This window comes from Klebsiella sp. JN_Kp126 (assembly GCF_033843325.1).
Classification (GTDB): domain Bacteria; phylum Pseudomonadota; class Gammaproteobacteria; order Enterobacterales; family Enterobacteriaceae; genus Klebsiella; species Klebsiella michiganensis.
The window spans coordinates 1-115,343 of the sequence record NZ_JAWXQV010000047.1; the positions used below are offsets into that span (position 1 = coordinate 1).

At 55.0% G+C, this 115,343-nt stretch carries 104 protein-coding genes, 1 tRNA gene and 1 pseudogene (1 of these 106 running past the window's edge); 67 read left to right on the forward strand and 39 right to left on the reverse strand.

Translation table 11 applies throughout. The annotated features are described in order from the left end of the window. Position 1: 1 nt before the first annotated feature. From SIK97_RS06560 to fbpC, 5 genes are all read left to right on the forward strand, one after another. Positions 2-1,489 carry an MASE1 domain-containing protein gene (locus tag SIK97_RS06560; RefSeq protein WP_319610928.1) on the forward strand — a complete coding sequence of 496 codons (1,488 nt, stop codon included), beginning with the start codon at positions 2-4 and terminating at the stop codon, positions 1,487-1,489. 60 nt (positions 1,490-1,549) lie between these two features. After that, positions 1,550-2,869, forward strand: coding sequence for an MFS transporter family glucose-6-phosphate receptor UhpC (gene uhpC, locus SIK97_RS06565; protein ID WP_223852531.1), 1,320 nt, complete (start codon positions 1,550-1,552; stop codon positions 2,867-2,869). Then, on the forward strand, positions 2,869-3,900 hold the full coding sequence (locus SIK97_RS06570) for an ABC transporter substrate-binding protein (RefSeq protein ID WP_025107206.1): 1,032 nt from the start codon (positions 2,869-2,871) through the stop codon (positions 3,898-3,900). Before uhpC ends, SIK97_RS06570 begins: the two co-directional genes overlap by 1 nt. A 69-nt stretch (positions 3,901-3,969) precedes the next feature. Then, positions 3,970-6,048 (forward strand): ABC transporter permease, encoded by a 2,079-nt coding sequence (locus SIK97_RS06575; protein ID WP_047724329.1) that lies wholly within the window; start codon positions 3,970-3,972, stop codon positions 6,046-6,048. A gap of 11 nt (positions 6,049-6,059) precedes the next feature. Beyond that, complete coding sequence (gene fbpC, locus SIK97_RS06580) at positions 6,060-7,106, forward strand: ferric ABC transporter ATP-binding protein (protein ID WP_047724330.1); 1,047 nt, start codon at positions 6,060-6,062, stop codon at positions 7,104-7,106. 89 nt (positions 7,107-7,195) lie between these two features. Here the strand turns inward: fbpC and mmuM are convergent, their stop codons facing one another. Both mmuM and mmuP read right to left on the reverse strand, forming a co-directional pair. Further along, positions 7,196-8,128 carry a homocysteine S-methyltransferase gene (gene mmuM / locus SIK97_RS06585; protein WP_047724331.1) on the reverse strand — a complete coding sequence of 311 codons (933 nt, stop codon included), beginning with the start codon at positions 8,126-8,128 and terminating at the stop codon, positions 7,196-7,198. Continuing rightward, on the reverse strand, positions 8,115-9,521 hold the full coding sequence (gene mmuP / locus SIK97_RS06590; protein ID WP_032748168.1) for an S-methylmethionine permease: 1,407 nt from the start codon (positions 9,519-9,521) through the stop codon (positions 8,115-8,117). Before mmuP ends, mmuM begins: the two co-directional genes overlap by 14 nt. Before the next feature lie 290 nt (positions 9,522-9,811). Between mmuP and eat the strand changes: the two genes are divergently transcribed. From eat to eutC, 3 genes are read left to right on the forward strand one after another with little or no spacing between them, the layout of a single operon-like run. After that, positions 9,812-11,191, forward strand: coding sequence for an ethanolamine permease (gene eat / locus SIK97_RS06595; protein ID WP_032748166.1), 1,380 nt, complete (start codon positions 9,812-9,814; stop codon positions 11,189-11,191). A gap of 11 nt (positions 11,192-11,202) precedes the next feature. Then, positions 11,203-12,591, forward strand: coding sequence for an ethanolamine ammonia-lyase subunit EutB (locus tag SIK97_RS06600; protein ID WP_004133738.1), 1,389 nt, complete (start codon positions 11,203-11,205; stop codon positions 12,589-12,591). After that, a complete protein-coding gene (gene eutC, locus SIK97_RS06605) occupies positions 12,588-13,364 on the forward strand; it encodes an ethanolamine ammonia-lyase subunit EutC (protein ID WP_032748163.1) in 777 nt (258 codons plus the stop codon). The genes SIK97_RS06600 and eutC overlap by 4 nt, the downstream gene beginning before the upstream one ends. Positions 13,365-13,624: 260 nt before the next feature. On the opposite strand, the gene SIK97_RS06610 is transcribed toward eutC, so the two are convergent. Then, positions 13,625-13,768 (reverse strand): hypothetical protein, encoded by a 144-nt coding sequence (locus tag SIK97_RS06610; protein ID WP_162557331.1) that lies wholly within the window; start codon positions 13,766-13,768, stop codon positions 13,625-13,627. Between SIK97_RS06610 and SIK97_RS06615 the strand changes: the two genes are divergently transcribed. Genes SIK97_RS06615 through SIK97_RS06635 form a run of 5 tightly spaced genes read left to right on the forward strand, consistent with a single transcriptional unit; the run spans position 13,761 to position 18,293 of the window. Next, positions 13,761-14,867 (forward strand): ABC transporter substrate-binding protein, encoded by a 1,107-nt coding sequence (locus tag SIK97_RS06615; protein ID WP_024359092.1) that lies wholly within the window; start codon positions 13,761-13,763, stop codon positions 14,865-14,867. The two genes, SIK97_RS06610 and SIK97_RS06615, sit on opposite strands and share 8 nt — an antisense overlap. A gap of 20 nt (positions 14,868-14,887) precedes the next feature. Then, positions 14,888-15,787, forward strand: coding sequence for a branched-chain amino acid ABC transporter permease (locus SIK97_RS06620; RefSeq protein ID WP_004099333.1), 900 nt, complete (start codon positions 14,888-14,890; stop codon positions 15,785-15,787). Continuing rightward, entirely contained in the window at positions 15,787-16,836 is a 1,050-nt protein-coding gene (locus SIK97_RS06625) for a branched-chain amino acid ABC transporter permease (protein ID WP_057173912.1), read from the forward strand. The genes SIK97_RS06620 and SIK97_RS06625 overlap by 1 nt, the downstream gene beginning before the upstream one ends. Further along, the gene (locus tag SIK97_RS06630; RefSeq protein ID WP_014228113.1) at positions 16,823-17,605 is read left to right on the forward strand and encodes an ABC transporter ATP-binding protein; all 783 of its coding nucleotides are present in this window, start codon (positions 16,823-16,825) and stop codon (positions 17,603-17,605) included. The genes SIK97_RS06625 and SIK97_RS06630 overlap by 14 nt, the downstream gene beginning before the upstream one ends. Further along, positions 17,598-18,293 carry an ABC transporter ATP-binding protein gene (locus SIK97_RS06635; RefSeq protein WP_004848112.1) on the forward strand — a complete coding sequence of 232 codons (696 nt, stop codon included), beginning with the start codon at positions 17,598-17,600 and terminating at the stop codon, positions 18,291-18,293. The genes SIK97_RS06630 and SIK97_RS06635 overlap by 8 nt, the downstream gene beginning before the upstream one ends. A 107-nt stretch (positions 18,294-18,400) precedes the next feature. On the opposite strand, the gene SIK97_RS06640 is transcribed toward SIK97_RS06635, so the two are convergent. Continuing rightward, entirely contained in the window at positions 18,401-18,583 is a 183-nt protein-coding gene (locus SIK97_RS06640) for a hypothetical protein (protein ID WP_004129481.1), read from the reverse strand. Between the two features lie 721 nt (positions 18,584-19,304). Here SIK97_RS06640 and SIK97_RS06645 point away from each other — a divergent pair. Genes SIK97_RS06645 through SIK97_RS06660 form a run of 4 tightly spaced genes read left to right on the forward strand, consistent with a single transcriptional unit; the run spans position 19,305 to position 22,368 of the window. After that, positions 19,305-20,114, forward strand: a complete 810-nt coding sequence (locus SIK97_RS06645; protein WP_004099328.1) for an ABC transporter substrate-binding protein — start codon at positions 19,305-19,307, stop codon at positions 20,112-20,114. Positions 20,115-20,127: 13 nt separating this feature from the next. Continuing rightward, positions 20,128-20,946, forward strand: a complete 819-nt coding sequence (locus SIK97_RS06650; RefSeq protein WP_014837542.1) for an amino acid ABC transporter ATP-binding protein — start codon at positions 20,128-20,130, stop codon at positions 20,944-20,946. Continuing rightward, positions 20,943-21,695: an amino acid ABC transporter permease gene (locus tag SIK97_RS06655; RefSeq protein WP_004848103.1), complete on the forward strand. Its 753-nt coding sequence runs from the start codon at positions 20,943-20,945 to the stop codon at positions 21,693-21,695. Before SIK97_RS06650 ends, SIK97_RS06655 begins: the two co-directional genes overlap by 4 nt. Then, positions 21,685-22,368, forward strand: coding sequence for an amino acid ABC transporter permease (locus SIK97_RS06660; protein WP_014837541.1), 684 nt, complete (start codon positions 21,685-21,687; stop codon positions 22,366-22,368). The genes SIK97_RS06655 and SIK97_RS06660 overlap by 11 nt, the downstream gene beginning before the upstream one ends. Positions 22,369-22,395: 27 nt before the next feature. Here SIK97_RS06660 and SIK97_RS06665 read toward each other — a convergent pair whose 3' ends face one another. The 6 genes from SIK97_RS06665 to ecpR form a co-directional block, all read right to left on the reverse strand. After that, positions 22,396-23,100 carry a molecular chaperone gene (locus SIK97_RS06665; protein ID WP_014837540.1) on the reverse strand — a complete coding sequence of 235 codons (705 nt, stop codon included), beginning with the start codon at positions 23,098-23,100 and terminating at the stop codon, positions 22,396-22,398. After that, positions 23,069-24,682 (reverse strand): fimbrial adhesin EcpD, encoded by a 1,614-nt coding sequence (gene ecpD, locus SIK97_RS06670; RefSeq protein WP_227507194.1) that lies wholly within the window; start codon positions 24,680-24,682, stop codon positions 23,069-23,071. The genes SIK97_RS06665 and ecpD overlap by 32 nt, the downstream gene beginning before the upstream one ends. A 19-nt stretch (positions 24,683-24,701) precedes the next feature. Next, entirely contained in the window at positions 24,702-27,227 is a 2,526-nt protein-coding gene (locus SIK97_RS06675) for a fimbrial biogenesis outer membrane usher protein (RefSeq protein WP_014228104.1), read from the reverse strand. A 25-nt stretch (positions 27,228-27,252) separates the two neighbouring features. Beyond that, a complete protein-coding gene (locus tag SIK97_RS06680; RefSeq protein ID WP_004848094.1) occupies positions 27,253-27,921 on the reverse strand; it encodes a hypothetical protein in 669 nt (222 codons plus the stop codon). A gap of 59 nt (positions 27,922-27,980) precedes the next feature. Beyond that, the gene (gene ecpA, locus SIK97_RS06685) at positions 27,981-28,568 is read right to left on the reverse strand and encodes a common pilus major fimbrillin subunit EcpA (RefSeq protein WP_004848092.1); all 588 of its coding nucleotides are present in this window, start codon (positions 28,566-28,568) and stop codon (positions 27,981-27,983) included. Positions 28,569-28,721: 153 nt separating this feature from the next. Then, positions 28,722-29,264 carry an ECP biosynthesis operon DNA-binding transcriptional regulator EcpR gene (gene ecpR / locus SIK97_RS06690; RefSeq protein WP_014228101.1) on the reverse strand — a complete coding sequence of 181 codons (543 nt, stop codon included), beginning with the start codon at positions 29,262-29,264 and terminating at the stop codon, positions 28,722-28,724. A 927-nt stretch (positions 29,265-30,191) separates the two neighbouring features. On the opposite strand from ecpR, the gene phnC reads away from it, so the two are divergent. The 4 genes from phnC (at position 30,192) to phnE (SIK97_RS06710) (ending at position 33,818) form a co-directional block, all read left to right on the forward strand. Then, positions 30,192-31,034 (forward strand): phosphonate ABC transporter ATP-binding protein, encoded by an 843-nt coding sequence (phnC, locus tag SIK97_RS06695; protein ID WP_014228100.1) that lies wholly within the window; start codon positions 30,192-30,194, stop codon positions 31,032-31,034. A gap of 23 nt (positions 31,035-31,057) precedes the next feature. Continuing rightward, positions 31,058-31,999: a phosphonate ABC transporter substrate-binding protein gene (gene phnD / locus SIK97_RS06700; RefSeq protein WP_009654530.1), complete on the forward strand. Its 942-nt coding sequence runs from the start codon at positions 31,058-31,060 to the stop codon at positions 31,997-31,999. 68 nt (positions 32,000-32,067) lie between these two features. Further along, positions 32,068-32,940 carry a phosphonate ABC transporter, permease protein PhnE gene (gene phnE, locus SIK97_RS06705; RefSeq protein WP_057173913.1) on the forward strand — a complete coding sequence of 291 codons (873 nt, stop codon included), beginning with the start codon at positions 32,068-32,070 and terminating at the stop codon, positions 32,938-32,940. Next, positions 32,937-33,818, forward strand: coding sequence for a phosphonate ABC transporter, permease protein PhnE (gene phnE, locus SIK97_RS06710; protein WP_032748154.1), 882 nt, complete (start codon positions 32,937-32,939; stop codon positions 33,816-33,818). Before phnE (SIK97_RS06705) ends, phnE (SIK97_RS06710) begins: the two co-directional genes overlap by 4 nt. 99 nt (positions 33,819-33,917) lie before the next feature. Here the strand turns inward: phnE (SIK97_RS06710) and SIK97_RS06715 are convergent, their stop codons facing one another. Together SIK97_RS06715 and SIK97_RS06720 are read right to left on the reverse strand one after the other, a co-directional pair. Beyond that, on the reverse strand, positions 33,918-34,580 hold the full coding sequence (locus SIK97_RS06715) for an HAD family hydrolase (RefSeq protein WP_025107220.1): 663 nt from the start codon (positions 34,578-34,580) through the stop codon (positions 33,918-33,920). Positions 34,581-34,692: 112 nt separating this feature from the next. Beyond that, a complete protein-coding gene (locus SIK97_RS06720) occupies positions 34,693-35,502 on the reverse strand; it encodes a sulfite exporter TauE/SafE family protein (protein WP_047724339.1) in 810 nt (269 codons plus the stop codon). Positions 35,503-35,602: 100 nt separating this feature from the next. On the opposite strand from SIK97_RS06720, the gene SIK97_RS06725 reads away from it, so the two are divergent. Next, positions 35,603-36,400 (forward strand): AraC family transcriptional regulator, encoded by a 798-nt coding sequence (locus SIK97_RS06725; RefSeq protein ID WP_057173914.1) that lies wholly within the window; start codon positions 35,603-35,605, stop codon positions 36,398-36,400. Between the two features lie 7 nt (positions 36,401-36,407). Here SIK97_RS06725 and SIK97_RS06730 read toward each other — a convergent pair whose 3' ends face one another. Genes SIK97_RS06730 through SIK97_RS06740 form a run of 3 tightly spaced genes read right to left on the reverse strand, consistent with a single transcriptional unit; the run spans position 36,408 to position 40,527 of the window. Next, entirely contained in the window at positions 36,408-38,195 is a 1,788-nt protein-coding gene (locus tag SIK97_RS06730) for an aryl-sulfate sulfotransferase (protein ID WP_057173915.1), read from the reverse strand. Between the two features lie 23 nt (positions 38,196-38,218). Next, a complete protein-coding gene (locus tag SIK97_RS06735) occupies positions 38,219-38,962 on the reverse strand; it encodes an ABC transporter ATP-binding protein (RefSeq protein WP_057173916.1) in 744 nt (247 codons plus the stop codon). Next, a complete protein-coding gene (locus SIK97_RS06740; RefSeq protein ID WP_057173917.1) occupies positions 38,959-40,527 on the reverse strand; it encodes an ABC transporter permease in 1,569 nt (522 codons plus the stop codon). The genes SIK97_RS06735 and SIK97_RS06740 overlap by 4 nt, the downstream gene beginning before the upstream one ends. 222 nt (positions 40,528-40,749) lie before the next feature. On the opposite strand from SIK97_RS06740, the gene SIK97_RS06745 reads away from it, so the two are divergent. After that, positions 40,750-41,817 (forward strand): ABC transporter substrate-binding protein, encoded by a 1,068-nt coding sequence (locus SIK97_RS06745; protein WP_049102647.1) that lies wholly within the window; start codon positions 40,750-40,752, stop codon positions 41,815-41,817. On the opposite strand, the gene SIK97_RS06750 is transcribed toward SIK97_RS06745, so the two are convergent. Continuing rightward, the gene (locus tag SIK97_RS06750; protein WP_048261336.1) at positions 41,814-42,758 is read right to left on the reverse strand and encodes a LysR family transcriptional regulator; all 945 of its coding nucleotides are present in this window, start codon (positions 42,756-42,758) and stop codon (positions 41,814-41,816) included. The two genes, SIK97_RS06745 and SIK97_RS06750, sit on opposite strands and share 4 nt — an antisense overlap. 330 nt (positions 42,759-43,088) lie before the next feature. Here SIK97_RS06750 and SIK97_RS06755 point away from each other — a divergent pair, with 330 nt between their 5' ends. Beyond that, on the forward strand, positions 43,089-43,652 hold the full coding sequence (locus tag SIK97_RS06755) for a C40 family peptidase (RefSeq protein ID WP_025107227.1): 564 nt from the start codon (positions 43,089-43,091) through the stop codon (positions 43,650-43,652). A 61-nt stretch (positions 43,653-43,713) separates the two neighbouring features. Here the strand turns inward: SIK97_RS06755 and phoE are convergent, their stop codons facing one another. Further along, positions 43,714-44,766: a phosphoporin PhoE gene (gene phoE / locus SIK97_RS06760; protein WP_004129421.1), complete on the reverse strand. Its 1,053-nt coding sequence runs from the start codon at positions 44,764-44,766 to the stop codon at positions 43,714-43,716. A gap of 290 nt (positions 44,767-45,056) precedes the next feature. On the opposite strand from phoE, the gene proB reads away from it, so the two are divergent. From proB to SIK97_RS06830, 14 genes are all read left to right on the forward strand, one after another. Then, positions 45,057-46,160, forward strand: a complete 1,104-nt coding sequence (gene proB / locus SIK97_RS06765; protein ID WP_004848066.1) for a glutamate 5-kinase — start codon at positions 45,057-45,059, stop codon at positions 46,158-46,160. Positions 46,161-46,170: 10 nt separating this feature from the next. Further along, positions 46,171-47,424 carry a glutamate-5-semialdehyde dehydrogenase gene (proA, locus tag SIK97_RS06770; RefSeq protein WP_014228088.1) on the forward strand — a complete coding sequence of 418 codons (1,254 nt, stop codon included), beginning with the start codon at positions 46,171-46,173 and terminating at the stop codon, positions 47,422-47,424. A 112-nt stretch (positions 47,425-47,536) separates the two neighbouring features. Beyond that, positions 47,537-47,612 (forward strand) — tRNA-Thr (locus SIK97_RS06775). A gap of 175 nt (positions 47,613-47,787) precedes the next feature. Beyond that, a complete protein-coding gene (locus tag SIK97_RS06780; protein WP_020231158.1) occupies positions 47,788-49,002 on the forward strand; it encodes a tyrosine-type recombinase/integrase in 1,215 nt (404 codons plus the stop codon). Positions 49,003-49,328: 326 nt separating this feature from the next. Further along, the gene (locus SIK97_RS06785) at positions 49,329-49,529 is read left to right on the forward strand and encodes a helix-turn-helix transcriptional regulator (protein WP_020231157.1); all 201 of its coding nucleotides are present in this window, start codon (positions 49,329-49,331) and stop codon (positions 49,527-49,529) included. A 122-nt stretch (positions 49,530-49,651) separates the two neighbouring features. After that, entirely contained in the window at positions 49,652-49,927 is a 276-nt protein-coding gene (locus tag SIK97_RS06790; RefSeq protein ID WP_020231156.1) for a hypothetical protein, read from the forward strand. A gap of 1,288 nt (positions 49,928-51,215) precedes the next feature. Then, complete coding sequence (locus SIK97_RS06795) at positions 51,216-51,503, forward strand: hypothetical protein (protein WP_020231154.1); 288 nt, start codon at positions 51,216-51,218, stop codon at positions 51,501-51,503. 11 nt (positions 51,504-51,514) lie between these two features. Next, positions 51,515-51,790, forward strand: a complete 276-nt coding sequence (locus tag SIK97_RS06800; protein WP_071595938.1) for a hypothetical protein — start codon at positions 51,515-51,517, stop codon at positions 51,788-51,790. A 462-nt stretch (positions 51,791-52,252) separates the two neighbouring features. Then, positions 52,253-52,627, forward strand: a complete 375-nt coding sequence (locus SIK97_RS06805; protein ID WP_020231152.1) for a hypothetical protein — start codon at positions 52,253-52,255, stop codon at positions 52,625-52,627. Then, positions 52,624-52,800 carry a hypothetical protein gene (locus tag SIK97_RS06810; protein WP_020231151.1) on the forward strand — a complete coding sequence of 59 codons (177 nt, stop codon included), beginning with the start codon at positions 52,624-52,626 and terminating at the stop codon, positions 52,798-52,800. The genes SIK97_RS06805 and SIK97_RS06810 overlap by 4 nt, the downstream gene beginning before the upstream one ends. Next, positions 52,797-53,087, forward strand: coding sequence for a hypothetical protein (locus SIK97_RS06815; RefSeq protein ID WP_020231150.1), 291 nt, complete (start codon positions 52,797-52,799; stop codon positions 53,085-53,087). The genes SIK97_RS06810 and SIK97_RS06815 overlap by 4 nt, the downstream gene beginning before the upstream one ends. Continuing rightward, positions 53,057-53,431 (forward strand): plasmid mobilization protein, encoded by a 375-nt coding sequence (locus SIK97_RS06820; protein ID WP_020231149.1) that lies wholly within the window; start codon positions 53,057-53,059, stop codon positions 53,429-53,431. Before SIK97_RS06815 ends, SIK97_RS06820 begins: the two co-directional genes overlap by 31 nt. Next, positions 53,428-54,903, forward strand: a complete 1,476-nt coding sequence (locus tag SIK97_RS06825; protein WP_020231148.1) for a relaxase/mobilization nuclease domain-containing protein — start codon at positions 53,428-53,430, stop codon at positions 54,901-54,903. Before SIK97_RS06820 ends, SIK97_RS06825 begins: the two co-directional genes overlap by 4 nt. A gap of 301 nt (positions 54,904-55,204) precedes the next feature. Beyond that, positions 55,205-57,364 carry a YecA family protein gene (locus tag SIK97_RS06830; RefSeq protein ID WP_059334104.1) on the forward strand — a complete coding sequence of 720 codons (2,160 nt, stop codon included), beginning with the start codon at positions 55,205-55,207 and terminating at the stop codon, positions 57,362-57,364. A gap of 146 nt (positions 57,365-57,510) precedes the next feature. Here the strand turns inward: SIK97_RS06830 and SIK97_RS06835 are convergent, their stop codons facing one another. Beyond that, the gene (locus tag SIK97_RS06835; RefSeq protein WP_020231146.1) at positions 57,511-58,164 is read right to left on the reverse strand and encodes an AbiV family abortive infection protein; all 654 of its coding nucleotides are present in this window, start codon (positions 58,162-58,164) and stop codon (positions 57,511-57,513) included. A gap of 769 nt (positions 58,165-58,933) precedes the next feature. On the opposite strand from SIK97_RS06835, the gene SIK97_RS06840 reads away from it, so the two are divergent. Then, positions 58,934-59,311, forward strand: a complete 378-nt coding sequence (locus SIK97_RS06840) for a hypothetical protein (protein WP_071957340.1) — start codon at positions 58,934-58,936, stop codon at positions 59,309-59,311. Between the two features lie 125 nt (positions 59,312-59,436). Here the strand turns inward: SIK97_RS06840 and SIK97_RS06845 are convergent, their stop codons facing one another. The 5 genes from SIK97_RS06845 to hutU all read right to left on the reverse strand — a co-directional run bounded on the left by SIK97_RS06845 (position 59,437) and on the right by hutU (position 66,883). Further along, on the reverse strand, positions 59,437-61,107 hold the full coding sequence (locus SIK97_RS06845; protein WP_057173095.1) for a P-loop ATPase, Sll1717 family: 1,671 nt from the start codon (positions 61,105-61,107) through the stop codon (positions 59,437-59,439). Positions 61,108-61,737: 630 nt separating this feature from the next. Beyond that, positions 61,738-62,547 (reverse strand): N-formylglutamate deformylase, encoded by an 810-nt coding sequence (gene hutG / locus SIK97_RS06850; RefSeq protein ID WP_014228071.1) that lies wholly within the window; start codon positions 62,545-62,547, stop codon positions 61,738-61,740. Then, entirely contained in the window at positions 62,540-63,748 is a 1,209-nt protein-coding gene (gene hutI / locus SIK97_RS06855) for an imidazolonepropionase (protein WP_025107234.1), read from the reverse strand. The genes hutG and hutI overlap by 8 nt, the downstream gene beginning before the upstream one ends. 11 nt (positions 63,749-63,759) lie before the next feature. Continuing rightward, positions 63,760-65,154, reverse strand: a complete 1,395-nt coding sequence (locus SIK97_RS06860) for a purine-cytosine permease family protein (RefSeq protein WP_025107235.1) — start codon at positions 65,152-65,154, stop codon at positions 63,760-63,762. A gap of 52 nt (positions 65,155-65,206) precedes the next feature. Then, positions 65,207-66,883 carry a urocanate hydratase gene (gene hutU, locus SIK97_RS06865; RefSeq protein ID WP_057173096.1) on the reverse strand — a complete coding sequence of 559 codons (1,677 nt, stop codon included), beginning with the start codon at positions 66,881-66,883 and terminating at the stop codon, positions 65,207-65,209. A gap of 507 nt (positions 66,884-67,390) precedes the next feature. Between hutU and SIK97_RS06870 the strand changes: the two genes are divergently transcribed. The 5 genes from SIK97_RS06870 to SIK97_RS06890 are packed head-to-tail and all read left to right on the forward strand — an operon-like array spanning position 67,391 to position 72,261. After that, entirely contained in the window at positions 67,391-68,488 is a 1,098-nt protein-coding gene (locus SIK97_RS06870) for an ABC transporter ATP-binding protein (RefSeq protein ID WP_057173097.1), read from the forward strand. After that, positions 68,485-69,129 (forward strand): ABC transporter permease, encoded by a 645-nt coding sequence (locus SIK97_RS06875; protein ID WP_032748114.1) that lies wholly within the window; start codon positions 68,485-68,487, stop codon positions 69,127-69,129. Before SIK97_RS06870 ends, SIK97_RS06875 begins: the two co-directional genes overlap by 4 nt. A 2-nt stretch (positions 69,130-69,131) precedes the next feature. Continuing rightward, the gene (locus SIK97_RS06880) at positions 69,132-69,812 is read left to right on the forward strand and encodes an ABC transporter permease (protein ID WP_014228066.1); all 681 of its coding nucleotides are present in this window, start codon (positions 69,132-69,134) and stop codon (positions 69,810-69,812) included. Positions 69,813-69,842: 30 nt separating this feature from the next. Then, complete coding sequence (locus SIK97_RS06885; RefSeq protein ID WP_023329014.1) at positions 69,843-70,718, forward strand: ABC transporter substrate-binding protein; 876 nt, start codon at positions 69,843-69,845, stop codon at positions 70,716-70,718. A 10-nt stretch (positions 70,719-70,728) separates the two neighbouring features. Next, positions 70,729-72,261, forward strand: a complete 1,533-nt coding sequence (locus tag SIK97_RS06890) for an HAL/PAL/TAL family ammonia-lyase (RefSeq protein WP_057173098.1) — start codon at positions 70,729-70,731, stop codon at positions 72,259-72,261. A 33-nt stretch (positions 72,262-72,294) separates the two neighbouring features. Here SIK97_RS06890 and SIK97_RS06895 read toward each other — a convergent pair whose 3' ends face one another. Both SIK97_RS06895 and hutC read right to left on the reverse strand, forming a co-directional pair. Beyond that, complete coding sequence (locus SIK97_RS06895; RefSeq protein ID WP_057173099.1) at positions 72,295-72,852, reverse strand: HutD family protein; 558 nt, start codon at positions 72,850-72,852, stop codon at positions 72,295-72,297. Continuing rightward, positions 72,849-73,610, reverse strand: a complete 762-nt coding sequence (hutC, locus tag SIK97_RS06900; protein ID WP_004848014.1) for a histidine utilization repressor — start codon at positions 73,608-73,610, stop codon at positions 72,849-72,851. The genes SIK97_RS06895 and hutC overlap by 4 nt, the downstream gene beginning before the upstream one ends. 102 nt (positions 73,611-73,712) lie before the next feature. On the opposite strand from hutC, the gene SIK97_RS06905 reads away from it, so the two are divergent. Beyond that, on the forward strand, positions 73,713-75,080 hold the full coding sequence (locus SIK97_RS06905) for a formimidoylglutamate deiminase (protein WP_057173100.1): 1,368 nt from the start codon (positions 73,713-73,715) through the stop codon (positions 75,078-75,080). Positions 75,081-75,154: 74 nt separating this feature from the next. On the opposite strand, the gene SIK97_RS06910 is transcribed toward SIK97_RS06905, so the two are convergent. The 4 genes from SIK97_RS06910 to SIK97_RS06925 all read right to left on the reverse strand — a co-directional run bounded on the left by SIK97_RS06910 (position 75,155) and on the right by SIK97_RS06925 (position 79,764). Continuing rightward, on the reverse strand, positions 75,155-76,444 hold the full coding sequence (locus tag SIK97_RS06910; RefSeq protein WP_057173101.1) for an anaerobic C4-dicarboxylate transporter family protein: 1,290 nt from the start codon (positions 76,442-76,444) through the stop codon (positions 75,155-75,157). 115 nt (positions 76,445-76,559) lie between these two features. Beyond that, complete coding sequence (locus SIK97_RS06915) at positions 76,560-77,408, reverse strand: fumarylacetoacetate hydrolase family protein (RefSeq protein WP_057173102.1); 849 nt, start codon at positions 77,406-77,408, stop codon at positions 76,560-76,562. 142 nt (positions 77,409-77,550) lie between these two features. Continuing rightward, on the reverse strand, positions 77,551-78,480 hold the full coding sequence (locus SIK97_RS06920) for a dihydrodipicolinate synthase family protein (RefSeq protein ID WP_004848004.1): 930 nt from the start codon (positions 78,478-78,480) through the stop codon (positions 77,551-77,553). 252 nt (positions 78,481-78,732) lie between these two features. Beyond that, the gene (locus SIK97_RS06925) at positions 78,733-79,764 is read right to left on the reverse strand and encodes a LacI family DNA-binding transcriptional regulator (protein ID WP_025107245.1); all 1,032 of its coding nucleotides are present in this window, start codon (positions 79,762-79,764) and stop codon (positions 78,733-78,735) included. 437 nt (positions 79,765-80,201) lie between these two features. Between SIK97_RS06925 and SIK97_RS06930 the strand changes: the two genes are divergently transcribed. Together SIK97_RS06930 and SIK97_RS06935 are read left to right on the forward strand one after the other, a co-directional pair. After that, the gene (locus SIK97_RS06930; protein WP_032718963.1) at positions 80,202-81,599 is read left to right on the forward strand and encodes an MFS transporter; all 1,398 of its coding nucleotides are present in this window, start codon (positions 80,202-80,204) and stop codon (positions 81,597-81,599) included. Positions 81,600-81,720: 121 nt separating this feature from the next. Then, complete coding sequence (locus SIK97_RS06935; protein WP_057173103.1) at positions 81,721-83,061, forward strand: carbohydrate porin; 1,341 nt, start codon at positions 81,721-81,723, stop codon at positions 83,059-83,061. A gap of 124 nt (positions 83,062-83,185) precedes the next feature. Here SIK97_RS06935 and SIK97_RS06940 read toward each other — a convergent pair whose 3' ends face one another. From SIK97_RS06940 to SIK97_RS06955, 4 genes and pseudogenes are all read right to left on the reverse strand, one after another. Further along, positions 83,186-83,932, reverse strand: coding sequence for an SAM-dependent methyltransferase (locus SIK97_RS06940; RefSeq protein WP_227502786.1), 747 nt, complete (start codon positions 83,930-83,932; stop codon positions 83,186-83,188). Between the two features lie 360 nt (positions 83,933-84,292). After that, positions 84,293-84,820: pseudogene (locus SIK97_RS06945) on the reverse strand (class I SAM-dependent methyltransferase); the annotation flags it as partial. An 11-nt stretch (positions 84,821-84,831) separates the two neighbouring features. Then, positions 84,832-85,383: a GNAT family N-acetyltransferase gene (locus SIK97_RS06950; protein ID WP_032748094.1), complete on the reverse strand. Its 552-nt coding sequence runs from the start codon at positions 85,381-85,383 to the stop codon at positions 84,832-84,834. Positions 85,384-85,393: 10 nt separating this feature from the next. Then, a complete protein-coding gene (locus tag SIK97_RS06955) occupies positions 85,394-85,651 on the reverse strand; it encodes a YjhX family toxin (protein ID WP_004110819.1) in 258 nt (85 codons plus the stop codon). A gap of 675 nt (positions 85,652-86,326) precedes the next feature. On the opposite strand from SIK97_RS06955, the gene uxuA reads away from it, so the two are divergent. The 5 genes from uxuA (at position 86,327) to foxA (ending at position 93,350) form a co-directional block, all read left to right on the forward strand. Next, entirely contained in the window at positions 86,327-87,511 is a 1,185-nt protein-coding gene (uxuA, locus tag SIK97_RS06960) for a mannonate dehydratase (protein ID WP_047724369.1), read from the forward strand. 73 nt (positions 87,512-87,584) lie between these two features. After that, positions 87,585-89,060, forward strand: a complete 1,476-nt coding sequence (locus SIK97_RS06965) for a fructuronate reductase (protein WP_057173104.1) — start codon at positions 87,585-87,587, stop codon at positions 89,058-89,060. A 138-nt stretch (positions 89,061-89,198) separates the two neighbouring features. After that, positions 89,199-89,975, forward strand: coding sequence for a Uxu operon transcriptional regulator (gene uxuR / locus SIK97_RS06970; protein WP_004847986.1), 777 nt, complete (start codon positions 89,199-89,201; stop codon positions 89,973-89,975). Between the two features lie 152 nt (positions 89,976-90,127). Continuing rightward, positions 90,128-91,120, forward strand: a complete 993-nt coding sequence (locus tag SIK97_RS06975) for a helix-turn-helix transcriptional regulator (RefSeq protein WP_014228052.1) — start codon at positions 90,128-90,130, stop codon at positions 91,118-91,120. A gap of 121 nt (positions 91,121-91,241) precedes the next feature. Next, positions 91,242-93,350, forward strand: a complete 2,109-nt coding sequence (foxA, locus tag SIK97_RS06980; RefSeq protein ID WP_100248281.1) for a ferrioxamine B receptor FoxA — start codon at positions 91,242-91,244, stop codon at positions 93,348-93,350. Between the two features lie 42 nt (positions 93,351-93,392). Here foxA and SIK97_RS06985 read toward each other — a convergent pair whose 3' ends face one another. Beyond that, complete coding sequence (locus SIK97_RS06985; protein ID WP_025107253.1) at positions 93,393-93,644, reverse strand: zinc ribbon domain-containing protein; 252 nt, start codon at positions 93,642-93,644, stop codon at positions 93,393-93,395. A 225-nt stretch (positions 93,645-93,869) separates the two neighbouring features. Between SIK97_RS06985 and gabD the strand changes: the two genes are divergently transcribed. The 13 genes from gabD (at position 93,870) to SIK97_RS07050 (ending at position 109,237) form a co-directional block, all read left to right on the forward strand. Next, entirely contained in the window at positions 93,870-95,318 is a 1,449-nt protein-coding gene (gabD, locus tag SIK97_RS06990) for an NADP-dependent succinate-semialdehyde dehydrogenase (RefSeq protein ID WP_014228049.1), read from the forward strand. Positions 95,319-95,659: 341 nt separating this feature from the next. After that, positions 95,660-97,063 carry an undecaprenyl-phosphate glucose phosphotransferase gene (locus SIK97_RS06995; RefSeq protein ID WP_025107254.1) on the forward strand — a complete coding sequence of 468 codons (1,404 nt, stop codon included), beginning with the start codon at positions 95,660-95,662 and terminating at the stop codon, positions 97,061-97,063. Further along, positions 97,053-98,339, forward strand: coding sequence for an outer membrane beta-barrel protein (locus SIK97_RS07000; protein ID WP_057173105.1), 1,287 nt, complete (start codon positions 97,053-97,055; stop codon positions 98,337-98,339). The genes SIK97_RS06995 and SIK97_RS07000 overlap by 11 nt, the downstream gene beginning before the upstream one ends. Continuing rightward, the gene (locus SIK97_RS07005; protein WP_004847971.1) at positions 98,336-98,890 is read left to right on the forward strand and encodes a polysaccharide biosynthesis/export family protein; all 555 of its coding nucleotides are present in this window, start codon (positions 98,336-98,338) and stop codon (positions 98,888-98,890) included. The genes SIK97_RS07000 and SIK97_RS07005 overlap by 4 nt, the downstream gene beginning before the upstream one ends. Before the next feature lies 1 nt (position 98,891). Beyond that, the gene (locus SIK97_RS07010) at positions 98,892-100,979 is read left to right on the forward strand and encodes a GumC family protein (protein WP_057173106.1); all 2,088 of its coding nucleotides are present in this window, start codon (positions 98,892-98,894) and stop codon (positions 100,977-100,979) included. A 5-nt stretch (positions 100,980-100,984) separates the two neighbouring features. Beyond that, positions 100,985-102,202, forward strand: coding sequence for a lipopolysaccharide biosynthesis protein (locus tag SIK97_RS07015; RefSeq protein WP_014228045.1), 1,218 nt, complete (start codon positions 100,985-100,987; stop codon positions 102,200-102,202). Beyond that, on the forward strand, positions 102,193-103,575 hold the full coding sequence (locus tag SIK97_RS07020; protein WP_014837479.1) for a hypothetical protein: 1,383 nt from the start codon (positions 102,193-102,195) through the stop codon (positions 103,573-103,575). The genes SIK97_RS07015 and SIK97_RS07020 overlap by 10 nt, the downstream gene beginning before the upstream one ends. Beyond that, positions 103,568-104,593: a glycosyltransferase gene (locus SIK97_RS07025; protein ID WP_032748085.1), complete on the forward strand. Its 1,026-nt coding sequence runs from the start codon at positions 103,568-103,570 to the stop codon at positions 104,591-104,593. Before SIK97_RS07020 ends, SIK97_RS07025 begins: the two co-directional genes overlap by 8 nt. Next, on the forward strand, positions 104,574-105,788 hold the full coding sequence (locus tag SIK97_RS07030) for a glycosyltransferase family 4 protein (RefSeq protein WP_047724377.1): 1,215 nt from the start codon (positions 104,574-104,576) through the stop codon (positions 105,786-105,788). Before SIK97_RS07025 ends, SIK97_RS07030 begins: the two co-directional genes overlap by 20 nt. Continuing rightward, positions 105,785-106,900, forward strand: coding sequence for a glycosyltransferase family 4 protein (locus SIK97_RS07035; protein WP_032748084.1), 1,116 nt, complete (start codon positions 105,785-105,787; stop codon positions 106,898-106,900). Before SIK97_RS07030 ends, SIK97_RS07035 begins: the two co-directional genes overlap by 4 nt. After that, positions 106,897-107,307, forward strand: coding sequence for a hypothetical protein (locus SIK97_RS07040; RefSeq protein WP_014228040.1), 411 nt, complete (start codon positions 106,897-106,899; stop codon positions 107,305-107,307). Before SIK97_RS07035 ends, SIK97_RS07040 begins: the two co-directional genes overlap by 4 nt. A gap of 2 nt (positions 107,308-107,309) precedes the next feature. Continuing rightward, complete coding sequence (locus tag SIK97_RS07045; protein WP_047724378.1) at positions 107,310-108,728, forward strand: DUF4832 domain-containing protein; 1,419 nt, start codon at positions 107,310-107,312, stop codon at positions 108,726-108,728. 2 nt (positions 108,729-108,730) lie between these two features. Further along, a complete protein-coding gene (locus SIK97_RS07050; RefSeq protein ID WP_025107263.1) occupies positions 108,731-109,237 on the forward strand; it encodes a serine acetyltransferase in 507 nt (168 codons plus the stop codon). 82 nt (positions 109,238-109,319) lie between these two features. Here the strand turns inward: SIK97_RS07050 and crl are convergent, their stop codons facing one another. The 3 genes from crl to gpt form a co-directional block, all read right to left on the reverse strand. Next, entirely contained in the window at positions 109,320-109,718 is a 399-nt protein-coding gene (gene crl / locus SIK97_RS07055; RefSeq protein ID WP_004847949.1) for a sigma factor-binding protein Crl, read from the reverse strand. Positions 109,719-109,775: 57 nt separating this feature from the next. After that, the gene (gene frsA, locus SIK97_RS07060) at positions 109,776-111,020 is read right to left on the reverse strand and encodes an esterase FrsA (protein WP_004129202.1); all 1,245 of its coding nucleotides are present in this window, start codon (positions 111,018-111,020) and stop codon (positions 109,776-109,778) included. A 106-nt stretch (positions 111,021-111,126) separates the two neighbouring features. Further along, positions 111,127-111,585, reverse strand: a complete 459-nt coding sequence (gpt, locus tag SIK97_RS07065) for a xanthine phosphoribosyltransferase (protein ID WP_004129200.1) — start codon at positions 111,583-111,585, stop codon at positions 111,127-111,129. Between the two features lie 258 nt (positions 111,586-111,843). Between gpt and pepD the strand changes: the two genes are divergently transcribed. Then, the gene (pepD, locus tag SIK97_RS07070; RefSeq protein ID WP_014837473.1) at positions 111,844-113,301 is read left to right on the forward strand and encodes a cytosol nonspecific dipeptidase; all 1,458 of its coding nucleotides are present in this window, start codon (positions 111,844-111,846) and stop codon (positions 113,299-113,301) included. A gap of 102 nt (positions 113,302-113,403) precedes the next feature. On the opposite strand, the gene SIK97_RS07075 is transcribed toward pepD, so the two are convergent. After that, entirely contained in the window at positions 113,404-113,868 is a 465-nt protein-coding gene (locus tag SIK97_RS07075; RefSeq protein ID WP_025107265.1) for a GNAT family N-acetyltransferase, read from the reverse strand. Positions 113,869-113,870: 2 nt separating this feature from the next. Further along, a complete protein-coding gene (gene dinB, locus SIK97_RS07080) occupies positions 113,871-114,926 on the reverse strand; it encodes a DNA polymerase IV (protein ID WP_025107266.1) in 1,056 nt (351 codons plus the stop codon). A 159-nt stretch (positions 114,927-115,085) separates the two neighbouring features. Here dinB and SIK97_RS07085 point away from each other — a divergent pair, with 159 nt between their 5' ends. After that, positions 115,086-115,343: the beginning of a glycerophosphodiester phosphodiesterase family protein gene (locus tag SIK97_RS07085; RefSeq protein ID WP_025107267.1), read on the forward strand. 600 nt of this gene lie beyond the right edge of the window; 258 of the gene's 858 nt are visible here — the first part of the coding sequence; its start codon is at positions 115,086-115,088; its stop codon lies beyond the right edge, outside the window.

The window sequence follows — 115,343 nt, forward strand, 5'->3', positions numbered from 1 at the left end:
GCTGCCTCCGGTGCTGATGCTGCTCTGGCTGCACGGCGAACAGCTGCTGAACGGCCAGCAGGCGGCGCTGTTCCTGCCGCACGGCGTCTATCTGGCGCTGCTAATCCTGCTTTCGCGCCGCTACTGGCCCGCGCTGGTGCTGCCTCCGGTGCTGATGCTGCTCTGGCTGCACGGCGAACAGCTGCTGAACGGCTATATTCTGCTGGCCGCGCCGTTGATCGGCCTGCTTCCCGCCGGCATCGCCCAACAGTTCTGGCACCGCTTTCCCCTTTACTGGCAGCGGCTGACGCTGCTGCTGGCTACGGTTACCGCCAGCGCGCTGCTCAACACCGCCCTGCTCTCGCCGTTTGTGAAAAGCCCGGCGATGATGCTCGGCCTGGCCTCGTTTACCGGCGGGGTGCTGCTGACGCCGTTTGTCTATCTGATTTTTGAATTCCTGCGCCAGCAGCACCGCTACCATCTACTGGGGCTGGATACCAATAATCCACCGCTGCGCACCTCGCTGATCATCTGGTGCAGCCTGTTCTTTATCATCGGCATCGGCACCCAGATGGTACTGTCGCCGGAAATCGAGCGCCTGCTGTTAATTGTGGTGTTTCTGCCCAACGTGGTGATGGCGTGGAAGTTCGGCTGGCAGGGCGGCGTCCTTTCCGGCCTGCTGGGTAGCATGATGATCACCATCGCCCGCCAGGTTGGCGTTGGATTCAGCAACCTGGTGGAGCTGGAGATTTTTCTGGCCACCCAGGCGCTGCTCGGCATCGGGCTGGGCATTGCCATCAGTCGCCAGCAGCACCTGGCGCAAAACCTGCACCACTATCGCCAGCGGCTGGAGGCGGAGCTGGCGGCCCGGCGGGCGCTGGCCGAAAAGCTGATCCATACCGAAGAGGATACGCGCAAAAGCCTGGCGCGCGAGCTGCACGACGAAATCGGCCAGAATATTACCGCCATTCAGATCCAGTCGCAGCTGGTGAAGCGGGCGCGCGATCCGGCACAAACCCAGGCCGCCGCCAGCCAGATTAACGATCTCGCCCGGCGTATTCACCACTCCACCCGCCAGCTGCTGCGCCAGCTGCGCCCGCCGGCCCTCGATGAGCTGTCGTTTAAAGAGGCGCTGCACCATTTGCTCAATGAGTTTGCCTTTGCCGAGCGCGGTATCCGCTGCCGCTTTGACTACCGGCTCACCGCCACGCCGGAGAGCGAAACGGTGCGCTTCACCCTCTATCGGCTGCTGCAGGAGCTGCTTAATAACGTCTGTAAGCACGCCGACGCCAGCGAGGTCGCCATTGCCCTGTATCAGCAGGGGACGCTGCTGCGCCTGGAGGTGAAGGACAACGGTATCGGCATCAGCCCCGACAAAATGGCCGGCTTCGGCATTCAGGGCATGCGTGAGCGGGTCAGCGCCCTGGGCGGAGAGCTGACGCTGGAGTCGCAGCGCGGCACACGCGTAATTGTTAACTTGCCCACAAATTTGCAACAAACAGCCGGCTAACCAGGAAAAAGTCTTAGTCACTCCGGACTTTCTCTCATCCCCTTTCGATTTCACTTTCATATAGTCAGCAAAACGGAGACGGCTATGCGCTCAGCAACCGACATTAATCAACGTTACAGGACGCTGCGTCCGCAGCTGCTGATGTACATGGTCATCGGGTATGCGGCGTTTTACCTGACGCGCAAAAGCGTCAACTACGTATTGCCGGCGCTGCAAACGGATCTGGGCCTGGATAAAGGCGATATCGGCCTGCTGGGATCGCTGTTTTACCTGACCTACGGCCTGTCGAAGTTTACCGCCGGGCTGTGGCACGACAGCCACGGGCAGCGCTGGTTTATGGGCGCGGGACTGTTCGCCACCGGTCTGCTGAACGTGGTTTTCGCCTTCGGCGAGTCGCTGACGCTGCTGCTGGCGGTCTGGACGCTGAACGGATTTTTTCAGGGCTGGGGCTGGCCTCCCTGCGCCCGCCTGCTAACCCACTGGTACTCGCGCAACGAACGCGGCTTCTGGTGGGGCTGCTGGAATATGTCGATCAACATCGGCGGGGCGATTATCCCGCTGATTAGCGCCTTTGCCGCCCATTGGTGGGGCTGGCAGGCGGCGATGCTGGCACCGGGGATGATCAGCATGGCATCAGGCATCTGGTTAACGCTGCACCTGAAAGGAACGCCCCGCGAAGAGGGATTGCCGTCGGTGGGCGCCTGGCGTAACGACCCGTTGGAGCTGCGCCAGGAGCGGCAAAGCCCGCCGATGGGGCTGTGGCAGATGCTGCGTACCACGATGCTGAAGAACCCGATGATCTGGCTGCTGGGCGTCTCTTATGTGCTGGTCTACCTGATCCGCATCGCGCTCAACGACTGGGGCAACATCTGGCTGACGGAGAGCCACGGCGTCAATCTGCTCAGCGCCAACGCCACGGTGATGCTGTTTGAAGCGGGCGGCCTGCTCGGCGCGCTGTTCGCCGGATGGGGTTCGGATCTGCTGTTCAGCGGCCAGCGGGCGCCGATGATTTTACTGTTCACGCTGGGGCTGATGGTCTCCGTCGCCGCGCTCTGGCTGGCGCCGGTACACCACTACGCGCTGCTGGCGGTTTGTTTCTTTACGGTGGGCTTCTTCGTTTTTGGCCCGCAAATGCTGATTGGCCTCGCGGCGGTGGAGTGTGGACACAAAGCGGCGGCGGGTTCCATCAGCGGGTTTCTCGGCCTGTTCGCCTATCTGGGGGCAGCGCTGGCGGGCTGGCCTCTGTCGCTGGTCATTGAACGCTACGGCTGGTCGGGGATGTTCAGTTTACTCTCGGTCGCCGCAGTTCTGATGGGTTTATTGCTGATGCCGCTGCTGATGGCGAGCATTACTACCTCTGCTGCTCAAAGGATAAAATAATGAAAAAAACGCTGGTCACTACCCTGATTGCTTCCGGCATTGCGCTGGCGACGTTAAGCGGCGCGGCGCATGCCAAAGGTCGCCTGGTGGTCTATTGCAGCGCCACCAACGAAATGTGTGAGGCGGAAACTAAAGCCTTCGGCGAAAAATATGACGTAAAAACCTCGTTTATTCGCAACGGCTCCGGCAGCACGCTGGCGAAGGTCGATGCCGAGAAGAAAAACCCGCAGGCGGATGTCTGGTACGGCGGCACCCTCGACCCGCAGTCCCAGGCCGGCGAAATGGGCCTGCTGCAGCCCTATAAATCGCCGAATCTTACGCAGGTGATGGAGCAGTTCCGCGATCCGGCGAAGCTGAAAGGCAACTACTCCTCGGCGGTGTACGTCGGCATTCTCGGCTTCGGCGTGAACACCCAGCGCCTGAAAGAGAAAAACCTGCCGGTGCCAAAATGCTGGAAGGATCTGACCAAACCGGAATACAAAGGCGAAATCCAGATTGCCGACCCGCAGAGCTCCGGCACCGCCTACACCGCGCTGGCGACCTTCGCCCAGCTGTGGGGAGACGATCAGGCTTTCGATTATCTTAAACAGCTCAACGCTAACGTCTCCCAGTACACGAAATCCGGTATCGCCCCGGCGCGCAACGCCGCCCGCGGTGAAACGGCCATCGGCATCGGCTTCCTGCACGACTATTCGCTGGAAAAAGAACAGGGCGCGCCGCTGGAGCTGATCTCGCCGTGCGAAGGCACCGGCTACGAAATTGGCGGCGTGAGCATTCTGAAGGGCGCGCGCAACCTCGACAACGCCAAACTGTTCGTCGACTGGGTGCTGTCGAAAGAGGCCCAGGAGCTGGCGTGGAAGAAAGGCAAGTCCTATCAGATCCTGACCAACACCAGCGCCGAAACTTCGCCGAACTCGCTGAAGCTCGACGACCTGAAGCTTATCAACTACGACATGGATAAATACGGCTCAACGGACGTGCGTAAAGCGCTCATCAATAAATGGGTTAGCGAAGTGAAGATGGGTAAATAAGCCCGCACTGCGTTCATTTGCCGGGTGGCGGCATCAACGCCCTACCCGGCCTACGACACCGGAAAACTTATGTCACACACACTTGCACTCCATCCCGTGAAAAAGCGGGATGCGATATTCCTTTGGGTTTTATTCGGCTGGCTGGCGTTCGCCCTGCTGCCGAGCTGGAGCCTGGATTACGGTCTGCTGGAGTCCACGCAAGATGAAATTCTCGCGGCCTACGGCTGGTCACAGTTCAATATCAGCTGGCTGTGGTATCTCCTGCCGAGCCTGCTGCTGATTCGTCCATGGCAGGAAGCCAGCCGGGAGCAGCGCAGCCGCCACTACCTCGACGCCGGCTGGGCATTTTTATGTATGGCGTTTATTGTCGTCAGCGCCACCGTGGAAGGCCGCGGGTTAGGCTACGCCACCCTCGTGCTGTTTGTCGCGCTGGGGGCCATCATGACCCTGGCGCTCACCCGCCTGGAATGGCTGGGCGGCGACCGCTTTGTGATTGGTTCGCTGGTCACCATCGTGGCGTTAATCGGCGTCTTTATCGTCTGGCCGAGCATCGCCATTTTTATCCCGATGTTCACCAACGACGCCGGCGAGTTTGCCCCGCTGGCGTTTATGGCCGTGCTGTCGCAGGCGCATATTGTCCAGGTGATCCTCAACTCCATCGCCCTGTCGATTGCGGTAGGCATCGGCTGCACCTTCTTTGGTCTGGTGCTGGCGATTTACACCACTCGCATCGCCAAGCGCAGCGCGATTATCGGCCGCATTTTCTCGATTCTGCCGATCGTCACCCCGCCGTTTGTCGTCGGCCTCGGCGTTACCCTGATGATGGGCCGTTCCGGCTACGTCACCGAACTGATGGTCGACTGGTTCGGCTTAACCAACACCAACTGGCTGTACGGATTTACCGGCATCTGGCTGGCGCAGGTGCTGGCGTTCACCCCGATGGCGTTTATGATCCTCGACGGCGCGATTAAGACCATTCATCCGTCGCTGGAGGAGGCGTCGTACACCCTGCGCGCCAGCCGCTGGCAGACCTTTAACGGCGTCTTCGTCCCGCTGCTGAAACCGGCGCTGGCGAACGCGTTTTTAATTGTCATCGTCCAGTCGCTGGCCGACTTCAGCAACCCGCTGGTGCTCGGCGGCAACTTCGACGTGCTGGCGACGCAAATCTACTTCTATATCACCGGTTCGCAGCTCGATTATCAGGCCGCCAGTACCCTGGGCGCGTTCCTGCTGCTGTTCTCGCTGCTGGTGTTCTGCATTCAGTATATGTGGATCGGCAAGCGCTCGTACGTCACGGTTTCCGGTAAGTCCTATCGCGGCGACGTGCAGCCGCTGCCGGTGACCCTGGTGTGGAGCGTGATCGCCATTCTGGCGGTGTGGATCGCCTTCAACGCCCTGCTCTACGGCAGCATTTTCTACGGCAGCTTTACCGTTAACTGGGGCGTGGATTACACCCTGACGCTGGATAACTTTATCAAGCTGTTCGGCCAGGGGATGAGCGACGGCGCCTGGCCTTCGCTGCTCGATACCCTGCTCTACGCCGGGATCGCCGCGCCGATCACCGCCGCCTTCGGCCTGCTGATCGCCTGGATCGTGGTGCGTCAGCAGTTTAAAGGCAAAAAGACCATCGAGTTCACCACCATGCTGTGCTTCGCGGTGCCGGGCACCGTGGCGGGCGTCTCCTATATTCTCGCCTTTAACAGCGCGCCGGTGTACCTCACCGGAACGGCGGCGATTGTGATTATCTCGATGGTGATGCGTAACGTGCCGGTGGGCATCCGGGCGGGCATTGCCGGTTTAGGCCAGATCGACAAATCGCTGGACGAAGCGTCGCTCAGCCTGCGCGCGGGTTCCCTGCGCACCATTACGCATATCCTGCTGCCGCTGCTGCGCCCGGCGATCCTCTCGGCGCTGATCTACAGCTTTGTGCGCGCCATTACCACCGTCAGCGCCATTGTGTTCCTCGTGACGCCGGACACCCGCGTCGCTACCGCCTATATCCTCAACCGGGTGGAAGACGGCGAATACGGCGTGGCGATCGCCTACGGATCGATTCTGATCGTAGTGATGCTGGCGATTATTTTTATCTTTGACTGGCTGATCGGGGAAGCGCGTATCTCCCGGTCAAAAGCCAAAAACCAGGCGTAATGGAGCGCACTATGAGTCAGAAAAATTTTGTTGAACTGCGCAACGTCACCAAGCTATTCGGCAGCAACACGGTTATCGACAATATCAATCTCACCATCCCGCAGGGGCAAATGGTGACCCTGCTCGGCCCTTCCGGCTGCGGTAAGACCACCATTCTGCGCCTGGTCGCCGGGCTGGAAAAACCGAGCGAAGGGCAGATTTTCATCGATGGCGAAGACGTGACCCATCGCTCCATTCAGCAGCGCGACATCTGTATGGTGTTTCAGTCTTACGCCCTGTTTCCGCATATGTCGCTGGGGGACAACGTCGGCTACGGTCTGAAGATGCTCGGCGCGTCGCGCAGCGATGTGAAAGCGCGGGTGAAGGAGGCGCTGGCGATGGTGGATCTGGAGGGCTTCGAAGACCGCTATGTCGATCAGATCTCCGGCGGCCAGCAGCAGCGCGTAGCGCTGGCGCGCGCCCTGATCCTCAAGCCAAAGGTGCTGCTGTTTGATGAGCCCTTAAGCAACCTCGACGCCAACCTGCGGCGCAGCATGCGCGATAAGATCCGCGAACTGCAAAAGCAGTTTGATATCACCTCGCTGTACGTGACCCACGATCAGAGTGAAGCCTTTGCGGTTTCCGATACCGTGCTGGTGATGAATAAGGGGCATATCATGCAGATCGGCTCGCCGCAGGATCTTTACCGCCAGCCCGCGTCGCGCTTTATGGCGAGCTTTATGGGCGATGCCAACCTGTTCCCGGCCGCCTTCAGCGAGGGGTTCGTCGATATTTATGGCTATCGGCTGCCGAGGCCGCCGCATTTTGCCGCCCACGGCGAGGGCAGCGTCGGCGTCCGCCCGGAGGCGATCACCCTGAGCGATCGCGGCGAGGAGAGCCAGCGCTGCACGATTCGCCACGTGGCCTATATGGGGCCACAGTACGAGGTGACGGTAGAGTGGCACGGGCAGGAAATTTTGCTGCAGGTGAACGCGACGCGGCTGCAGCCGGACGTCGGCGAGCATTACTATCTCGAAATCCACCCGTACGGGATGTTTGTGTTAGCGGATGCCGGATGATTGATGCCGGGTAGCGCTTACGCTTACCCGGCCTACGATTCGTGCACGTTGTCGGCCGGGTAAGGCATCAGCCGCCACCCGGCGCAAACTCAACGCCGGGCGTTCAGTTCGGCAATATCCTTCGGCGTCGTGCGGCAGCAGCCGCCAATCAGCTTCGCCCCCGCCGCCAGCCACTGGGGTAAATATTCCGCCAGCGTTGCACAGGCTTCGCCGTGGTGATGCCAGGTCTTGGATACCGCGTCATAGTGCTCACCGGAATTAGGATAAACCACCAGCGGCAGAGCCGTCAGGCTATGCAGATGCGCCAGCGCGGCGGTGGTGTTTTCAAGCGCGATACAGTTAATGCCCAGCGCCACCACCTGCGGATAGTTTGCCAGCACCCCAATCACTTCCCGCAGCGGCGTGCCGTCGCTGAGATGCTGCGCATCGCGCAGGGTAAACGAGAACCACGCCCGCGCGCGCGGATAGGCGGTCAGCAGCTCCGCCAGCGCCTTCATCTCGGCGAAATTCGGCATCGTTTCGCAGGCCAGCAGATCGGCCCCGGCGTCGAGCAGCGCTTCCACGCGCGGACGATGAAACGCCTGAAATTCCTCACGGCTGCGGACATAATCGCCGCGATACTCCGAACCGTCCGCCAGGAAGGCGCCGTACGGCCCGACCGAACCGGCAACCAGCAGCGCCCCCGCCTGCGGGTTTTCCGCCAGATACGCCTCCCGCGCCTTGCGGGCCAGCTCAACGCTTTTGCCGATCAGCGCTTTCGACTGCGCTTCATCGAGGCCGCGGGCGGCAAAGCCCGCCGGCGTCGCCTGATAGCTGGCGGTGATCGCCACCTGCGCGCCGGCGCGGAAATAGTCGAGGTGAACTTCGCGGATAAGCTCCGGGTTGTCGACCAGCACTTTCGCCGACCACAGGCTGTCGGCAAGATTGCAGCCGCGCGCTTCCAGCTCCGTCGCCATCGCGCCGTCCAGCAGGATAAAGGGCTTTGCGTCAAGGAGGGCGGTTAACGGATTATTCTGCAACATGTTGAGGCTCCTGGGTGAGTTTCCGTGAACGAGTCAGATAATACGCACCATAACACAGTGCCACGAACGGGATCCCGCACCACAGCGCAATCCTCTGACTCGGGTCAAACGCCAGACCCACGCAGGCCACCAGGCAAAGCACAAATCCCAGCGCCGGCACCAGCGGATACCACGGCGCGCGATAGTGCAGTTCGCTTAGCGCCTTCCCCTGCTGCAGATGGCGACGGCGGAACATAAAGTGCGAGGCGCAGATGCTCAGCCATACCGCCACCACCGCGAAGCCGGAAATCGCCGACAGCGCGACAAACACCGTATCCGGGGCCACGACGCTGGAGAAGAGCGCCAGCACGCCGCCAAGCATGCTGACCGAAATCGCCGTCAGCGGCACGCCGTTCTTGGTTAATTTAGTAAAACAGGCCGGCAGCGTTTTTTCATTGGAGAGCGACCACAGCATCCGCCCGGAGGCGTAGAGGCCAGAGTTGGCCGCCGATAGAATCGCCGTCAGGATCACAAAGTTAAAGATATCCGCCGCGTAAGGGATCCCCACCTTTTCGAACACCAGCACAAACGGGCTTTTTTCGACTCCCGCCTGCTGCATCGGGATCAGCGCCGCCAGCACGAAGACGGTGCCGATAAAAAAGATAATCAGCCGGGCGATGGTGGTACGAATGGCCACCGGAATGACTTTGTGCGGATTCTCCGTTTCCCCCGCCGCGATGCCGATAAGCTCGGTGCCGGAGAAAGCGAAGTTAACCGCCACCATGGTCATCAGGATCGGCAGACCGCCGTGCGGGAACCAGCCTTCGGCGGTGATATTGCGCAGCCCCGGCGCCGGGGAGCCATCCTGCATCGGAATGATGCCGAAGATCGCCGCCCCGCCGAGAATAATAAAGGCAATAATGGTGACCACCTTCACCAGCGAGAACCAGAATTCACCTTCGGCAAAGAAGCGGGTGGAGATAACGTTGAGGGCGAAAATCACCGCGCAGAACACCACGCACCAGACCCATACCGGCACCTGCGGGAACCAGTACTGCATGCAGAATCCGGCGGCGGTGAAGCTTGAGCCAAGCGCGACGGTCCAGGTAAGCCAGTAGAGCCAGGCGACGGTGTACCCGGTCGCCGGGCCGAGATAGCGGGCGGCGTAGACGTGAAACGCCCCGGTTTCCGGCATCGCCACCGAGAGTTCGCCCAGACACTGCATCACCAGCCAGACCACCAGCGCGCCAATCAGATAGGCCAGCAGCGTACCCGCCGCTCCGGTTGTGGAGATGATATAGCCGGTATTAAAAAATAGCCCTGTGCCAATAACGCCACCCAGCGACAGCATAATCAGGTGGCGGGTCTTCATGGTGCGCTTAAGCTGCCCACCTTGTTGTTGTGTTGTTTGCATTTGACCTCATGGGCGTATAGACATCTAAACATCCAGATAAGAGATTCCTTATACCCCGCCTATCGCCAAATTGCAAAGCGGCCTGGCGCGATGGCGCAAAAAAGACGCTGGCGCCCTCATGCACCAGTAACGCCACATTTGCGGGCAGCTGCACCACCGCGACTCTCCCGCCGGGCGCGGTCTGCACCTTTTTTGATCCTCGTTGGCGTAAACCGCCGCGTTTATCGGTGGTATGCCCTGGCATTCTCTTTGCAACCCTCCCGATATCTTTATCTGGCGAGGCAACGAACATGACAGAGCAAACCACAACGCTAAAAAGAACGCTCGGCAGTTTCCGCTTATGGGGGATCGCCGTTGGGCTGGTTATTTCCGGAGAGTATTTTGGCTGGAGCTACGGCTGGTCCCAGGCCGGGACGCTGGGCTTTATGATCGTCGCGCTGGCCATCGCCGCGATGTACTGCGCCTTTATTTTTAGCTTTACCGAGCTGACCACCGCCATTCCGCATGCGGGCGGGCCTTTTGCCTACGCCTACCGCGCCTTTGGCCCGACCGGCGGGTTTATCGCCGGCTTCGCGACCCTGATTGAATTCGTCTTCGCCCCGCCCGCCATCGCCATGGCCATCGGCGCCTATCTTAACGTGCAGTTTCCGGCGCTCGACCCCAAATGGGTGGCCTGCAGCGCCTACATCATCTTTATGACGCTGAATATTCTCGGCGTGGGTATCGCCGCGACCTTTGAGCTGGTGGTGACGTTATTAGCGATTTTCGAACTGCTGGTGTTTATGGGCGTTGTCGCGCCGGGCTTCTCCTGGAGCCACTTTACTGCTAACGGCTGGGCGGGCGCGGAGAGCTTCAGCGGCCTGGCGCTGCCGGGGATGTTTGCCGCCATCCCGTTCGCTATCTGGTTCTTTCTGGCGATTGAAGGCGCATCGATGGCCGCCGAAGAGGCGAAGGATCCGCAGCGCACCATTCCCCGGGCGCTGGGCGGCGGCATCCTGACCCTGACCGTGCTGGCGATTGGCGTGATGATTTTTGCCGGCGGCGTGGGCGACTGGCGAACCCTGGCCAATATTAACGACCCGCTGCCGCAGGCGATGAAAATGGTGGTCGGCAACAGCAGCGGCTGGCTGCATATGCTGGTGTGGCTGGGGCTCTTCGGCCTGGTGGCCTCGTTCCACGGGATTATCATGGGCTACTCGCGGCAGATTTACTCGCTGGCGCGCGCGGGCTATCTCCCCGCCAGCCTGGCGACGCTGAACCGCCGCACCCGCACGCCGCATCTGGCGATCCTCGCCGGGGGCGTGGTGGGCATCGCCGCCATTTTCTCCGATTCGCTGATCACCATTAGCGGGATGCCGCTGACCGCCTGTATCGTCACGATGTCGGTATTTGGCGCTATTGTTATGTATATCACCTCGATGGCGGCGCTGTTTAAACTGCGCCGCAGCGAGCCGAAGCTGATTCGACCGTTCCGCGCACCGCTCTATCCGTGGGCGCCGGCCTTCGCGCTGGCCATGGCGGTACTCTGCCTGGTGGCGATGGTCTGGTACAACACGCTGCTGGCGCTGATTTTCGCCGCCATGATGCTCGGCGGCTACCTGTGGTTTCGCAAGACCGCAGCGGCCCGCCAGCGCGCGGCGGTGGATCCGCAGCTGCGTACGGTCTCCTGAGGAGGCGACACATGTATAAAACTACGCTATCGGGCCAGGTATGGCGCTTTGATAGTCTGAAAACCTTGATGGCGAAGGCCTCTCCTGCGCGTTCCGGCGACGCGCTGGCGGGCGTTATCGCCGGCTCCGCCGAAGAGCGGATGGCGGCAAAAATGGCGCTGGCGGAGGTTCCGCTCACGGAGATTCTCGATAATCCGCTGATTCCCTACGAGCAGGATGAGGTGACCCGGCTGATCCTCGATACCCACGACGCCCGGGGCTTCGCGGCGATTCGCCATCTTACGGTCGGCGATTTTCGCGACTGGCTGCTCGACGACGCCACCGATGAAGCGGCGCTGCGCCAGGTCGCCCGCGCGATAACCCCGGAGATGGCTGCCGCGGTCAGCAAGCTGATGCGCAATCAGGATCTGATCCTCGCCGCTAGCAAATGCCGGGTCGTCACCCGTTTTCGCAATACCATCGGCCTGCCGGGGCGCCTGAGCGTGCGCCTGCAGCCTAATCACCCGACCGATGATATGAAAGGCATCGCCGCCAGCATGCTCGACGGCCTGCTGTACGGCGCCGGGGACGCGGTGATCGGCATCAATCCGGCCAGCGACAGCCTGCCGGTGCTGGCGCAGCTGAACCATATGCTTGACGATATTATTCAGCGCTTCGCCATCCCCACCCAGTCGTGCATTTTGACCCACGTCACCAACACCCTGCAGCTGATTGAGCGCGGCGCGCCGGTGGATCTGGTGTTCCAGTCGGTGGCCGGTACCGAAGCCGCCAACAGCGGTTTCGGCATTAATCTGGCGCTGCTGCAGGAAGCGCGGGAAGCGGCGCTTAGCCTGAACCGCGGCACGCTGGGCAACAACGTGATGTATTTTGAAACCGGCCAGGGCAGCTGTCTTTCCGCCAACGCCCACCACGGCGTTGATCAGCAGACCTGCGAAGCCCGGGCCTATGCCGTCGCCCGCCATTTTGAGCCGCTGCTGGTCAATACGGTGGTGGGCTTTATCGGCCCGGAGTATCTGTACGATGGTAAGCAGATTATCCGCGCCGGGCTGGAAGATCACTTCTGCGGCAAGCTGATGGGGCTGCCCATCGGCTGCGACGTTTGCTACACCAATCACGCCGAAGCGGATCAGGACGATATGGATACCCTGCTGACGCTGCTCTGCGCGGCCGGGCTGACCTTTTTGATCGGCGTTCCGGGGGCTGACGATATTATGCTCAACTACCAAAGCACCTCGTTCCACGATGCCCTTTACGCCCGCCGACTGCTGGGTTTACAGCATGCGCCTGAGTTCGCCGACTGGCTGACGAAGATGCAGATTATTGACCGTCACGGCGCGCTGCGTCTGACCGATGCCCGCCATCCGCTGCTTTCCGTCCTGCCGCAAGGAGAACCGGTATGAATCCTCCCGACGCCTGGAACCCGCTGCGTGAATTTACCGATGCGCGGATTGCGCTGGGGCGCAGCGGCGCCAGCCTGCCGACCCGCGAAGTGCTGAATTTCGGCCTCGCCCACGCCCGGGCGCGCGATGCCATTCACCAGCCTTTCGCCAGCGACCAGTTAGTCCAGCCGCTGGCGGAGCTGGGGCTGTCGACGCTGACCGTCCGCAGCGCCGCCAGCGATCGCCATGTCTATCTGAATCGCCCGGATCTGGGGCGACAGCTGAACGAAGAGAGCCGCGCCGACCTCGCCGCCAGCGGCGCGCGCCCCGCCGACCTGCTGCTGGTGATTGGCGACGGGCTGTCGTCGTACGCCGTGCAGCGCCAGGCGGTGCCGCTGATTCGCGCCCTGCTGCCCTATCTGAAAACCCTCGGCCTGAGCCTGGCCCCGGTGGTGCTGGCGCACCAGTCGCGGGTCGCGCTGGGCGATGATATAGGCGAAACGCTGAAGGCCAGAGCGGTGGCGATATTGATTGGCGAAAGGCCCGGGCTCTCCTCGCCGGATAGCCTCGGGGTGTATTTAACCTGGCAGCCGCATCGTCAGCGGCTGGAGTCGGAGCGCAACTGTATTTCTAATATCCGTCCGGAAGGACTGAGCTTTGATGCCGCCGCATTTAAACTGGCCTGGCTACTCGAGCAGGCCTTTTTGCGGCGGCTTACCGGAGTGCGCCTGAAAGACGAAAGCGATAATCCGGCGCTGCATGGAAAAATAAAACCGTTGAGCCATTTAAAATAATAAGTCACGCGGGCAGCAGAATAGATTTTTAATATTATCGGGCGCACCTGAATATTATATTCGGGTGCGCGCTGAAATTGCGGGCTTTCCAGGCCGGGTAAGGCGTCAGCCGCCACCTGGCAAAATGCGTTAACCGTACCAAAAACAGTATTTTCATCAGCCTTATGCCCTCTCCTGGAGGTAATAAGAATATTGCATGAGTAAAAACGAAACGGACGTTGTAAGGTAAATCCGCATACCAAATATATCTCGTTATCTATTCAACATAACAGCCAATAATTCGCCGGATACGCTGGCGAATTATGTCTCAATGTTATGCAGTCATTGATGGTTAAAGATAAATAATCGACCGACGGTGAGGTAACAATGAACAAGTTTTCCGGGAAAGCGTCTTTAATGGCCACGCTGGTTGCCGCGTGGGTCGGTGCCAGCAGCGCGCAGGCGGCTGAAATTAAAATCGGCGTGGTCTTACCGCTGAGCGGCGCGCTGAGCGGCTACGGTCAGCCTTCGCAAAAAGGGCTGGATATTATCCAGAGCATTACGCCGACGTTAAAAAACGGCGACACCGTGAAGCTTATCGTGATCGACGATAAGAGCGATAAGGTCGAAGCCGCTAACGCCATGCAGCGCCTGGTTTCCAGCGATAAAGTCGATGCGGTGATCGGCGAAGTCACCTCCTCCAATACCCTGGCGATGACCAAAATCGCCGACGACAGCAAAACGCCGCTGGTCTCCTCAACCGCGACCAACGACCGCGTTACCCGCAACCACCCTTACGTCAGCCGGGTCTGCTTCTCCGACAGCTTCCAGGGCGTGGTCGGCGCTAACCTCGCCTCGCGCGATCTGAAAGCCAAAACCGCCGCCATCGTCTTCGACAGCAGCAACGACTACTCCGTCGGCCTGGCGAAGGCCTTTCGCACGCAGTTCCTGAAAAACGGCGGCACCATTCCTATCGAAGTTCAGGCTCCCGGCGGCAGCAAAGACTTTAAGGCCCAGCTGGCCAGCGTGAAGGCGAAGAACGTCGACATGATCTATATGCCGATCTACTACACCGAAGGGGCGCTGATCGCCGTACAGGCGAAGCAGCTGGGGCTGAGCAAGCCGGTGGTCGGCGGCGACGGGCTGGCGGCGGATCAGGTCTTTTTTGACGTCGGCAAAGACGCGGTCAACGGCTATATGACCACCGACTACTACTCGCCGAACGCCAAAGAGCAAACGCCGGCGGGCGAGGTGTTTATCAAAGCCTGGGAAGCCAAATACCAGCAGCCGACCCACACCTGGGGCGCGATGGCGGCGGACGCCTATAACGTCATTATCAACGCCATGAACCAGTGCAGCGACCCGCACGACCGGGTTTGCGTTAACGAAAAAATTCGCGCCACTAAGGACTTCCAGGGCGTAACCGGCACGCTGACGTTACAAAACGGCGACGCTATCCGCAGCGCGGTCATCAACGAAGTGAAGGATGGCAAGCTGGCGTTTCGTACCGTGGTTAATCCTTAAGGTTTTATAAGGGATATCAGATGGATGGTGCCATTTTTCTCCAGCAAGTGGTCAATGGAATGAGCCTTGGGGGCATGTACGCCCTGATTGCCATCGGTTATACGATGGTTTATGGGGTGCTGCGCCTGATCAACTTCGCCCATGCGGACGTAATGATGGTCGGGGCGTTTACCACCCTGTTTTTGTTTTCTTCCATTGGGCTACCCTTCGGGGTAGCCGTTTTCCTGACCCTCGCGCTGTGCGGCCTGTTCGGCATGCTGATCGACCGGGTGGCCTATCGCCCGCTGCGTCAGGCATCAAAAATCTCCATGCTGATCACCGCCATCGGCGTCAGCTTCTTCCTCGAAAACCTGTTCAACGTGCTGTTTGGCGGCAGCTCGCGCTTCTTTTCCGCACCGGAATTTTTCAACAACACCCGCGCCTTTGGTGACGTGATTATCACCAACGTGGCGTGGATCGTGCCGCTGATCACCGTCCTGCTGCTGCTGGCGATCCTCTGGCTGCTGTACCGCACCCGCTACGGGATGGCGATCCGCGCGGTGGCCTTCGACGTTAATACCGTGCGCCTGATGGGCATCGACGCCAACCGCATTATCTCGCTGGTGTTCGCCCTCGGCAGCAGCCTCGCGGCGCTGGGCGGGGTGTTCTACTCCATCAGCTACCCGACCATCGACCCGCTGATGGGCGTGCTGATCGGCCTGAAGGCCTTCGCCGCCGCGGTGCTCGGCGGAATCGGCAGCGTCACCGGCGCGGTGCTCGGCGGCTTTATTCTCGGCTTTACCGAGGTGGTGGCGGTCGCTCTGTTTCCCGAGCTGGGCGGTTACAAAGACGCCTTTGCCTTTATGTTCTTGATTCTGGTCCTCTTGTTCCGCCCGGTTGGCATTATGGGCGATGAACGTCTGGAAAGGAGCCGTTTCTGATGCTCAACGCTACGACTACCGCCGGGGCGCAGCTGCGCAACCTGGTCATTATTGCTCTCTGCGTCGCGCTGCTGGCCGGGATCAACGTCGTCTTCAACGACTACATTATTCGCGTCATCAGCACCATTTTCGTCTTTATGATCCTCGCGGTCAGCTATAACCTGATCAACGGCGTGACCGGCCAGCTGTCGCTGGAGCCCAACGGCTTTGTGGCGGTCGGCGCTTACGTCACCGCCCTGCTGATCCTCCCCAGCGACAGCAAGCTGGATATGTTTGAGATGGCCTCGCCCAGCCCGTGGATCCTCGTGCTGCACGCCGGGTTCCTGCCCGCGCTGCTCATTAGCGGCCTGTGCGCGGCGGCGCTGGCGGTTTGCCTTGCCCTGCCGGTCTTCCGCGTGCGCGGCGACTACCTGGCGATTGTGACCCTCGGCTTCGGCTTTATCATTAAAATCCTCGCTATCAACAATCCGCAGATCACCAACGGCGCCATTGGCCTCAACGATATTCCGCAGCAGCCGCATCTCCTGTTCTGGTGCGGGCTGTTCGCCCTGCTGGCGACCGGGATGATTTTGCAGCTGGTGTGGTCGAAGTACGGGCGAATGATGAAAGCGGTGCGCGACGACGAAGACGCCGCTATCGCCATGGGCGTGAACACGTTTCGCATTAAAACCTGCGCCTTCGCCACCAGCGCCTTCTTCGAAGGGATCGGCGGCGGCCTGCTGGCCTCGCTGCTGACCACCATCTCGCCGGGCCTGTTCGACTTTATGCTCACCTTCCAGCTGCTGATTATTATCGTGCTCGGCGGCCTGGGCAGCACCACCGGCGCGCTGCTCGGCACCGTACTGGTGGTCGGCAGCGGCGAGTGGCTGCGCTTTCTCGATCAGCCGCTCCAGTTCCTCGGTCACGATCTCGGCGCGTATCCGGGCCTGCGGATGGTGGTGTTCTCGCTGCTGCTGCTGATCATCATGCTGTTCGCCCGCGAAGGTCTGCTGGGCAAAAAAGAGATTTGGCAAGTGGGCAAAAGGGGCCGCGGCTATGGCGCAAAATAAGGTCATTTTACAGGTGCAGGACGTGACCATGCAGTTCGGCGGCCTGCGGGCCATCGACAGCGTCAGTTTCCACGTCGACGAGGCGGAAATTTTTGGCCTGATTGGCCCCAACGGCGCGGGCAAAACCACGATGTTCAACGTCATCACCGCCAACTATAAGCCGACCAGCGGCAGCGTGACCCTGGCGGGAAAGTCGCTGAAGGGGCTGAAGCCGAACCGGGTGGTCAACGCCGGGATTGCCCGCACCTTTCAGAATATCCGCCTGTTCAACTCGATGACGGTATTAGAAAACGTGATGGTCGGCCTCGACAGCGCCAGCCGCTATTCGCTGCTGGAAGCGGCGCTGCATATTGGCCGCTACTTCCCCGCCGAGCGGGCGGCAAAGGCCAAAGCGATGGCGATTCTGGACGATATCGGTATCGCCCATTTCGCCGACGTGCAGGCCACCAACCTCAGCTACGGCAACCAGCGCAAGGTGGAGATCGCCCGCGCGCTGGCGACGTCGCCAAAATTGCTGCTGCTCGACGAGCCCGCCGCCGGGATGAACCCGAAAGAGACGGAGGATCTGGCGGATCTGATCTTCCGCATGCGTAACGATTATCAGCTCAGCGTACTGCTGATCGAGCACGATATGCCGTTCGTCAACAAGCTGTGCGAGCGGGTGATGGTGCTGGAGTACGGCAAACCGCTGTTTAGCGGCCTGATGTCCGAAGCCATTCAGGATCCGGACGTGATTTCCGCCTACCTGGGGGACGTTCGTTATGCTTAGCGCGCGCGAGTTAAAAGTGTTTTACGGCGTGATTCAGGGGCTGAAAGGGGTGGACATTGATATTCACGACCGGGAGATTGTGACCCTTATCGGCAGCAACGGTGCCGGGAAAACCTCCACCCTCAACGGGATTGTCAACCTGGTGCGCTCCACGGGGCGGGTCAATTTTCTCAACGAGGATATTTCCCGCAGCCAGACGCATCAGATTGTGCGTAAGGGGCTGGCGCTGGTGCCAGAAGGACGGCGCATCTTTACCAACCTGACCATCGAAGAAAATCTGCGCATGGGGGCCTACAACAATCTCGCTGGCTTTACCCGCCTGCGCGATCGCATGTACAGCCTGTTTCCCCGGCTGAAAGAGCGGCGCAGCCAGATGGCGGGAACCATGAGCGGCGGCGAGCAGCAGATGCTGGCGATCGCCAGAGCGTTGATGAGCGAGCCGGTACTGCTGATGCTCGATGAGCCAAGCCTCGGCCTGGCGCCGAAAATTGTCGGGGAGCTGTTTGCGACGATTAAGCAGCTGCGGGAAGAGAATATTACCGTGCTGCTGGTAGAGCAGAACGCCACGGCGGCGTTGACCATCGCCGATCGCGCCTATGTGCTGGAGAATGGGAAGATTATGCTCTCTGGTCCGGCACCGGAGGTGCTGGCGAATCCGGAAATCAAACGGATGTATCTGGGGGGATAAAGCTGTTCAGGGCTGCGGCTTCGCTTCCTGCGTCGCCGCAACCGCAAACAGCCTCGCGCTACACAAAGCACACCTCGTTCCAGTAGGCTTCACGCGTCCTGCGCCGCTCAGTATGTTTTATCATGGCGAAACCACCTTGTTTCAACGTTGCCGAGCTCAATTCCGTAGAGACTGGCGACCGGTAATATTGCCTCCATGATGCGTTGGGTATCCTGCTGACCGGCTTCACCGCCGGATCCAGATAAAGAAGCCAGCCAGCCCGTTATGCGTTGCCACAGCGCCACTTTCATTTTTCTCCTCCGTCGGGAAGCATTTTTGCCTGTGTCTATTTCAACCACAGTTGACGACGGACGGGAAATATCAATTCCGGATTTGTAATTCTGTGGGATGCATATTGGGGCCTTTCCCGGATTGCGACGTAAACGTCTTATCCGGGCTACACGACCCCAGACGACTGAGGCCCCGTAGCCCAGCCAAGCGCAGCGCAGGCTGGGAAGGACCCGCAGCGTTTGCCGGAGCCTGATTTGTAATTCTATGCGCAAGGGTTCCGTTCACTCGCAATCTGCAGAAAATGCCTCACCGCTACCCGTGAACGGGTAAAGGGGGAGAAAACCGTCTCCCCCTTTACAATCCCCGCGGTCCCGCAAAGAAATCGGTGCTGCGCACTGCGCTCACCTCCCGGTCCTCAGCCTGCGGTCGGCTCAACTCGACATCACTGTCTCGATTCGCCTCTGGCCGCCATCCCTGGCGGCCAGCCCTTGTCTTCCGACCTCCGGTTCGCCGATTTCAGCGGGCACCAGGGCATCGCTGCGAGTCTTGTGGTTTCAGAAAGATACCAATAGCTGACGGAATGTCTCCCCAGTTTGGTAGCACAGAGCCGGGTAAACAATATCCACAACTTTGTTAAGTTCTTTTTCGTTATAGATAAGAACTTTTTCTTCTTTGCCGCCGACGGGCGATTTGTGGGAGCGTGATAAACACAAAACAAAACAGGGATTCAGGGGAATAACAATGCGCATTGCAAAAACAAAAATCGCGCTGGCGCTGGGCATGCTGGTGCTCGCCGCGCAGGCTCAGGCCGATCAACTAGCCGATATCAAAGCCGCCGGCGTGGTCAAAGTCGCCACCTTCGACGCCAACCCGCCGTTCGGCTCGGTAGACCCGAAAACGCATAAAATCGTCGGCTACGACGTGGACTTCGCCGAAGCGCTGGCAAAATCGCTCGGCGTCAAGCTGGAGCTGGTCGCCACCAACCCGGCCAACCGCATTCCGCTGCTGCAATCCGGTAAGGCCGACCTGATCGTCGCCGATATCACCATCACCCCGGAACGCGCCCAGGTGATTGATTTCTCAACGCCTTACTTCGTGACCGGCCAGCAGTTCCTCGTCCCGGCAAAATCGCCGGATAAGCTCGATGATTACAGCAAAGCGCGCATCGGCGCGGTAAAAGGCACCACCGGCGAACAGGCGCTGCATCAGCGTTTCCCGCAGTCGCGCGTGCTCTCTTATGACGATATTCCGCTGGCGCTGACCGCCCTGCGCAACGGCAACGTGCAGGCCATCACTCAGGACAGCACCATCCTCGCCGGACTGCTGGCGGAAGCGCCGGACAAGGCGAACTTCAAAATCATCCCCGACCTGCTGAGCAAAGAAGAGATTGGCGTCGGCGTGAAGAAAGGCGAACCGGCCCTGCTGAAAGCGGTCAATGACGAGCTGGTCAAGCTGGAGAAATCCGGTGAAGCGGCCAAAATTTACGACGTCTGGTTTGGCCCGAGCACCAAAACCCCGCAGCCGCGCGCCTTTACTATCGAAGCGAAATAAGCAGAGAAAGATGATGTTATCGGCTCTATTTTCACGCTCCGCGGCATCGTCCGCGGATTTTTCGCATCTGCAGCGCGCCAGCATTGAGTTTCGCGATGTCGCCAAAAGCTACGGCGACCATCGGGTGCTGAACGGCGTAAATTTACAGGTTGAACCCGGCGAAGTAGTGGCGATCCTCGGCCCTTCGGGATCGGGCAAATCAACCCTGATCCGCCTGATCAATCAGCTGGAATCCCTTAGCGGCGGCGAGATTCTGATCGACGGCAAACCGACGCGCCAGCTTACCGGCAGCGCCCTGCGCCAGCTGCGCAGCCGGGTCGGCTTCGTTTTTCAGCAGTTTAATCTCTACGCCCACCTGACGGCGCAGGAGAATATTACCCTCGCGCTGGAACGCGTTCACGGCTGGAGCAAAAGCGCCGCCCGCGAGCGCTCGCTGGCGCTGCTCAGCCAGGTTGGCCTGGCGGATAAAGCCCGGCAGATGCCTGCCCAGCTCTCGGGCGGTCAGCAGCAGCGGGTGGCGATCGCCCGCGCCCTCGCCTCCTCGCCGCAGATCATTCTGTTCGATGAACCCACATCGGCGCTGGACCCGGAGATGATCGGCGAAGTGCTGCAGGTCATGAAAACCCTCGCCCACAGCGGGATCACCATGGTGGTGGTGACCCACGAGATGCAGTTCGCCCGCGAGATTGCCGATCGGGTGGTGTTTATCGACGGCGGCGATATTCTCGAAGTCGCGCCGCCGGCCGAGTTTTTCGCCCGGCCGCAGCACGCCCGCACCCGCCGTTTCCTGCAGAAGGTGCTCGACCCGCTGCACCAGGAGAGTGAGGCGTGATCCCGCATCTTGACTGGCATGGCGTGCTGAGCGGACAGCCGCTGCAATGGATAATCTCCGGCTTTCTCACCACCGTCTGGGTCAGCGTCGCCGGGATGATTCTGGCGACCGTGCTGGCTATCCTGCTGCTAGCGCTGCGTCTCGGGGGCGGCCGGCCCGGACGCTGGCTGGTGGCGGCCTGGGTATCGCTGTTCCGCAATACGCCGCTGCTGGTCCAGCTGCTGTTCTGGTATTTTGCCGCCTGGAATCTGCTGCCGCTGGGGGCGCGAGATTTTATCAACGACGACCACAGCTGGTCGATTCTGCCGGGCAACGTCTGGTGGCTGACGCCGGAGTTTCTCTGCTCAATGTGGGGACTCGGGGTCTTTACTTCGGCGTTTCTGATCGAAGAGATCGCCTCCGGGCTGCGCGCCGTTAGCCACGGCCAGCGGGAAGCGGCGCTGTCGCAGGGGTTTACGCCGTGGCAGGAGCTGCGCCACATTCTGCTGCCGCAGGGGCTGGCTAACGCCTGGCAGCCGATTATCGGCCAGTATCTGAACCTGATGAAGCTCTCCTCGCTGGCGAGCGGTATCGGCTTCGCCGAACTGACCTATCAGGTGCGGCAAATCGAGAGCTACAACGCGCATGCGCTGGAGGCGTTTGCCGTCGGCACCGCGCTGTATCTGGCGCTTGGAGTGCTCATGGGCGTGGCGCTGACGCGTCTCGGTCCGGGAAGGGATCAGCAAAGGAGAGCCGGCTATGAACGCTAACCTGGCGGTTATCGTTGATAACCTCGATTATCTGCTGTGGGGACGGCTGGCGGACGGTATTCCCGGCGGCGTGGTGCTGACGCTGCTGATGGCTATCGGCGCCGCCGCGCTGGCGCTGCCGGGGGGCGTGCTGCTGGCGGCCATCGCCTGGCGCTACGACGGGATCGTGCGGCGGCTGCTCTTCCTGTGGGCGGAGATTATTCGCGGCATCCCGCTGATCTTCGTCATTTTCTGGCTGTGGTATCTGCTCCCCATGCTCACCGGCAGCGACCTGCCGGGCGCGGTAACCGTCACGGTGGCGCTGGCGTGGTTTACCGCCGCGTCGGTGATGCACTCGGTGCTGGCGGGCCTGCAATCGCTGCCCCGCGGGCAGTACGAAGCGGCGCTGACCCAGGGTTTTGCCCCCGGACAGACGCTGCGCCTTATTCTGCTGCCGCAGGCTCTGCGCAACGTTCAGCCCTCGCTGGTAGGGATATTTATCGGGCTGCTCAAAGACACGTCGCTGGCGTTTATCGTCAACGTGCCGGAACTGACCACCGTCGCCGGGCAGGTCAATAATCGGGTGCAGATTTACCCGCTGGCGATATTTGTCTTTACCGGCGCGGTTTATTATCTGCTGTGCTGCGGCCTGAGCCTGCTGGCGAACCGCCGCTATGCCGGGCGTACGGTTTAGCGACGAAGCGCGAAAAAAGCTGCCCGGTTAGTTCACCGGGCAGTCTTTGGTCATTTTTATAAATTTATCGTTATAGATGATGTAGTGGTTCCCCGGTTGGCGCAGCGAGGCCTGGCGAACAACGTCCCCGGGCCGTAAATACCATGCATCCCCTTCCTCTTCCGTCGTATCGCACCCGGGCTTGATCAGCAGCTTAAACCAGGTATTCCCGGTATTGCTGACGGTGCCCGCCGCCCGATCGTAGGCCCACTTGAACCGTACCTCGCGCGGGCGCACAACCAGAATCGTGTCCATCACCACCACCGGATCCATACTCACCTCGGTACCGCTTTTATTGCGCATCACGTAATTGCGGGTGGGTATTTCACGAAAGGAGACCCGGTAATAGCGCTCACGGTCATCTTTCGGGCCGTGGTAGTAAAACTTAAAATACTCGCTCTCCCCCGCCTGCAGGGTAAGCTGACGCGGGGCAAACAGCAGCTCGCCGTCCGCCGGGCGAGAACGCACCTCTTTGCCGCCGGGGCGGTCGATAGCGACAATAGAAACCCGATACAACCGGGCGCTTTTATTGTTATTAATTACCCGTTTAGACGCGAAGTTATCTTCCGCCGCCAGCGAGAAAGTTAAATTACCCACCGAGATGGCCTGCGCCGCGGTCGCGAAGCCGAGCGACAGCAGGCAGATAAGCATCCGCAGCAAATTAGTTAATGTTACGCCACGTCGCCTGAACATGAATTTCTCCTGAAGCACTCACTTCACCAAACCAGCCGTTATCTTCCACCGTGCGCAGCGATATCGGGTTATCCATCGGAATGGAAAACGTTACCGTCGTTTTGTCCATCTGACCGACGTCGCCGGAAATATCCGTCCACGGCGTGGTTAACCACAGGGCGTCGGTCATATCGCGCCAGGTATCATCGCATCCGGCATCGTAGGTTTTGATGGTCCCGGTCTGGGTGGTAAACGCCAGCGTCGCCGGGAACGGTACTCTCGACGTGCCGTCGGGTGAACTAAAAATACAGTATGAACGTCCGCCGATCGCCTGCGTTGGCCCGGTCACTTTAATGAGCACTTCATCGGCGGCGGTTTTGCCGCTGGTGGTGACAATATAGCCAAAGTCCAGCGACGGCTCGCCGCTGCCCACGTAGCCTTCGCGCGTCGGCGCCGAGGTGTACTCATCGGAAATAATGCTGATGCTGAAGTCGCGCGGTTTAATAATCAGGGTGTTGGAGGTCGAAAACTCGTACCAGCCTGACTCCGGCGAGGTGGTGTTATAGAAACGGAAATTAAACAGGTCTTTAGTGTTCACGTCGCTGATGCCCAGCGTGACCATCTGCTTAAAAAAGTTGCTCGAGAAAAAGACGTAAACCGAGTCAGATGATTTCATCTCATTAAACGTATAGTACTGGGAGATGCCGCTCACCGGCTTCCATGAATTCCCATCCAGGCTGAACTGCATATCATAACTTCCGACCGCGGAAGCCAGCGCCGAGTTGCTGATTGCCGGAAAAATATGAATTGAGGTATTACTCAGGCCATTATGCTGCAAATTGTAGTTCACCATTTTGCAGCTCAGACCGGAACGGGAGCCGATAGTCTGGGTGCGGCAGTCGGCGTTCCCCTCGCCCAGCGTCGGGACCCCGTCGCTGTTGATAAAGACTTCCGCCAGCGCATGGGTGTTAATCAGCTTCAGGTTTGCCGCTTTGGTATGGGTGACTTTGCGCACGTACCAGCTTCCTGAAGCCTGATCTTTACAGCGCGCGCCGCTGGTAGCGTCATAGTTCACCGAAGTCTGACAGGAGTTGATGGTCATCGAGAAACTGCTGCCCACCGACATCTGCTGCAGATACTGGTAGAAAGCATCGGACATCATGCCGTGCATCCACTTTTGTCCGCCGGATGTCACCGTCGCGCCATAGAAACCGCTGGCGTCGGTAGTTTGCGGCTGAATCAGGCTGGTGGCCATGTCGCAGCCCGCATACCAGTTGATACAGCGCAGCCCCTGTAACGGATGAGATGTGGGGGAGTTATCAAACCACATATCAAACTTCCAGTTGGCAATCAGGCCGGTGTTATAGCCATTGTCGATATAGCCCAGGCTCTGCTGATAAATGGTGCCCGAGCCGTTATATTTCAGGCCGGTCCAGCGGTTAGCCCCGGTCATTCGCGGGTCTAGCGCGCCGCCCGGGGTGACAAAGAAGTTATCGTCCGAGTTGTTTTCCACGAAAACAAACTGCATGGCCGCCGCATCCGGCCAGGTGGTTTTGGTGACCGCGGCGTTGACCCGCGTCACGCACAGCGCCGCCGTGAACATCACTAAACATGCCAGCCATTTAGCTTTCATTACCTTCTCCTGTCTGCTGCGTGCGGGCATAGGTGGAGAGGCCGCTACAGACCACATCGCCCACCCACACCGCGCCGCGCGCCTGGCTCAGCTCCAGCGCCACTTCGCAGCTCTGGTTTTTACCGTAACTGAAATCGATGGTGGGATATTTTTTATCCACGTCCATCACAAACTCACCGTTCTCATCGGTGCGGGTACGACCGATATGGTTATTAATCCGCGCGTTAGCCAGCAGCGTGCCGTCTTCCGCGCGGATACGCCCGGAGACCGTCACCATCTGCTTCACTTCCGGCTCAATCACCGCCACGTTGCCCGGATAAAGGGTCAACTGGCTCTTACGCCCGGTCACGATATCGTAGCTATCGAGCGAGTTTTTACTGTTCTGCAGCTCCACTTCATAACGGCTGTACGGCGACAGCGGCAGGTAATTACGGTTGCCGGAGAGCTGCACAATGCGGCCGTTAACCTTGGCGCTGAGCTTGCCGTCATCCTCAAGGCCGGTTTTGAAAATCACCCCGGCGTTGCCGTCGGTGCGGCCGCTGGCGGCGATATTTTTCCCCTGCCAGCCCACGCTGCCGTTGGCGGTCAGGTTGGTGTTCACATAGCCATCCACGCCGCTGTTCACATTCAGCGTGCCGGTGGAGTAGCGGGTATCAAATTGAGCATACGCGCCGCCGCTGAGGGTTTTGTCATCGCCGGTATCGCCGGAAATGGCGCGCGAAACGTTCGCGCCGATGGTGCGAATACTGCCTTCATCAAACTGTTTACGCGCCGACAGGTTGGCCATGGTGTAACCGTTCTGGTGCGTCATCCCGGCGCTGAACCAGTTGCCGAGCGGCAGCGAGAAATCGAGCGCAATATATTTCCCGGTGCTGGCGCTGCTGTCGCCGTTATTAAAGCGCTGTACGCCCGCGCGCAGGCCCAGCGATCCCCATGAGCCGGTGTAAAGCGTCTGGTAGTAATCCGCCGTGTAGTAATGGCTGTTATAGCGGCGGTCGTCGTTATAGCTGACGCTGAAGGTACCCAGCTTTGACCAGAGTGAATTGAGGTTCAGCGTGCCGCCGATGGCCCGGTTGTCGGCATTACTGCGCCGTATCCGGTCGCCAATCTGCGTTTTTTCCTGGTTGACCCACACCGAACTAAAGCCGCCGGGCAGCGTGGCGCTGATGCTGCCGATGCTACTCCAGGAGCTGTCGCTGGCCAGCATATTCTGCAGGTTCACGTTAATGGACTCGGTGATCGGCAGGGTCAGGCGCGTCTCGGCGACGGCGTTGTTATCATAGCCGTAGCCGGTGGCCGCCCAGCTTAAGGTACTGAACGACCCGGAGGCCGAGGCCCCCGCCAGCCAGCTATCTTTTGCCGGAAGCGTTTTTTTACCGCTTTCGGACCAGCGATCCATATGGAAGCTGCCGCCCCAGAATTGCCAGGCCAGCGGCGCGCCGGCGCCGCGTCCGCGGCTGAACAATTTATTGACCCGCTGGGTGCGTTTGCTGACCACCCGGCCGTTCACAATCACTTCAACATCGACATCATAAATCCCGTACGGCAGGCCGCGGGTGTCGACTTCATGGTTACCCATGGCAAAGTTCTGCACGCTCATCAGGCGTCCGTCGCGGGTCAGATGGACTTCCCCGGCGGCGGGTAAAAAGGCGACCACCGGGGTGGCCGACTGGGTGTTATCGAACACCGTCGAACTGGCCTGGTTGCCCCACGAAGCGCCGTAGATCTTCCCTGCCGAAACGGCGGTCATCGGGCCAAGGGACTGTAAATTCCAGGTATCCAGCATCCCGCCCGCAAAGCGGTGACCGGCAAAGTCGCGTTCATACATCGCTTTATAGACGTCGCTGTCCTGATTGCCGGAGCCAATACCGTAAAGCGAGCCGTCCAGCACCACGTGGTGCTCGCGCAGCGCGGTGACGTTGTTCAGCGACAGATAGCTGGAGGTGTTATTGCCGCCGTTGCGCATCTGGTTGTTATAGACCCCGAGGTTATAGTTCAGGGTGCTGCTAAGGGTGTTGACGCTGGACTGACCGATATCTTCGCTGCGCGAGCGCAGCACCGTACCCAGCGCCTCTTTTTTTACCACCAGCTGCAGAAGCAGCTGGCGCAGGCTGAGCTGTAGCCGGGCGTCATCCGTCAGGCTAATGTTAAGATCTTTGCTGAAAGCTTCATTGGCCAGCGCGGTCAGCTGTTTGCGGGTCTGCTCGCTGACGGTGGCGTTATTATCGTTTTCTTCCAGCTGAATCTGCCGAACGCGCAGAACGCCATTATCCAGCCAGATAAAGGCATTGCCGATCCGCTGATCGTCCTGGGTACCGGTGCTGCCTTCAAGATGAATAAACAGTGGGATGCTCATTCCGTCCTGCAGCGCCTGGCTGAAGGCCTGAGGGATAATCACGCCGCCGATTTGCTGTACTTTGTCGGTGGCGGCAGTGACGCTAAACGGAACCAGCAAAATGACCATGCCGGAGGCAAGGAGTGTTTTTAATCCTGGAGCGTTCCCTGGTAGAGCCATAATGTTGATCCGTCAGAAGAAATGTCTATTTCACGGGAACAAACTGCTCGCCCTGCCAGAGCGCGACCCGTCCTTTTTTATCCGCCACATTCACGCGCGTGAAGCGCCGTTCTTTTCCCGGCATCAGGAAATAATTTTCCTTGCACTCTTTACCGTCAGCCGGCTTCAGACACGGGCCGTAGGCAAGAATGCGCAACGTCGCGTTACCGGTATTGACCAGCGTGCCGTTGGCGTACTGATAGCGGAAATTGGCTTTTCTTGGCGCGACCACCAGGATGGTGCCGATCCGCGCCGAGGCCGTCGCTACCGCGCTGCGGGTCGAGCCATTGCGCTGGGCATCGCTGAGCGCCTGATCGAACCAGACAATGCGGTAATAGCGTTCTTTATCGTCCGCCGGGCCTTTGTAGAAAAAGCGGATCACGTCGCTGGCCTTCGCGGGCAGCAGCAGACTGGCGGGGGTCAGTAAAATCTCGTCCTGCTTATCCATCGGGATCACCTTGCCACCGTCCAGCGGCGAAGAGAGGCGTTCCATATGGATGTTAATTAAGCGACCGCTGTCGGTCGTGTTCTTGATCTCTTTGCTCAGCGTGCTGCTGCCGCTGTTCATAAATGAAGAGATATCGCCCACATCCAGCGCCAGGGCTGGCGTCATTGTGCTGAGCAACAGGCTGATGGCCAGAATGTGTTTTTTCATATGAATTCAATCCGTGAAATAAGGCAGGGGGAGCCCCCCTGCCTGGTGCTACGAGAGGATCAGCTGGTCCAGGTCGCGTCGAACTGTACGCTGACGTCGCCGCTCCAGATACCTTCCGGCAGCGTGCTGTAGTCAGTAACGGCAGTGGTGCCATCGGTGGTGCCGCTGATGATGGAGAACGTGAAGCCGTCCTGAGCGGTGGTGCGACCGGCGACGTTATAGCCGTTAGACAGCGCGCTGAGGTTGCCGCCCAGGGTGCCCGCCGCGGTGTCGATCATAGTGGTGTCAGCCGTTTTTTCGACCGCTGCGCCGTTGTAGTCAACGCCCACGCTCAGGGTGGAACCAGAGGTATCCAGCTGAGTCAGGGTATTGGTGATCAGACGAGAGGTCAGCTTGAATGCGGTCGCGGTGGCGTCACCTTCGATAGCCACATCAAACAGGCCTTTCTGTGAGTTAAAGCCTTTAACCCCTTCGGCATACTGGAAAGCCAGGCTGCCCAGCGGAGTCACCACCAGCTTGCTGGTAGTGTCTTTTTTGGCGGTTGCGGACCAGGTAGCGACTGCCTGAGCAGTAACGTCAGCTGCCTGAGCGACACCCATACCGGCAAACGCGGTTACCAGAGCAATTGCAAGAACCTTTTTTTTCATAGCTTTTTCATCCTGAGTTTATTAAGGGACCTGATGTCCCACGTCTGTGTGCATTCCCGCCATAGTTCAGGCCGCATCATTATTATCTGCGACGCAAATTATTTTGGGTGTTACGACCTGGTGCACAATTTTAAAAACAACGTTTATTACTAATTACAGCGCTAACTTATATATCTTTGAATACAGTTTGGCCTCGGCATTTCGCCGATGGGTATAAACCGTTTTCACACTACAATTTTCAATCTTGGCAATAGATTTCGGGTGCATTCCCTGTGCCGTCATCCGAATTATTTGCATTTCCCTGTTGGTAATTTTGTCTTTCTTTATATCTTTACGAAGAAAACGGCCGTTGATAACGTATGCCAGCTCCTGACGAATATCCTTGGCTAAGTCCACATAGACCACGCCACGAATAGCACCATTGTAATACCAGTAGTTGGCCAGCGCTTCCGAGCGCCTCGCGGCAATTAATACAATTTGCTTGCCTTTCATTTCAGCCAGCCACTCGCTATCGCGGCGGATAAAATAATTCAGCGAACTAGCGCTAAGATTAATAAATACAAACTCCCGGCGTACCTTTTCAAGCGACAGGTAAATCAGGTCATCAATATCAATAATTAGCTCAGCGAGTCCTTTTAAAAAATAGCTGTCATGAGCTGGCCAGATGCACTGGTCCAAAGAATATTTATAATCCATATAAAGTTAAACCCCATAGTCCTGGAAATCTTGAACGTATCACAACACTGCTGATAGCCCAGGCCTGCAAAGTCTAAGTCAGCAAATTCCCTCTTTAATATATTCAATCAAAATTCAAAACAGTATTGCCGGAAACAAAGAACACTAAATGACTTGCTTGTGTCTTGTGTTACCAAATTTAGGATTTTTCGCTATGTGTGTCAATAAGTGCGCAAAGGGCTAATTACCGACCAGGTCAATTTAAGCCAGAAGAATAAAAATAAGGATATTGAGTTAAACACAAAAACCATTGTTTTTCATATGGTTATTGTAGTGACATGCGTAGATTCTTAAGTGAATATTATATGTTCCAGGATCTTAGCCATTAGCTGTTAAGACTATTCTTAATCGCCCTTTTATTTAAAAAAGCGAAAAAACCGAACAAATTCAAAAAAGAAGAATATAAAACTAATAAACAACACAAAATCAGTGGTTAATTTCATTAATTAGCGTAAATAATGGAATTACACGCCGCACAAAAGGGATAGTCGCCGACTAAAAATTTTCCGCCGCGAATCGTAATCCAGTACCTGAAGATTATCTACTCGATTAAACCGACTCAGGTATAAGAATTGCACGAACGTCCAGAGTCGTCCCGTTGTACCCGCGGCGATAGCATTCCCCGGCTAATGTCGCATAAAACGCGTCATCTTTATCAGATGAAATACGTATCATTATTAATCTCATGCGCTATCGCGTATTAAAGGTAGGCAGAGTATTCTCAGATGCCCGATTGCTGATGCAAAAGTGTGATCTATGACGAACTTTTTTTCCAACAAATAGGCCAGCTTTCGCATCCGTTCACTATTTGTTCGCCTTACTGTCATCCAGCAGTCATATAAAACACCATTAATAGTGCCCAGTTTACTGACGAACCTGGACGCATTTATGAACAGTTCCCTGGCTGCGGTGGCAGAAACCGATTATCAACCGTTTACGCCGCCCTTTATCGACCGGCAGCGTAAGGTCCTGAGCGTACGCAACCTGAGCAAATCCTACAGCGCGCAGCAAACCGTACTGGACGGCATCAGTTTCGATCTTCATGCGGGCGAGCTGGTTGGCGTCATTGGCCGCTCCGGCGCCGGAAAGTCAACGCTTCTGCACGTACTGAACGGTACCCACAGCGCCAGCGGCGGCGAGATCCTCAGCTATCCGGAAGTGGGTACGCCGCAGGACGTATCAAAGCTGTCGGGCCGCGCGCTAAACGCCTGGCGCAGCCAGTGCGGCATGATCTTTCAGGATTTCTGCCTGGTCCCGCGTCTCGACGTTTTGACCAACGTGCTGCTGGGTCGCCTGAGCCAGACCTCCACCCTGAAATCATTATTCAAAGTTTTCCCCGACGCGGACCGCGCCCGCGCCATCTCCCTGCTGGAATGGATGAATATGCTGCCGCATGCGCTACAGCGGGCGGAAAACCTCTCCGGCGGGCAGATGCAGCGTGTGGCGATTTGCCGGGCGCTGATGCAAAACCCGGGTATTTTGCTGGCCGATGAACCGGTCGCTTCTCTCGACCCGAAAAATACGCAGCGGATTATGAATGTCCTTCGCGAAATTAGCGAACAGGGTATCAGCGTGATGGTAAACCTGCATTCGGTGGAGCTGGTGCGTGAATATTGCACGCGGGTCATCGGCGTAGCCAAGGGCAAGATTATTTTTGACGATCATCCCACGCAGCTGAATCAGGATATTCTGCATCGGCTGTACGGCGATGAAATTAGCCAATTGCATTAAATTTCACTCACACGGGCAAAATAATGAAAAAGTACATCACTGGCGCAGTTCGTTTATCCGCAGCGGTTGCAGGCATTATGATGGCGTGGCAGGCAAGCGCTGCTGAACAGCCGAAGGAATTAAATCTTGGCATCCTTGGCGGTCAGAACGCAACCCAACAAATTGGTGATAACCAGTGCGTTAAACAGTTTCTTGATAAGGAGCTGAAGGTCGATACAAAATTACGTAACTCTTCCGACTATTCCGGCGTGATTCAGGGATTGCTGGGCGGAAAAGTTGACGTGGTCTTAAGTATGTCGCCGTCATCATACGCTTCCGTTTATATTAACAACCCTAAAGCCGTCGATATTGTCGGAATTGCCGTAGATGATAAAGATCAGTCCCGCGGCTATCACTCGGTGGTGATTGTCAAAGCCGACAGTCCATATAAAAAGTTAGAAGATCTGAAAGGCAAAGCGTTTGGCTTCGCCGATCCGGACTCCACTTCCGGCTTTTTAATTCCCAACCACGCCTTTAAACAGCAGTTCGGCGGCACCTCGGATAATAAATATAATAACTTCTTCTCCAGCGTGACCTTCTCCGGCGGCCACGAGCAGGATATTCTGGGCGTGCTGAACGGTCAGTTTGCCGGCGCGGTGACCTGGACCTCGATGGTGGGTGATTATAATAGCGGCTACAGCGTCGGCGCCTTCAACCGACTGATTCGCATGGATCACCCGGATTTGATGAAGCAAATCCGCATTATATGGCAATCGCCGCTGATCCCGAACGGCCCAATCCTGGTCAGCAATTCCCTGCCTGCTGACTTTAAGGCCAAAGTCGTCACCGCGATTAAAAAGCTGGATACCGACGATCACGCCTGCTTTATCAAAGCGATGGGCGGCACGCAGCATATCGGCCCGGGCAGCGTAGCCGATTTCCAGCAGATCATTGATATGAAACGCGAACTGGTTACCGCGCGTTAATCCCGCCCTGGCGCCGTCGCCCGGCCAGTCTCGCGGGCGGCGGCGACTCGTTGAAGACACAGCGACGCATGAATAATACCCATACCGAATTCGAACGCTATTACCAGCAGGTCCGCTCGCGGCAAAAGCGCGACACCTTTAGCTGGTCCCTGCTGCTGCTGGCGCTCTATTTTGCCGCCGGCAGTATGGCCGAGTTTAATCTCTTTACTATCTGGCACTCGCTGCCCAATTTTCTCGATTACATGTTTGAGACGCTGCCGACGCTGCACGTCGCCGACCTGTTTGCCGATTCGCACACTAAAGGCTCTCTGGCTTACTGGGGCTATCGTCTGCCCATTCAGCTGCCGCTTATCTGGGAAACGCTGCAGCTGGCGCTGGCGTCCACGCTGGTGGCGGTGGCGATTGCCACCCTGCTGGCGTTCGTTGCGGCCAACAACGCCTGGTCCCCTGCCCCACTGCGTTTTGCCGTCCGCGTGCTGGTGGCTTTTCTGCGCACCATGCCGGAGCTGGCGTGGGCGGTGATCTTCGTGATGGCTTTTGGTATCGGGGCGATCCCCGGCTTTCTGGCATTAATGCTCCACACCATCGGTAGCCTGACCAAGCTGTACTATGAAGCGGTAGAGAGCGCCCAGGATAAACCGGTACGCGGCCTGGCCGCCTGCGGCGCGTCGCATCTGCAGCGTATCCGCTTTGCCCTGTGGCCGCAGATGAAACCCATCTTTCTCTCCTACGGCTTTATGCGCCTCGAAATTAACTTCCGCTCCTCAACGATCCTCGGGCTGGTGGGCGCGGGCGGCATCGGCCAGGAGCTGATGACCAATATCAAACTGGACCGGTACGATCAGGTCAGCATCACGCTGCTGTTGATTATTATCGTGGTATCGCTGCTGGATATGCTATCCGGCCGCCTGCGGCAGTGGGTTCTGGAGGGGAAAAAATGAGTCAGTGGCAAAATCAACCGGATATCGCCGCCAGCCGTCGCCAGCATCGGCATTTATACCAGGCCCAGGGGCGCTATCTGCGCTACGTCGGCCTGCTGACGCTGGCCAGCGCCCTCTACTATGTCTGGTTCTTTATGCAGTTCGGCATCAGCGGTGAGCAGCTCGCCACGGGGCTGCAGCAAATCAGCCGCTATCTGCTACGGATGTTCGTCTGGCACGATTTTTTCAACTGGCCGTTTCGCTATTACTTCACGCAAATCGCCATTACCCTGGCGATTGTTTTCGCCGGGACGCTTACCGCGACGGTCATCGCCCTGCTGCTCTCGTTTCTGGCGGCGCGGAATATTATGCGCGGCGTGATTCCGGGAACGATCGCCCTGCTGATGCGCCGGTTGTTCGACGTGCTGCGCGGTATCGATATGGCTATCTGGGGGCTGATTTTTGTCCGCGCCGTGGGGCTCGGGCCGCTGGCCGGGGTGCTGGCGATAATTATGCAGGATACCGGGCTGCTGGGCCGACTGTACGCAGAGGGACACGAGGCGGTTGACCGCTCGCCGGGACGCGGCCTGACGGCGGTGGGGGCGAACGGTTTGCAGAAGCACCGTTTCAGCATTTTTACCCAGTCTTTCCCGACGTTCCTGGCGCTGAGCCTGTATCAGATTGAATCGAATACCCGTTCCGCCGCGGTGCTCGGCTTTGTCGGCGCGGGAGGCATTGGCCTGATTTATGCGGAAAATATGCGTCTGTGGAACTGGGACGTAGTGATGTTTATTACCCTGCTGCTGGTGGCGGTGGTGATGGCGATGGATACGCTGTCCGCCTGGCTGCGCCGCCGCTATATCGGCGGCAGCGCGGTGCCGCTGTTTAAAGCTGATTAGTTTTTCCCGGGAGGCGGTGCTGCGCACCTGTCCGGGCTACCCAAACGGCACGAAAAAGTAGCCCGGGTAAGGCGTTTACGCCGCGACCCGGGGGAAAAATCACAGCCGCCACGCCAGCACCGGCCACTGGTGCTGCGCGTTCGCCGCCGCCAGCTGCGGGCACGGATTGACCAGCCGTACGCGATCGGCATGCAGGCACAGCGGCAGGTCGTTGATCGAGTCGGTGTAGAAGGTCACCTCCCCCGAGTATTCAGGATGCGCCTGTTGCCACTGCGCCAGGCGCACCACCTTCCCCTGCTGATAGCTCGGCGTACCGGCAATCACGCCGCTATAGCCGCCGTCGGCCATCTCAACGTCAATCCCCAGCGCCTGTTCGATACCCAGCTGCGCCGCCACCGCCTGCACCAGCAGGCTGACCGAGGCCGAGATCACCAGCATCTGCTCGCCTTTAGCCTGTAAAGTCCGAATCAGATCCCACGCCTGGGGATACACGCGCGGCATAATTTCGTCGCGCACGCAGCGCGCCAGCAGCGCGTCCACCTCCCGCTTTGCGACGCCAATCAGCGGCGCCTGAATCAGAGCCACATAATCGGCGATATTCATTTCGCCGCGGTCGTAGTCGTCCATCAGCATCGCTTCCCGCGCCAGGTAATCGGGATCGTTTACCCAGCCTTCGCGCACCATAAAGCGGCTCCACAGCGTACTGCTGTCGCCCTTAATTAACGTATTATCCAGATCGAAAATGGTCAGCGTTTTACCCATCGTTTATTTTCCTTTATCGGCCACGGCGTCTGGCGAGAGCATGCGCAAGAAAAATGACAGCAGAATGACCCGGGCAAAACGCTCGGATGGATGCGCAGCGCCGCGTCCCTCATTATCCCCACACGCTCATCACCAGCAGTACGGCAATCAGCAATAGCGGATAAATTCGCACATGCCAGCGGTCCGGTAAACGCGCCAGCCAGCGGGAGGCGATTTTTAACCCCAGCCAGCTTCCCGCCACCAGCTGCGCCGCCGCCGACAGCCAGATATTGCCGACAAACCCATTCGGTAACGCCACCGGCGAGAGCCAGGCCATCAACAGCCAGGTTAGCGTCGCCGTTGCCGCCAGCGGCAGCGTCAATACGTTGGCCATCCCTGCAGCTTCAGCCATCAGCACGCCGCGACGGCGCATCAGAGGGACGGTCATCACGCTTCCACCCACGCCGAGAAAAGAGGCGATCAGGCCAATGATCCCCCCTACCGTTAGCTCATGCGGCACCGTCGGTATCACCCGGCGGGATGGCGGGGTCATAAATCCGGCGCGAAGGTAGCAATCGGCAACGGTTGCCAGCAGGTAGATAACGAACAGCCAGCGGATCCACGCCCCGCTCGCCTCAAGCGCCAGCAGCGCGCCCGCCGTTCCGCCAACGGCAATGCCGGTGAGCATGGCCCATAAGCGGCGCCAGCGGAGGGTACCGGTACGCGCGTGTCGCCAGCTCGCCAGCAGCGCGGAGCAAAGCATGACCAGCGCCGAGGTGGCGACGGCGATGTGCATCGCCTGTTGCCCGACGACGCTTTGCGCGCCCCACGCGCCGGTCACCAGGAAATAGAGCAGCGGGACGGTAACGAAACCGCCGCCGAAACCAAAGAGCCAGGTGGTCACGCCCGATAGTATGCCGCACAGAAAAAGCCAGTCGCTCATTCGCACTCCTCCACAAAAGGAGGTAACGATATAGAATAACGCCGTGGCCGGCTTACGCTTTAAAGCCAATCTATTACGAATTTCAGCCAGGACTATCTTCATGCGCAACGTTGCGATTAATGACGTCGACCATCTTCCTCGCCGGGTGCTGGCGCTGGGCAGCGACTATCCGCCCAACACGCTTCTGGAGCGACATAGCCACCGCCGGGCGCAGTTTCTGTACGCCATGCACGGATTAATGAAGATCGAAACGGACGACGGCCAGTGGCTGGTGCCGCCGTTCAGCGGGGTCTGGATCCCGGCGACGAAACCGCATCGCGTCTGGATGCCCGGCGTCAGCACCCACAGCCTGTATATTGACGCGCGGGACGCCCCGCGGGAAAGCGAACGCTGCGAAGTCTTACAGGTTTCTCCGCTGACCCATCAGCTGCTGCTGGCCGCCTGTCAGCTACCGCTGCTGTATGACGAGAGCGGGCGCGATGCCGCCCTGATTGCGCTGCTGCTCCATGAACTGCGCGCCGCCGCGCCGCTGCCGATGTTTACGCCGCTTCCGCAGAACAGCCACCTCGCGGCGCTATGCGGCGATTTTCAGCACCAGCCGAGCATCCGCAGTACGCCACAGCAGTGGGCGCAAAAACTGAGTAAAAGCGTACGCACGTTTAATCGTCTGTTTCGCCGGGAGACCGGGATGGCGTTTTGCGACTGGCGCCAGCAGGCATGCCTGATGTACGCCATGACGGCGCTGCGCGAGGGGCGTTCGGTTACCGAAGTCGCGCTCAGTCTGGGCTATGAGTATCCGGCCGCCTTTACCGCGATGTTCCGCAAAGCGATGGGCTATTCGCCGATGGCGTTTATCCGCCAGATAAACGGCGGACCGGCACACGCCAGCCCGCCGTAGTCGCGGATTACCCGGCTGCGCGATGCAGCCAGTCGAGCAGCGTGTCCACCGAGAGCTGCGCAGGCGCGCGCGATACTGGCTGCCCCGGTTTAATCAGCAGCAGCGTCGGCAGGCCGCGCACGCCGAGGTCGCCCGCCAGATCCTGATGCCGGTCGGCATCCAGATAGCGCGTATCCAGCTGAGCAAGCCGCGGGCTGAGCTTTTCATACGCCAGCAGCTGCCAGAGCTTGCGGCAGTGCACGCAGCGTTCCGCGCCGACGAACAGCAGAACCGGCCGTTCGCTCTCCAGCTCGCCCGCCGCGCTTATCGGCGTGAACGCGCTTTCCGCGACGCGGAACAGCTTCGGACTGCGGCGCAGGGTATCGTTATCGGTTGCCACGCACAGCGCATCGGCGCTTTTACTGTACGGCTGTACGCCCGCCACCCGCACCACGCTCTGCGCCGGACCGGCCGCCGCCGCGCCGGGCTGGCGCAGGGTTCGTACATCGACCGCCGCAATGGGCGTCTCCTGCGGCTGCGCCAGCTGCGGGATCCAGCCGTAGGGAATGCGGTAGGCGCGATAGACCATATTGTTGTTCAGGGTCTTGCCCCAGAACGGCGAAATATATTCCCAGACGATCTCGTGGTCGCGGGTCACTTCGAAAATGCGCCCGTTAGATCCTTCGTTAATCAGGGTATTGCCGTTTTCCAGGCGCTGCATATTGCTGATGTACGGACTGTAAAAGCGGTACGAATCGGTTGGCTGCGGCAGATCCGCTTCATAGGGCGAGTAGCGCCATTCGATATCGAGAGTCAGCGGGTTGATCTCCAGGATCCGTGAATAATCGCGCCAGGCGTTTTTCACCCCATCCGCCGACGCCGGATTCGGCGCGCCGTATCCGGCCCAGCCGCCGTTATCGAAAATCAGGATATTGCCCGCGCCCGGCAGCCCCTGCGGGATCATATGCGCATGGTGCTGGCCGATGATCCAGCCGATGTGCTTCAGCTCCGGTTTGCTGTAGTCCGGGCCCAGCTGCCAGACGATCTTGCCGCTCTGTTTGTCGATAATGGCAATAATGTTGGATTCGCGGGCGTCCCAGATAATGTTGTCGGGATGAAAACGCGTATCGCCGGCGTCGTACCACTTATTCGGCCCCAGCGCCGACATCGAGTTGATATGCATCCAGTCGCCCATTCCGCCGCCGCTGGCGCGCATATTCGGGTTGTTGTAGAGCGCGGTGCGCGCCGCATCGTCGAAGCCCAGCTCGTGAAAATGGTCGCTGCAGCGCCACTCCCACACCACGTTACCCTGCCAGTCGACTTCAATAATGGTGTCGTCCAGCAGCAGCTTGTCGGAGATCGCTTCATTCACCAGATTGGTGTGGGCGAGGATCAGGGTATTGCCGCCATCCACCTGCGGCTCCAGCCCCGGTGCGTAATAGCCCACCGGGTTGCCCGCCCGCTGATAGTCATGATGCGCGCGCGCCATCCAGCGCGTGGCGTTGCCGGGATCGCTCACCTGCTCGTAGCGGTCGAATTTCCAGGTGACGTTGCCTTCCCAGTCCACCTGGATCAGATCGAGCATATCCTGCATGCCGTAGCGCGGGTCGCGCTCGCCGCTGTGACCAAGGATTGCGCCGCCGGGCAGGATTTTATTGGGAAACCCGTGCAGTTCAGGCCATTCGCGCACCACGTGGCCGTTCATGTCCACCAGCACCGCGCCGTGTTCGGTGGCCTGGAAAAGGGTATAGCCGCTCCAGGCGCGCTGCGGATCGTAGAGGGTGGCGCCGGTCGGGTAGACGGAAGGATGTCCCATATGTTGCTCCTTAAATAATAGAATCAGGCAGAAGTAATCAGGTTGCGAATCTGGCGGCAGGCGGCGATAAACGCGGCATCATCGCGCTGGCGCGAATGGGGCAGCGCCAGGCTTACCACTTCCCGTATCCGCCCCGGACGCGGCGAAAGCACGACGACGCGATCGGCCAGGGCGACGGCTTCTTCCACATCGTGCGTCACCAGCAGCGTGGTGGTTCCCGCGCGCTGGTGGATCTGTAAAAGTTCCTGCTGCAGGGTGTGGCGCGTCAGGGCATCCAGCGCGCCGAAAGGCTCGTCGAGCATCAGGATCTGCGGACGGGCCACCAGGCCGCGGGCAATAGCCACCCGCTGGGCCATGCCGCCGGAGAGCTGGGCGGGCAGCGCGTTGACGAATTCGCTGAGCTGCACGCGCTCCAGCATTTCCAGCGCCCGCTGGCGCTTCGCCGCCCGGCTGAGCTTTTCATCCGCCAGGCCGAGCATCACGTTGTCGAGCACGTTAAGCCAGGGAAACAGGCGTGGCTCCTGAAACACAATGCCGCGCTCTTTGCCCACGCCGGTGACCGGCTCGCCGTTAATGCAAATATCGCCCTGGGTCGCTGATTCAAGGCCTACCAGCATCCGCAGCAGCGTCGATTTACCGCAGCCGCTGCTGCCCACCAGCGCCACCAGTTCACCGGCGGCGATATCCAGGCTGAAATTCTGTAGCGCCGTCACCTGTTGCCAGGATTTACGCACGTGGCGAAAAGAGACCAGGGTTGAAGAGGTCATAGCTGCTCCTGTTGACGCCAGCGGGTGGCGCGCATTTCCAGTAAACGTCCGGCTTTATCCAGCGCCGCGCCGGTGATACCGACCAGCACCATGCCGCAGAGAATGGTGGGCATATCCAGCAGCTGCTGGGCATTGATCATCAGGCTGCCGATGCCGACGCCGGAGGACATGAAATATTCCGCGCCGATATTGCCAAGCCAGGCGTAAATCAGCGCCAGCCGCAGACCGGCGAAGATCCCCGGCGCCGCGCCGGGAAGAATAACCCTGCGCAGGCGCGCTAACTCGCCCAGGCGCAGTACCCTGGCGACTTCGTCGAGCTGCGGGTTACGCTGAAGCACGGCCTGCAGGGTGCTGAAGAACATCGGAAAGAACGACGCCAGCGCGATAAAAACGATTTTGCCGCCGTTATCGTTGCCCACCCATGCGGTCAGCAGCGGCAGCCAGGCAAACAGGGCGATATGGCGCAGCACGTTGAGCGTGGGCGTGAAGATTTGCCCGGCGCGCGGGCGCAGCGCCAGCAGCAGTCCGCAGAGCAGGCCCCCCGCAATCCCCAGCGCGCCGCCGACAAAGGCTCGCCCGAGGCTTGCGAGCATCGCCGCGGTCAGCTCCCCGCTCAGGGCGCCCTGAATAAAACGCGTCGCCACCGCCAGCGGCGAAGAGAACAGCGCGCCATCGATCCAGCCCCACGAGCTTGCCAGCTGCCACAGCGCCAGCAGGACCAGCGGCAGCTGCAGCGCCCGCCAGCTGGCCTGCGGTTTCCAAGCCAGGCGTCCGGCGGCAGGCTGCGGCCAGAACACCAGACGGGCACAGGCGCGGTTCGCCGCCCACTCCATCAGCATGCCGCTCAGCCCCACGACCGCAATGGTGACGAAGACGATATCCAGCTGAAACAGCTGGCGGCCCCAGACCATCAGGTAGCCAATGCCTTCTGAAGAGGCCAGCAGTTCGACGACGATAAGCGACACCCAGGCCTGCGATAGCGCCAGACGCAGGCCGGTAAACCAGCCCGGCAGGCTTGCGGGGATCACCAGCCAGCGCAGCCGCTGCCAGCGGGAAAAGTTCATCACCTTTGCGGCTTCGCTCAGGGCCAGCGGCACGCCGGCCACCGCCTGCTGCGTGTTAATGGTCATCGGCACTACGGTGGTTTTGATGATAACCGCCAGCTTGAGGCCGTTATCAATCCCGAACAGCACCATAAACAGCGGGATCCAGCCGAGCGTCGGGATTTGCGCCAGCGCGTAGAACAGCGGTTCCACCCGCTGCGCGGCGGCCGGCACCAGGCCGAACAGCGCGCCGAGCAGCGTCCCAGCAATGGCGCCCAGCAGCAGGCCAAGCGCCAGATGCTGAAGGCTGAATCCCCACTGCGCCAGCAGATCCCCGCTCAGCAGCGATAGCGCGGTATCGGCAACCACCCACGGCGCGGGCAAAATTTGCTCCGGCATCCATCGTTCGCGGGCGGCGATGTACCACAGCAGCAGCAGTAACGCAGGCAGCAGCCACGGCCAGCCGTTAAGCCTGAAGCCCGGCCTGCCTGGGGCATCGGTTCTTAAGATCATCTGCGACATATCGGTCCACTTTTCGGCAAGTTATGCCGCTATCAAAACGTGACTTCTCCTTCGTCGCCATTGCGTAAGGCGAATAATCCCGATGCATCGAATGCATTTCAGCCTGCCGGGCGCGCGGCGTTTGATTTAGCTTTTTTTCACCCAAGCTTGGCGAATAAAAGCATTTAACACGCAGCCCGTTGGCTCTTTAGGGTGAGAAAAAACTCAAGGGAGCAACACGTTATGATGAAAGCAATATTCAACCGCACCTTGCTGGCGCTGGTCGCGGTCATCAGCCTGGCGTCCAGCGTCCAGGCCGAAACGCTACGCACTATCCGCATCGGCGTGCCGGACCAGAGCGCGGGCAGTAAACCCTTTATTGAGGGGCCGGTCGGCATGGCGTTTATCCGCCATCAGCTGGAAGAGGCGTTTAAACCGCAGGGTGTGGAAGTGCAGTGGCAGTTTTTCAAAGGCGCGGGCCCGGCGGTAAATGAAGCCTTAGCCAACCGCCAGCTGGATTTTGTCTACCTCGGCGATCTGGCGGCGATCATCGGTAAAGCCAACGGGCTGCCGACGCGCCTGCTGCTGGGCAGCCGCGGCTCGGAATCCTGGCTCGCGGTAACCAAAGCCTCAGGGATTAAAACGCTGGCCGATCTGAAAGGCAAACGGGTCGCGGTATATCGCGGCACGGCGGACCAGCTGGCCTTTGACCGGGCGCTGCAAACCGTCGGCCTCAATGAGCGCAGTTTGCAGACGATCAACCTTGACTGGAACGCCGGCAAAGCGGCGCTGGCGGCAGGTCGCGTCGATGCGGTGTGGGGCGGCGTTTCGCTGCTGGCGCTGCGCGGCGATAAGATTGATGTGGTCGTCAAAAGCGGTGACTCCGGCCGCCAGAACACAACTCAGGCGGGGTTCCTCGGGACGCAGGCGTTTATTGACGCCTGGCCGCAGGCGACCCAGCAGATCGTTAACGTGCTGGTGAAGAACGCCGCGGAAATCAGCGACCCGGCCAATCGCGACGCCTGGTCCGCCGAGATGGCGCAGCAGAGCCAGATCCCGCAGGCGCTGTTTCTCGAAGAGCTGCAGCCGCAGGATCTGAACTTTACCACCTCACCGCGTATCGATCCGTTCCTGACCGACAGCTTTAGCAATAGCGTCGAACAGGCTAAATCCGGGCGGCTAATCCGCAGCGCTTTTGACGTCAGCCAGTGGGTAGACGGCCAGTTTGTCGAGCAGGCGCTGAAAGCCCAGGGGCTGGAAAACCGCTGGCCGCAGTACGATGCCAAAGGCCAGGCGAAAAACGCCGGTTAACCCCTCTCCTCCTGCGCCAGTAGCTGAAGCTGATGCTGACGATCGGTATGAAGGATAATCTCAATCAGCTTCTCCACCAGCGGCGGCTGGGCCGCGTGAACCGGAGAGATAATGGCAAACCGGGTCTGCATCAGCCGCCACTCCTCAGGCAGATCGCTGAGCTCCAGCTTAACCAGACGATGGCTGTGCTGGCATAGCGCGAAGCCATCCTCGCTGGCGAAGCTAATCGCGTTGGTCTGCGCGAGGGTGGCAAGCAGCGCGTAGATATGATCGCACTGAATCGCCGGGGTAAAGTCCTGCTGCTGGCTGAGGGTCGCCAGCACCTTGCGCACGCCCGGCGGCAGATAGGGGGCGGCAAAGGGGTAGCGCAGCATCGCCTGGATAGAGACCGGCCCCTGTTTGGCCAGCGGATGATCGGCATGGCAGACGAAAAAGCAGCGCTGCGGGCTGAGCGGCTGCACGCGCAGCTGCGGGTCGAGCTCGGCCTGCCAGCTGTCGGCAACCACAAAAGGGTAGAGCTGAGAGGTCAGCGCCTGATGCAGCGCCAGCCAGTTATCAATCTGAAAGCGCACCCTCGCCTGCGGCAAAAGGCGATGAAACTCGCCGACGGCGGCCGGAATCAGCCTTGCGGCAGGGGCCGGGCCGCAGCCAAAAGCGACCTCGCCGTTTTGCGCATCGTCCGCTTCGCGCAGCTGGCTGCTGAGCTCCACGTTCAGCTCCTGAAAGCGGCGGGCGTAGGGCAGCAGCTTTTGCCCGTGCAGGGTGAGCGTCGGTAGCTTGCTCTGGCGATCGAATAACGGATGGCCGACGCTCTGCTCCAGCGCCTGAATGCTGCGGCTGAACGCCGACTGCGACAGGCACACCGCCTCCGCCGCGCGATTAAAACTGCCGTATTCAACTAACGCGACAAAGTTGCGCAGTTGGCGAAAATCCAGATGCATTAGCCCGCCCCACTCTCTCTTTTAGTCTACAAAAGTACTGGAGGGCAGCCTGGCGGCGCAATGGCGGGATGATGAGGATCTTTCACCTTGCGCTGAAGCGGAACAGATGCGCAACACGCGGATATTTGTGAAATATTGTTTCACAGAGAAAAAATTTATTAATGGAAGATGAGACGGTCCCGGCGAAAATAAAGGCCGCCGATGTTCACCGCGTATCCGACCTATATTATTTACGTAAGGTTTCGTAAATTTTGCTTTTGGTCATTCTGAGGCCGTAGCGAATCGGCTATAAAATATCACGGCCCGTTTTCAGTGACGAAAAACAATGATATGAAGCCCAGACTCTCTCACGCGCTATTATTTGTTCCTTTTTTGCTTTTGGCAGGATGTTCATCCTCATCGAAACCGCATAAAACCGCCGCCCAGAGTAGCCACGCGACCATCGACGGAGGTTCTGACGATCTGATCCCGGTGATCGCCGCGCTGCACGATCAGATGCATACCTGGGAGGGAACGCCCTACGAGTGGGGCGGGACGGAGCAAAGCGGGGTCGACTGCTCCGGGTTTGTCTGGCGTACGCTCAAAGATCGCTTCAACCTGCCGATGGAGCGCATCACCACCCGCGAACTGCTGCATATGGGAGAACGCGTGAGCCCGCGGCAGCTGCGGCCGGGAGATTTGGTTTTCTTCCGTATTAAAGGCGGCATGCACGTCGGCTTCTATGATACCGACCGTAATTTCCTTCATGCCTCCACCAGCCAGGGCGTGATGCGCTCTTCGCTGGATAATCCGTACTGGCAATCGGTATTTTATCAGGCGCGCCGCCTGCCGAAGGAATATAACGCGCAGATCACGATGAATAACGATAATCTGCATCTGGCGAAAAACCGTTAATCAGCAAGAATAAAGCCGCCCTGTCACCACGGCGGCTTTATTGTTTTTTACCGGCGACGGCTTAGAACTGGTAGGTCATACCGACAGCGACGATATCGTCATCGTTGATCCCAAGCTTATTATCGCTCTTCAGCTGGTTGATTTTGTAATCCACAAAGGCGTTCATGTTTTTGTTGAAGTAATAGGTCACGCCAACGTCAATGTAGTTGACCAGGTCTTCGCTCCCCACGCCCTCAATATCCTTGCCTTTTGACAGCACGTAGCCCAGGGACGGACGCAGGCCGAAATCGAACTGGTACTGCGCCACGGCTTCAAAGTTCTGCGCTTTATTGGCAAAACCGCCGCTGATTGGCGTCATTTTGCGGGTTTCTGAGTACATGGTCGCCAGGTAGATATTATTGGCGTCATATTTCAGGCCGGTCGCCCAGGCTTCCGCTTTTTTACCCGTGCCGCGGGCCAGCAGGTTCTGATCGTTCGTGCGATCGGAGCTGGTGTAGGCCGCGCTGACGGCGAAGTCGCTGCCGCCGAAGTCGTAGCTTAAGGCGGTACCGAAGCCGTCGCCGTTCTGTTTCTTGGCTTCACGGCCTTCGTTTTTACCCTGATATTGCAGAGTCAGGTCCAGGCCATCCACCACGCCGAAGAAGTCGGTATTGCGGTAGGTTGCCAGGCCGCTGGCGCGTTTGGTCATAAAGTTATCGGTCTGCGCGGAAGAGTCGCCGCCGAATTCCGGGAACATATCGGTCCAGGCTTCAACGTCGTACAGCGCGCCGAGGTTACGACCATAGTCAAATGAACCGTAGTTTTTGACTTTCACGCCGGCGAACGCCAGACGCGTTTTCTGCGAAGAGTCGCTTTCAGTTTTGTTGCCGGAGAACTCCGATTCCCAGCGGCCGTAGCCGGTCAGATCGTCGTTAATCTGCGTTTCGCCTTTGATGCCGAAACGAACGTAGGTCTGGTCGCCATCTTTGCTGTCATAGTCGCTCATATAGTGCATAGCTTTGACTTTGCCGTAGACGTCCAGTTTATTGCCGTTTTTATTATAAACTTCTGCCGCCTGCGTAGCCGAAGAAGCAATAAGACCCATCATCATTAATGCCAGTGAGCTCTTTTTCATTATTCAGTCCTGGTGATTTATTTATACGCGCTAATCAATTCCGGGCGGAAGCCCCGTCAAAAACTGCAGGTTTTTTAACGCTCTAATATTAAAAATTTATGACAATATGGAACTTTTTCTAAAAAAGGGTATTAAATTATTTCCGTCATAAATTTGTCACACTTCCCCGCCAGAATGCCCGATCCGCGCAATGAAGTGGTTCGTCCACCACGCCAGGTGTTGGCAAGCGGGCTGACTCCTGTTACAACATCAACTCGATATCGAAACTCCTTTTTGAACGGCAGAGAATCATGAGTGATAGCCAGACGCTGGTGGTAAAACTGGGCACCAGTGTTTTAACGGGCGGATCCCGCCGCCTGAACCGCGCCCATATCGTTGAATTAGTGCGCCAGTGCGCGCAGCTGCACGCGATGGGTCATCGAATTGTGATAGTCACCTCCGGGGCGATCGCCGCCGGACGTGAGCACCTCGGCTACCCGGAACTGCCTGCGACCATTGCGTCGAAACAGCTGCTGGCGGCGGTCGGCCAGAGCCGTCTTATCCAGCTGTGGGAACAGCTGTTTTCTATTTATGGTATTCACGTCGGCCAGATGCTGCTCACCCGCGCCGATATGGAAGACCGCGAGCGTTTTCTCAACGCCCGCGATACCCTGCGCGCGCTGCTGGATAACAATATCGTGCCGGTCATTAATGAAAATGACGCCGTGGCGACCGCTGAAATTAAAGTCGGCGATAACGATAATCTTTCGGCGCTGGCGGCAATCCTCGCCGGCGCCGATAAACTGCTGCTGCTGACCGATCAGCAGGGCCTGTTTACCGCCGACCCGCGCAACAACCCGCAGGCCGAGCTAATTAAAGACGTTTACGGCATCGATGACGCCCTGCGCGCCGTCGCGGGCGATAGCGTGTCCGGTTTAGGTACCGGCGGTATGGGCACCAAGCTGCAGGCCGCCGACGTCGCCTGCCGCGCGGGCATCGATACCATCATCGCCGCCGGTAGCCGTCCGGGGGTGATTGGCGACGTGATGGAGGGCATCTCCGTCGGGACCCGCTTCCACGCCCAGGAGTCGCCGCTGGAAAACCGTAAGCGCTGGATTTTCGGCGCGCCGCCGGCAGGTGAAATTACCGTGGACGCCGGCGCGACCCAGGCAATTCTCGAACGCGGCAGCTCCCTGCTGCCGAAAGGGATTAAAACCATCACCGGCAACTTCTCGCGCGGTGAAGTGATCCGCATTCGCAGCCTTGAAGGCCGCGATATCGCCCACGGCGTCAGCCGCTATAACAGCGATGCGCTGCGCCGCATTGCCGGGCAGCACTCGCAGCAGATCGATGCCATTCTGGGCTATGAATACGGCCCGGTCGCCGTCCACCGTGACGACATGATTATCCGTTAAGGAGCTGAAAATGCTGGAACAAATGGGCATTGCTGCCAAAGCGGCCTCGTACAAACTCGCGCAGCTTTCCAGCCGCGAAAAGAACCGGGTGCTGGAAAAGATTGCCGACTATCTTGAAGCGCAGACCGACGCGATCCTGCGGGCTAACGCTGAGGATCTGGCGGAAGCGCGCGCCAACGGTTTGAGCGAGGCGCTGCTTGACCGCCTGGCGCTCAACCCGGCGCGCCTGAGCGGAATTGCTAACGATGTTCGTCAGGTCTGCAGCCTGGCGGACCCGGTCGGTCAGGTAATCGACGGCGGTCTGCTGGACAGCGGCCTGCGCATTGAGCGTCGCCGCGTGCCGCTGGGCGTGGTGGGCGTAATTTATGAAGCCCGTCCGAACGTGACCGTCGATGTCGCCTCTTTGTGCCTGAAAACCGGCAACGCGGCGATTCTGCGCGGCGGTAAAGAGACCTGGCGCACCAACGCCGCCACGGTGAAAGTGATTCAGCAGGCGCTGCAGGAGTGCGGCTTACCGGCGGCCACCGTGCAGGCGATTGAGAGCCCGGATCGCGCGCTGGTCGGCGAGATGCTGAAGATGGATAAGTATATCGATATGCTGATCCCGCGCGGCGGCGCAGGTTTGCATAAGCTGTGCCGCGAGCAGTCGACGATCCCGGTGATCACCGGCGGTATCGGCGTCTGCCATATTTATATCGACCACTCCGCCGACGTTGCCGAAGCGCTGAAGGTTATCGTTAACGCCAAAGTGCAGCGCCCGAGCGCCTGTAACTCGGTCGAAACGCTGCTGGTGCATCAGGATATCGCCGAACGCTTCCTGCCCGCGCTGAGCAAACAGATGGCGGAAAGCGGCGTCAGCCTGCACGCCGATGCGGCCTCCCTGCCCGCGCTGCAAAACGGCCCGGCCAGCGTAGAGCCGGTGAAAGCGGAGCAGTATGACAATGAGTATCTGTCGCTGGATCTGAACGTGAAGGTGGTGGCCGATCAGGATGAAGCGGTAGCGCATATTCGCGAGCACGGCACCCAGCATTCTGACGCCATCCTGACGCGCACCCTGGGCAACGCGAACCGCTTTATCAACGAGGTGGATTCCTCGGCGGTGTACGTCAACGCCTCTACCCGCTTTACCGACGGCGGCCAGTTTGGCCTCGGCGCGGAAGTGGCGGTCAGCACCCAGAAGCTGCACGCGCGCGGCCCGATGGGCCTGGAAGCCCTGACGACCTATAAGTGGATTGGTTTCGGCGACGATACCATTCGTGCTTAATGCTAATTGGGTGATGCAAAAGTAGCCGTTTGATTCGCAAGGGCATTGACGCATCACCCACTTAGTTTTAACCTTCTATCCCGTGCTTACGCTCGTCAGCACATCTTGCAGGGCCGATATAGCTCAGTTGGTAGAGCAGCGCATTCGTAATGCGAAGGTCGTAGGTTCGACTCCTATTATCGGCACCATCCTACCTATTTTAACGTCTCCTTAAGTCTACTCAAATACCCTTTAAACCCTTATAATACGCGGCTTCACGGCCCTTGTTGTCTCTGCTCGTCTACTCACGTTCACAGAAATCTACGGTGAGTTGGGGGTATCAATGGGGGTATTCGCTGTTCGGTCTAAAGGAGATACCCCCAGATGAAGCTCAATGCCAGACAGGTCGAGACTGCCAAGCCCAAAGATAAACCCTACAAGATGGCTGATGGTGGTGGCCTCTACTTATTGGTTAAAACTAACGGGTCACGCTACTGGCGTTTAAAGTATCGTATCGATGGAAAGGAAAAGTTATTGGCGCTGGGGGTATATCCCGATGTGTCTTTGGCTGATGCCAGAGCAAAGCGTGATGAAGCTCGAAAAGGTATCGCTGGGGGTATCGATCCTTTAGAGCTTAAGAAAGAACATAAAGCTGAGCGTGAAGCGCAGGTCAAAAACACCTTTCAGCAAATTGCGCTCGAATGGCACAGCATGAAAGTGAAAAAATGGTCAGTTGGGTATGCCTCTGACATTCTCGAAGCTTTCAATAAAGATATTTTTCCTTTTCTTGGTCAACGGCCTGTTGCGGACATTAAGCCATTAGAGCTTCTTAATGTGCTTAAAAAAATCGAAGCCAGAGGTGCAACAGAGAAAGCAAAGAAAGTGCGCCAACGATGTGGTGAAGTGTTTCGCTATGCCATCGTGACAGGCAGAGCCGAGTATAATCCCGCTCCTGATCTCACCAGTGCCATGCAGGGGCATGAATCTACACATTACCCGTTCCTGACCACCGAAGAGCTTCCTGCCTTTTTTAAAGCCCTTGCTGGCTACTCTGGTAGTGAATTGATGGTGTTGGCAGCAAGATTATTGATCCTTACTGGCCTAAGAACGGGTGAATTGCGTGGTGCCTTATGGTCGGAAATCGATTCCGAGAAAGCGCTATGGGAAATTTCTGCTGAACGCATGAAAATGCGCCGTCCTCATATCATCCCGCTATCTACCCAAGCGTTAGCCATTATCGAAAAGATCAGAGCAATGACGGGACAATTCCCTTTGCTGTTTCCGGGCCGCAATGATCCAAGTAAGACCATGAGCGAAGCCAGTATCAATCAGGTATTTAAGCGAATCGGCTATACAGGACGGGTTACGGGTCACGGCTTCCGTCATACCATGAGCACCGTTCTTCATGAACAGGGCTACAACACCGCATGGATTGAAACCCAACTAGCCCATGTTGATAAGAATGCTATCCGTGGCACCTACAACCATGCGCAATATCTCGATGGCAGACGCGAGATGCTGCAATGGTATGCCGACTACATGGTAAGCCTTGAGAAAGGCGGTAATGTCGTACAGGGAACGTTTAATCGGTGTGGGTAAGGATAACTGCTGATGAAAGAAGGGTTATGTCTTAACGGCCATAGCCCTTTTTCTTGGCTAATGCAGATAAGAATTAAGTCAGAATTTAAACTGATGTTTATTAAGTAATTGATTAATATGAAAATTATAAAATACCTTGAAACAGGAAAATAAATAGCACTTATTGCTAAATCGCTCTACACCCCGCCCAGTGACAGCTCTCCCGCCATTTCATCTGTTTTTGTATGAAAAACACTCAATTCGAGTTCAATTCTGATTTTCCGAGGGTTGAACGTCATAAGCGATCTGAAGATACTACATTCATCAAAACAACAACGGAGAAATATATGACAACAAAAAAACTTATTCGCATGCCGGAAGTGATCAATAAAACAGGATTTAGCAAAGCATGGATCTATAGACTTATTAGTAAGGGGGATTTCCCTAAGCCGATTAAGATTGGAATAAGAGCCAGTGCCTTTGTTGAAAGTGAGATTGATGAATGGATTGAACAACTGATCTATTCATCACGTAATACAGCTGCATAATAATATATGGGTAGTATGTGAAAGCAATATAAACATATATTTATAAAATACAATAATCCCTTTTAAATAATACATGAAAGTGTAGGGGGATATTTACTTAACGATTAAATAAGGAACCAAAAATGAAAAAAGAAAATAAATGTAATAGTCAGAACTCAGCAGAACTTACAGCATTGTTAGAATACTCTCGCTTTACCAAGAAAGTGCTTGCGAAGCCTGCTAATGAAGTATTCGATCTATTTACTGATAAATATTATATGGAAACCATTTACGATGATATTATTGAAAAAACGAAGAAGAGTATTGATCAAAGTCAGCATAGATACATAGATTTTGAAGAGGTTAGAATAAATATAATGTGTATGCATACAGAGGCCATTATGATTTGTTATATGTGAAAATAAAACATATCAAAATGGATTGTATAGCGTTTAGAGATTTTATATGAATAATATTGATATCTTAAGCAAAAGGTCAGATATATATCTGACCTTTATTAAGTTTGCTATCGTTAACCAAAATGATTTTGTGAAATATCTCCTATCTTCCTATTGACTATTAAAATATAAGATCTATAAAAAGTAAAGATACAAAAAAAGCCAGATGTTAAATCTGACTTTTTAAGGACTAAAAAAGTTTTCGCTGACTTTTTTAAGTCTTGTAATCAGTTAGAGGATTAACGTGATTACAAATATAATAAAGTATTAAATAATCTTTTCATATTTGTCAAATCTAAATCTGAGCTTTTTACAAGTCTTTTGAATACCATTTCCAGAATCTTTAATGTCCTCAAAAGCAATCAAATTATAAACCTTTGTATCAGGTCTGCATATGTGGAGCAATTGAGCGCGAGTCGCTAATGAGAGATGTCCGTATGTTTTGTTGATTGTAGGTATAGAAGGGGAAGCGACGTAATACCAACCCGAAGCGAAGTTCTAAACAGATAAGTGAAGTTGTATATGGAATAGCTATGAGAAAGCCCTACCTTTGTTGAAAGCATAAATAGGGGATAACAATACATTAATCTGCATGAACGAATCTGGGGGTGTCGTAGGGTGTCCTACATTGGAAACGATGTAGAGCTTTAAGCCAGATCAACTTGGGTGAAGTCATATTTTTCATCTTGGTTTTCGCCAATCTTGATAGATTTTCAACAAAATAAGTTGAAAATTTCAGGAGGCGAAGCCTTGGGTGAAGTCCCATTTTCGGGGGCGAACACAAGGCAGTATATAGCTCTCAGTAAAGCTAAGTTTATTTATAGTAAAGGTGCCTTGTTTTATATGGCACTAATAAAATATAAAGCAGAGCTAGATCAAAAAAACTATAAAACGAGGTCTAATAAAGTAAAAAGGAAAATATATCTAAAAAATATAAAAAAAGTCTCGTTCCAGATATCCCACCATAGCACTTTTCCCGCTGTTGTCCGTTCAAGATCCAAATCCTTAACAGAAATGGATCGGTATAAAAGATCGATATGTTAATATTGATAGGTTTTAACAATCAAAAGGCACTAAATCGATCGTTGTTAATTGGTTTAAACGATCGTTTATTTTATTTTGATAGTATTTATCTATCATTGTTTATTTTTTCGATCGGTACAAACGATATGACTAGACATGAAAATAATTGAATCCTAAGGCGTTTACAGGTCAATCGTAGATCTGTGCTATTGGTGAAGGAAAAGGTATGCGGAAATTTATGTTAGTGGCAGGTCTTGCCGTCCTGCTAGCAGGATGTGGCGATGATGGCATCTATGGCAACTATGTTAATCAACAGTTCGGCGTCAGGCTTGATATTCAGAAAGATGTGATCAAGTTTCGCGATGGTGTTTTTACCGTTAAAAGCTGGGATGAAAGCAAGAAACCCATCTATATCGCCAAAACGCAAAACAAAAATCTCGGATCTTGGACTTTTAAAATCGAAAAAGTCAAAGATGGAGTTGTTTACCAAGGTGCGGTTTTTAAGAAAGATTAGAGGAATAGGAAATGGAAAATAATACCATTCAATGCCCATACTGTCTAAAAGAAAGTCAGAAAGGGGTTCACGTATGCACTGGATGTCAAGCAACTGTATTATACGGTGCTCCGCCGGGTTGGTGTGTATTTTTAATAGTATTCAGCACCTTAATATTATCAGTTTTGATCGGTATGAGTTCAGGAATAATAGCTGGTAATATTAGTTTATTTGTCATTGCGATTGTTGGGTTTATTATTAGCAAGTTGGTTTTTTCTGACAGGATTTCTTTCAGAAGGAGAATGTAAAATACGTCTTCCAAGGTGATGGCTCGAAGTGTCGAACCATCACCCATATAAATTTTATTTCCTCCTCTATATCATCAAGCACTAAATCGGAACCCGCAAGCGGGACCCCACGATTTAGCCCTTGACGATTTCCCCCCCCCAAAGTTGTCATAAAGACAATATATTATTTACCCTATCTTTATTTGCATTTTATTTATCGTGCAGTGTATTTATTTATGTAGCCGCTATTGACTAGTTTTTTAGATCGGTTATTTATTTAAATATAAGTTGAGTTCAGCTTTTATTTTTTAGCTTTCGGAAACTGAGGCAAGGTGTAATAGCGTATCCGCTATTTACCCAATCCTTCGGATTGCCCTATCTCGCTTTGCTCGTAGGGTTGAAAAAGATCTACCCTTCCGCCTATTCCCCTTGTCAAAGGGGAGGCGGTAAACCATACAGTTTAATATTATAGGAGTATTTAAAATGAATGATGATTTAGGTTTTATAAATAACATAGATGGGAAAATTTTATTTGAGCATTATCAATATTTAACTAATGCCATACTGGGTGATGATGACACAAAAAAAGAATTTGTGAAATATGAACATTATGACTTGGATTATTTAAGGTATTATCTTGAAGCGAGTATCTATTTTTTAGGTGAGGCAAGAGATGAAGCAAATAGAGATGTTGAAATAAAAGATTTAAACGAAGCAGTGGAGATAATAAATAAATTATCAAATAGGGCTAAGGTTGCTTTAGCTGAACATATTATATTGTGGTTTGAAAATATTTCATTGGTAGGTTCTTATAATACACTATTTAGATTTTTAGGCAGGGAGAAAAGAATATTATGATGATTATGTCTGTAGCAATGGTAATACTTTGTATTATGTTGGGAGGTTTTATGATCCGTAGCTGTACTGGAAAAACAAACTCTTCAAGCGAAGCAAAGCAAGCAATATCAGAAGTTAGAAAAATGATAGATAAAAAAGCATTGATTAAATACAAAAGGAATAATAGAACATGAATGTAGAAAACTTAATGAATAGTATAACTATAGAATATAAGCTCGAAATACTGGCAAGGTTTTTTTATTACATAGAACAAAACAAAGATATACCATTTAATGAAATCAATAGTGATGAGCGAGATTTGTGTTATTTTGTAGCCAATAGATACATTACAGAGAATAAAGCTGATGAGCTTATTGAAGCATTAATTATTGAAAATGATAACGACTACATAAGAGCAACAGATGATTACATTATCCAGAGGAATAAAGAATGCGAACAGACAGAAAAAGAGGGCGTATAGAATTAAATCACGAAGAACGCAGAGATATATCTATACAGTTTAGAGTAAACAAAGCAGAGTTTGAATATTTAAAAGAACTTGTTGAGGCATCCGGTCTTGAAAGAGGCCATTACATTAGGAAAGAGATTTTAAACTCTGAACCTATTGTTAAAAGAAAAATGCCTGAAATAAATCAAAAAACATACATGCAGCTTTCAGCAGTTGCCAATAATATAAACCAAGCAACAAAGAAACTAAATGGTAATGAGTATTTTGATAAAAATGAGGTTGATAAACTCAACTTTAATATAAAACAGGTTGGTAGAAGGATAATAGAAATAAATAAAGACTTGGGGTATATATGAAAGGGAATGTAGCTAAAACAGGGAGATCATTTAAAAATAGGATTGATTATATATTAAAAGATGATCACAGTTTTATTTGTAGCAATATGTCAGCAGATAAAAATAACGTTAGTGAGTTAACTGATGAGTTTAAAACTGTAAGCGGCTTTAGACAAGATATAAAAAAACCAGTTTTTCATGCGTTTTTATCTCTTCCAAAAGATGAAAAATTAACAGATGGAAAATGGGAAGAGATAGCAAAAGACTATTTGAAAGAAATGAATATTGATATAGACAAACATCAATATATTTGTGTACGTCATAAAGATACAGATAAAGACCATATTCATATTGTAGCAAATAGGGTTGGGCTGGATGGTTCGGTATGGCTTGGTCAGCACTCAGCATTTAACACAATAGCAGCTTGTGGACGTCTTGAGATAAAGCACGACTTAACCATAACTAAGAGCTTGCAGGGGCAAAAATCAGACGTATTAGCACCAACCAAGAACGAGATCGAGCAAGCCCTACGTACAGGTGAGAAACCAGCTCGTATCGTGCTACAGAACGCATTACAGGCGGCTATGTTGGGTAAACCAGATCTACAGACGTTCATAGACAGACTACAGGCTGTAGGCATCGATCCGGCCTTCAACGTTGCAAGCACTGGCAACGTCGCCGGGGTGTCATTTGGTATCAAAAATAATGAAAAAAATATTTTCTTCAAGGGTTCATCTCTTGGCAAAAAATTTAGTTGGAACACTATAAAAAGTAAGGTGAAATATGACAAAAATAGAGATGATGAACTCATTAGGAGCTTCTCAGCAAGAAAAGATGATGAACCAAATAGTGTTGGACGATCATTTGTTGAACCAAATATCAATGACAATAGAACCTCTGACAGAATCAATGATGATATTATCGGAGTCGGTCAGTACGGCATTAAATCAGACGCAACAGACACTAACCAGAGTGAACAACTCATTAGAAGCAACAACAACCGCTTTAAACTCAGCGAAAAATATAATAGACCAGCAAGCCATAAAGTTAGAAGAACAACACAAAAAGCTGCACAAATACTCAACAGAGTTAAAAAACAATACCATAAAGAATCAATCAAAACTTATAATAAAAGTGGCCTCGGTGGTAGGAGTAATACATATATTGGTGGTTCTATCAGTAGGATACTTTATCATGCAGAAACAGCAACAACAGCTACCCATCAATTTAGACTCAAAGGCCGTAGCAATTTCAATAGTAGAGCAGTTAAGATCGAAGAGGTAAGAGAACGTTTAGGTATAAAAAAACCTGTTATTCAGCCAAGGAATAAAGAAAAAGTGATTGAAGAAAAAATAATGAAAAAAACGTCATATATAGTGGACTATAAAAATAGATTTAAATCTAAGTTAAAAGGAAATCTAAAAGATGGATATCTAGAACAAAAAAATCAGGACAAGTTTATATTTTTCAATCAAAGAGGTTTTAAATCATGAGTTAATCTGCATTTTGTATCATCAAGAAATTATCATATGCATTAACTTTAAATGTTTGTGGTCATTTCTAAAATTACATTTTACCGCACATTCATAGATGATGAATTAAAGGAATAAGTATTCCTTTAAAAAGCAATTTGTCTAATTAATTACTTTTTACCAGTATATACCAATATAGTCTAATTTAGTTGTCATTTTAAACTTGACTAAATTTATCAAAAGTTACATAGTTTCTTGAAAAAATCACGCCCCTGCTGTTTATAATCGTTGGCATTGCTGAATAAAATATTTGGAGACAATAATGAATAATGAGCAAGCGAAATTTTTAGAGTTAGAGGAACTTTGTAAACAAGACGGTTTTATTCATGCGTATTCATATTTATGCCTAAGAGACTGTACAATAGGTTTCCAAGGAGGATTGGAAACTGATGATTTGAACCATCTAACTTCATCTGACCGATTGATTAAAACTGAGTTATCACTACTGCATGGGTTGATGCTCAAGTCCGGTTATAATGCAGTAGAAATAAGCAGCGATAAGCTAACTCAATATGTTGATTCTGCTGAACAAATTTTAAAAGATATTCATGAGGCCATAAAAACTTCAGGAATGAAAAATTTCTCTCTTGAGAATCCGAAACTTTCGTTTGAAAGTTTTTTTACGGAAAAAGATGTTGTTCGTGAGTTTATATTTTATAGTGCTGAGCAGGCATTTGAGTTTCAATTTGCATCATTCGCAAGAGAACGTTATATAGAAGATGAAGTATGGCTCCGTGATCATGTTGGTTTCGATATGAATGATGCTTATACAATATATCGAGCTATTAATGAAATGCTTAATGAAAATCTTAACTCCATTGCATCACGTAGCGAATTAATAAGTCATAAAGAATCTCGCCTTCAGTTTCATGAAATAAATGTTGATGAGCTAATTCGTTTATCTAAACAGTCAAAGGAAATAGTAATTGCTTTTTTGACTATTTTTAGTACAAGTTCAAAAGATGATAACACATCGTTTAGCTCAATAGATGATTTTAATATTATTAATGCAAAGCCTATTGTATGTCTAAATGATAAATATTATTTATTCCAGTTAACATCACTTGCTCAATCAATGTATGAAAGCCCAATATTTTGGATGCGTGAAGATAAATCGTATCGCAAGTTTGCTGATGAGCATAGAGGAAATTTCACTGAGGCATTCACATATAATAAATTAGTATCTGTTTTTGGAAGAGAAAACGTCTATGTAAATATTGATATTTTTAAAAATGCGGCAGAGAAAATTGGTGAGATCGATATACTCGTTAAATTCGGGAGTAAATATTTAATCGTACAAGCAAAATCTAAAGGTATGACGCTTTCCTCAAGAAAAGGACAAGCTGAGATTGTTAAAGATGATTTCACTAAGGGATTTCAGAACGCTTATGATCAGGCGATAGAATGCTCCAATGCTCTTATGGAAGCGGGGGTTCACTTTAAGGATGCAAGTGGAAATTTGGTAGAATTTAAAGATCGGCCTACATCTTGCTACCCAGTTTGTATAACATCTGAGAGTTATCCGTCCTTAGCTTTTCAGTGTCGACTTCATCTTAAATATGAGAAAACAGAACATTTAAAAGCACCATATATTATGGATATTTTTTTCTTAGATATTCTTACTGAGTTTCTTTCGGAGCCTTTATTTTTCTTGAGTTTTGTTGACCGCCGTACTGGTTATCATGACGCTCTAATGGCGAGCACAGAAATTGTTCTTCTATCCATGCATTTAAAATATAATTTATGGATTGAGAATGATATGACCTTTATGCATCTAGCGGATGATATTGCTTCTGACTTAGATGCTGCTTTTATGGTACGAAGATTAGCACTGCCCGGTAGTGGAACACCAAAAGGTATTTTGCAAAAATATACATCAGGATTCTTTGGTAGGCTTCTTTTTAAAATTCAACGACTGGCTAATGATGATTTAACAGATCTGGGCCTGATCCTTTTAAAAGGAAATGGTAAGTTTGTCGATATGCTTAATGAGGCAGTAGGTAGGATACAATACTTAACCATACAGGATAACCTTACTCATGATTTTACTATTCAGCTAGAAAATGGGGTTGGTGGTCTAACCGTTCATACATTAGCTGGTGATTTAGAATCAGCTCAAAATAAATTGATGGCCCATGTTAATGCAAAAAAATATTTAGCAAAGCAAAATCAATGGTTTGGGGTTTTGGTTGAGGCTGATCGACTTGGTATGGTGGCTTCGATATGTAAGCTATCCTTTCCGTGGCAAAAAGATACAAAAATGGATCTTGCAGTTAAAGAAGCAAAAATGGATAAGCCAATGATTTATGATTCGAAGGAATTAAGGGGGAAATTTAAAGTTAAGCTTGGAAGAAATGATAAGTGTTTATGTGGAAGCGGTAAAAAATATAAAAAATGCTGTCTTATAAAAAATAATCTATGATGTTAGAATGACTCTTAATATAATTTGTAGGTTTGATAGGTGTTTTTGTATGGACAATAAATGGGCAGATAATTATATCTGTCCATGTCTCGCTATTTATTCCGATAAGCCGTATGTATTTTTCAACCGAAATTCGAAAGTGTTTATTATTTTTGTGGGAAATTTCTATTTCTCCACCCTTCGTTTTTTATTCCACTTTTGTGTGGCCATTTTAATAGGTTGTTATAAATTTTGTAATCGAATACATCGTCCATGTTTTTCCCTCCTTCAAAGTAGAATTCATCTTCTTCAATTCTTTTACATATTTTTATTAACTCATCATTGATTATTGAAATAATTTCCTTTGCATCTCCTTGTTTTATTCTCCAAGGAGTGGATATTCTACTGTCTGTATCTATTTTCCCCTTGCTACGAGATAGTCCAACATATATAGAGTTTTGTTTTTTTTCTTCCAGTTTTCTACTTTGTATTAATGATATAAATTTTGGTGAATAATCATTTGTTTCTCTTGCTACAAAATTCCATTGTTTTTTAGGATGTTGATATAGGAGCTTAAGCCATTCCTGCTCAAAATCTGCTTTTGGATAGCCTTCATTTGTTTCAGATGTCCAGATATAGTGATCCACCCAGTTAGCCTTTGAAAACTCTTCAAGAGCTAACACGGAAAGCTGAAATGCGCTGGGATATGATCCATTTCTATAGAGTAAAATAGAGTCAAAATGAAGTCGTATAGTATTTCTTAACGATTCGGTGGCTATTTTGTTGAGCTTATATTTTGAGATGCCATCTTCTTTCTTCATAGAAACTCCATTCCATAGGTTAACTCGCTATACAAACATATATTATCATAGAGTATGGAACTTCCCCACCATCCGCTATAGCGAGTGATGTTCAAAAGGAACTACCATTAAGTAATAATCTCACATCATGAACACAAAAAATCTATTGGGGGTATCTTCGGGGGTATCACCAAAGATGGAACATATAATTTTCATTAATAATCAATAAATTAATGCATAGGTGTTGTTCCTATTATCGCACCATCTTTTCTAGTAAAATCATCTGGTTACTGTTTCTTTTTTGTTTTTTTAACACGAATGTGCATTTTTGCGCGTTGTGAGTGTGGCAAAATTGTGGCAGGTACAGTGAGATTGTTTGTGACTCAATGCAAAGGTATGCTTACAGCATGTGTTACCTTGTCGCTCCCGCCTGTCTTTTGGGCAGTATTGCTACTTTGATGGCTTCTGGCTACGGATGTTGTCCGTCCAGTTCACTGCCTGCACGGATGGGTCGAAAAGATGTTACTGCAAAAACATACATTCAAATACGTTTAGTCGACCATTTCGGTATTTGCATTCACTTGACTACCCACTTACGTTTTACTTGGTCATCTCTAACAAAAAAATGCATCCAATACCCTGCTATTGACAGGCAGCTTTGAGCGAAAAGCGGACATAATAGTTACAAAAAAGGGTCTAATTCATCAAAACATATCAATATCCTTATCTGTCTGATATCGTTATGATAAAAAGATTCCTAAATATAACCGATAGTAGGTGGTTCTTTTCCATGAAATCAATTTTAGAGGCTTTTACTCAAGGAAATGCAAAAGAAAAACTGGCTGTTATCGCCGACCTCACAACCATTGCGGGAATATCGATAGCAACTATTATTGCTGGTTTGTTAACCCTTGTTGCAAAAACAGATAAACTAGATATAGGAAATCTGTTTGGAGTTGTCATAATATCTCTGCTTGCATTGGCTGGGGTTTGCTGTTTTGTGGCCTTTTTTATTTGGGTTACAACCCAAATATCTAAACCATGGGGAGCACCTCGAGGGGTTCAGTCCTTAGTTAAATGTGCTATCTTCCTTATTTTTATCTGTATTTTTTTGCTGGCTGTCTTTACATTTTATGGCATTATTTCTTCCATGAGAATACTTTCATGAATATAAGAAAAGCTTTCATAATTTAGAAAGAGACTATCTTAAAGCCTCTTTAAATACAACTACCGTTGTATTGAAAGAGAATCTTTATCATCTCAAAATAACAACTATTGAAGATAATTAATGCATTAATTATCTTCAAGTTCATCTTTATCCTTTACAAAACGAGTGTCCGCATTCATTCTAATATCAAGTGCAGAATGAAGCATTTTATGTATCTTCATGCCGCTTGCGCGCTTTATCTCGTTCTTTGTGGCAGGTGTACTATCTCTAGATGACCATTTATATGGTGTAAGACTACTGACTTTAAAACCAACTATACCAAGATTATAAAGGCATAAAAGAAGTTCATTGATTACATCTGATTCTCTGCTTTCACCATTGAGCATTTTATTCGCGACAACAGCACAAGGATCTTGAGTTCCTTGTATTGACAGTTCACTTATTACAGAATCTATATTAGCTCGAGGAATAATCGCTCGTGAAAATTTATCAGGGAGATTTCTTAACAATTCAACAGTTTCTTCAAATGATGGATAAATATCCCCCCATTCCTCTTTGAGTGAACGTAAACGTTTTAAAGAATATACTGATTCAGCCTTTTGAATTGAATCCCAAGAAACCCTCTCACGGTTAAGGGCAACACTAAAACATTCGTTTACGTACTGCAATATATCTCTAGGTCTTAATAGTGTTCGTTCCGTTATATATTCAATAGCTGTTAATCCTGTCGGGCCGCCCTTGGGCTTTGGAAAAATATCCTGTATTTTAACATTATCACGAGTATACTGTTTCCGATAAACTTCACCGACTCTTTTTTGGATTAACTCAGTAAGTTGTTCTGGTGTCCATTTAATATCAAGGATATATGACTCATACTTTTCCTCTTGAAAACCTGAGCTGCGAGTTAAATTGAAAACCGATCTAAGTAGATCAAGTCTTAGTGCAACTATTATTTTTATGTTTTTTATTTTACGAAAAACTTTTATTTCCTCGATTAATGCCCTGATAAATTTGTAGCGCGTTTCATTTTCCGCCCAGTTTTCATCCAACTGATCGATTATAATTACATATTTCTTCTGAGGATCATCAAACGAGTACTCAGCTAATAATGACAGTATTTCATTAAGTTTTTGTATCTGAAGGCTACTCACTACTTCTGTAGCTCGTTTTTTAACATCGTGTACTTGTTCTTCGGTTAACTTTTTCGCATATTCTGCATTGAGCGCTATACCACTATACTCACCACCAATAGATGCTTTAGTATCACGTTCAAGTTTTAATGTAATTTCTCTCAAATGTGCATCTGTATCTATCCAAAATTTATCCCCCCATTCTCTAAAATACTCAAGAGCTTTTCTTTTTATCTCATCTTTTTTCAACCTGCTCAATATCGCAGAGAAAAAATTATTTGTATCTGATTCACTCTTTATATCATGGCGTAGCTTAAGTAGTTCCATAATAAGTATATGTCGCCACAACACCTTATAGAACATATCTAGATTTACGTTTAAAGCCTCAAAAAAAGCAATGATATCAGACTGCTCTAGAAAACGTATGGAAATATCATTAGGATCAAGTTGCCGACATTTATAAGCACGATTCATAACCATATGCAATAAAGCGCTTTTGCCTGCACCTGTTCGTCCTCTAACTATAGAAGAATTATCAAAGGGATCGAGTAGTTTATTCAAATAGCCACTGTCGACAAAACAGCTTTCTAATAATAGAGTATCAGACTCAGCATCAAGTTCACCAATTTTAAAATTTTGTCTTATTGTAATAGGGTTATTTACCATATAATACCTCATGAATAGTCATGAAAATATTATCAAAAAAGCATGTTTTTTGTTGTTTTTCCTATGATTAAATCTTGATTTTTTGATCGAGATCTCTCATATGTGAGGGCTAGGATCTACATAGTTCTTCTAACTAATATTTTTACAATGAAATTTACAACGTCCGCTCCTGGCACAGAGCTGCTGTTGCAGCCCTGACAACCTTAGACCTCTATCGATTCAGAAATCTCTAACGCATCATCGACTTCAATGCCCAGATAACGGACTGTGCTTTCCAGTTTCTTATGGCCCAACAGAAGTTGAATCACCCGAAGATTCCTGGTTTTCTGTTTCCACCTGGCAATACAGCCAGGCGATGAGGAAAGCAAGTGGGACCGCCTCACGTCCTGCAGAAGACGGTTCATGAATCCCGCTCAGTCCTGGTATTGTGAAAAGCCCCTTTCCGCAAGGAAGGGGGGCAGTTCAGAAAGACGGAGATATAAGGGGTTCCGCTAACGGCCCGCATTCCCCCTCTCTTCAGAAGAAGTCAGGTAGGTGGTAAGGCGTTGCTTTATTTGACCTTTCTTATCGCCTTCGGCTGTTTTACAGACTTTTTGGATGCCTGTGTCTTCAGCTTTTCAATATACGCGTTCACATTCCGGGCTCGCCGTACTGCTCTCGCCCCCACTGCAACGCAGTATTAATCAACCTCTCCAGCAGTTGTTGCGCCTGCTGCCCTTTCTCCGGAAGATAAGCAAAACTCTCCTCATCCATATAGCAGCACTGGGCCATTTCTAGCTGAACAGCATGAATATGGTTGGCGGGATCGCCATAGTGACGGGTGATATATCCGCCTTTAAAGCGGCCATTGAGTATCCGGCTATACTGCGGGAACGCATTGCAGCTTGCCAGCAGCGCCTGGCTGAGCTGCGTCGAACAGCTGGCGCCGTCCGCCGTACCAAAGTTCAGATCCGGCAGCCGCCCTTCAAACAAGCGCGGCACCACGGATTTGATCGAGTGCGCATCCCACAACAGCGCATAGCCAAATTTCTCACGCAGGCGTGCCAGTTCAGCGGCAAGCGCCTGATGATAAGGCTGCCAGACCTGTTTTAGGATCGCGTCCTTCGCCGCCGCGTCAGGCGCACCGCCCGGCACGAACAGGGCTTCGCCGTCAAAAAAGATATCGGTAAACAGCCCGGTTGTCGCCGTGCTGTAAAGCGGTTTATCATCCGCCGGGCGATTGATATCCACCACATAGCGGGAATAGCGGGCGCATAACGTGCTGGCCCCCATATCCGCGATGGTCTGATAGAGCAAGGGAATATGCCAGTCGGTATCTTCCAGACGCTTCGCCCTCGGCGTGAGCCCCTGGGCGACTTCGGGGGTTAATAACGTTCCCGGGTGGGGCATACTGACCAGAAGCGGCAGGTTCCCCTGCTGCAAATCAAACGCCTTAATCACAATAAACCTCCTTACCTTGATAAATCACCTGTTTCGAAAGGGAGCCTCCCAGCCAGTAGCTTAGCTCCGCCGGATGAGCGATATCCCACGCCACGAAGCTGGCCTCTTTTCCGGCTTCCAGAGAACCACAAACTGTATCCAGCCCCAGCGCCTTCGCGCCGTTAAGCGTCACGCCAGCCAACGCCTCTTCCGGCGTCATGCGGAATAGCGTACAGGCCATATTCATCATCAGACGCAGGGACAACACCGGCGAGGTGCCGGGATTTAAATCGCTGGCGAGGGCAATCGGCACCCGGTACTGACGCAGCAGATCCAGCGGCGGTAGCTGTTTCTCACGCAGGAAGTAATAGGCGCCCGGCAGCAGCACCGCCACCGTCCCATGGCGTGCCATTGCGGCGATATCTTCCTCGCACAAATATTCCAGATGATCCGCCGACAGCGCATGGTAGCGAGCGGCCAACGCCGCCCCATGCTGTAGCGTTAGCTGTTCAGCATGGAGCTTCACTGGCAGCCCCAGTTCCCGGGCCTTCTGAAAGACTCGCTCCACTTGCGAGGGCGAAAATGCCAGGTGTTCGCAGAACGCATCCACCGCATCCACCAGCCCTTCCTGATGCAGTTCCGGCAGCAGTCGTTCGCAAATATAGTCAATCCAGGCATCTGCCCGCTCCTGATACTCGACGGGCACAGCATGGGCCGCCAGGCAGGTACTGCGCACGGTCAGCGGCAATATGTCGCCTAAACGGCGGATCGCCCGCAGCATTTTACGTTCGTTAGCCAGATCCAGGCCGTAGCCGGATTTGATCTCCAGCGCCGTTACGCCGTCCCGGCACAGCTCCCGGATACGCTGCCGCGCGCTCTCCAGCAACTGGCTTTCGCTGGCCTGTCGCGTGGCGTTGACTGTACTGGCGATCCCGCCGCCGCCAGCCGCGATCTCCGCATAGCTCGCCCCGTTGAGACGCATTTCAAATTCCCGGGCCCGGTCGCCGCCAAACACCGCGTGGCTATGACAATCCACCAGTCCCGGCGTGACCACCCTGCCCTGCAAATCCACCCGCTGCGCAACGGGTAAGTCCGGCAATTCTGCCCGGTTCCCGACCCATAACAGCACTGCGCCGTCGGTCAGCATCGCGCCATCGTCAAGCAACTGATAATGCCCAGCGGCCATGGTGGCGATCCGGCAGTGATGCCAAAGGGTATACATGGCGCTCTCCTTTAACGACTGATGGCGGCGCCAGCCGCCGCTGCGGACTGCGCTTTGCGCAGGACATAGTAGAGCCCCGCCGGTAGCGCCAGCCCAATGAGCCAGGAGATATCGATACCGCCCAGCATCTTCACGAATGGGCCGGAATAGAATCCACTATCAATAAACGGCGTCTGTACCGCCACTCCAACGAGATAAACCCCGAGCCCCGTCACATTCCACGCCCGATATTTCCCGTTCGGATCGTTCAGCGCCTCCATGTCTATCGCCTGATGGTTGAAGAAATAGTAATCCACCAGGTTAATCGCGCTCCACGGTGTAAAGAAAGTCAACAGGAACAACAGGAAGGATTTAAAAGCCGACAGGAAAGAGTGTTGCCCGATAATCGCGATAGCGGTCGCCAGGGTAATAATCATCGCCAGCACCAGCAGACGTACCGACTGGCTTACGCGCACTCGCTGCTTCCCGCAGCTGTACACCGTCGCCAGGCACATCAGGCTGCCGTAGGCATTCAGGGTATTGATCGTCAGTTTACCAAACGCGATGCTCAGATATAACAGCGTGGCAATCGCGCCGGTGCCGCCCAGGCCGACGATATAGTCCACCTCATGACCGACCAGTTTTCCCTGAGAGAGAGCGGCAGCCAGCACCCCGACGGTCATGGCGATTTGCGCGCCAATCACCGAACCGCTCCCGACGGCGAAAAAGACCTTCCCGGGAGAGGTGCTGCGCGGTAGATAGCGGGAATAATCGGCAACATAGGGGCCAAAGGTGATCTGCCAGGAAGCCGCAAGGCCGGTGGCGGTTAAAAACGTACTCCAGCTAAAGGGTCGGATACTCAGCAGGTCGCCAATAGCCGGAAAGGAACTGATTTTCCACAGCAGGTAGATAAACGCGATAATCCCCACCAGGCTCGCCAGCTTACCCAACAGGTGGATCAACCGATAGCCGACATAGGCGATAACCAGCGTGGCGGCAGCAAAAAGCAGAATGCCGCTGGTTTCCGTAGTATGGAAAACCGCTGAGATCGCCTGGCCGGACAGCACCGCCCCGGTGGCGATAAAGCCAAGGTACATCAGGCAGACCAGCAGAATCGGCAGGCAGGCGCCGTAGACGCCGAACTGTACCCGGCTGCTGATCATCTGTGGTATCCCCAGCTGCGGCCCTTGCGCGGCATGCAATGCCATCACAATCCCGCCGGCAATCTGCCCCAGCATAAGACCGGCCAGCGACCAGAAAACATCCCCGCCGAATACAATAGTTAATGCGCCAGTGACCATGGCGGTGATTTGCAGGTTAGCCCCCAGCCACAGGGTGAACTGGCTAAAAATGCTACCGTGGCGTTCGCCGTCAGGGATGGGTTCAATAGAACGTGTTTCGATGTATGTTGTGTTGTTATTATTCATGGCAGCACTCCGGTGAGGCGAAGGGGATACATTGCCCCCTTCGCCGGAGAAATTAGTCCGCAATCATTGGCAAGTTGAGTCCTTGCTCTCTGGCGCATTCAATCGCGATGTCATAACCCGCATCCGCATGGCGCATCACACCGGTGGCCGGGTCGTTGCTCAGCACCCGGGCGATGCGCTCCGCCGCTTCATCGCTGCCGTCGCATACAATGACGACGCCGGAGTGCTGGGAGAAGCCCATCCCTACGCCGCCGCCATGGTGCAGGGAAACCCAGGTCGCGCCACTGGCGGTATTCAGCAGCGCGTTCAGCAACGGCCAGTCGGAGACCGCGTCTGAGCCGTCCTGCATCGCTTCCGTTTCGCGGTTAGGGCTGGCAACGGAGCCGGAGTCAAGATGATCGCGGCCGATCACGATCGGTGCCGACAGCTCGCCGCTGCGGACCATTTCGTTAAACGCCAGGCCCAGCCGGGCGCGCTGTCCCAGGCCGACCCAGCAGATCCGGGCCGGCAGCCCCTGGAAGCTGATGCGCTCTCTGGCCATATCCAGCCAGTGGTGGAGGTGTTCGTCATCGGGTATCAGCGCTTTAACTTTCGCGTCGGTGCGGTAGATATCCTGCGGATCGCCGGAAAGCGCCGCCCAGCGGAATGGGCCAATCCCCCGGCAGAACAGCGGACGAATATAGGCGGGAACAAAGCCTGGGAAGTCAAAAGCGTTTTCCACCCCCATCTCTTTCGCCATCTGGCGGATGTTGTTGCCGTAATCGAAGGTGGGAATGCCCTGCTGCCTGAAGGCGAGCATGGCTTTAACGTGTTCGGCCATTGAGGATTTCGCCGCGTGGATCGTCTCCACCGGGTGGGACTGCGCGCGAGCGCGGTAGTCTTCCCAGCTCATGCCCAGCGGCAGATAACCGTTGAGGGGATCGTGTGCGCTGGTCTGGTCGGTCACCATATCCGGGCGCACGCCGCGTCTTACCAGCTCCGGTAAAATTTCCGCCGCGTTGCCATGCAGCGCGATGGATACCGCTTCTCCTTTTGCGGTATAGCGGGCGATGCGGGCCAGGGCGTCATCCAGGTCGCTCGCCTGCTCATCGACATAGCCGGTACGCAGACGGAAGTCGATACGCGACTGCTGGCATTCAATATTCAGCGAACAGGCTCCCGCCAGGGTTGCGGCCAGCGGCTGAGCGCCGCCCATGCCCCCCAGACCCGCAGTCAGCACCCAGCGTCCGCGCAGGCTACCGTTATAGTGCTGGCGCCCGGCTTCCACAAACGTTTCGTAAGTGCCCTGAACAATGCCCTGGCTGCCGATGTAGATCCATGAGCCGGCCGTCATTTGCCCGTACATCGCCAGACCTTGTGCATCAAGCTCGTTGAAGTGCTCCCAGTTTGCCCAGTGCGGTACGAGGTTGGAGTTGGCGATCAGCACCCGCGGGGCGTTGTCGTGGGTTTTGAAAACCCCCACCGGTTTACCGGACTGGATCAGCAGCGTTTCATCATCATTGAGCTGCTTCAGGGTCTCAACGATCTTGTCGTAGCATTCCCAGTTGCGGGCCGCCCGGCCAATACCGCCGTACACCACCAGCTCTTTTGGATTTTCGGCGACATCAGGATCCAGGTTGTTCATCAGCATGCGCAGCGGCGCCTCTGTGAACCAACTTTTTGCGTTCAGCTTAGTGCCTCGCGGGGCTCTGATTTCAACATCGCGAAAACGGGTTGCTTGTTTACTCATGCGCTTTACCTTCTTATCCGTTACCTGTCATATGTTAATTAATTGTTAGTTTTGTTATTTGCATTTTAATTGTATATACATGATAAGCATATTGGATGCCAGGTTAGAAGTTAATTTATAAAACCAATAAAATTCAACAAATTAACATAAAAACAGAAGGACATGCTGCGCTATACACTCGTGAACACACCGTGATGATGGGCCATTACGGTGCAAAAATACAGCTCTTCGCCTTATTTTTGTGCACTAAAACATCACAAAAAGATAACACCAGTGCATTTTCTATCTCGTCATGACTTCTTATCTCGCCATAGACGGCAGTACCAGATAACGCAAACACACTCTAAACAATTGTTTTAAAATCACTAAATAACCATCTCATTGCATACCCCTCTGGCAGTGGCACAAGTTTTGCTAGTTGTACATACAAGATTATACATAGCAGCATTTTGTCGCGTGACTCCCCTGTATTCGGGAACACCACACACAACAATCAGAGGCGTGAAGATGATTACCTTCCAGAATGTGACTAAGCACTACGACAACGGTTCGGTCGTAGTAGATGGCCTTAGCCTGGTAGCGCCGGGGGGCAAAATTACGGTATTTGTCGGCCCTTCGGGCTGTGGAAAAACCACCTCATTGCGGATGATTAACCGGTTAGTGGAACCATCATCGGGCCGGATCCTGCTTAACGGCGAAGCCACCGAGCAAATGGATATCGTGCAACTGCGCCGCCGTATTGGCTATGTCATTCAAAATGCAGGTTTATTCCCCCATAAAAATATTATCGACAACATTGCCACCACCGCGATTCTCAACGGCGCCGCCAAAAGTAAAGCCAGAGCCAGAGCCGGGGAATTACTGGAAGTCGTCGGTCTGGATCCGCAAATCGCCAAACGCTTCCCCTGGCAGCTTTCCGGAGGCCAGCAGCAGCGCGTGGGCGTTGCCCGCGCCCTGGCGGCAGACCCGGAGTTTATGTTGATGGACGAACCGTTCAGCGCGGTCGACCCGGTGGTTCGCGAACAGCTGCAGGAAGAGTTTTTGCGTATTCAGAAAGAGGTGAGCAAAACCATCATTATGGTCACTCACGATATTGATGAAGCCATGAAGCTCGGCGACCTGGTCGCGGTACTTAAACCTGGCGGCAAGCTGGCGCAGATGGCCTCTCCAGGCGAACTGCTTAATACGCCGCAAAACGCCTTTGTGGCGGACTTTATCGGCAAAGACAGAGGCTATCGCAAACTGAGTTTCCACGCCGCCGACACAGAAACCGGGTTACGCGACGAGCCCTATGCCGAGCTGGATTGTTCATTCGAGCAGGCCAAAGAGATGGCCATCGACCGCTGGCTGCTGGTTACCCAAAACGGCAAAGCGTTTGGCTGGTTCGACACCCACCAGCCGGCAACAGCGATTACCCACGACAACATCAATCTGGGGGCGACGTTCCACCAGCAGGGGAGCCCGTTGCGCCATTTGCTGGACGCTGCGCTGAGCTCGCCCAACCACCGGGCCGTGATCGTCGATGAACGGCAAATCCCGCTGGGGACCATCCACCTCGATCAAGTACTCGACATGTGTAAATCCACGCGCCAGGAGGGAGCATGAGATTCGATTGGCTATGGGCGCAGAGCGATAAAATCTTCAACCTGTTTCTCTGGCACAGTTATCTCTCAATTGTGCCGGTAGTGATAGGGTTAATTCTGGCGATCCCTGTCGGCTGGGGCATTCACCACCTGCCATCGGTCAAGTCGGCGATCGTTAACCTGTTTGGCCTACTCTATACCATTCCGTCACTGGCGCTGTTTGTGCTGCTGCCCCCGCTGCTCCACACGCAGATTCTGGACCCCATTAATGTTGTGGTCGCACTGACCATCTACAGCTTTGCGCTACTGGTTCGCACCGTCTGCGACGGGCTGGACTCCGTATCGGCCGATACCCGTCAGTCCGCGGCAGCGCTCGGGTATAAACCCGCTCAGCAGTTTTTCCAGATCGACCTGCCGCTGGCCGTGCCGGTGATTGGTTCCGGCCTGCGCGTTGCCGTGGTGTCTAACGTCAGTATCGTTTCCGTCGCGGCATTAATTGGCGCACCGCAGCTCGGCTCGCTGTTTACCCTGGGCTTCCAGCTGCAATTTCTGACGCCCATCATCGCCGGGATCGCGCTCAGCATCATTCTGGCGCTGCTGCTGGATATGCTGGTGGTTTACGCCACTCGTCAACTCAGCCGCTGGCAACCTCAGAGAGGATAATTATGCTTACCTGGTTTATGGATCCCATCCACTGGTTTGGTGAGGGCGGCATTTTCCCCCTTCTGGCGCAGCACATCAGCTATAGCGCTGTCGCTCTGGCGATCGCCTTTATCATCGCGTTTCCCGTCGGCTGCTACACCGGCCATACCGGCAAAGGGGAAGGCCTGCTCATCGGTACCACCAACGCCCTGCGCTCCCTGCCCTCATTTGGGCTGATTATTCTGCTGGTGATTTTACTTTCCGGCGAGTTTGAGTCCGATATGGCCTTTATTCTGCCCTGTATTCTGGTGCTGGTGGCGCTGGCGCTCCCGCCGATTGCGCTGGGTGTGCATGCGGGTATTCGCGCGCTCGATCCCTATGTCCTTGATGCCGCTCGCGGCATGGGGATGACGCGGCTGCAGATCCTGCTACAGGTGGAGTTGCCCTGCGCGCTTCCGCTGATCCTCTCCGGCGTGCGCAGCGCCACGTTGCAGATTATTTCCACCGCCACCATCGCAGCCTATGTCTCGCTGGGGGGATTCGGACGTCTGATTATTGACGGACGCGCGGCGAACGATTTCAGCCAGATGATCGCCGGCGCCATGCTGGTGGCGCTACTGGCTTTACTGATCGACTGCTTGTTCTCTTTCTCGCAAAAAATAGTCGTTTCACCCGGTATTACCCGGCGTATTAAAAACCCATAACCTCATTCCACTGCTCAAAAGGATACCTCAATGAATATGAAAAAACGTATTTTGACGCTGTGTTCAGCGCTGCTGCTGTCGGCGACCTCATCGGCCTGGGCCGCGCCGAAAGTCATTGTCGGTTCTGCAGACTTCCCGGAAAGCCAACTGCTGGGCACCATTTATGCGGGTGCGTTAGAAGCGCAAAATATCCCGGTGGAGAAAAAGCTGAACATCGGCAGCCGCGAAGTGTATATCCCGGCGCTGCTGGACGGTTCCATCACGCTGATCCCGGAATACAGCGGCGCGCTGTTGAGCTATCTGGATGCGAAAAATGCGGCACACGGTAGTGAGGACGTCGCCAGAGAGCTGGCCGCTAAGCTGCCGGAGAAAGTTAAAATGCTGCAGATCTCCCAGGCTCAGGATATCGACGTTCTGGCCGTGACGCAGAAAACCGCCGATAAATATAAACTGAAAACCATCGCCGATTTACAGCCTGTTGCCAGCCAGCTGGTGCTGGGCGGCCCGGCGGAATGGAAAACCCGCCATGAGGGGCTCTCCGGCCTGCGCGACGTGTACGGGCTGAACTTTAAGAGTTTTAAAGTGCTGGACGTCGGCGGGCCGCTGACGCTCAGCGCCATGAAAAATAACCAGGTCCAGGTCGCCGATCTGCTTTCAACCTCGCCAGCAATCAAAAAAGATCGCCTTGTCGTGCTGGAAGACACAAAACATCTGTTCGCGGCGCAAAATATTGTGCCAATCGTCGCCAGTGAAGCGCTGAATGACGCCGTGACCACCACGCTGAATAAAGTTTCTGCTCAGCTAACGACTGAAGATCTGATCGACATGAACGAGAAAATTGCCGAATTTGTCAGCATCGACGATATCGCGCATCAGTGGCTGGTAAAACACGGATTTAGCCAATAAGGTCGCAGACATGACAACTCCTCTGAACGGCAGCATTACCCTCGGGCAGGCACCGGGTACTGTGGATGAGATAGTGCGGATTGCCAACGGCGCGCCGATCGCGCTGGAGAAGGCCGCGCTGGATAATATGGCGCGGGTCAGCAGCCGTATTCAGCGCGCCATTGAACAAGGCCAGGTAATCTACGGGCTGACGACCGGCGTCGGCGATCTGGTCACCACCCGGCTGTCCCCGGACAGGATGACGGATACTCAGCTGAATATGCTGCGCAGCCACGCCTGCGGAGTCGGTCCGGACCTGACGGTGCGTGAAGTGCGGGCCATGATGGCGGTGACGTTAAAATCCCTGCTGCAGGGATACAGCGGCGTTACCCCGGCGCTGGCGCAGCGTATCGCCGATATGTTGAACCGTCAGGTCACGCCGTGGTCACCCGCCAGCGGCTCCGTCGGTTACCTGATTGCCACCGCCCATATCGGCCTTGCGGTCTTCGGCGAAGGCAAATGCTGGTATCAGGGAGAACTGCTGCCGGCGCAACAGGCGCTGACGCGGGCGGGTATCCCGCCCTATGTTCCCGGTCCCAGAGAGGGTCACGCGTTGGTCGGCGGTACCTATGAGATCACCGCGCTGGGCTGCCTGGCCGTGGCGGATTTCCAGCGTCTGCTCCCCGTCGCCGATATGGCGGGCGGGATGTGCCTCGAGGCCATGCGGGGCAATACGCGCGGCTACGATGCCCGCCTGCACGCCCTGCGCCCTCATCCCGGACAGCAGGAAACCGCGCAAAACCTGCGCCGCCTGCTGAAAGGCAGCGAGATCCTGGCGCGTTATCGCGACCACCGGGTTCAGGACGCGCTTAGTTTACGCTGTATCCCCCAGATCCACGGCGCGGTGCGCGACCAGCTGGCCCACTGTCGACAGATTATGACCATCGAACTCAATTCGGTGACCGATAATCCGCTGTTTCTGGTAGAAGAAGACAGGCTTATCGTGATGCCAGGGGGCAACGGTCACGGTGCGCCAACGGCGCTGGCGCTGGATGCGCTGGCCGTTGCGATTGCCCAGTTGAGCACCGCTTCCCAGGCCCGTTGCGACCGAATAACCAATACGCATCTCAGCGGGCTGCCGGCTTTTCTTATCTCGCCGGATTCGGGGTACTCCGGGATGATGATCCCACCCTACGTCGCCGCTGCGCTGGCGGGCGATAACCGCAGTCTGGCCGGCCCGGCCAGTATCCACACGGTATCCACCTGCGCCGGTCAGGAAGATCATGTCAGCATGGGGGTTGCCGCCGCACGTAAAGCGCTTAAGGCGGTAGAAAACGCCGTGGACATCGTCGCCATCGAACTGCTGTGCGCCTGTCAGGCGCTGGAGTTCCATCGCCCGCTGCGTGCCGCCGTGGGCAGCGAGGCGACGCTGGAGAGAGTGCGTCAGGCGGTGCCGTTCCGGGATAAAGATACGCTGCTCTACCTCGATATACATGCGCTACGCGCCCTGATTAATCAGGGCGAACTCAGCGCGATGCTGCAGGCATTGTGCGAAAAGGAGTGACAACAGGCGCCGCAGAAGGAGCCTGCGGCGTGATTAAAGGGGAATCAGCGTGATGCGGGCCAGACGCGCGCCCGGAGAGTCCTGGATAACCAGCGCTACCGCTTCATCCACCAGCAGACTGTCGTAATGTTCCAGTAAATAGCGTTGGTCGCCGATGCTCACCCGCAACGCGGGCCCGGCATTAAACAATATCCGCAGTCCGCCCTGATGCGACCACGTCCCCGCCCCGCACCAGCTCACCGTCGCCCGCAGAGCGGCTTCCCGGTAAATCACATTAAAATCCAGCAGCGGGCCGCCGACAATCTCACAGGATACGCCGCTCGCGCCGTTAAACCCCAGCGCCTGGAAAGGCGTAATCAATGCGCTGCGCTGCCCATCGATTGTCAGGTACATCCCGCCGCCTTCCAGCACGCTGATATTGCGCAGGTAGCCGGGAAATGCGGAGAACGGACCAGGCTGGCGAATGGTCGCCAGGGATATACGCCAGTCATATTCCCCCGCTTCCGGATAGCGGGCCACTTCGCGCGTCACGCCCTGGCCGTTTTTCCAGGGCATTTCCGTATACAACCCGGCAGGGAGCAGACGGATCATTTCCGCATGCTCCCTTCCAGGCGGTAACGCGGACCGGGATAGACCAGGCGCACGCTGGTGACGATTTTCTTCTCCTGACGGCCGGTCCACGTCCGACGATTGACCAGCAGACAAGGCGTATGTTCATCAATTTCCAGGTAAACACACTCGGCCCGCGTGACGTTGACCGCTTCAATAACGTGTTCGCCTTCAACAATCGGCGCAATTGAGGAGAGATAGGCGTTCGGCGTGATACGTGTAAAATCCTGCTGCAGGTAGTCCGGCACAACCTGCATATTCACCAGTCGGTCTTCCAGCATAACCGGTACGCCATTTTCATAATGGCAAATCAGCGAATGGTACAGACCGCAACCCTGCTGCATGCCAAAGCTGAACGCCTGCTGGGCATCGGCTTCGATTTCCGTCAGTCTGAAGACTCTGGCGTGGTGGCGATGGCCACGGCTGGCGATTTCGTCAGCGATATTGTTAATGTCCAGCAGCGCCGACTGGCCGCGAATTTCGGCGACAAAAGTACCGACCCCCTGCATCCGCACCAGCAAGCCCTCCGCGGTCAGTTCTCGCAACGCGCGGTTAATCGTCATTCTGCTATAGCCAAACAGCGTGACCAGCTCGCTTTCAGAAGGAACACGGTAATTCGCGGGCCATGCCCCGCTGTGGATCTTGGTTTTGATCATGGCCTTTACCCTTTCATAAAAGGGGGCGGGATGTTCAAGTAACTCATCCATGGAATCCGAATTTGACAGGTCGTTACGCGCCATTAACCATTCCTCATATGCTGACGTTGTCAGTTTACTCTATGACCTGTTAGATGTATATATATGTACATGTATATACATTAGCACTGATAATAAGGTGGTAAAATGGCAGTCTGGTTGGCAGAAAAAGCGCTGTTGCCTGATGGCTGGGCAAATAATGTCGGCATAACCGTGTCCGAAGAAGGCATCATAACCGCGCTGGAAAAGAACGCAGCGCCGAATCCGCAGGCGACGCGCATCAAAGGGGTCGTCGTGCCGGGTATGCCGAACCTGCACTCCCATGCCTTCCAGCGGGCGATGGCCGGGTTAACGGAGGTGGCGGGAAATCCGTCGGATAGCTTCTGGACCTGGCGGGATCTGATGTACAGGCTGGTAGATAAAATTACGCCAGAACAGCTGGAAACCATCGCCAGCTATCTGTACATCGAAATGCTCAAAGCCGGGTACACCTCGGTCGCCGAATTCCACTATCTGCATCACAGCAGCAGCGGCGCGCCTTATGAAGAGCGGACGGAATTAGCGCTGCGTATCGCCAGCGCGGCGAAACATACCGGCATCGGCCTGACGCTGCTGCCCGTCCTGTACAGTTACGCCGGGTTTGGCGCGCAGCCGCCCTCCGCTGGACAGCGTCGCTTTATCAACGATAGCGACAGCTATCTGACAATGTACGAGTCGCTCACATCGCGGCTGGCCGGCGAGCCAATGCAGCGTACCGGTCTGTGCTTCCACTCATTACGGGCCGTTACGCCGGAGCAGATTGGCGCCATTCTGGCCTGCCATCCTGGCCAGCAGCCGATTCATATTCATATTGCTGAACAGCAAAAAGAGGTGGATGACTGCCTGGCCTGGTCCGGCGAGCGCCCGGTGGAGTGGCTGTACAACCATCTCCCCGTGGATTCGCGCTGGTGCCTGATCCACGCCACTCATCTGACGCCTCCGGAAACGATGAAGATCGCCACATCCGGTGCGGTGGCCGGCCTGTGCCTGACCACCGAAGCCAATCTCGGCGATGGCATATTCCCTGGCCCACAATATCTGGAGCATAACGGCGTCTGGGGAATTGGTTCCGACAGCCACATTAGCGTCAGCGTCAGCGAGGATTTACGCTGGTTCGAATACGGGCAGCGCCTGATAGCCCAGCGCCGCAACCGGCTCATCGTCCCAGGCGAGCCTCACGTCGGCAACGTTCTGTATCAAGGGGCGCTACGAGGCGGCGCCAGAGCGCTGGGCCAAAACATTGGCCAGCTAAGCGTAGGATATCGGGCCGATCTGGTCGTATTGGATAGCCAGAATCCCTTTATCGCCAGCGCAGAAGACCAGATGCTGCTCAACCGCTGGATCTTCGCCTGCTCATCTAATCCCATTACCGCGGTGATGACTGGCGGACGCTGGGTGATTGAGGATGGGCATCACCATAAAGAAGAATCTGTCTCACAGGCATTTATTCAGGTAATGAAAGATCTTGCAGCCTGATATCGAAAAAAGCGGTTCACCGACGGTGAACCGTTTTGTTTTCGGAGGTATTCAAAGTAAAAGCCTCAGGCGATTCACTGAATCCAATAAGCCAGCCCCGCGGCGAAGAGCATTGAAAGCAGGACCGATGCCAGGCCAGGCAGCAGAAAAGGGTGATCGATAATATGTCGGCCCAGTCTGGTGGAGCCGGTATCATCCAGCTCTACCGCCGCCAGCAGCGTCGGATAGTTTGGCAGAATAAAAAGAGAAGCCGTTGCCGGGAAGTAGGCAACCAAAATAGCCGGGGCAACGCCCATACTCAGCGCGGCGGGGAATAAAATTTTTGTGGAAGCCGCCTGAGAATACAAGAAGCATGAGGCCGCCATAATAATAATGGCCAGCATCATGGGCGAATCCAGCAAGTGTGACGAGACCGCGCTTTGCAACCACTGTTGATTACTGTCCATAAAGGTTGAACCCAGCCAGGCGACGCCGAGAATACAGATGCAGGAGGTCATCCCGGTTTTAAACACCGAGCCGGACGGGACCTTATGTACGTTAACCCGGCAGCACACCACAATCAGCAGCGCAACGCCCATCATCACCCCTACCCGCGCCTGTCCGCTGCTCATGACCGGATGGGCAATCAGCCCGAGTTTCGGACTGGTGGCAATCGCATAAACCAGCACCACAACCAGCCCGACGATAAAAATCAGCACCGAACGACCGGCGCAGGGCGGGATCGCCCGCGCAGTCCTTGCCTGCACCTGAACCGGATTGTCATTGAGCCGATCCTGCTGGCGGATCCTGTCCCAGCACAGGTAAAAAACGGAGGTGACCAGCAGCGCCAGAAAGGTGGACGGGATTGATACCGCGATAAGCTCAATATAGCCCCAGCCAGAATGGCCCTTTTCCAGAATCCCCGAGAAGAAAATCACCGCCGCAGAAATGGGCGACGCCACAATGCCCAGCAAAGAGGCGCCGACCGAAAGAGCAAGCGCCCGGGTGGGCTTTATATTGTTCTCTTTCGCCACGCCGACAATCACCGGCATACAGGCAAAAGAGACCTGCCCGGTGCTGGCCATCATGGTTAATAGCCAGGTGGAAAGCGGCGCGGTGATGACTAACAATCGCGGATAGCGGCGCAGCAGGCGCTCGGTGAGGTCAACAAGGTATTCAATACCGCCGGCCTCCTGCATGGCGGCAATCGCCACGATCACCACCATGATAAATACGATAACCAGCATCGGCATATCACCCGGCGTGGCGCCGAGCGCGCTGAGGACAATCACGCCGGCGCCGCCGGCAAACCCCACGCCGATCCCCCCGACCCGCATGCCGATGTACAGAAACAGCAGCACCACCAGAAACTGAACCAATATCATACATTGCCTCCACGGCTCCCTGTCCGGCATTAACCCTTTACATGATTAAATGGCCTGCAAGTCCTGGCCGCCGGGCAAACGCGCTCTCACCCTGTTTTTGGATACAAACGATAACTTATCGCGCTACCGCGGCATCGCTGCACACGGTATTCATCAGGCATCCGATCTGCTCAATCTCGACTTCCACCCTGTCCCCGGGCTGCATAAAGAGTGGCGGGGTACGTTTTTTTCCGATGCCTCCGGGCGTGCCGGTCAGAATGACATCTCCCGGAGAGAGCGCGCTGAAGGTGCTGATATACGCAATGAGTTCGGCAATTGAATACAACATGCTGCCCGTATTATCCTGCTGCACCGTCTGGCCATTCAGTCGGGTGGTAATATTCAGATTTTGCGGGTCGGGGATAGCGTCCGCGGTCACCAGCCAGGGGCCGAAGCCGCCCGTCGCTGGCCAGTTTTTGCCGCCGGTAAAGCAGGCATGCTGCCAGTCGCGCACCGAGCCATCCATATAGCAGCTGTAGCCGGCAACATAATGCAGCGCCTCCTGCTCTGGTATATTGCGTCCTCCACGGCCCATCACCAGCGCCATTTCGCCTTCATAGTCAAACTCATTGCTGCGTTCCGGCTTGAGGAGCGGTGCCAGATGCCCGGTCTGTGAATCCGCAAAGCGGATGAATAGCACTGGGTTAGAGGGCTTCTCGTCACCGGCAGCGTTTTTATCGCGATAATTCACGCCAGCGCAGATAATTTTTTTCGGTTCAGTAATGACCGGCAGGAAAGCGATCTCGTCGAAAGAATAGTTCGCCTGTTTCGCAGACGGCGGCAGAGTATCAACAAGATGAAGATGCGGTATAAATTCCAGCAGGCTGCCATATTGAGGAAACCGCGCCTGCAGATCGATGACGCCGTCAGCGGTCGCCAGGCCATATTTGTTTTTATCATTAACGCGAAAGCTTAATAGTTTCATAAATCACCCAGCAATATACAGAGGTGAAAGCCCCGACGTTATGATGAAGAGCAGCAAAAAATACCGGGGCGAAGTAACCGATGATCCGCAATACAGTAAGCGATATTTCTGCATTGCGGATTAACAACAGACGCAGAATAAATTAACCGACGCGGCCCAGCTCAGCGGCGCGCATGGCGTCGTGGATCTCTTTTTCAGCGCCATTTTCCAGCGGCAGCAGCGGTGAGCGAACGGTGGCATGTTCAAGGATCCCGCGCGCAACCAGAGCATGTTTAAGGGCCACGGTCCCTTCCATGTGCGAACCGCGGTGGTAGACGCTTTTGGTCACCGGCAGCAGTCGGTCGTGCAGCTCACGCGCTTTAACGTAATCGCCCGCTTTACCCGCCTTAATCATTTCAATTAACGGCTCAGGCGCGATATTGCCGTAGCCGACCAGGAAGCCATCCACATCAAAGGCGGTATGCAGCAGATATTCATCGTGGCAGCTTAAGATTTGCAGATCCGGACGCTCGCGGCGAATAACCGGAATTTCGGTATCCCAGCGGCGCATATTACGTACGCCATTCTTCATGGCAAATACGCCCGGCTGCGCGGAGATATCCAGCAGCGTTTTCAGATTGTAGGTGGCTTTAGTGACATCCGGATACTGGAAAAGAATCAGCGGCAGGCCGCTTTCTTCGTACACCACGCGGTAGCGATCCTGAGGCGCGCCATCCTGATAGCCAAAGCGCAGCCAGCCGTGGGAAGGATAGAGCAAACCGGCGGATGCGCCGGCGGCAACGGCGCGCTTCGCTTCCAGCGCAGCCACTTCCGTCCCTTCCCCGGTGATGCCGGCAATGATCGGAAGCTTATCATCCACGGACTTCACAAACGCGCGGATCACATTCGCCTGCTCTTCCTGGGTCAGAAAAGTCCCCTCCCCTGCGTGTCCCAGCACCACCAGACCTTTCACCCCGTCGATGCTGCCCAGCCAGCTGCCGAGGCGCTGAATGGCATCATAGTCTACGCGTCCATCGCGAGTGAAGGGTGTAACCGGAGCCGGAGTCAAACCTCTCAGATCGATGTTAATCATAAATATCCCCTTGATGAGTAAGCATTTGTTTACGGTTAAGCGATTCTTTGAAACGGAAGTGAAATCGTTTCTGCAATCGTTTTCACGACGTTGACATTGAACCTCAAAAATAAAACCGTCAACGCCATGTTGGTTAAAAATGCAACGCAGATCACAAACTAAACCGCGATCTGCATCCGGGATGAGATCCGTTATACAAAATTCAACCCTCCCCGCTTTCTCCTGGAAAGTCGGGGGAGGATCGCAGGGGGATTATTTACGTGGAGACGCGGTAGACTTACGGGGAATAAGGGAAGGCGTGGTAATCCGAATATTATTATTTATCTCTGGATTCAATAACATATCAACCGCATTGCTGGCGATATGCTCCAGCGGCGTTCTGACCGAGGTCAGCGCCACGGGCAGTCTGCTCACCAGGGGAATATCATTGTAGCCGACCAGGGAGAGATCTTCGCCAATCACCAGCCCCTGCTGGTGCGCGGCCGCGAGGACGCCGATCGCCAGTTCGTCATTGACGGCAAATAGCGCGCTCGGGCGATGAGGCTGGCTGAGAATTTTCATTCCCTGCTGCTCCCCCGAGGCGATATTAAAATCTGAATGACAGCACCATTCCGCTTCGATCCTGAGCCCGGCTTCCTGCATTGCCCGCTCAAAGCCCTTACGCCGGTTGCGCGCGTTGGAGGCAAAATCAGGGCCGCCAATCAGGCCAATATCGCGGTGGCCTAAATCAATCAGGTGTCGGGTAGCCAGATAGCCGCCAAGCTCATCGTCCCCGACCGATGAGGGGCTAAAACCGTCGGTACGCAGCGCCAGAACGTGGGGCACATCCCGTTCACGCAGGGTTTGCGGCAAAGGATCGTCCAGCCGGCAGGTGGACATGATCAACCCATCCACGCGACGATCCAGCAGCGATTCCACGGCGTTTTTCTCCTGATCCTTGCTATCACCGCAGGTCGCAACGATCGCGAAATAGCCTCGCCTGGCCGCCGCCCTGGCTATCTCTTCGAAAAGCATCGCCGTAACGGCATCGGTCAGCCTCGGCACCAGGACGCCAAGCGTTCCGGTATCGCCTCGGCGCAGGCTGGAAGCAACATAGTCCCGACGGTAGCCCAGCTCACGGGCCACCTGGCGAATTTTCTCTGCCGAGGCGCTGCGTGAAGTGGGTAACCGTTCATCGAGTACGCGCGAAACGGTCGAGACGCTCACGCCCGCAGCGCGAGCAACATCCCGCATTGTCGCCAGCTTTTTTTCCGGCAAATCGTTCAGTTCACTTTCTTGATCCATCTGCTGCTCCAACTCATCAATGCGGGTAAAAATCCGTGTTGCCCGTTCAACGGATACCATCGTGCAAACCGTGGGGTTAAAGGATCTTACGTCAAACCTCGCCCGGACAAAAGGAATGGTGCTTCACTTTGCCGAGTTCATTCGGCTGGTCGTTAATTCACATTTCTTATCCATTTTGCTTTGCATTCTCCGCTTCGCCTTTTTGCGCGTGAGTTTTTTCAGATTGTGAACTGCTCGACATTTATACAACAGGCGTAATTGACTTAGTGGCGAATCCAGCAAAGGATTAGCTGCAAGTGAAATCGATTGCAGTAACGTTATCATAAACACATCAGGACAGCATTATATGCAGCACGTCGATGAATAAGGGTTCGTTGCCCTGTGGTTATTCAGAACCTTACGTGTATGCCCCAGACAACGTTTAACAGGGTAATACTATGTCAACTCAGGCCATTGCTTCAGATTACGCCGTTGCCAGCGGAACGGCGTCCACGCCAGACGCGCTGCTGGCAAGGCTGGAACGCCTCCCCATCACCCGACGGCTGAAAGCGATCCGCGTTATCGTCGGCTTATCGACGTTTTTCGATGCCTATACCATTATTGCAATCGCATTTGCGCTCCCCCAGCTTACCCAGGAGTGGGGTCTCACGCCGACGTTTGTCGGTCTTATTATTGCGGCCAGCTACGTGGGCCAGCTGTGCGGCGCCCTGTTTTTCGGCTCGCTGGCGGAAAAAATAGGCCGTATCGGCGTATTGCGTATCACCATCATCATGTTCGTACTCATGGATGCGGCCTGCCTTTTTGCCTGGAACGGCTGGTCAATTCTTGTTATTCGCTTTTTACAGGGGGTGGGTATCGGTGCGGAAGTCCCCGTTGCCAGCGCCTATATCAATGAATTTGTCGGTGCCAAAAAGCGCGGGCGTTTCTTTTTGTTGTATGAAGTGATTTTCCCTATCGGCATGATGTTTGCCGGATTGGTGGGGTATTTTCTGGTGCCCATCTATGGCTGGAAGGTCATGTTTTTAATTGGCTTAGTCCCCTCCGCGCTGACCGTTCCCCTGCGCTGGCTGATGCCGGAATCACCGCGCTGGTTGACAGCAAAAGGGAGGCTGAAGGAAGCGGACAGCATCGTATCGACGCTGGAATCAGAGGTCATCAGGCGCGGGATGACGTTGCCCGAACCGGAAATAAAAGCCCCCGCGGTGCAAAAAGCGGCTCCGGAAGGGGTTAAGGCCCTCTTTGGCGGTATCTATAAATCCCGCACCTTTATGCTCTGGGGACTGTGGCTGACGGTTTATAGCGTCAACAACGGAATGATCACCTGGTTTCCAACCCTCTACAAAACCTGGTTTAACCTCTCCCTCGATACCAGTCTGGCCTACGGCTGGATCACCTCTTCCTGCGGCGTCGTGGCTTCGGTGATCTGCGCCTTGATGATCGACCGCGTCGGGCGCAAGCGCTGGTACACATGGGCCTTTTTACTGGCCGTCGTTCCGCTGATTACGCTCTCCGTTCTGGGCGCGAAATCCGCCGTTGAAATTCTGATTCTGGGCAGCCTGACCTACGCCATTCTGCAGACCATCGCTTTCTCGCTTTATCTGTACGCGGCAGAGCTTTACCCCACCCGACTGCGCGCTATCGGCACCGCGTATTCCAGCGCATGGCTCCGGGCGGGGTCATCCATCGGCCCACTGATGGTCGGTTTTATCGTCAGCGGCTTCGGGATCCGCTTTGTGTTTATCACTTTCGCGGTCATTGCGCTGATTGGTGGCTTAATTACCTGGCTTTTTGCCATTGAAACCAAAGGAAAATCGTTAGAAGAGCTGTCGCCATAGACGGCTGTGGCTCCGGGAAACACGGAGCCACCCCTGACGGGAGGTCGGCGCAGCCGGCTGATTCAGCTGCGCCTTACCGGGAATTATTCATAGACCTGGATCATTAACAGGCGGTAAAAACATGAACAAACTCATCCACAGCGGCACGATGCTGCTGGCTTTACTACACCCTTTACAGACGCTGGCCAACGAGACGCTTTTTTCTCCCACCGCAAAAAACATGACCGGAGAATGGGGAAGCGTGCGTACGGATCTGCGCCGTCATGGTTATGATTTTACGCTGGAATATAGCGCAATGACGGCCACGAATATCTCCGGCGGTTACGATCGCGATAAAACCCTGCGCTACAGCGACCAGTATATTCTCGGCGTAAATATGGATCTGGAAAAGATTTTAGGTATTCACGACGGTGAATTTAAAGCGTCGGTGAATAATCGTAACGGGCGAGATCTGACTCAGGATCGCCTTCAGGATCCGCGCGCGCCGGTAATAGGCTCCGGTGTTCAGAGCAACTACGGTCGGGGGCAAACATGGCACGCGACGCAGTTTTGGTTCAAAAAAACCGGGTGGGATAAGAAGCTGGATCTCAAGGTGGGCCTGATGCCGCCGGGAGAGGATTTTGATAACAACGGCTGCTTTTTTCAAAACCTGTCGCTGTGCGGCTCTTTAGCCGGCCACGGCAGCGGCGTCTGGTATAACACCCCCATAGGCCAGTGGGGCGGCCGTATTAAATACAGCCCTGCCCCGGCGCTTTACGTCCAGGCCGGCGCGTTTCAGTACAATCCTGCCTACGCCACCCGCCACGGAAGCTTCCAGCTGGATGGTACCGGGCATCTGGGGTACATGTACCTTTTTGAACTGGGATATCGACCTACTCTCGGCGCGGCAAAACTCCCCGGCATCTGGAAACTCGGGGGATGGTATAACACGGCGGACGCCAATGATGTGCTGGATGATGACAATGGCGATCCCTATGTGCTCACGCACCAGGCCGCCCGGCGACACGACGGCCGCTACGGAGGTTATCTCTATATCGTCCAGCAGCTGACCTACTCGAGCAGCCAGCGCCAACGTGGCCTTAGCCTTTTCGGGCATCTGGCAATGAATGATAAAGATACGGCGACAATGGACTATCAGATTCAGGCCGGCGCCATTTATCAAGGCCCTTTCGCCAGCCGTCCGCAGGACTTTATCAGCTTCGGCGTCAGTAAAATGCACGCCAACGACAGAGTCGCCCGTCGGGCGCAGCTCCTGAACCAGATGCGGGGGATCGATGATTATGATAACCCTCTGTATGTTCCGGTTCGCAGAGCCGAGTATGCCGCAGAGCTGCATTATAGCTTTCGCGCGACGCCATGGCTGACCGTGCGCCCTAACCTGCAGCTGCTCGTTCATCCGGGAGGAAGCGAAGAGATTAAAAACGCCTGGGTGCTCGGCAATCAGGTGACCGTCAAATTCTGATAAAACGGGCTGCTACCGTCAGGTCTGACCCAGTGCGTGTGATCATTACCCAGGGACGCCCTTTCCTGCGGTTCTGAACCCCCCTGATCCCGGCATAGCCTTCCTGCTATGCCGGGTCTTTCAACTACCGCTTGATTAACGCAAATACGCCCCAGCCAAAGTATTCACGCGTATAAGTCGCATGGCGTTTTGGCGCCATCGTCAGCTCCGCCCGGACTTCTGGCACAAACTCATCATCGGGGTTTTCCTCTAACCAACGGCGCATGGTGAGCCATTTCGCCGCTTCGTAGCGGTCCCAACCTTCCTGGTCCGCCAGCACCATTTCGACGAGGTCATAGCCAAGCGCATCGTAAGAGGAGACCAGATCGGCAAGCGTCAGAAAGTCGGCGAGCGAAGAGGCGCCACAGGCCTGTGCTATCTCTTCCGTTGCCGGTACCTGGCGCCAGTACGGTTCGCCGATCAGCAGCATACCGCCGGGCTTGAGGCTTTTGCTCAGCAGCTCGATAATCCCGGCGACGCCGCCGGCGATCCAGGTCGCGCCCACGCAGGCGGCGATGTCGCATTTTTCCTCGGCCACATAACCGGCGGCGTCCTGGTGAATAAACGTCACGCGGTCGGCAACGCCGAGCTCTTCTGCCCGCAGCTTAGCCTGCTCGCTGAACAGCGCGCTCATGTCGACGCCGATGCCGCGAATGCCGCGATCGCGCGCCCAGGTACAGAGCATCTCCCCCGACCCGCTGCCAAGATCGAGTATCCGGGTTCCGGCCTTCATTCGCAGCACCCGGCCAAGGGCGGCGTATTTTTCCGGCGTAAACGGGTTATGGATGCGATGAGCGCTTTCACTAATGGTGAAAATACGTGGGATATCCAATGGTTGAATTCCTTTTATGGGTTTTGCGGAAAGAGAATCGGGAACGTTTTTTTCGGCCAGCAGCGCGTACAGCTTGCAGGTAAAGGTTTCGCTGACCGGCCATTCCGCCTCATCCGGGCGGGTAATGGTGGTCAAACCCGCCGTGCGCAGCAGGTCGAGATAAGCGTCATCATGCCAGGCGGTCATCCGGCTGCCGAAGCGCGTCACTTTGCCGCTCTCTTCAATCGCCATAAACCGCGTGGAGCTGGTTTGCGCCGCCGGATCCCAGGCGTGCTCCGTCAGCAGCAGGTGTGGAACATCAAGAAACAGCCCCTGCGGACAGCGCTGCCAGCCGGGATCGGCCATTCCCTGACGTTTAACCTCTGCATAGGTATGAACCTCGATGAGCAGCTTTCCCCACGGAACCAGCCACTGCGCGCAGCGATGAACCAGCGAGCGGGCCTCAGCCGCGCTGAACGCGTTCAGTTCACCGAAGGTCATCATAATGAAATCAAACTGGGTTTCCGGCGCGTACTCGCGAACGTCCTGCTGGTGATAGGCAATATCCAGCCCGGCCGCCTGCGCCTGCTGCCGGGCCCAGGCGATCGACGCCGGCGAAAAATCCACGCCCGTACAGTAAAAGCCGCGCTCCGCCAGCAGGCGGGTGTAAAAGCCCGGCCCGCAGCCGAGGTCCAGAATGCGCGCGCCGGCGGGTAGCTGTCCGGCAATCCACGCGACCTGTTGTTCGATAACCGCCCGCCTGCGGCTGGCCCAGTCGTGCTCCTGCGACAGATGGTTCTCCAGCATACGCTGGCTAAAAGCCGGTTCATCCCAGGGAATTTTGCGCTCCCGGGATGACAACGCGATATGCCTGGAACCTGTAATAATCGTGCCAATAGTCATCATCATCTCCTTATTGATTACTCGCGCCAGTGCTCGGGTTTCATTAACGCCCGGGCGCACTGTATCTGGCCCGTTCGTCCCAGCGGCTGAGACGAAATCGGCTGCAGCATCCAGCAGGCTTTATGCGCCGCGGGAATCGGATAAGGCGCCGGATAGCCTTTATCTCCCGCGCATGGCTCAAACCCGTGCCTGGGGTAGTAAGCGGCGTGGCCCAGAACAAATACCATCTGGCTTCCCATTGCTTTCAACTGCTCAATGCCGTGCCGGATAAGCTCTCCGCCAACGCCCGCGCCCTGGTATTCCGGCACCACCGCCAGGGGAGCAAGGATGTGCATCATCGGCGAGTCCGGCTCCCCTTTGAACGTCGCCCGGGTGAATAAAATATGCCCAACCGCCTCTCCGTTATGCCTGGCCAGCAGCGATAGCGTCGGGCAGGCGCTCTCATCGTTGAGCAAATCGGCCACCAGCCTGGCCTCTTTGCTGTAGCCGAAAGCCCGGGTTTCGACGTCGAGAATGTCATCGGTATCGCCTTCAGAGGCGACATGAATAGTGAAGCTATGGTTTGTCATCAGAGGCTCCTTAGCGATTGTCCAGCTGTGCGCGGACATTATTCAGCCCGGTGGTATTGATGCGGTAGGGCTGTCCGTTGACGGACTTAATCAGCTTTTTGGTTTTGAGTTTTTTGAAAACGGCGAGCGTACAGTCGCTGAGCAGGAGCCCTTCGCGGCTGTAGCATTCAACAGAGGTGACGCGGCCTGATGCATCGCGGATGTGCGCGATCCGGCCACCTTTAGCGAGAACGTGTAAGGTACGTTGTTCCTGACGGGATAGATTCATACTGAAGAAACCTGTTAATCATCATGCGTAAAAACGAGCCAACACCCGCAGGTGTTCGCGTAAGGTTTAAGCGCAGCGATAACCAGTCCGGCCTGAAAAGGTCGGGAAGCTGATTATCTGATGATGACATTCTCCAGCATCAAAGCCTCGGTGAGAGTTGAAAAGGTATTTACCAGCGAAATGATAACACGTAGTTTTTATATGGAAATCGTAATAATCAAAAAGTGTGATCTGCTGCGAGTCCGTACGCGCTCCGGCCGGCATCAATGACCGCCTCCGTTCTTCTGGTCGATAGGTTTGGCACATTGGTTAACCATTTCGCAACACGTCGCTACCCGCCGCGCACTGGCCCTATGCCCATGAAGAATTCCACTTCCCCGGTTCTGAGTAATCTCTTGAAGTACATGAAAATTGCTTAACGCTAACGCCAGCAGAATCAGCCCGCGCCCCGTGGCGGTTTATCAATGCCGCCCTGTTTAACGTTTCCTCCCCTTCGCGCATCTCCATCACATTTTGGTTTACCAATTCACCATTCATGGTTGACATGTTCGACCAATTGGAGGAATTTATACGCCATATCGTCTGGTTTCCCCTCCGTTACGATGGTTGACCGGAACCGACGCTACCATCAAAGCAGCGGCCTGAAGCAGGTCAATAACGTGAAAGAGGTTAAGCATGGAACAGACATGGCGCTGGTATGGCCCTAACGATCCGGTCACTTTAGCTGACGTCCGTCAGGCGGGCGCGACCGGAGTGGTTACCGCCCTGCACCATATCCCGAACGGTGAAGTGTGGACGGTTGACGAAATCCTCAAGCGTAAAGCCATCGTGGAAGCCGCCGGGCTGGTATGGTCGGTGGTCGAAAGCGTACCGATTCACGAAGAGATCAAAACCCATACCGGCAACTACGCGAAGTGGATCGCTAACTACCAGCAGAGCCTGCGCAATCTGGCGCAGTGCGGCATCCGTACCGTGTGCTACAACTTTATGCCGGTCCTTGACTGGACCCGTACCGACCTGGAATACGTCCTGCCGGATGGCTCCAAAGCCCTGCGTTTCGATCAAATTGAATTCGCCGCCTTTGAACTGCATATCCTCAAGCGTCCGGGCGCGGAAGCGGACTACACCGCCGAAGAGGTCGCTCAGGCGAATCAGCGTTTCGCCGCCATGAGCGATGAAGATAAAGCGCGCCTGACCCGCAACATTATCGCCGGTCTGCCGGGCGCGGAAGAGGGATATACCCTCGACCAGTTCCGCCAGCACCTTGCCACCTATAAAGATATTGATAAAGCCGCGCTGCGCGAGAATTTCGCCGTCTTCCTGAAAGCGATTATCCCCGTCGCCGAAGAGGTTGGCGTACGTATGGCGGTACACCCGGACGATCCGCCGCGCCCGATTCTCGGCCTGCCGCGCATCGTCTCGACCATTGAAGATATGCAGTGGATGGTCAACACGGTGAACAGCATGGCTAACGGCTTTACCATGTGCACCGGCTCCTACGGGGTCCGCGCCGACAACGATCTGGTGGATATGATTAAGCAGTTCGGCCCGCGCATTTACTTCACCCATCTGCGCTCTACGCTGCGCGAAGAGAACCCGAAAACGTTCCACGAAGCCGCTCACCTGCACGGCGACGTGGACATGTACGAAGTGGTGAAAGCGATTGTTGAAGAAGAGCACCGCCGTAAAGCGGAAGGCAAAGAGGATCTTATCCCTATGCGTCCTGACCACGGCCACCAGATGCTCGACGATCTGAAAAAGAAAACCAACCCCGGCTATTCCGCGATTGGTCGCCTGAAAGGGCTGGCTGAAGTTCGCGGCGTCGAGCTGGCGATTCAGCGCGCTTTTTTTAGCCGCTAATTCCTGACTGGCGGGGCCGACGTCCCGCCTTTACCTCTTCGGCCGCCTTTTGCGGCCCACTCTGGAGTTTGCTATGACTGCAACCATTGCCGACAGCAACCTGCCGGTGACGCGCCCCGCGTGGGATCGTTCTCGTCTGGAATCCCGCATCGTTCACCTGGGCTGCGGCGCATTTCACCGCGCGCATCAGGCGCTTTATACCCATCATCTGCTGGAAACCAGCGACAGCGACTGGGGCATCTGCGAAGTCAACCTGATGCCGGGCAACGATCGCGTTCTGATTGAACAGCTGAAAAATCAGCAGTTGCTCTACACGGTGGCGGAAAAAGGCGCTGACAGCACCGCGCTGAAAATTATCGGTTCGATGAAAGAGGCGCTGCATCCGGAAATCGACGGCTGTGACGGCATTCTGCGCGCCATGACGCGTCCGCACACGGCAATCGTCTCCCTGACGGTCACTGAAAAAGGCTACTGCACCGATGCGGCCAGCGGCCAGCTCGATCTCAACAACCCGCTGATTCAACACGACCTCGCCAACCCGACGACGCCGAAATCCGCCATAGGCTATATCGTCGAAGCGCTGCGCCTGCGCCGTGAGCAGGGTCTTGAGGCCTTTACGGTGATGTCCTGCGATAACGTCCGCGAGAATGGCCACGTGGCTAAAGTGGCGGTGCTTGGCCTGGCCCAGGCGCGCGACACGCTGCTGGCGGCGTGGATTGAAGCCCATGCCACCTTCCCGTGCACCATGGTTGACCGCATCGTACCCGCGGCGACGCCGGAAACGCTGCAGGAGATTGCCGACCAGCTTGGGGTCTACGATCCGTGCGCCATCGCCTGCGAACCGTTCCGCCAGTGGGTGATTGAAGATAGCTTCGTCAGCGGCCGCCCGGCGTGGGATAAAGTCGGCGCGCAGTTTGTTGAAGACGTCGTGCCGTTTGAAATGATGAAGCTGCGGATGCTCAACGGCAGCCACTCCTTCCTGGCGTATCTTGGCTATCTCGGCGGCTATGAAACCATCGCCGATACCATGACCAACCCGGCCTATCGTGAAGCGGCTTTCGCCCTGATGATGCAGGAGCAGGCGCCGACGCTCTCCATGCCGGAAGGCACCGATCTCCAGGCCTACGCCACGCTGCTGATTGCCCGTTTCAGCAACCCGTCGCTGCGCCATCGTACCTGGCAGATCGCCATGGACGGTAGCCAGAAGCTGCCGCAGCGCCTGCTGGATCCCATCCGTCTGCATCTGCAAAACGGCAGCAGCTGGCGCCATCTGGCGCTCGGCGTGGCGGGCTGGATGCGCTATACCCAGGGCATCGACGAGCGGGGGCAGCCTATTGATGTTGTCGACCCGCTGCTGGCGGAGATCCAACAGATCAACCAGCGTTTTCAGGGTGCAGAACGCGTCGCCGCGCTGCTGGCGTTAAGCGGAATTTTTGCCCACGATCTGCCGGACAATAGCGATTTTATTGCGGCGGTGACGCAGGCTTACCACGCGCTGTGCGAACGCGGCGCCCGCGAGTGCGTTGCGGCGCTCGGCGGCGGCCTGTAACGCTCTGTCCTGCCACGGGTCAACTGCACACCAATGTGGTTGACCCGTTTTCCCACTCTCCGCGCACGGGGAGGTGCCAACCCCCTGGCCAGATGCTATAGTCAGCCACCGGGCTATCGCATCTCACAACATAACATCATGAAATCACAAACTTCTCAGCACAGACCCTATCAGGAAGTCGGCGCGTTGATCCGCAATCTGATCGTCCAGACGCCCTATAACCCCGGCGATCGCTTACCGCCGGAACGCGAAATCGCCGAGATGCTGGACGTGACCCGCACCGTGGTCCGCGAGGCGCTGATCATGCTGGAGATTAAAGGGCTGGTCGAAGTGCGCCGCGGCGCCGGAATCTACGTGCTCGATAACGCCGTCGGAGAAGGCGCGGCGGAGAGCGCGGACATCAATCATTGCAATGATGCCGGTCCGTTTGAACTGCTGCAGGCCCGCCAGCTGCTGGAGAGCAATATCGCCGAATTTGCCGCCCTGCAGGCAACCCGGGAAGATATCATCAAAATGCGCCAGGCTTTGCAGCTGGAAGAGCGCGAGCTGGCCAGCAGCGCGCCGGGCGGCTCCGAAAGCGGCGATATGCAGTTTCATCTGGCTATTGCCGAAGCGACCCACAACAGTATGCTGGTCGAGCTGTTCAGGCAGTCATGGCAGTGGCGGGAAAATAACCCCATGTGGATCCAGCTGCACCGCCATCTCGGCGATACCCACTACCGCCAGGAGTGGCTGGTGGATCATAAACGGATCCTCGCCGCCTTAATCAAAAAAGACGCCCGGGCGGCCAAGCTTGCCATGTGGCAGCATCTGGAAAACGTCAAACGCCGCCTGCTGGAGTTCTCCAACGTCGATGATATCTACTTCGACGGCTACCTGTTCGACTCCTGGCCGCTGGACAACGCAGACGCCTGATCCCTGCCGCTGGCGCACGGATAGCGGCCGTCCGCGCGCCTTCCGTGCCGCAGCGCAAAAGTTGATAATGATTCTCATCTTTATTGTCGCCCTGCCCGCGCAGTGATAAGGTGACGTCATCCGATGACGCCTTCTCCGGTGCCGAAAATCGCATGAACAAGACAACTACGCAGAACGAACCCGCCCGCCAGGCGCTGAGGAAAACTTTCTCCGTCAGCGAGTTTATGGCGTTTGGTGAACGATACGGTATCGACTACCGCTTCCCGCAGCTGCTGCAAAAGCCGGAGCCTCCGCACGCCAGCCCGGTGCTGCGGGGAGAAGTGGAAGAGATGACCCTGCCCTGCGGCATGTGCGTCACCCATTCTGATGTTCACGTATTGCAGCCTTATGAGACCACCTCCCGCCACAGTAGCCCGCTCTATATGCTGGTGGTGCTGGAAGGCTGCGTCGCGCTGACCCTCAACGGGGAGCAGCACCTGGTGCGTTCCGGGATGGCCTTCACCTCGCGCCTTAGCGAACATCAGGCCATGCGCGCCCGCCACGATGCCGACAGCCGGCTCCGTACGCTCTCCCTCGGTCTCTACCCGGACGGCACCTGGCGCGATGGCCTGCTCGATTCATTGATGCGCGAGTGGGAAAGGTGCCAGACGCCAACGCTTATCTGGCAGATACCGGGTTTTCTGCTGAGCGGACTGCAGTACGCGCAGCAGAGCGCGCTGAGTCGCGTGTCCCGACAGCTGATGCTGGAAGGGCTTATCCTGCAGCTGTTCGGCCATGGGCTGAGCGTCTGTCAGGATGAAAGCGCGAAGCACGTCGCCCCGGCGGGCGGCGAACAGCAGCGGCTGGAGAGAGTTCGCCGCCTGCTGGAGCAGGCGCCGGAAAACGACTATACCCTCAATGAGCTGGCCCAGCGGGCGGCGATGAGCTCCAGCAGCTTGCGCAGTAAGTTTCGCCAGGCCTACGGCTGTTCGGTTTTTGACTACCTGCGCGATTGCCGGCTGGCGCGGGCAAGAAGCTATCTGCTGGAGGGCTATAGCGTGCAGCAGGCGGCCTGGATGTCGGGCTACCAGCACGCCACCAACTTCTCTACCGCTTTTCGTCGGCGCTACGGCATCTCGCCCTGCGATGTGCAAAAGCCGGGCTAATCCATTTTTCCCCTTTTTGCGAAAAATAGTCAGCGGCTTTGGCAGCGCGCATACGTATCCTGGCATTGCGCATAGCTATAGACAGCATCAAAAAGGTAATAATTCTTATTAACAATTAGAAATGCCTTTGGAGATGTTCATGTTTGCGAAAACTCGCCTGGCGCTACTGGTAGGATGGGTGACCGGCGGCGTCGCCTTCCCGCTGCTGGCCCAGGAAACAACAAAAAACGAAACCATCGTGGTCACTTCGCAGATGCAGAGCGGCGCGACCAAAATTGCCACCCCGGATATAGAGACCCCGCAATCGGTGTCTATTATCACGCGCGAGCAGTTTGAAGAACAGGGCGCGATCAGCGTCCGCCAGGCCGTGAGCTATACCCCCGGGGTATACAGCAACCAGATTGGCGCCTCCAACCGCTTTGACTATATCGTCCTGCGCGGCTTCTCCGACGGCAGCCTGGATAACGTCTATCTCGACGGCCTGAAAATGATGGGCGATACCAACTCGCACAGCTCGCTGGTGGTCGATCCGTGGTTCCTGGAAAATATCGAAGTGGTGCGCGGCCCGGCCTCAGTGCTGTACGGCCGCTCTTCGCCCGGCGGCATCGTCGCCCTCACCTCGCGTAAACCCTCATTCGATCCCGGCGGGGAAATCAAGCTGTTTGCCGGGAATAACAACCAGCGCGGGGCGGCGTTTGACGTTACCGGGGCGCTGGACGATAGCGATCGCGTGGCGGCGCGCTTAAGCGGCATGACCCGCTATGCAGACTCGCAGTTTGATACCTTAAAAGAGCAGCGCTACGCGATTATGCCCAGCCTGACCTGGCGCATCACCGACCAGACGCGCCTTGATTTGATGGCCTATCTGCATCGCGACCCGGAGGGCGGCAGCCACTCGGGCCTCCCCTATGAAGGTACCGTGGTGCCGCACTACGGCAAGAAAATCGCTAACACCTTCTTCGAGGGAGAAGATGACTACGACAAGTACGATCGCCGCGAAAATATGGTCGGCTACAACTTCGAGCATCTGTTTGATAACGGCTGGTCGGTGCGGCAGAAGCTGCGCTACCTGCATACCAAAGTCGAGCTGAATCAGGTTTATGCCGCGGGCTGGCTGAACGAAACCGAGCTGAACCGCGGCTATTCCGGCTCGGACGAAAAGATGAACGCCATCACCCTCGATAACCAGCTCGACGGCAGCGTCGATACCTGGGCCGTTAACCATCGCCTGCTGATAGGGATCGACTATCAGGACCGCAGCAACGACACCACCGGCTACTATGGCGCATTCCCGGCCATCGACGCCTTTAATCCGGTCTACGGCGCGAAGCCGGATTACATCACCATGTACAGCCGCGAGAAGCACAAGCTGCGCCAGACCGGCTACTATTTACAGGATCAAATGTCCTGGGAGCGCTGGCGTTTGACCCTCGGCGGACGCTACGACCAGGTCAGCGTCTCCAACATCGATAAGCTTAATCAAACGCGCAGCGATCTGGATAAGAACAACTTCAGCACCCGCGCCGCGCTGCTGTATCTGTTCGATAACGGGTTTGCCCCGTACATCAGCTACTCCACCGCCTTTACGCCCACCAGCTTCGCCGACGAAAACGGCAACGTGCTGGATCCAATGAAAGGCAAGCAGTGGGAAGCCGGGCTGAAGTATGAGCCGGAAGGAATGAACAGCCAGTTCAGCGCCTCGGTATTCCGCATCAATCAGACCAATATCGCCACCAAAGAAGAGCCGACCGATCCGTATCGTTCGATTGGTGAAATTGAGTCGAAAGGGGTGGAGCTGGAGGCGATAAGCCAGCTAACGGATAGCTTCCGCCTGCAGGCCGCCTATACCTACACCGACATTCGCTATAAGAAAAGCAGCCCGGAAGAGCAAGGCAAGCGTGCCGTTTACGCACCGCGCAATCAGGCCAGCGCCTGGCTGAGCTATGATGTGAAAAGCGGCCCGCTGGATGGCCTGACGCTGGGTTCCGGCGTGCGCTACGTCAACGGCATTACCAGCGACCGCCTGAATACCCACACTCTGCCGTCCTGGACGCTGGTGGATATGGCGATCGGCTATGACCTGTCGAAGGTGGGAATTAAAGGCCTCAGCGCCCAGCTGAACGTGAATAACCTGACCGACAAGAGCTACATTGCCGCCTGTAACTCGCTCTCTTACTGCTACTTTGGCGCAGAGCGCAGTATCGTCGGCAGCGTCTCCTGGAAGTTCTGATCGCGCTAAAAAAGCCCGGAGTGTTGCGCTCCGGGCTGCGGGTTACTCTTCCGCTTTATGGGCCCACGCGGGCATGGCCGTTAAGTAGCGCATCGCCCGCTTGCGCGCTTCCGCGGGGCCGACCTTCTGCCAGGAATCGAGGAACTCGGCCAGGCCGGAGACGGCGTCCTCCCAGGATTTAAGCTTCCCCTCGCTATCGCAGCACCAGGCGCAGTACTCTTCGCTTGCGCTTTTCGCCTCCCCGGCGGACATCGGCATTCCACAGGCCTGACAAAACCGTTCTTGCTGTGACATAGAGCGCTCCTTTCTTGCGGGTTGAGCATAAAAAATACAGCATTGTTTGCACAATAACGTTCTGCCAGTTCAAATATCCGTAAATTATTTGTGGTTATTGTTGTATCACCCAGCATTGCTCCCGGTTCTCTGAACGCGTTCGTCTACACTAAACAGGGACAGGTGTTTGACGCAGCTGATTCAGGCGCATCCACGGTTTAAAACAGATTAAGACAGGACGCAACCATGCAACTTAACGACCCTACCCTTTTTCGCCAGCAGGCGTTGATTAACGGACGCTGGCGCGACGCCAGCAGCAAAGAGACCCTCGCGGTCACGAACCCCGCCAACGGCCAGCAGCTGGGCAGCGTGCCCAAAATGGGCGCCGCAGAAACCCGCGAGGCTATCGATGCCGCCGCCGGCGCGCTGCCCGCATGGCGCGCCCTTACCGCCAAAGAACGCTCCGCTATCCTGCGCCGCTGGTTTGAGCTGATGATGGAGCATCAGGACGATTTGGCGCGCCTGATGACGCTGGAACAGGGTAAACCGCTGGCGGAAGCAAAAGGTGAAATCAGCTACGCCGCCTCCTTTATCGAGTGGTTTGCCGAAGAGGGCAAGCGCATCTACGGCGACACCATTCCCGGCCATCAGGCCGACAAGCGGCTGCTGGTGATTAAGCAGCCGATTGGCGTGACCGCCGCTATCACCCCGTGGAATTTTCCCTCGGCGATGATCACCCGCAAGGCGGGCCCGGCGCTGGCCGCAGGCTGCACGATGGTGCTCAAGCCCGCCAGCCAGACCCCGTTCTCCGCGCTGGCGCTGGCGGAGCTCGCCAACCGCGCCGGGATCCCCGAGGGCGTGTTTAATGTGGTCACCGGTTCGGCCAGCGAAGTCGGCAATGAGCTCACCGGTAACCCGCTGGTGCGCAAACTCTCGTTTACCGGCTCGACAGAAATTGGCCGCCAGCTGATGGAACAGTGCGCGAAAGATATCAAGAAGGTCTCGCTGGAGCTCGGCGGCAACGCGCCGTTTATCGTTTTTGACGACGCCGATCTGGATAAAGCCGTCGAAGGCGCGCTGGCCTCCAAGTTTCGCAACGCCGGGCAGACCTGCGTCTGCGCCAACCGCCTGTACGTCCAGGATGGCGTCTACGATCGTTTCGCCGAAAAGCTTCAGCAGGCGGTGAGTAAGCTGCAAATCGGCGATGGCCTGCAGCCGAACGTCACCATCGGGCCGCTGATTGACGAGAAAGCGATCGCCAAAGTACAGGAGCATATCGCCGATGCGCTGGGCAAAGGCGCGCGGATAGTAACCGGCGGGAAAGTTCATGAGCTCGGCGGAAACTTCTTTCAGCCAACGATTCTGGTGGACGTCCCCGGTGATGCCAAAGTGGCGAAAGAAGAGACCTTTGGCCCCCTCGCCCCGCTATTCCGCTTTAAAGATGAAGCGGATGTTATTGCTCAGGCCAACGACACCGAATTCGGCCTGGCGGCCTATTTCTACGCTCGCGATCTGAGCCGCGTCTTTCGCGTCGGCGAAGCGCTGGAGTACGGCATTATCGGGATTAACACCGGCCTGATCTCCACCGAGGTCGCCCCGTTCGGCGGCGTGAAATCTTCCGGTCTCGGCCGAGAAGGGTCGAAGTATGGCATCGAGGATTACTTAGAAATCAAATACATGTGCATTGGGATTTAACCAATAAACGCGCCAGCCCCAGCTGGCGCGGATTTTTTAACGCTCAAGTGCGGATCGGCCAGGAAATGTAGTCACGACGGCCGTTCGTTTGCCGCCCGGGTCTCTCCGCCCCTATTTAATCGTAACCGCCATTTTTATGCTTCAGGCAATGATAAAAATATTATTGCCCGTCAGGAAAAGTTATCTCCTCTCAGTCCGGGGCAGGTTCGACATAAGATTAATCGTAGGCTACAATAATCAACGCCGAGCTAAAGCTTAATTTTTGAATAGATTCATAGACATAAATTCAGCTTTAAAGAAGGACAGGACATCATTTTATTGACTATAAAACGAGCAAAAAGATGACGGATAGCACCATTAAAATTTACAACGCCCGCTATAGTAAGCTGATGAAGCTACTGGATTTTATTGCCGTCAACTTGTTCATTTTCGCTTATTTAAAATACTTTTTCGTCGAACCCTCAACGGCCTCTCTGTTCCTGGGCATAATATATTCACTGATTTTTATCAGAGCCAATGAACACTTTCAGCTATATTCTGGTCAGTTTAAAGGCCAGTATTTAAAAAAATTAACTAAATTATTTTTCAGCGTCAGTATAAGCGGCTTGTTATCATTTTTATTGTTTGTAAGCGCCGAATTATTACTGAACAATCACGCCAGCACAAACGCGGTGCGATTAGCTGAAATTATTGTGCTGTGCTCGATTGCCATATTTATTAGTATGTTTCTGATTCGCGTTATCTCCAGCCGCTATTTTTTCAAATCCAGACTCAAGGTGGCTATTTTAGGCATAACGCCAGCCGGGCTGGCCATCGAGCAGGCGCTGTTTAAGGAGTATACCCACGACGGGATTGACATCACCTTCTTTGAGGACCGCGCCGTGCAGCGCGACAGTCGCCTGCTCAGCATTGATAAAAAAGGCAACTCACGCGACCTGCTGGCGCTGGCGAAAGCCGGAGAAATCGATGAAGTCTATATTGCCCTGCCGATGGTCGCCCAGCAGCGTATTCGCCAGTTCTTGAATGAATTTTCCGACACCACCGTAGATGTGTTTCTGGTACCGGACCTCTTTTCCTACAGCTCACATATTTCTCAGCTGCGGATGTTTGGCAATATTCAGACGATCAGCATTTTTACCTCGCCGTTTGAAGGCGAAGGCGCGGTACTCAAGCGTATCGAAGATATCGTGCTTGGCGCTTTTTTTACCCTGGTCAGCCTGCCGGTCATGCTGGCGGTGGCGATCGGAATTAAGCTGACTTCGCCGGGCCCGGTGCTGTTTAAACAAAACCGTTACGGCCTGAACGGTAAACAGATCCCCGTCTGGAAGTTCAGAACCATGCGCGTGATGGAAAACAGCGCGGTAGTGACCCAGGCAACGCGTAACGATCCGCGCATTACCCGATTCGGCGCCTTTTTACGTAAAACCTCACTTGATGAACTGCCGCAGTTTTTTAACGTGCTGCAGGGAACCATGTCGATAGTGGGCCCACGCCCTCACGCGGTCGCGCATAATGAGCAGTATCGCGTGCTGGTGGAAAATTACATGATCCGCCATAAAGTGAAGCCCGGCATTACCGGGCTGGCGCAAATACACGGTTTTCGCGGCGAAACCGACACGATTGATAAAATGGAAAAACGCATTCAGTACGATCTGGAATATATTCAGTCGTGGTCGCTGCTGCTGGACATTAAAATTGTGTTTTTAACGTTTTTCCGCGGATTTGTGGGGAAGAATGCGTTCTGAACTCACTTTCCTCGCAGGTTTGCTGGCGATGCCTTACGCATGGGCTGACCTGCAGGCAAAACCACATACCGGTGTGGCTGGCATCGATTTCGAGAGCCAGGTGGGTTATGACGTCGGTTACAATGACAACGTGACCTGGCAACGCTACGGCGAGAATGAAATCGGCTCCGCTTATCAAGGCGTTAAGCCGATTTTCAAAGCCATCGGCGAGCGCTACGAGGACCGCTATTTATTGATGTACTCCGGCGATTACCGCCGCTACGCCAGCGATAGCGCAGATAACCGCGACAACCATTTTTTTATGTTTAACGGCAAGTGGCGCTTCGGCAGCATGCACGGGCTGTCGTTGGATCTCGATGAAACGTTCGGCCATGAAGAGCGCGGCCGCGATACCACCGAGGGGTTTCTCCCCGAGCAGTTTAAAGAGTTTGGCATTAATAAGCCCATCGCCACGCGCTTCTTTAACAGTGAACTGCGCTATAGCTACGGGGCGCCGGAAGGGCGCGGTAAAGCAGAAGTTGCGCTAATGCATAAGCAGCTGCGCTTTCGCAATCTCGACAGCATTGAGGACGCCAGCGCCGACTTTCATTACTACATGCACGATCAGGAGTGGCATGAAAACAGCCTGGTCGCCGAGCTTTTTGATCAAAAAGCCAAAACGCTGCGCTATCGCTACAGTTTTATTACCAACCAGCGTCGCTATGAGCTCAACCCGTTAAAAGACAGTAACGAATATTATCTGCTGGTCGGCATGAAAAATCGTCTTTCCGGCAAGACCGAGATCAACGGCAACGTCGCCTGGCTGTATAAAGATTTTATCCATAATCCCGACTCGCAGGGATTCAACGGCCTGAACTGGGATATTAACGCCGACTGGAAACCGCTTGAACAGATAAAGCTCAACCTACACAGTTCACAACGAATAAAAGATCCCACCGACTCCGGCGGCTATATTCTGGTATCAAATTTCGGTCTGGGCTATGAGCACCACTGGCTGGTCGACAGGTTCTCCACTCTGGTTGATTACTCTTATATTACAGAGGATTACAAACACCAGACCAACGGACGCAAAGATCGATCAAACCTCGTGTCGCTCACCTTCAACTATGACTACCGTCCATCCGTTAATTTTCAGCTGAAGCTGCAATGGAACACGATGCATTCTAATAAAGAAAAAGATGCCTTTTATATTGGCCCGGACTATGACCATGAGGTCGAGCGCACGCTGGGCTACCACGACTCGGCCATTATTTTTATGACGCAGGTACAAATATGATCCTTAGCTATGGAAAACGGGCGGTGATTTCTCTTCTGGCGCTATGGCTGGCGGGCTGTTCGGCGCCGCCGCAGACGATCCGAACGCCGCCGGATGCCGTTTATCATCTGGACCAGGGAGATGAGATCAATATCGCGGTTTCCGGCGAGCAGGATCTCACTATGCGCGTAAAAATCGATAATAGCGGCAGCGTTGATTATCCTTATATAGGCTCCCTGATGCTGAAAGGGAAAACGCCTGAACAGGTCGGCAACGAAATTGCCGATAAGCTGCGCGGTAACTATCTGCAGGCGCCAATGGTGACCGTGAGCATTGCCGAATACCGTAAAATTTATCTGTTAGGCGAAGTCAAAAAACCGGACGGTTACGCCTGGGAACCGGGCTTAACCGCTGAAAAAGCCATTGCGCTGGCCGGCGGGTTTACCGATCGCGCCGATCGCCATGACATCCGCATTCGTCAGTTTCGCAGCGGTAAACTGCTGGAAAACGTCGCCGCCGACTCCGCCGTACAGGCCGGAGATACCATCATCATTGGCATGAGTTTCTTCTGATATGGCTATTTCATTAGTTGAAAATGGAAAGAAGAAAGAAGGCTTTATCGACTTCACGCCTTATTTCAACAAAATTAAGCACAAGCTGATCTGGTGCCTGGTAGTGGTGGTGGTGGCTGCCGCGGCGTCGTGGATCCTGACGCGCTTTATGTCATCCAGCTATACCGCAACCGCGACGGTGCTGTTTAAAGCGCAGTCGCAGGATGTTACCCCCCTGCCGCGGCTGGAAAACTATGATTCCACCCGCAGCGATTACTATGAAACCAAATACGCGCTGATGGGCTCCCGCGTGGTGCTGGAAGCCGCGGTAAAAGCGCTAAAGCTGGATCGGGACCCGGAATTTAACGGCGGGGACAATCTTGATGAGGCCGCGCGGGTCAATAATGCGCTGCGCGCCCTGCAAAAAAACCTGACCATCTCCGGCGTGCGCACCACGCAGCTGGTATCCGTTTCGATGGAGGCGAAATCGCCGCAAAAAGCCGCCGATATCGCCAACGGCGTGGCGCAGGCGTTTATCGATTACAGCCTGGCGCAGAAGCAGAAAATTTTACTTCAGGCCCAGGGCTGGAACGAGAAAATGATGGACGATCTGCGCGATAAGCTCGATCGCCAGAAAGCCGACATCGATGATTTTCTCAAACAAAACGGCCTGCTGACCTTTCGCAGCATGGATGGCTACGAGACCGAGCGCCTGGGGATCGTGATTAACCATCTGGCCGACGCCACCCAGCGCCGTCTGAAAGCGCAAACGGTGTGGGACAAAGTGCGCCGTCAGCAGGGAAAAGCGCCGGAAGCCATCATCTCGCTGCCGGAAATTTCCGGTCATCCGCAGATTCAGGATCTGCGTATCGCGCTGATCCAGACGCGGCGTAACTTATCGGAAGCGGCAAAACACTATGGCCCTAAGCATCCGAAATATCTTCAGGCTCAGGCCCAGCTGCAGGTCGTCAACGGGCAGATAGGCCAGGTGTTGGGGGAACTGCTTAACGGCTTACGCCAGCAGTATCAGATCGCGCTGGACGATGAACAGCACTATCAGCAGATGCTCAACGACCAGAAAGCCGACTTCCAGGCGCTGGGCGCCAGGCGCGACAAATACAACACCATGATGACCGCGCTGAACAAAACCGAAGAGCTGTATAAATCGCTGTATCAGCGGGCGAATGAGCAGAAGCTCTCCGAGAGCTTTTCGGTTCCCGATGAAGTGATCTACGATGCCGCCGTGCCGCCAAATCTTCCCTCTAAACCACAGCGCGGTCTGCTTATCGTGATGGCGACCCTGATGGCGCTGGCGCTGTACATCATGTACCTGATAGTCAGCACCGCGCTCGACAAAACGGTGAACAGCATCAGCGAACTTAAAGCCAAAACGGGCCTTGATGCCAGCGGTGAGTTTCCGCTGTTGCCTCAGGCGAACAGCGCGAAGCTGACGTTCCAGAACCTGCTGTATGCCGATATGCTCCACAGCCTGCGCCTGGCGCTGCTCGGCCAGAATACTCATAGCGGGACGATACTGGTGACCTCGGCGCAGGCAGATGCCGGCAGCAGCCTGATTGCCGAAATGCTGGCGTGGTCCGCCGCTAAGTCAGGCAAAACCTTGCTCATCGATGTAGATTATCTGGCAAGCGCGGGGCTCTCCGCGCGCTATCCTCAGCATAAAACAGGGTTCAGCGAGCGTCTTGATGGCCGCAGCGCCGCGTCCCAGGCGGTGGCCCCCCTTTCCGAGACGCTGGATTTTATGCCGCGAGGCGAACTCAGCGACTCAGCCCTGCTGCTGCTCACTTCTGAACGGCTCCCGGCGCTGCTGACGACGCTGCGGCAGACCTACGATTATCTGATTATTGATGCGCCATCGCTCGGGCTGGCCCAGGACGCCCTGCTGCTGGCGCCGCACGTCGATATCAGCCTGCTGGTGGTCAACGCAGGCGAGCAGGCGTCACGCATCCGCGACGCGCAACATCGTCTGCAAGCCGCCGCGCCAACGCCTGTCGCCACCATGCTTAACCGGGTGCAAGAAGAGGACCTGGAGACGCAGGAGGGCAAACGCCTGCCCGAGCGCGGCATGGGCGAACTGATTTCACCGAAGTAGCGATTATGAACTTAATTAAGAGTATTTCTTCAATCGCCAGCTCCTCGGTCCTCTCGCAGGCGATCGGCGCTTTTTCCGTATGGCTGATTTCCCATCGCTACGGCATGGCGGAAGTCGGGCACTATGCGATGATCTACAGCAACGTGCTGATTGGCGCGCAGGTTTGCACCTTTGCGTCGCAGCTGCTGATCCCGCGCCAGGAAGAGCATGAGCTGGGGCAGAACGTGGTGTTTTGCCTGCTGCAAAGCCTGCTTCTGGCGCTGCCGTGGGCGGTCATCACCGGACTGATATTCCATCTCAATATCGCGTTTCTCTACCTGCTCACCTTCGGCTATGCGCTGGTTTTGATCGCCGAGAACCTCTCGCTGCGCGGCGGTAACTATCAGTTCCTCACCTTCCAGCGTATCGCCGTGTCGCTGGTGGTGGCGATAGCTCTGCTGGCGATGCCGAATACCACGCTGTTCTATATTGCCTGGATGGCGGGCATTTTGCTGCTGCTCGGCCTCTGCCTGCTGCGTTTGTTTCGCTTCAGTACCCTGACGCCGGCGCACTTTTCACCACGGGCGAACGGCCTTTTTGCGCGCCAGCACTGGCAGCACCTCAGCCGCGTCGGCAGCGCGGAAGTGCTGGCGATGGCCAGCAATAACCTGCCGACGATGTTGATAAATATCTGGTTTTCACCGCTGGTCGCGGGCTATTTCTCGGTGGTGAGCCGCTTCTGTTTATCACCGGTGATGATTGTTGGTAACGCGGTGCGCAACTCCATCTTTTCAAAATGGTCGATGGATTTTCGCAACGGCACCTTTAACTATCCGGAGTACAAAAAGATTCGCCTGCTGCTGATGGCCGCGGCGCTGATCTGTATCCTTGGGATCTGGATTTTCTATCCGCTGGTCATGCGCCTGGGCTTCAGTCAGGAGTGGCTCAATTCCATTCCGACCTCACGCTATATGCTGCCCTATCTGTTCGCCGCGCTGGCCGTCAGTCCGCTGACCGTTATTGAGCTTATCTTTGGTTCTAAACGCTATTTTTTACGTATTCAGATCGAGCAGCTGCTGATTATTATCGTCGCTTTTATCGCGCTGCCTGAATTGGGCCAGCGCTATGAGATAGCCCTCCTGACGTTCTCCGTGCTGACCAGCATTCGCTATCTGTTCATCCTGCTGAAAATGAACAAACGGGCGCTACAGCTCTCCCGGCAGGAGCAGAAAATATGCAGCTAAACACTGGTCGCTATCTGGAGGTATTCGCGCTGACGACCATCGTCTTCTGCGGCACGATTCAGTATTTCACCGGCGTGGCAGCCGTGCTGTGGCTCCCCTTTTTCATGGTGCTGGTGATGGTGGTCCTGCTGATGATGCAAAGCCGGCCGCAGCCGCTGGCGCTTAGCGCGCGCGAGAAGGTGGTGCTGGCGCTGTATCTGACGTTTATCATCCTCAGCCTCTGCGCCACGGTTTTACAATCCGGCATCGTTACCGCCATCGTCGGCTTCAAAAATGAACTGGCCCTGTCGCTGGTGATGTTTTGCATGCTGCTCGGCATGTTTCGCGAGTCGCAGCTGCACCGCCTGACCCGGCTATTTTACTGGCTGTTCTACGTCCAGTTCCCGCTGGCTATCTATCAGGTGCTGGTGGTGGTGCCAAAACGCGTGGCTTTGCGCGGCGAGGATGAAAAGTGGGATTCGGTGGTCGGCACGTTTGGCGGCGACCCAATGGGCGGCGGCAATACCGCGGCCATGGGGATGTTCTGCCTGCTGATTATGCTGCTGAAGGTGTCCGAATTTAAGCACGGTATCTGCTCGTTCAAGTCGATGGCGGCGCATATCGTGCTGGCCTTTTTCCTCTGCGTGGTGGGCGAGGTAAAGTTCGTGATTCTGCTGTCGCCTTTCTTACTGGCGCTGCTGTGGATCATGCCCGCTTACGTCAGCGGCATCAGCAAAGTCACCCTGCGCTCGTTGATGATTATCGCCGCCGGAATGGTGGTGCTAATTTTTGCCGCTATCACCATTCTGGCGTCCAATTACTCGTCGGCCTTCGGCGGGGACCCGACCAAAAGCGCGCTCTCGGTATTTATCGATTCCCTCGGCTATATCTTTGATACCAATTACATTATGGAAAGCGGCGAGCTCGGCCGGTTTACCACTATTTTCTTCTGGCTCCAGCATAACGAGCTTTTTGGCCCCGGCGGGATGCTGTTTGGCTACGGTCTGAACGCCACCAACAGCGGCAGTACCGTCTCCCCCGGCTATATTGGCGCCTGGTATCATCTGATACTCGACTCCACCGCGCTGAGCATGATGCTGTGGGAAGTCGGTATTATCGGCGTGATCTTATTTATCGCCATGATTGCCGCTATTCTCATCGGCATGCGGCCCAAAGAGACCTTTTCCCGCTACGATCTCAAACGGGAAGATTTACAGCTGCTCAGCTCCGCGCCTGCGTTTTACGTCTTTGCCATTGGCTGTTTGCTCAGCCTTCCCTACAGCCAGATCCTGATGATCATTCCCATGCTACAGTTTTTATTATGGCTGGCCCTCGGGGCGCTTATTGTCATTCATCGTTCCGTCCGTCTGAACTCCGGTACCCAATATGAATAAAACGCCATCAATTACCGTCAGCATTAAGACCCTCAACGAAGCGCAGGGTATTGAAAAAACGATCGACAGCGTCCGCAAGCAATTGCAGCCTTACCCGCATCAGATTATCGTCGCCGATAGCCTGTCCACCGATAATACCCGCGAGCTGGCCGTCGCCAAAGACGCGATGGTGGTCTGCCTCGATAACGCGAAAGATCGCTGCTGCGGCGTGGGCCACCAGCTGGGCTGGTTATTCAGCGAAGGGGACTATCTGCTGCTGCTGGACGGCGATATGGAGCTGGAGCCGGGTTTTCTCGACACCGCCGTGGCGTTTCTTGAAACGCATCCCGAATATGCGGGCGTGGCGGGCAGCGTCGAGATGGATGACGCCGCTAACTATGAGTTTAAATCACGCAAGCAGCGTCTGCATCTTATCTATCCGCAGGGCGATACCGATCATCTTGGCGGCGGCGGCCTTTACCGCCGTTCGGCAATCGAGAAAATTGGCTATCTGACCAATCTTAACCTTCACGGTTATGAAGAAGCCGAATTGGGGATCCGCTTGCAGGCCGCGGGCTATAAACTCCACCGCCTCGCCGCGCCCTATTTTAGCCATGCGTCCTATACTATGCCGACATTTAAAATGCTGACCTATCGCTGGAAGAACGGTTTTTTATGGGCGCCGGGTGAGCTATTACGCAACTGCTGGGGGAAAAAGCATTTCCCCGCCGCGCTTAAGATTGTTCGCAACGAACTGATATTCACGCTGTATATCCTGGTATTGATTATTTGCCTCCTGTCGTTCAATCCCGGGGTGATTTTTATCGCCCTGCTTCCGCTGCTGGCGTTTATCGCGCTGAAGGCGATTAAAAATAAGTCGCTGCGGGACGGCCTCCAGAGCGTGATCAACTTATCGTTATTTTCCGCAGGTATGGTGCGAGGCCTGCTTAACTCCGTTCGCGATCCGCTGAAACAACCCGCCGTGACCGTCTCCAACCCAAAACATATCCAGACAGAACATGAAAATATTATTCGTTAATAAATTCTTTTTTATTAAGGGCGGAGCGGAAACCGTTTTTTTCCAGGAGCGAGACGCCATGCTGCAAGCGGGCTATCAGGTTGTCGACTTCAGCATGCAGCATGCGGAAAATAAGCCTTCGCCCTGGGAAAGCTTCTTCGTACATAACGTGGATTATCATCAAAGCCACGGGCTGACGGGCAAGCTCAAAGCGGGCATCGACTTTATCTACAACGCTGAGGCCTGCAATAAACTCAACACCCTGCTGCTGGAGCAGCGCCCGGATATTGTGCACTTTCATAATATCTACCACCAGCTGACGCCCGCCTTGATTGGCGTCGCTAAGCGCTTTGGCTGCAAAACCGTACTGACGGCGCACGATTATAAAATCGTCTGCCCATCGTACACCATGCTACGCGATGGCCACGTCTGCGATGACTGTCTTACCGGTTCGGTGAGCAATGCCTTTCGCCATCGTTGCCAGCAGGGCGATACCTTTAAAAGCCTGCTGCTCTCGCTTGAGGCCTACTGGCAAAAGTTCGCGCAAAATTACGCCATGCTCGATTGCATTATCGCTCCCAGCGAATTTATGCGTCAGACGCTGCGGCGTAAATTACCCAGATCGCGGATCGATGTGATCGTCAACGGTATTGATGCCAGCACCACGATCCCGGGCGATACGGCGGGGGATTATTTCCTCTATATTGGCCGCTTGAGCCGTGAGAAAGGCGTGGCCACCCTGGCGCTGGCGCAGCAAAAAATGCAGCAGTCCATGCCGCTGAAAATCGTCGGCGATGGCCCTCTCGGCAGCGACCTGCGCGCCCGCTTTAGCGGTCCGGAATTTCTCGGCTATATGCGCCACGGAGACGCGCTCAACGCGTTGATTCGCGGCGCGCGGGCGGTGATCGTCCCTTCCGAATATTATGAAAACTGCTCGATGTCGGTGCTGGAGGCCATGGCGTTCGGTCGCCCCGTCGTCGGCGGCAATATCGGCGGCATTCCGGAGCAAATTCGCGATGGCATTGATGGCTATCTGGTGGAACCCGGGGATGCCGACGCGCTGGCGCGCATCATGGATAGCCTGGCCGCCAATCCGCAGCAGGCGCGTGAAATGGGCATCAACGCACGCCAGCGTTTAGAGGAGAAATACGATCTCGCCCGGCATATGCAGGTTCTGCAGGAACTCTATCAGCAGCTCGTGGGGGAAGCGAAATGAAGCTCAAAGTGACGGTGCTTGGCACCCGCGGTATTCCGAACGTCCAGGGCGGCGTTGAGACCCATTGCCAGAATCTTTATCCAGAAATCTATCACCAGAATCACGCCGATATCTGCGTCATTGCCCGCTCACCGTACGTGGACTATCGCCGTAGCGAATATAAAGGCGTGCGGTTGAAAAGCCTGTGGGCGCCCAAAAGCCGTAAATTCGAAGCCATTATTCACTCTACGCTGGCCGCCTTCACTACCCTCTTTGACGGCTCAAATGTGGTTCACGTTCACGCGGTCGGCCCAGGCCTGGTGGTCCCGCTGCTGCGCCTGCTCGGCAAGCGCGTCGTTTTTACCCACCACGGCCCGGACTACGATCGCCAGAAGTGGGGCAAAATGGCGAAAGAGATGCTGCGCCTCGGTGAGAAATGGGCGGTGAAATATGCCAACGAGGTTATTGTTATCTCGGAAGTGATTAATACGCTCATTAAGACCAAACACGGCCGTACCAACGCTAACGTGATCTATAACGGCGTGCGCCAACCGCAGCTTCCCGCCGAAGAGACGCGACGGGCCACGCTGAATCAGTATTCGCTGGAAGCCGGACAATACGTTGTCGCCGTCGCCCGTTTTGTGGAAGAAAAAGGGCTGCACGATCTGCTTGCCGCCTACAAAGCCTCGAACTGTTCGCTGCCGCTGGTGCTTATTGGCGATGCCGACCATCCCGATGAGTACAGCGAGCGGCTGAAGAAGCAGGCGGCCGAAACCCCGGGAGCGATCATGACCGGTTTTATTAGCGGCGATCCGCTGCACACTTTGTTCTCACAGGCCGGGCTTTTTGTTCTACCGTCTTATCACGAAGGGCTGCCCATTGCCCTGCTGGAGGCCATGTCCTGGTCACTGCCGGTTATCGTCAGCGATATCCCGGCCAACCTCGAGATTGGCCTGCCTGCCGAGGTCTATTTTCCGACGGGCAATGTCGCCGCGCTGGCGCAAAAGCTCCAGTCCTGGCGCGGCGAGGAGACCGCGGATTACAGCCAACTGATGCCCAAATACCGCTGGCCGGACATTGCGGCAAAAACCGCTCAGGTCTATCAGCGTTTAACGAATAAGAGTCAACCGTGACTAAATCAACATCCGACCTGGTCGTCGAGCGCTTTTATTCCGCGCTTGACCCGGAAACAGAAACCTCACTCACGCCGGAGCAAAAGCGCGGTATTGAACAGGCGCTGGTGAGATCGAGCCTGGCCTCGCGCCATCGCATTGATTTTCGCCATAGTTTTCCTTTTCTGCATCGCCGCTATTTCGTGGTCTTTTTATGCGGCCGCGATCTGCGCAAAATTCCGCGAGAGAGTACGCTGCTCGGGCGTATATTCTCCACCCTGGCGATTACCATCGCCGTGCTGTTCGCCATTCTTGCGGTGCTGCTGGCGCTCTATATGCTGAAATCCGCGCTGGGTATCGATGTGTTTAAAAACTTCCACGTCGGTATCTGGACGTGGTTTGTGAACCTCCACGATAAAGTGAATTAACGATGAGCTCTTTTTCGCTGCGCCGCGCCGCGCTGCTTGTGGCGCTACTGCTGGCCGGAGTCATACCCTCAGCGGCAGTGCTGGCTGAACGCACGGTTATCACCCCGCCGGCCTTTACCGGTCTGTTGACGAACCCAGGGATCGGCGTGGCCAGTTTCCACGATGGTTATGGCCAGAAGCCTTCTCTGAAAGAGTATCCGGACACCGGGTTTGAATACGATCGCTTTTACTGGAGCGATCTGGAGCCTGAAGAAGGCGTCTATGATTTTGCGCCGATCGATCGTGCTTTCAGCGTCGCCGCCCGGCATCAGCCGGCGATGAACGTCGGATTGCGTTTCATGGCGCTCGATGAACCGCAATCGGGCTCGAAAATCCCCGCCTGGCTTATCAAAAAAGGCATTCAGGGACAATGGGTCGAAAATGGCAAAACCTTTGTACCGGACCTCAGCGATCCGACCTTTATCGCCTATGCGCAAAAGCTGCTTAACGCCCTCGGCGCGCGTTATGACGGCAATCCGAACCTCGGGTTTGTCGATATCGGCATGGTGGGTTCGTGGGGGGAATGGCACAACTCCAATTTCCCTGACGTTGCGCCGTTGCTGGAAAAGTACGCTCCGGAGCAGCTCAATCGCTACGTTGATATGCACTTCAGCAGTTTCCCGAAAACGCCCAAAATCATGTTAATCAGCGGCGGTAATTCGCTGGCCTGGGCCAGCCAAAAAGGCGCGGGGTGGCGCGCGGATTGCTGGGGAGACTGGCATAACTTTTCCGCAGAGTGGAGCCACATGCGCGATGACTATCCTCAACGCCTGGCCGCGGCGCAGACGGCGTGGTCCGGATTTAATGATAGCTGGCAGCACGCCCCCGTTAGCCTGGAAATTTGCGGTTATATGGCGGAGTGGGAAAGCGTGCGGCACTATACCCGCGAAGAGGTCCAGGCAAGCTTCGACTGGGCATTAGCGCAGCACGCCAGTACCCTGAATCTGAAATCGCGTCCGGTGCCGGCAGCGTATCGCGATATCGTTGATAGCGCGTTATTGCGAATCGGCTACCGCTACCGGGTGGGTCAGCTGGAATGGGATACGCCCGTACGCAGCGGCATGCCGCTTACGCTAAACGTCACCTGGCGTAACGACGGCGTCGCGCCAGCCTATCTCCCGTACCTTGTGCAATGGCGGATAGTCAATGACGCCGGAACTACCGTTACGCAAATCAAAACGGCGGATGACGTTCGCCAGTGGCTGCCCGGCGAACATCACAGCAGCGCTACGCTGCCGCTGCCTGCCGGACTCCCGGGCGGCCAATATCGTCTGGAAGCGGCTCTGACCAATTATCAGGGCCAGCCGCGTATTCAACTCGCTAACGAAGGTAAAACCGGTGATGGATGGTATTCACTGGCTTCGTTTAACCTTAAGGAATAACCATGTTTGAGGCTATCAGGCTGGTCGCCCGGGAAATCAAATCCTGCGGCGGCATAAAAGCGAAAATCGCGGTTCTGCTTTATCGTCTGGCGACGCTCTATCGCAGCCGTAATCCTCTGTGGAAGATCTGCGGGATCCCCTTCGTTATTCTCAATATCGTGATTAACGAGTGTTTATTTTGCATTGAGCTGCCGTGGCGAGCGCGCATTGGCTATGGGCTGAAGCTGTATCATCCGCACTGCATCGTGATTAATCGGGGAACGGTCATCGGCCAGAACTGCACCCTGCGCCAGGGCGTCACGATTGGCAGCGTGACCGATAGTCAGGGCCGTGAGGGCGATAGCCCGCGCATCGGCGATAACGTCGAATTTGGCGCCCACGCCGTGGTGATTGGCGCGGTCACGCTGGGCGACAACGTCAAGGTTGGGGCAGGCACGGTGGTGACCAAAGATCTGGCCGCAGGAATGATTGCCGTCGGTCAACCCTGTCGGATATTAAACGGTATTTAGCGCGGGTTTGCCAGGGAAGGAAACCCGCGCTGGTCGAAACGCGGGTTTTATTGCGAGCAGGATGACAGCCGCTGACCGGAACTCAGGCTCTCAGCTTAACCGGTTCGCTAAAATCATCGGCGGGCTCCAGCTTAAGACTGAACGTCGCCAGTAACGCTTCGGCTCGTTCGTGAAAACCACGTAGCGTCTTTTCAAGCTTTTCAGTGACTTCAGGATCGTCAATCGCGACCGGACGCCAGACGCCCTCTTTGTCGAACAATCCAAACTGATAGCTATAGGTGAAGCGCGATTCCTGCGCTTCCATCTCCATCCACCATCCCCAGAACTCGCGTTTTTCAGGCGCTGGTTTTACGTTGACGCAAACAGCCAGGCAATCGAAAAAGAAGCGGTTGTCTTCACATTGCTCCTCACGGATGTAAGGGCCAAGCGCCGTGAATTTCTTAATCAGCTTACTCTTCAGGTGTCCACTCGGTAACGTCATTGCGATCTCCTTTAGTGATGCCATGACGTTACCAAATCGATAGAATTTAGCAATATATTAACTAAATCTATGGCTAATCCAGCGGGCGATCTGCCGCAGCGCGTGATCGAAATTGCGATAGACCGGATTGAACGGGATCTCCAGCAGCTTGCCGTCGGATGATGATGAAGTAATCAGCCGCGACTCCTCCTCCGGGCTGAACGGATCGTCTTTCCAGAAGCCTGAGAGCATCGGCGTGGGGCAGCGGCGCCCCAGCAGCCCCTGAACCTTCAGGGAATAGCGGTTAAGCTCAACGCGCAGCGCGTCGTCGGAAGCGTCATGCATCCCCAGCCGCGAAGCCAGAACGTCAAGATACATCTCCGGCACCCGCCCCTGATGCAGCGGGTCCACCAGCAGGCCGTGTACCACCGGCCCCAGGCAGGCCACCGCCTTCAGGCGCTGGGACTCAAGATAGCCCAGCCGCACGGCGATATTCGCGCCGAAACGGAAACCAAAGGCGGCCACGCGGGTATGATCGACCCAGGGCACATTAGCCAGATGCTGCAGCACATACTGGTGCAGCAGACTGGTATCCTGGGTCAGCTTGCATTTTGAGGAGAAACCGATGGAAGGCATATCCACGGTCAGCATAGCGATACCCAACGGCGCAAAATAGTTTTCATACAGGTTGTAATAGTCGGTCTGTAGCGCGTCAAGCCCGCCGCACATCAGTACCGTCGGGAACGGCCCATCGCCTGGCGGCATATGCAGGAAACCGGTGATCGGCGCGGCGCCGGGGATAGAGAACTCCAGCTCTCGCAGCTTGCCGGGCAAGCGCTGAGCGGCTTCTTCATAAGCCCGGTATGCCAGCACCTGCGCCTGTTCCGCCAGCTCATCGCCCTTGATGTGCGGATAGGCGGCAATGCTGTAAAGGTTTGCCGCATGGAGCCAGTGACGACCGCTCACGAGCAGATTCTCTTCCTGACCGGCCTTCTGCTGCCAGTCCATCGCCTGTTTGGCCCATTCAAAGATCCAGTTGCCGCCGCGATAGCCAACGACCGTATCGTAAAGCTCCGGGTCGGTTCGCTCGGCATCGCTCATGACGATGCGCGCCTGCACGTCGAGGATTTCCTGCGGCGTCACGCCACGCCAGATCCACATCAGGCGGTTAATCAATCGATACCAGTGATCAACGTGATTACCGCTGAGCGCAGACTGGATCGGTTGCTGCGCTCCGGTATTAAACCGACGCACCAGCGTGGAGGTTTCCGGATGTTTGAATCGGGGTTTAAACAGCGTTTCGCTAAGGTTAGCCTGGGACATGTGCAGCCTCCATCATGTTGCCACTGAAGCTATTGTAACCTGCGCAAGGGTAAAAAAAACCACGCCCGGCAAAACCGGGCGTGGTAATTAGCATTTATGCTGGAAATTAACGACCTGCGATAGGCGGTACGAACACCACGCCCATATCCCACGGCTGTTCAATCCAGGTATCCTGAGGAATATCAACAACATAATCATCAACCAGCGGGCGACCGGCCGGTTTTGCGAAGATAGTGACAAAATGTGCTTTCGGATACATTTCGCGGATGGCTACGGCGGTACCGCCGGTGTCGACGAGGTCATCGATCACGATAAAGCCTTCGCCATCGCCTTCCGCACGTTTCAGCACGGTCAGTTCACGCTGATTATCGTGGTCATAGCTTGAGATGCAAACGGTATCAACATGACGAATACCCAGTTCACGCGCCAGTAGTGCTCCCGGTACCAGACCGCCGCGGCTAACGGCAATAATGCCTTTCCACTGTTCAACCGGCAGCAGGCGAGTTGCCAGCTTGCGGGCGTGAATCTGCAACATGTCCCAGGTGACGACGTATTTTTCGCTCATGTGAAGTGTCCCAGCCTGTGTAATACGGCTTAAATAATGTTCGAGGGGGAAAATGGTTGCGCGAGATTATAGAGATCTGACGCGCTAAAAACCAGCGTTAAGCGGCCACGACGACTCTTTTTACGTGGTTTACACTACCAGAGTACACGGAAAGTGGTATTCTCAACCCCATCGCGCAAGCCCGGGCTTGTAGTGTATTTGATTGCTAACCCCTCGATCTGCAAACGACTTTTGCAGGTGATTGTAAGGAGACTTATCGTGTCTGAACTGTCTCAATTATCCCCGCAGCCGCTGTGGGATATTTTTGCCAAAATCTGCTCTATTCCTCACCCCTCCTATCACGAAGAACAGCTCGCTGAGCACATCATGGGCTGGGCAAAAGAAAAAGGCTTACACGCGGAACGCGACCAGGTTGGCAACATTCTGATTCGTAAAGGCGCGACTGCCGGTATGGAAAACCGCAAACCGGTTGTGCTGCAGGCGCACCTCGATATGGTGCCGCAGAAAAACAACGATACCGTTCATGACTTCGCTAAGGACCCGATTCAGCCGTACATCGACGGCGAGTGGGTCAAAGCGCGCGGCACCACCCTGGGCGCCGACAACGGTATCGGCATGGCTTCCGCGCTGGCGGTACTGGCTGACGACAACGTGGTTCACGGCCCGCTGGAAGTGCTGCTGACCATGACGGAAGAAGCCGGTATGGACGGCGCGTTTGGCCTGCAGGCCAACTGGCTGCAGGCGGATATCCTGATCAACACCGACTCCGAAGAAGAAGGTGAGATTTACATGGGCTGCGCGGGGGGTATCGACTTCACCTCTGACCTGGCGCTGACCCGTGAAGCCGTTCCGGCCGGTTTCCAGAGCTTTAAGCTGACCCTTAAAGGACTCAAAGGCGGCCACTCCGGCGGCGAGATCCACGTTGGTTTAGGTAATGCCAACAAGCTGCTGGCACGCTTCCTCGCAGGCCATGCTGAAGAGCTGGATCTGCGCCTGGTCGATTTCAACGGCGGCACCCTGCGCAACGCGATCCCGCGTGAAGCGTTCGCGACAGTCGCCGTGGCCGCGGATAAAGCGGACGCGCTGAAAGCGCTGGCTAATGAGTACCAGGCGATCCTGAAAAACGAGCTGGCGGCCAAAGAGAAAAACCTGACTGTGCTGCTGGAGTCGGTTGCTAACGAGCAGCCTGCGCTGACGGCCCAATCTCGTGATACCTTTGTGCGTCTGCTGAACGCCACGCCAAACGGCGTCATCCGCAACTCTGATGTGGCAAAAGGCGTGGTGGAAACCTCGCTGAACGTCGGCGTGGTGACCATGACCAGCGACAACGTGCAGATTCACTGCCTGATTCGCTCGCTGATCGACAGCGGCAAAGATTATGTCGTGAGCATGCTGGATTCGCTGGGCAAGCTGGCCGGTGCGAAAACCGAAGCGAAAGGCGCCTACCCGGGCTGGCAGCCGGACGCCAACTCGCCGGTGATGCATCTGGTGCGTGAAACCTATCAGCGTCTGTTCAACAAGACGCCGAACATCCAGATTATCCACGCGGGCCTGGAGTGCGGTCTGTTCAAAAAACCGTATCCGGATATGGACATGGTTTCTATCGGGCCAACCATCACCGGTCCTCACTCCCCGGATGAGCAGGTTCATATCGAAAGCGTGGGCCAGTACTGGACGCTGTTGACTGAACTGCTGAAATCCATTCCGGCGAAGTAAGACAACACAGGCCCACTCCGCAGAGAGTGGGCCTTTTCTTTATAAAATGACCGAGCGAAAGCACGCCGTGCCGATTGTGGTAACCGCATCCGGGCATACCTGTCACGCGCTGTATGTGGGGTCGATTTGCCGCCGCATCAAATAATTAAGAAATTGTTCACCCCGCGCCGTCACTTCCTGTGGCTGCATAACGGTGAAGCCGTGACGCGCAAAAAAGGGCTTTGCCGTAATACTGGCCTCTACCGTATAAACGCGCTCAGGAAGCTGCCTCAATAGCGTATTGAGCAGCGCGCTGGCGACGCCCTGGCGGCTATAGTCGGGAGAGACAAATAGTAAATCGATATAGTCATCCACGGCGGTAATAAACCCGACCGGCGAGGCATCATTTATTGCCACCAGTACGCGTGACGCCGCGAGTTTTTGCCGCCAGCGGGCTTCATCAACCTGCGCCCAAGCGGCAATTTGCCGGGGGGAATAGTCGGCGCTGGCGGTCTCTTTAACGGCGCGTAAAAATAGTGCGCATAGCGCCGGAAAATCCCGCTCTTCGTACATTCTTATCGTTAACATCGTTACAATCCCAAAACGAGTTGCCGCTCCAGCTGCGGATCAAGCAGCGTCACGTGCAGCCCCACCAGCCTTACTCCCCGACCTCCGCGCCGCTCGTGCCAGGCTTTATGCGCGGTAGAAATCAAATCATCTTTATTCAGCCGGGGCCAGACATGTTCCTGGGTGGTGAGCTGAAAATCATTAAACTTCAGCTTGACCCCCTGACGGGCAATCAGCAAATCCGGTTTAACCTTCGCCAGTCGCCGTTCCAGCTCCGGGTAGAGGTTCTCAATAATCGATTCACACTCCGCCCATTCGTGGATATCTTCTATCAGGGTTCGTTCAACGCCCACCGATTTGCGCTGGCGCTCGCTGCTGATTTCTCGTTCATCAATCCCCTGGCTGCGTTCCCACAGTATCCGCCCAAATTTACCAAAGCGCTTGAGCAGCATCGCCAGATCGCTGTTCTGCACATCTTCACAGGTCCTCAGCCCCATGCTCTCGAGCTTCGCGGCGGAAACCTTGCCGACGCCAGGGATCTTCGATAGCGGCAACGTTTTGACAAACTCCGCGACCTGATGCGGCGCAATAACAAACTGACCGTTGGGTTTATTCAGATCCGAGGCGATTTTTGCGAGAAATTTTACCGGCGCAATTCCTGCGGAGGCGGTCAAATTTAGCTCACGATGGATGGTCTCGCGGATCTCCTGCGCCATCAGCGTCGCCGACCCCTGACAATGAACGCTGTCGCTAACGTCGAGATAGGCTTCGTCCAGCGATAATGGTTCGATTAACGAGGTATAGCGGGAAAAAATCTCCCGGATATGGTTCGACGCCTCTTTATAGGCGTCAAAGCGGCCGGGAAGCAGCGTCAGGTGGGGGCAAAGTTTGAGCGCGGTGGCGGTTGGCATGGCGCTGCGCACGCCGAATTTACGCGCCGGATAGTTAGCCGTACTGATAACACCGCGCTGCACCCGACTGCCGCCAATGGCAATAGGGATGTCGCGCAGTGCCGGGTTGTCACGCATTTCCACCGCCGCGAAGAAGCAGTCCATATCAACGTGGATGATTTTACGCATAGCCAAACCTTAGACTGTACATGCATACAGTATAGCAAAATACGGCGAAATTTAATCTTTTTAAATCCACTATCCTGAAAAACGTGCTACAACATAAAAATGCAATAAATATAAGTTACTTTTCATATAGTTATATGAGCATATAAGGTGAATGCAATCATGAAATCAATACTTACTGCGCTTGGTTTGCTTATTGCCAGCAGCGCCTGCGCCGCGCCGCAGCTCATTGCGCATCGGGGAGGCACCGGCGATGCGCCGGAAAATACTCTTCCGGCGATAAAACTTGCGCTGGAGAATAAGGCCGAGGCGATTTGGATAACGGTACAATTAAGCCAGGATGGCGTTCCGGTCTTATATCGCCCGAGCGATCTGTCCGCGCTGACTGACCATACGGGGAAAATCTCAAGCTTCAGCGCA

Excerpts from the sequence above, each read along its gene's own strand:
- SIK97_RS07035 (WP_032748084.1), top strand. The coding sequence starts at position 105,785 with ATGAAGCTCAAAGTGACGGTGCTTGGCACCCGCGGTATTCCGAACGTC.
- ecpR (WP_014228101.1), bottom strand. The coding sequence starts at position 29,264 with ATGGATTATAAATATTCTTTGGACCAGTGCATCTGGCCAGCTCATGAC.
- SIK97_RS07075 (WP_025107265.1), bottom strand. The coding sequence starts at position 113,868 with ATGTTAACGATAAGAATGTACGAAGAGCGGGATTTTCCGGCGCTATGC.
- crl (WP_004847949.1), bottom strand. The coding sequence starts at position 109,718 with ATGACGTTACCGAGTGGACACCTGAAGAGTAAGCTGATTAAGAAATTC.
- SIK97_RS06675 (WP_014228104.1), bottom strand. The coding sequence starts at position 27,227 with ATGGCTCTACCAGGGAACGCTCCAGGATTAAAAACACTCCTTGCCTCC.
- SIK97_RS06615 (WP_024359092.1), top strand. The coding sequence starts at position 13,761 with ATGGCCACGCTGGTTGCCGCGTGGGTCGGTGCCAGCAGCGCGCAGGCG.
- SIK97_RS06600 (WP_004133738.1), top strand. The coding sequence starts at position 11,203 with ATGTATAAAACTACGCTATCGGGCCAGGTATGGCGCTTTGATAGTCTG.
- SIK97_RS06795 (WP_020231154.1), top strand. The coding sequence starts at position 51,216 with ATGCGGAAATTTATGTTAGTGGCAGGTCTTGCCGTCCTGCTAGCAGGA.
- SIK97_RS06660 (WP_014837541.1), top strand. The coding sequence starts at position 21,685 with ATGAACGCTAACCTGGCGGTTATCGTTGATAACCTCGATTATCTGCTG.
- dinB (WP_025107266.1), bottom strand. The coding sequence starts at position 114,926 with ATGCGTAAAATCATCCACGTTGATATGGACTGCTTCTTCGCGGCGGTG.
- SIK97_RS06895 (WP_057173099.1), bottom strand. The coding sequence starts at position 72,852 with ATGATCCGTCTGCTCCCTGCCGGGTTGTATACGGAAATGCCCTGGAAA.
- phnC (WP_014228100.1), top strand. The coding sequence starts at position 30,192 with ATGAACAGTTCCCTGGCTGCGGTGGCAGAAACCGATTATCAACCGTTT.
- SIK97_RS06790 (WP_020231156.1), top strand. The coding sequence starts at position 49,652 with ATGAAAAAAGAAAATAAATGTAATAGTCAGAACTCAGCAGAACTTACA.
- SIK97_RS06740 (WP_057173917.1), bottom strand. The coding sequence starts at position 40,527 with ATGTCGCAGATGATCTTAAGAACCGATGCCCCAGGCAGGCCGGGCTTC.
- foxA (WP_100248281.1), top strand. The coding sequence starts at position 91,242 with ATGCCTTTGGAGATGTTCATGTTTGCGAAAACTCGCCTGGCGCTACTG.
- SIK97_RS07020 (WP_014837479.1), top strand. The coding sequence starts at position 102,193 with ATGCAGCTAAACACTGGTCGCTATCTGGAGGTATTCGCGCTGACGACC.
- SIK97_RS06885 (WP_023329014.1), top strand. The coding sequence starts at position 69,843 with ATGAATATGAAAAAACGTATTTTGACGCTGTGTTCAGCGCTGCTGCTG.
- SIK97_RS07045 (WP_047724378.1), top strand. The coding sequence starts at position 107,310 with ATGAGCTCTTTTTCGCTGCGCCGCGCCGCGCTGCTTGTGGCGCTACTG.
- SIK97_RS06840 (WP_071957340.1), top strand. The coding sequence starts at position 58,934 with ATGAAATCAATTTTAGAGGCTTTTACTCAAGGAAATGCAAAAGAAAAA.
- SIK97_RS06935 (WP_057173103.1), top strand. The coding sequence starts at position 81,721 with ATGAACAAACTCATCCACAGCGGCACGATGCTGCTGGCTTTACTACAC.
- SIK97_RS06780 (WP_020231158.1), top strand. The coding sequence starts at position 47,788 with ATGAAGCTCAATGCCAGACAGGTCGAGACTGCCAAGCCCAAAGATAAA.
- SIK97_RS06995 (WP_025107254.1), top strand. The coding sequence starts at position 95,660 with ATGACGGATAGCACCATTAAAATTTACAACGCCCGCTATAGTAAGCTG.
- phnE (WP_057173913.1), top strand. The coding sequence starts at position 32,068 with ATGAATAATACCCATACCGAATTCGAACGCTATTACCAGCAGGTCCGC.
- SIK97_RS06645 (WP_004099328.1), top strand. The coding sequence starts at position 19,305 with ATGCGCATTGCAAAAACAAAAATCGCGCTGGCGCTGGGCATGCTGGTG.
- fbpC (WP_047724330.1), top strand. The coding sequence starts at position 6,060 with ATGAGTCAGAAAAATTTTGTTGAACTGCGCAACGTCACCAAGCTATTC.
- SIK97_RS06785 (WP_020231157.1), top strand. The coding sequence starts at position 49,329 with ATGACAACAAAAAAACTTATTCGCATGCCGGAAGTGATCAATAAAACA.
- SIK97_RS06680 (WP_004848094.1), bottom strand. The coding sequence starts at position 27,921 with ATGAAAAAACACATTCTGGCCATCAGCCTGTTGCTCAGCACAATGACG.
- SIK97_RS06630 (WP_014228113.1), top strand. The coding sequence starts at position 16,823 with ATGGCGCAAAATAAGGTCATTTTACAGGTGCAGGACGTGACCATGCAG.
- gpt (WP_004129200.1), bottom strand. The coding sequence starts at position 111,585 with ATGAGCGAAAAATACGTCGTCACCTGGGACATGTTGCAGATTCACGCC.
- SIK97_RS06665 (WP_014837540.1), bottom strand. The coding sequence starts at position 23,100 with ATGTTCAGGCGACGTGGCGTAACATTAACTAATTTGCTGCGGATGCTT.
- SIK97_RS06625 (WP_057173912.1), top strand. The coding sequence starts at position 15,787 with ATGCTCAACGCTACGACTACCGCCGGGGCGCAGCTGCGCAACCTGGTC.
- SIK97_RS06800 (WP_071595938.1), top strand. The coding sequence starts at position 51,515 with ATGGAAAATAATACCATTCAATGCCCATACTGTCTAAAAGAAAGTCAG.
- SIK97_RS06830 (WP_059334104.1), top strand. The coding sequence starts at position 55,205 with ATGAATAATGAGCAAGCGAAATTTTTAGAGTTAGAGGAACTTTGTAAA.
- SIK97_RS06815 (WP_020231150.1), top strand. The coding sequence starts at position 52,797 with ATGAATGTAGAAAACTTAATGAATAGTATAACTATAGAATATAAGCTC.
- SIK97_RS06755 (WP_025107227.1), top strand. The coding sequence starts at position 43,089 with ATGAAGCCCAGACTCTCTCACGCGCTATTATTTGTTCCTTTTTTGCTT.
- SIK97_RS06915 (WP_057173102.1), bottom strand. The coding sequence starts at position 77,408 with ATGAAACTATTAAGCTTTCGCGTTAATGATAAAAACAAATATGGCCTG.
- SIK97_RS06905 (WP_057173100.1), top strand. The coding sequence starts at position 73,713 with ATGGCAGTCTGGTTGGCAGAAAAAGCGCTGTTGCCTGATGGCTGGGCA.
- SIK97_RS06620 (WP_004099333.1), top strand. The coding sequence starts at position 14,888 with ATGGATGGTGCCATTTTTCTCCAGCAAGTGGTCAATGGAATGAGCCTT.
- SIK97_RS07015 (WP_014228045.1), top strand. The coding sequence starts at position 100,985 with ATGAACTTAATTAAGAGTATTTCTTCAATCGCCAGCTCCTCGGTCCTC.
- SIK97_RS06750 (WP_048261336.1), bottom strand. The coding sequence starts at position 42,758 with ATGCATCTGGATTTTCGCCAACTGCGCAACTTTGTCGCGTTAGTTGAA.
- SIK97_RS07000 (WP_057173105.1), top strand. The coding sequence starts at position 97,053 with ATGCGTTCTGAACTCACTTTCCTCGCAGGTTTGCTGGCGATGCCTTAC.
- SIK97_RS07030 (WP_047724377.1), top strand. The coding sequence starts at position 104,574 with ATGAAAATATTATTCGTTAATAAATTCTTTTTTATTAAGGGCGGAGCG.
- proB (WP_004848066.1), top strand. The coding sequence starts at position 45,057 with ATGAGTGATAGCCAGACGCTGGTGGTAAAACTGGGCACCAGTGTTTTA.
- SIK97_RS06735 (WP_057173916.1), bottom strand. The coding sequence starts at position 38,962 with ATGACCTCTTCAACCCTGGTCTCTTTTCGCCACGTGCGTAAATCCTGG.
- SIK97_RS06635 (WP_004848112.1), top strand. The coding sequence starts at position 17,598 with ATGCTTAGCGCGCGCGAGTTAAAAGTGTTTTACGGCGTGATTCAGGGG.
- SIK97_RS06640 (WP_004129481.1), bottom strand. The coding sequence starts at position 18,583 with ATGAAAGTGGCGCTGTGGCAACGCATAACGGGCTGGCTGGCTTCTTTA.
- ecpD (WP_227507194.1), bottom strand. The coding sequence starts at position 24,682 with ATGTTCACGGCGGCGCTGTGCGTGACGCGGGTCAACGCCGCGGTCACC.
- eutC (WP_032748163.1), top strand. The coding sequence starts at position 12,588 with ATGAATCCTCCCGACGCCTGGAACCCGCTGCGTGAATTTACCGATGCG.
- SIK97_RS06820 (WP_020231149.1), top strand. The coding sequence starts at position 53,057 with ATGCGAACAGACAGAAAAAGAGGGCGTATAGAATTAAATCACGAAGAA.
- mmuP (WP_032748168.1), bottom strand. The coding sequence starts at position 9,521 with ATGCAAACAACACAACAACAAGGTGGGCAGCTTAAGCGCACCATGAAG.
- SIK97_RS06925 (WP_025107245.1), bottom strand. The coding sequence starts at position 79,764 with ATGGATCAAGAAAGTGAACTGAACGATTTGCCGGAAAAAAAGCTGGCG.
- eat (WP_032748166.1), top strand. The coding sequence starts at position 9,812 with ATGACAGAGCAAACCACAACGCTAAAAAGAACGCTCGGCAGTTTCCGC.
- SIK97_RS06810 (WP_020231151.1), top strand. The coding sequence starts at position 52,624 with ATGATGATTATGTCTGTAGCAATGGTAATACTTTGTATTATGTTGGGA.
- SIK97_RS06575 (WP_047724329.1), top strand. The coding sequence starts at position 3,970 with ATGTCACACACACTTGCACTCCATCCCGTGAAAAAGCGGGATGCGATA.
- frsA (WP_004129202.1), bottom strand. The coding sequence starts at position 111,020 with ATGTCCCAGGCTAACCTTAGCGAAACGCTGTTTAAACCCCGATTCAAA.
- SIK97_RS06715 (WP_025107220.1), bottom strand. The coding sequence starts at position 34,580 with ATGGGTAAAACGCTGACCATTTTCGATCTGGATAATACGTTAATTAAG.
- phnD (WP_009654530.1), top strand. The coding sequence starts at position 31,058 with ATGAAAAAGTACATCACTGGCGCAGTTCGTTTATCCGCAGCGGTTGCA.
- ecpA (WP_004848092.1), bottom strand. The coding sequence starts at position 28,568 with ATGAAAAAAAAGGTTCTTGCAATTGCTCTGGTAACCGCGTTTGCCGGT.
- SIK97_RS06880 (WP_014228066.1), top strand. The coding sequence starts at position 69,132 with ATGCTTACCTGGTTTATGGATCCCATCCACTGGTTTGGTGAGGGCGGC.
- SIK97_RS06950 (WP_032748094.1), bottom strand. The coding sequence starts at position 85,383 with ATGACAAACCATAGCTTCACTATTCATGTCGCCTCTGAAGGCGATACC.
- SIK97_RS06860 (WP_025107235.1), bottom strand. The coding sequence starts at position 65,154 with ATGAATAATAACAACACAACATACATCGAAACACGTTCTATTGAACCC.
- phnE (WP_032748154.1), top strand. The coding sequence starts at position 32,937 with ATGAGTCAGTGGCAAAATCAACCGGATATCGCCGCCAGCCGTCGCCAG.
- SIK97_RS06875 (WP_032748114.1), top strand. The coding sequence starts at position 68,485 with ATGAGATTCGATTGGCTATGGGCGCAGAGCGATAAAATCTTCAACCTG.
- SIK97_RS06930 (WP_032718963.1), top strand. The coding sequence starts at position 80,202 with ATGTCAACTCAGGCCATTGCTTCAGATTACGCCGTTGCCAGCGGAACG.
- hutI (WP_025107234.1), bottom strand. The coding sequence starts at position 63,748 with ATGTATACCCTTTGGCATCACTGCCGGATCGCCACCATGGCCGCTGGG.
- SIK97_RS06870 (WP_057173097.1), top strand. The coding sequence starts at position 67,391 with ATGATTACCTTCCAGAATGTGACTAAGCACTACGACAACGGTTCGGTC.
- SIK97_RS06720 (WP_047724339.1), bottom strand. The coding sequence starts at position 35,502 with ATGAGCGACTGGCTTTTTCTGTGCGGCATACTATCGGGCGTGACCACC.
- hutC (WP_004848014.1), bottom strand. The coding sequence starts at position 73,610 with ATGGCGCGTAACGACCTGTCAAATTCGGATTCCATGGATGAGTTACTT.
- SIK97_RS06730 (WP_057173915.1), bottom strand. The coding sequence starts at position 38,195 with ATGGGACATCCTTCCGTCTACCCGACCGGCGCCACCCTCTACGATCCG.
- mmuM (WP_047724331.1), bottom strand. The coding sequence starts at position 8,128 with ATGTTGCAGAATAATCCGTTAACCGCCCTCCTTGACGCAAAGCCCTTT.
- SIK97_RS06975 (WP_014228052.1), top strand. The coding sequence starts at position 90,128 with ATGAACAAGACAACTACGCAGAACGAACCCGCCCGCCAGGCGCTGAGG.
- SIK97_RS06985 (WP_025107253.1), bottom strand. The coding sequence starts at position 93,644 with ATGTCACAGCAAGAACGGTTTTGTCAGGCCTGTGGAATGCCGATGTCC.
- SIK97_RS07010 (WP_057173106.1), top strand. The coding sequence starts at position 98,892 with ATGGCTATTTCATTAGTTGAAAATGGAAAGAAGAAAGAAGGCTTTATC.
- phoE (WP_004129421.1), bottom strand. The coding sequence starts at position 44,766 with ATGAAAAAGAGCTCACTGGCATTAATGATGATGGGTCTTATTGCTTCT.
- uxuR (WP_004847986.1), top strand. The coding sequence starts at position 89,199 with ATGAAATCACAAACTTCTCAGCACAGACCCTATCAGGAAGTCGGCGCG.
- SIK97_RS06955 (WP_004110819.1), bottom strand. The coding sequence starts at position 85,651 with ATGAATCTATCCCGTCAGGAACAACGTACCTTACACGTTCTCGCTAAA.
- SIK97_RS07050 (WP_025107263.1), top strand. The coding sequence starts at position 108,731 with ATGTTTGAGGCTATCAGGCTGGTCGCCCGGGAAATCAAATCCTGCGGC.
- SIK97_RS06725 (WP_057173914.1), top strand. The coding sequence starts at position 35,603 with ATGCGCAACGTTGCGATTAATGACGTCGACCATCTTCCTCGCCGGGTG.
- SIK97_RS06835 (WP_020231146.1), bottom strand. The coding sequence starts at position 58,164 with ATGAAGAAAGAAGATGGCATCTCAAAATATAAGCTCAACAAAATAGCC.
- SIK97_RS06920 (WP_004848004.1), bottom strand. The coding sequence starts at position 78,480 with ATGATTAACATCGATCTGAGAGGTTTGACTCCGGCTCCGGTTACACCC.
- SIK97_RS06650 (WP_014837542.1), top strand. The coding sequence starts at position 20,128 with ATGTTATCGGCTCTATTTTCACGCTCCGCGGCATCGTCCGCGGATTTT.
- hutU (WP_057173096.1), bottom strand. The coding sequence starts at position 66,883 with ATGAGTAAACAAGCAACCCGTTTTCGCGATGTTGAAATCAGAGCCCCG.
- SIK97_RS06745 (WP_049102647.1), top strand. The coding sequence starts at position 40,750 with ATGATGAAAGCAATATTCAACCGCACCTTGCTGGCGCTGGTCGCGGTC.
- SIK97_RS06570 (WP_025107206.1), top strand. The coding sequence starts at position 2,869 with ATGAAAAAAACGCTGGTCACTACCCTGATTGCTTCCGGCATTGCGCTG.
- SIK97_RS06910 (WP_057173101.1), bottom strand. The coding sequence starts at position 76,444 with ATGATATTGGTTCAGTTTCTGGTGGTGCTGCTGTTTCTGTACATCGGC.
- SIK97_RS06890 (WP_057173098.1), top strand. The coding sequence starts at position 70,729 with ATGACAACTCCTCTGAACGGCAGCATTACCCTCGGGCAGGCACCGGGT.
- gabD (WP_014228049.1), top strand. The coding sequence starts at position 93,870 with ATGCAACTTAACGACCCTACCCTTTTTCGCCAGCAGGCGTTGATTAAC.
- SIK97_RS06825 (WP_020231148.1), top strand. The coding sequence starts at position 53,428 with ATGAAAGGGAATGTAGCTAAAACAGGGAGATCATTTAAAAATAGGATT.
- proA (WP_014228088.1), top strand. The coding sequence starts at position 46,171 with ATGCTGGAACAAATGGGCATTGCTGCCAAAGCGGCCTCGTACAAACTC.
- SIK97_RS07005 (WP_004847971.1), top strand. The coding sequence starts at position 98,336 with ATGATCCTTAGCTATGGAAAACGGGCGGTGATTTCTCTTCTGGCGCTA.
- SIK97_RS06805 (WP_020231152.1), top strand. The coding sequence starts at position 52,253 with ATGAATGATGATTTAGGTTTTATAAATAACATAGATGGGAAAATTTTA.
- SIK97_RS06845 (WP_057173095.1), bottom strand. The coding sequence starts at position 61,107 with ATGGTAAATAACCCTATTACAATAAGACAAAATTTTAAAATTGGTGAA.
- SIK97_RS07025 (WP_032748085.1), top strand. The coding sequence starts at position 103,568 with ATGAATAAAACGCCATCAATTACCGTCAGCATTAAGACCCTCAACGAA.
- uxuA (WP_047724369.1), top strand. The coding sequence starts at position 86,327 with ATGGAACAGACATGGCGCTGGTATGGCCCTAACGATCCGGTCACTTTA.
- SIK97_RS06965 (WP_057173104.1), top strand. The coding sequence starts at position 87,585 with ATGACTGCAACCATTGCCGACAGCAACCTGCCGGTGACGCGCCCCGCG.